This is a genomic window from Thalassospira sp., assembly GCF_002709775.1.
GTDB lineage: Bacteria > Pseudomonadota > Alphaproteobacteria > Rhodospirillales > Thalassospiraceae > Thalassospira.
Genome location: NZ_PAQR01000011.1, coordinates 1 through 115,343, shown reverse-complemented (window position 1 = coordinate 115,343; position 115,343 = coordinate 1). Strand labels below are relative to the sequence as shown.

107 protein-coding genes (1 of these 107 running past the window's edge) are annotated in these 115,343 nt (G+C 56.0%); 66 read left to right on the top strand and 41 right to left on the bottom strand.

What is annotated here, in order from left to right:
* The 3 genes from CMO10_RS06490 to CMO10_RS06480 form a co-directional block, all read left to right on the top strand.
* Nucleotides 1–335, top strand: partial view of a methyl-accepting chemotaxis protein gene (locus tag CMO10_RS06490; protein WP_297019869.1) — the final stretch only. 1,741 nt of this gene lie to the left of the window's left edge; 335 of the gene's 2,076 nt are visible here — the last part of the coding sequence; the start codon falls outside the window, past its left edge; the stop codon is at nt 333–335.
* A 139-nt stretch (nt 336–474) separates the two neighbouring features.
* Nucleotides 475–882, top strand: coding sequence for an MAPEG family protein (locus tag CMO10_RS06485; protein ID WP_297019867.1), 408 nt, complete (start codon nt 475–477; stop codon nt 880–882).
* Complete coding sequence (locus tag CMO10_RS06480) at nt 882–1,307, top strand: DUF1801 domain-containing protein (RefSeq protein ID WP_297019866.1); 426 nt, start codon at nt 882–884, stop codon at nt 1,305–1,307. Before CMO10_RS06485 ends, CMO10_RS06480 begins: the two co-directional genes overlap by 1 nt.
* Nucleotides 1,308–1,313: 6 nt before the next feature.
* On the opposite strand, the gene CMO10_RS06475 is transcribed toward CMO10_RS06480, so the two are convergent.
* Entirely contained in the window at nt 1,314–1,772 is a 459-nt protein-coding gene (locus CMO10_RS06475; RefSeq protein ID WP_297019864.1) for a MarR family winged helix-turn-helix transcriptional regulator, read from the bottom strand.
* Between the two features lie 288 nt (nt 1,773–2,060).
* On the opposite strand from CMO10_RS06475, the gene CMO10_RS06470 reads away from it, so the two are divergent.
* Entirely contained in the window at nt 2,061–3,092 is a 1,032-nt protein-coding gene (locus tag CMO10_RS06470; protein ID WP_297019862.1) for an alpha/beta hydrolase, read from the top strand.
* Nucleotides 3,093–3,214: 122 nt separating this feature from the next.
* Nucleotides 3,215–3,640 (top strand): organic hydroperoxide resistance protein, encoded by a 426-nt coding sequence (locus tag CMO10_RS06465; protein ID WP_297019860.1) that lies wholly within the window; start codon nt 3,215–3,217, stop codon nt 3,638–3,640.
* 104 nt (nt 3,641–3,744) lie between these two features.
* Here CMO10_RS06465 and CMO10_RS06460 read toward each other — a convergent pair whose 3' ends face one another.
* Together CMO10_RS06460 and CMO10_RS06455 are read right to left on the bottom strand one after the other, a co-directional pair.
* Nucleotides 3,745–4,782 carry a four-carbon acid sugar kinase family protein gene (locus CMO10_RS06460; RefSeq protein WP_297019857.1) on the bottom strand — a complete coding sequence of 346 codons (1,038 nt, stop codon included), beginning with the start codon at nt 4,780–4,782 and terminating at the stop codon, nt 3,745–3,747.
* A complete protein-coding gene (locus tag CMO10_RS06455; protein ID WP_297019855.1) occupies nt 4,782–5,564 on the bottom strand; it encodes a DeoR/GlpR family DNA-binding transcription regulator in 783 nt (260 codons plus the stop codon). Before CMO10_RS06455 ends, CMO10_RS06460 begins: the two co-directional genes overlap by 1 nt.
* A 212-nt stretch (nt 5,565–5,776) precedes the next feature.
* On the opposite strand from CMO10_RS06455, the gene CMO10_RS06450 reads away from it, so the two are divergent.
* The 4 genes from CMO10_RS06450 to CMO10_RS06435 all read left to right on the top strand — a co-directional run bounded on the left by CMO10_RS06450 (nt 5,777) and on the right by CMO10_RS06435 (nt 9,115).
* Complete coding sequence (locus CMO10_RS06450; protein ID WP_297019853.1) at nt 5,777–6,781, top strand: 2-keto-3-deoxygluconate permease; 1,005 nt, start codon at nt 5,777–5,779, stop codon at nt 6,779–6,781.
* A 33-nt stretch (nt 6,782–6,814) separates the two neighbouring features.
* Nucleotides 6,815–7,837, top strand: coding sequence for a 4-hydroxythreonine-4-phosphate dehydrogenase PdxA (gene pdxA / locus CMO10_RS06445; protein WP_297019852.1), 1,023 nt, complete (start codon nt 6,815–6,817; stop codon nt 7,835–7,837).
* A 109-nt stretch (nt 7,838–7,946) separates the two neighbouring features.
* Nucleotides 7,947–8,402, top strand: a complete 456-nt coding sequence (locus tag CMO10_RS06440; protein ID WP_297019850.1) for a YqaA family protein — start codon at nt 7,947–7,949, stop codon at nt 8,400–8,402.
* 110 nt (nt 8,403–8,512) lie between these two features.
* Nucleotides 8,513–9,115, top strand: coding sequence for a LysE family translocator (locus CMO10_RS06435; protein WP_297019848.1), 603 nt, complete (start codon nt 8,513–8,515; stop codon nt 9,113–9,115).
* Nucleotides 9,116–9,221: 106 nt separating this feature from the next.
* Here the strand turns inward: CMO10_RS06435 and CMO10_RS06430 are convergent, their stop codons facing one another.
* Entirely contained in the window at nt 9,222–10,076 is an 855-nt protein-coding gene (locus CMO10_RS06430; protein WP_297019845.1) for an AraC family transcriptional regulator, read from the bottom strand.
* Nucleotides 10,077–10,177: 101 nt separating this feature from the next.
* On the opposite strand from CMO10_RS06430, the gene CMO10_RS06425 reads away from it, so the two are divergent.
* Nucleotides 10,178–12,949, top strand: a complete 2,772-nt coding sequence (locus CMO10_RS06425; RefSeq protein WP_297019842.1) for an ATP-dependent DNA helicase — start codon at nt 10,178–10,180, stop codon at nt 12,947–12,949.
* Here the strand turns inward: CMO10_RS06425 and CMO10_RS06420 are convergent.
* Complete coding sequence (locus CMO10_RS06420) at nt 12,946–14,877, bottom strand: heavy metal translocating P-type ATPase (RefSeq protein ID WP_297019840.1); 1,932 nt, start codon at nt 14,875–14,877, stop codon at nt 12,946–12,948. The genes CMO10_RS06425 and CMO10_RS06420 overlap by 4 nt on opposite strands.
* 26 nt (nt 14,878–14,903) lie before the next feature.
* Nucleotides 14,904–15,473: an HdeD family acid-resistance protein gene (locus tag CMO10_RS06415; RefSeq protein WP_297019838.1), complete on the bottom strand. Its 570-nt coding sequence runs from the start codon at nt 15,471–15,473 to the stop codon at nt 14,904–14,906.
* A gap of 263 nt (nt 15,474–15,736) precedes the next feature.
* On the opposite strand from CMO10_RS06415, the gene CMO10_RS06410 reads away from it, so the two are divergent.
* Together CMO10_RS06410 and CMO10_RS06405 are read left to right on the top strand one after the other, a co-directional pair.
* Nucleotides 15,737–16,183, top strand: a complete 447-nt coding sequence (locus tag CMO10_RS06410; protein ID WP_297019835.1) for a DUF2946 family protein — start codon at nt 15,737–15,739, stop codon at nt 16,181–16,183.
* 208 nt (nt 16,184–16,391) lie between these two features.
* The gene (locus tag CMO10_RS06405; RefSeq protein ID WP_297019833.1) at nt 16,392–17,036 is read left to right on the top strand and encodes a Crp/Fnr family transcriptional regulator; all 645 of its coding nucleotides are present in this window, start codon (nt 16,392–16,394) and stop codon (nt 17,034–17,036) included.
* 78 nt (nt 17,037–17,114) lie between these two features.
* On the opposite strand, the gene CMO10_RS06400 is transcribed toward CMO10_RS06405, so the two are convergent.
* Entirely contained in the window at nt 17,115–20,120 is a 3,006-nt protein-coding gene (locus CMO10_RS06400) for a sensor domain-containing protein (protein ID WP_297019831.1), read from the bottom strand.
* Between the two features lie 495 nt (nt 20,121–20,615).
* Between CMO10_RS06400 and CMO10_RS06395 the strand changes: the two genes are divergently transcribed.
* The 3 genes from CMO10_RS06395 (at nt 20,616) to CMO10_RS06385 (ending at nt 22,396) form a co-directional block, all read left to right on the top strand.
* Complete coding sequence (locus tag CMO10_RS06395; protein ID WP_082049805.1) at nt 20,616–21,029, top strand: tellurite resistance TerB family protein; 414 nt, start codon at nt 20,616–20,618, stop codon at nt 21,027–21,029.
* Nucleotides 21,030–21,273: 244 nt separating this feature from the next.
* Nucleotides 21,274–22,158, top strand: a complete 885-nt coding sequence (locus CMO10_RS06390) for an NAD(P)-dependent oxidoreductase (protein ID WP_297019827.1) — start codon at nt 21,274–21,276, stop codon at nt 22,156–22,158.
* A complete protein-coding gene (locus CMO10_RS06385; RefSeq protein ID WP_297019825.1) occupies nt 22,145–22,396 on the top strand; it encodes a GDCCVxC domain-containing (seleno)protein in 252 nt (83 codons plus the stop codon). Before CMO10_RS06390 ends, CMO10_RS06385 begins: the two co-directional genes overlap by 14 nt.
* A gap of 275 nt (nt 22,397–22,671) precedes the next feature.
* Here the strand turns inward: CMO10_RS06385 and CMO10_RS06380 are convergent, their stop codons facing one another.
* On the bottom strand, nt 22,672–23,217 hold the full coding sequence (locus CMO10_RS06380; RefSeq protein ID WP_297019821.1) for a class I SAM-dependent methyltransferase: 546 nt from the start codon (nt 23,215–23,217) through the stop codon (nt 22,672–22,674).
* A gap of 111 nt (nt 23,218–23,328) precedes the next feature.
* Here CMO10_RS06380 and CMO10_RS06375 point away from each other — a divergent pair, with 111 nt between their 5' ends.
* From CMO10_RS06375 to greB, 5 genes are all read left to right on the top strand, one after another.
* Nucleotides 23,329–23,547 carry a SlyX family protein gene (locus tag CMO10_RS06375; RefSeq protein ID WP_297019820.1) on the top strand — a complete coding sequence of 73 codons (219 nt, stop codon included), beginning with the start codon at nt 23,329–23,331 and terminating at the stop codon, nt 23,545–23,547.
* A gap of 54 nt (nt 23,548–23,601) precedes the next feature.
* Nucleotides 23,602–24,777, top strand: a complete 1,176-nt coding sequence (locus tag CMO10_RS06370; protein ID WP_297019818.1) for a DUF3095 domain-containing protein — start codon at nt 23,602–23,604, stop codon at nt 24,775–24,777.
* A gap of 92 nt (nt 24,778–24,869) precedes the next feature.
* Nucleotides 24,870–25,817 (top strand): LysR family transcriptional regulator, encoded by a 948-nt coding sequence (locus CMO10_RS06365; protein WP_297019817.1) that lies wholly within the window; start codon nt 24,870–24,872, stop codon nt 25,815–25,817.
* A 78-nt stretch (nt 25,818–25,895) separates the two neighbouring features.
* A complete protein-coding gene (locus tag CMO10_RS06360; RefSeq protein ID WP_297019814.1) occupies nt 25,896–27,146 on the top strand; it encodes an MFS transporter in 1,251 nt (416 codons plus the stop codon).
* A gap of 111 nt (nt 27,147–27,257) precedes the next feature.
* Nucleotides 27,258–27,737, top strand: a complete 480-nt coding sequence (gene greB / locus CMO10_RS06355) for a transcription elongation factor GreB (protein ID WP_297019811.1) — start codon at nt 27,258–27,260, stop codon at nt 27,735–27,737.
* A gap of 2 nt (nt 27,738–27,739) precedes the next feature.
* Here greB and hrpB read toward each other — a convergent pair whose 3' ends face one another.
* Nucleotides 27,740–30,247, bottom strand: coding sequence for an ATP-dependent helicase HrpB (gene hrpB, locus CMO10_RS06350; protein WP_297019809.1), 2,508 nt, complete (start codon nt 30,245–30,247; stop codon nt 27,740–27,742).
* Nucleotides 30,248–30,511: 264 nt separating this feature from the next.
* Between hrpB and CMO10_RS06345 the strand changes: the two genes are divergently transcribed.
* Entirely contained in the window at nt 30,512–30,946 is a 435-nt protein-coding gene (locus CMO10_RS06345) for an EF-hand domain-containing protein (protein ID WP_064788496.1), read from the top strand.
* An 87-nt stretch (nt 30,947–31,033) separates the two neighbouring features.
* Here CMO10_RS06345 and CMO10_RS06340 read toward each other — a convergent pair whose 3' ends face one another.
* The 4 genes from CMO10_RS06340 to CMO10_RS06325 are packed head-to-tail and all read right to left on the bottom strand — an operon-like array spanning nt 31,034 to nt 34,070.
* Complete coding sequence (locus CMO10_RS06340; RefSeq protein ID WP_297019805.1) at nt 31,034–31,420, bottom strand: type II toxin-antitoxin system VapC family toxin; 387 nt, start codon at nt 31,418–31,420, stop codon at nt 31,034–31,036.
* Entirely contained in the window at nt 31,420–31,662 is a 243-nt protein-coding gene (locus CMO10_RS06335) for a type II toxin-antitoxin system Phd/YefM family antitoxin (RefSeq protein ID WP_297019802.1), read from the bottom strand. Before CMO10_RS06335 ends, CMO10_RS06340 begins: the two co-directional genes overlap by 1 nt.
* A 37-nt stretch (nt 31,663–31,699) precedes the next feature.
* Nucleotides 31,700–33,058 carry a prenyltransferase/squalene oxidase repeat-containing protein gene (locus tag CMO10_RS06330; protein ID WP_297019799.1) on the bottom strand — a complete coding sequence of 453 codons (1,359 nt, stop codon included), beginning with the start codon at nt 33,056–33,058 and terminating at the stop codon, nt 31,700–31,702.
* Nucleotides 33,051–34,070, bottom strand: a complete 1,020-nt coding sequence (locus CMO10_RS06325) for an O-antigen ligase domain-containing protein (RefSeq protein ID WP_297019796.1) — start codon at nt 34,068–34,070, stop codon at nt 33,051–33,053. The genes CMO10_RS06330 and CMO10_RS06325 overlap by 8 nt, the downstream gene beginning before the upstream one ends.
* Before the next feature lie 155 nt (nt 34,071–34,225).
* Here CMO10_RS06325 and CMO10_RS06320 point away from each other — a divergent pair, with 155 nt between their 5' ends.
* The gene (locus CMO10_RS06320; RefSeq protein WP_297019793.1) at nt 34,226–35,548 is read left to right on the top strand and encodes an O-antigen ligase family protein; all 1,323 of its coding nucleotides are present in this window, start codon (nt 34,226–34,228) and stop codon (nt 35,546–35,548) included.
* A 282-nt stretch (nt 35,549–35,830) separates the two neighbouring features.
* Here the strand turns inward: CMO10_RS06320 and CMO10_RS06315 are convergent, their stop codons facing one another.
* Complete coding sequence (locus CMO10_RS06315) at nt 35,831–37,996, bottom strand: GumC family protein (protein ID WP_297019790.1); 2,166 nt, start codon at nt 37,994–37,996, stop codon at nt 35,831–35,833.
* Entirely contained in the window at nt 37,993–39,447 is a 1,455-nt protein-coding gene (locus CMO10_RS06310; RefSeq protein WP_297019787.1) for a WecB/TagA/CpsF family glycosyltransferase, read from the bottom strand. Before CMO10_RS06310 ends, CMO10_RS06315 begins: the two co-directional genes overlap by 4 nt.
* Nucleotides 39,448–39,551: 104 nt before the next feature.
* Between CMO10_RS06310 and CMO10_RS06305 the strand changes: the two genes are divergently transcribed.
* Genes CMO10_RS06305 through CMO10_RS06270 form a run of 8 tightly spaced genes read left to right on the top strand, consistent with a single transcriptional unit; the run spans nt 39,552 to nt 47,531 of the window.
* Entirely contained in the window at nt 39,552–40,706 is a 1,155-nt protein-coding gene (locus CMO10_RS06305) for a glycosyltransferase family 4 protein (RefSeq protein ID WP_297019784.1), read from the top strand.
* Nucleotides 40,697–41,905, top strand: a complete 1,209-nt coding sequence (locus CMO10_RS06300) for a glycosyltransferase family 4 protein (protein WP_297019781.1) — start codon at nt 40,697–40,699, stop codon at nt 41,903–41,905. The genes CMO10_RS06305 and CMO10_RS06300 overlap by 10 nt, the downstream gene beginning before the upstream one ends.
* On the top strand, nt 41,865–43,043 hold the full coding sequence (locus tag CMO10_RS06295; RefSeq protein WP_297019778.1) for a hypothetical protein: 1,179 nt from the start codon (nt 41,865–41,867) through the stop codon (nt 43,041–43,043). The genes CMO10_RS06300 and CMO10_RS06295 overlap by 41 nt, the downstream gene beginning before the upstream one ends.
* Nucleotides 43,040–43,783 (top strand): hypothetical protein, encoded by a 744-nt coding sequence (locus tag CMO10_RS06290; protein ID WP_297019774.1) that lies wholly within the window; start codon nt 43,040–43,042, stop codon nt 43,781–43,783. The genes CMO10_RS06295 and CMO10_RS06290 overlap by 4 nt, the downstream gene beginning before the upstream one ends.
* Entirely contained in the window at nt 43,699–45,285 is a 1,587-nt protein-coding gene (locus CMO10_RS06285; protein WP_297019771.1) for a hypothetical protein, read from the top strand. The genes CMO10_RS06290 and CMO10_RS06285 overlap by 85 nt, the downstream gene beginning before the upstream one ends.
* Nucleotides 45,278–46,030 carry a glycosyltransferase family 2 protein gene (locus tag CMO10_RS06280; protein ID WP_297019768.1) on the top strand — a complete coding sequence of 251 codons (753 nt, stop codon included), beginning with the start codon at nt 45,278–45,280 and terminating at the stop codon, nt 46,028–46,030. The genes CMO10_RS06285 and CMO10_RS06280 overlap by 8 nt, the downstream gene beginning before the upstream one ends.
* A complete protein-coding gene (locus CMO10_RS06275; protein WP_297019766.1) occupies nt 46,027–47,127 on the top strand; it encodes a glycosyltransferase family 4 protein in 1,101 nt (366 codons plus the stop codon). The genes CMO10_RS06280 and CMO10_RS06275 overlap by 4 nt, the downstream gene beginning before the upstream one ends.
* Before the next feature lie 35 nt (nt 47,128–47,162).
* On the top strand, nt 47,163–47,531 hold the full coding sequence (locus CMO10_RS06270; protein WP_297019763.1) for an MmcQ/YjbR family DNA-binding protein: 369 nt from the start codon (nt 47,163–47,165) through the stop codon (nt 47,529–47,531).
* 10 nt (nt 47,532–47,541) lie between these two features.
* On the opposite strand, the gene CMO10_RS06265 is transcribed toward CMO10_RS06270, so the two are convergent.
* On the bottom strand, nt 47,542–48,831 hold the full coding sequence (locus tag CMO10_RS06265) for a nucleotide sugar dehydrogenase (RefSeq protein WP_297019760.1): 1,290 nt from the start codon (nt 48,829–48,831) through the stop codon (nt 47,542–47,544).
* Between the two features lie 212 nt (nt 48,832–49,043).
* On the opposite strand from CMO10_RS06265, the gene CMO10_RS06260 reads away from it, so the two are divergent.
* Nucleotides 49,044–49,859, top strand: a complete 816-nt coding sequence (locus CMO10_RS06260) for a substrate-binding periplasmic protein (RefSeq protein ID WP_297019758.1) — start codon at nt 49,044–49,046, stop codon at nt 49,857–49,859.
* Nucleotides 49,860–49,926: 67 nt separating this feature from the next.
* Here CMO10_RS06260 and CMO10_RS06255 read toward each other — a convergent pair whose 3' ends face one another.
* Complete coding sequence (locus tag CMO10_RS06255; protein WP_297019756.1) at nt 49,927–52,929, bottom strand: leucine--tRNA ligase; 3,003 nt, start codon at nt 52,927–52,929, stop codon at nt 49,927–49,929.
* A gap of 412 nt (nt 52,930–53,341) precedes the next feature.
* On the opposite strand from CMO10_RS06255, the gene CMO10_RS06250 reads away from it, so the two are divergent.
* From CMO10_RS06250 to CMO10_RS06220, 7 genes are all read left to right on the top strand, one after another.
* Nucleotides 53,342–54,013 carry a DUF5610 domain-containing protein gene (locus tag CMO10_RS06250; protein ID WP_297019753.1) on the top strand — a complete coding sequence of 224 codons (672 nt, stop codon included), beginning with the start codon at nt 53,342–53,344 and terminating at the stop codon, nt 54,011–54,013.
* A gap of 747 nt (nt 54,014–54,760) precedes the next feature.
* On the top strand, nt 54,761–56,098 hold the full coding sequence (locus CMO10_RS06245; protein ID WP_297019751.1) for a flagellin: 1,338 nt from the start codon (nt 54,761–54,763) through the stop codon (nt 56,096–56,098).
* Between the two features lie 141 nt (nt 56,099–56,239).
* Nucleotides 56,240–57,124, top strand: a complete 885-nt coding sequence (locus CMO10_RS06240) for a class I SAM-dependent methyltransferase (RefSeq protein WP_297019748.1) — start codon at nt 56,240–56,242, stop codon at nt 57,122–57,124.
* A gap of 183 nt (nt 57,125–57,307) precedes the next feature.
* A complete protein-coding gene (gene queC, locus CMO10_RS06235) occupies nt 57,308–58,063 on the top strand; it encodes a 7-cyano-7-deazaguanine synthase QueC (protein ID WP_297019746.1) in 756 nt (251 codons plus the stop codon).
* Nucleotides 58,064–58,216: 153 nt separating this feature from the next.
* Nucleotides 58,217–58,573 (top strand): 6-carboxytetrahydropterin synthase QueD, encoded by a 357-nt coding sequence (queD, locus tag CMO10_RS06230; protein ID WP_297019743.1) that lies wholly within the window; start codon nt 58,217–58,219, stop codon nt 58,571–58,573.
* Nucleotides 58,570–59,352 carry a 7-carboxy-7-deazaguanine synthase QueE gene (gene queE / locus CMO10_RS06225; RefSeq protein WP_297019739.1) on the top strand — a complete coding sequence of 261 codons (783 nt, stop codon included), beginning with the start codon at nt 58,570–58,572 and terminating at the stop codon, nt 59,350–59,352. The genes queD and queE overlap by 4 nt, the downstream gene beginning before the upstream one ends.
* Before the next feature lie 305 nt (nt 59,353–59,657).
* Nucleotides 59,658–59,990: a hypothetical protein gene (locus CMO10_RS06220; protein WP_297019736.1), complete on the top strand. Its 333-nt coding sequence runs from the start codon at nt 59,658–59,660 to the stop codon at nt 59,988–59,990.
* An 18-nt stretch (nt 59,991–60,008) separates the two neighbouring features.
* Here CMO10_RS06220 and CMO10_RS06215 read toward each other — a convergent pair whose 3' ends face one another.
* Both CMO10_RS06215 and CMO10_RS06210 read right to left on the bottom strand, forming a co-directional pair.
* On the bottom strand, nt 60,009–60,683 hold the full coding sequence (locus CMO10_RS06215; RefSeq protein WP_297019733.1) for a methyltransferase family protein: 675 nt from the start codon (nt 60,681–60,683) through the stop codon (nt 60,009–60,011).
* Nucleotides 60,684–60,722: 39 nt separating this feature from the next.
* A complete protein-coding gene (locus CMO10_RS06210; RefSeq protein ID WP_297019730.1) occupies nt 60,723–62,033 on the bottom strand; it encodes a helix-turn-helix domain-containing protein in 1,311 nt (436 codons plus the stop codon).
* Between the two features lie 382 nt (nt 62,034–62,415).
* Between CMO10_RS06210 and CMO10_RS06205 the strand changes: the two genes are divergently transcribed.
* The 4 genes from CMO10_RS06205 to CMO10_RS06190 all read left to right on the top strand — a co-directional run bounded on the left by CMO10_RS06205 (nt 62,416) and on the right by CMO10_RS06190 (nt 68,718).
* The gene (locus CMO10_RS06205) at nt 62,416–63,000 is read left to right on the top strand and encodes a PadR family transcriptional regulator (RefSeq protein ID WP_044829472.1); all 585 of its coding nucleotides are present in this window, start codon (nt 62,416–62,418) and stop codon (nt 62,998–63,000) included.
* A 117-nt stretch (nt 63,001–63,117) separates the two neighbouring features.
* Nucleotides 63,118–64,305, top strand: a complete 1,188-nt coding sequence (locus tag CMO10_RS06200; protein WP_297019725.1) for an efflux RND transporter periplasmic adaptor subunit — start codon at nt 63,118–63,120, stop codon at nt 64,303–64,305.
* A 24-nt stretch (nt 64,306–64,329) separates the two neighbouring features.
* Nucleotides 64,330–67,524, top strand: coding sequence for an efflux RND transporter permease subunit (locus CMO10_RS06195; RefSeq protein ID WP_297019723.1), 3,195 nt, complete (start codon nt 64,330–64,332; stop codon nt 67,522–67,524).
* Between the two features lie 258 nt (nt 67,525–67,782).
* On the top strand, nt 67,783–68,718 hold the full coding sequence (locus CMO10_RS06190) for a TIGR02285 family protein (protein ID WP_297019719.1): 936 nt from the start codon (nt 67,783–67,785) through the stop codon (nt 68,716–68,718).
* Between the two features lie 222 nt (nt 68,719–68,940).
* On the opposite strand, the gene CMO10_RS06185 is transcribed toward CMO10_RS06190, so the two are convergent.
* The gene (locus tag CMO10_RS06185; RefSeq protein ID WP_297019716.1) at nt 68,941–69,207 is read right to left on the bottom strand and encodes a hypothetical protein; all 267 of its coding nucleotides are present in this window, start codon (nt 69,205–69,207) and stop codon (nt 68,941–68,943) included.
* On the opposite strand from CMO10_RS06185, the gene CMO10_RS06180 reads away from it, so the two are divergent.
* Nucleotides 69,197–69,907: a hypothetical protein gene (locus CMO10_RS06180; protein WP_297019712.1), complete on the top strand. Its 711-nt coding sequence runs from the start codon at nt 69,197–69,199 to the stop codon at nt 69,905–69,907. The genes CMO10_RS06185 and CMO10_RS06180 overlap by 11 nt on opposite strands.
* A gap of 49 nt (nt 69,908–69,956) precedes the next feature.
* Here CMO10_RS06180 and pssA read toward each other — a convergent pair whose 3' ends face one another.
* The 4 genes from pssA to CMO10_RS06160 form a co-directional block, all read right to left on the bottom strand.
* The gene (pssA, locus tag CMO10_RS06175) at nt 69,957–70,817 is read right to left on the bottom strand and encodes a CDP-diacylglycerol--serine O-phosphatidyltransferase (protein WP_008890307.1); all 861 of its coding nucleotides are present in this window, start codon (nt 70,815–70,817) and stop codon (nt 69,957–69,959) included.
* A complete protein-coding gene (locus CMO10_RS06170; RefSeq protein ID WP_297019709.1) occupies nt 70,817–71,539 on the bottom strand; it encodes a phosphatidylserine decarboxylase in 723 nt (240 codons plus the stop codon). The genes pssA and CMO10_RS06170 overlap by 1 nt, the downstream gene beginning before the upstream one ends.
* Nucleotides 71,540–71,693: 154 nt before the next feature.
* Nucleotides 71,694–72,794 (bottom strand): Ig-like domain-containing protein, encoded by a 1,101-nt coding sequence (locus tag CMO10_RS06165; RefSeq protein WP_297019706.1) that lies wholly within the window; start codon nt 72,792–72,794, stop codon nt 71,694–71,696.
* Between the two features lie 220 nt (nt 72,795–73,014).
* Nucleotides 73,015–73,986 carry a hypothetical protein gene (locus tag CMO10_RS06160; protein ID WP_297019703.1) on the bottom strand — a complete coding sequence of 324 codons (972 nt, stop codon included), beginning with the start codon at nt 73,984–73,986 and terminating at the stop codon, nt 73,015–73,017.
* Between the two features lie 346 nt (nt 73,987–74,332).
* Between CMO10_RS06160 and CMO10_RS06155 the strand changes: the two genes are divergently transcribed.
* From CMO10_RS06155 to CMO10_RS06125, 7 genes are all read left to right on the top strand, one after another.
* Nucleotides 74,333–74,917: an LOG family protein gene (locus CMO10_RS06155; protein WP_297019700.1), complete on the top strand. Its 585-nt coding sequence runs from the start codon at nt 74,333–74,335 to the stop codon at nt 74,915–74,917.
* Between the two features lie 256 nt (nt 74,918–75,173).
* The gene (locus CMO10_RS06150; RefSeq protein ID WP_044829480.1) at nt 75,174–75,959 is read left to right on the top strand and encodes a DeoR/GlpR family DNA-binding transcription regulator; all 786 of its coding nucleotides are present in this window, start codon (nt 75,174–75,176) and stop codon (nt 75,957–75,959) included.
* Nucleotides 75,956–77,080, top strand: coding sequence for an ABC transporter ATP-binding protein (locus tag CMO10_RS06145; RefSeq protein WP_297019696.1), 1,125 nt, complete (start codon nt 75,956–75,958; stop codon nt 77,078–77,080). Before CMO10_RS06150 ends, CMO10_RS06145 begins: the two co-directional genes overlap by 4 nt.
* A gap of 16 nt (nt 77,081–77,096) precedes the next feature.
* Complete coding sequence (locus CMO10_RS06140) at nt 77,097–78,362, top strand: ABC transporter substrate-binding protein (RefSeq protein ID WP_297019691.1); 1,266 nt, start codon at nt 77,097–77,099, stop codon at nt 78,360–78,362.
* Between the two features lie 97 nt (nt 78,363–78,459).
* Nucleotides 78,460–79,353, top strand: coding sequence for a carbohydrate ABC transporter permease (locus tag CMO10_RS06135; protein ID WP_297019688.1), 894 nt, complete (start codon nt 78,460–78,462; stop codon nt 79,351–79,353).
* Nucleotides 79,350–80,198, top strand: coding sequence for a carbohydrate ABC transporter permease (locus tag CMO10_RS06130; RefSeq protein WP_297019685.1), 849 nt, complete (start codon nt 79,350–79,352; stop codon nt 80,196–80,198). The genes CMO10_RS06135 and CMO10_RS06130 overlap by 4 nt, the downstream gene beginning before the upstream one ends.
* A gap of 396 nt (nt 80,199–80,594) precedes the next feature.
* Nucleotides 80,595–81,665, top strand: a complete 1,071-nt coding sequence (locus tag CMO10_RS06125) for a cytochrome-c peroxidase (protein WP_297019682.1) — start codon at nt 80,595–80,597, stop codon at nt 81,663–81,665.
* Nucleotides 81,666–81,846: 181 nt separating this feature from the next.
* Here the strand turns inward: CMO10_RS06125 and CMO10_RS06120 are convergent, their stop codons facing one another.
* A complete protein-coding gene (locus CMO10_RS06120) occupies nt 81,847–83,427 on the bottom strand; it encodes a DHA2 family efflux MFS transporter permease subunit (protein WP_297019679.1) in 1,581 nt (526 codons plus the stop codon).
* Complete coding sequence (locus CMO10_RS06115; RefSeq protein WP_297019676.1) at nt 83,427–84,530, bottom strand: HlyD family secretion protein; 1,104 nt, start codon at nt 84,528–84,530, stop codon at nt 83,427–83,429. The genes CMO10_RS06120 and CMO10_RS06115 overlap by 1 nt, the downstream gene beginning before the upstream one ends.
* A 94-nt stretch (nt 84,531–84,624) precedes the next feature.
* Between CMO10_RS06115 and CMO10_RS06110 the strand changes: the two genes are divergently transcribed.
* The gene (locus CMO10_RS06110; protein WP_297019673.1) at nt 84,625–85,266 is read left to right on the top strand and encodes a TetR/AcrR family transcriptional regulator; all 642 of its coding nucleotides are present in this window, start codon (nt 84,625–84,627) and stop codon (nt 85,264–85,266) included.
* Between the two features lie 80 nt (nt 85,267–85,346).
* On the opposite strand, the gene CMO10_RS06105 is transcribed toward CMO10_RS06110, so the two are convergent.
* The gene (locus CMO10_RS06105; protein ID WP_297019671.1) at nt 85,347–85,520 is read right to left on the bottom strand and encodes a hypothetical protein; all 174 of its coding nucleotides are present in this window, start codon (nt 85,518–85,520) and stop codon (nt 85,347–85,349) included.
* Nucleotides 85,521–85,940: 420 nt separating this feature from the next.
* On the opposite strand from CMO10_RS06105, the gene CMO10_RS06100 reads away from it, so the two are divergent.
* A complete protein-coding gene (locus CMO10_RS06100; protein WP_297019669.1) occupies nt 85,941–87,155 on the top strand; it encodes an NADP-dependent isocitrate dehydrogenase in 1,215 nt (404 codons plus the stop codon).
* A gap of 203 nt (nt 87,156–87,358) precedes the next feature.
* On the opposite strand, the gene CMO10_RS06095 is transcribed toward CMO10_RS06100, so the two are convergent.
* Nucleotides 87,359–88,309 carry a hypothetical protein gene (locus tag CMO10_RS06095; RefSeq protein ID WP_297019666.1) on the bottom strand — a complete coding sequence of 317 codons (951 nt, stop codon included), beginning with the start codon at nt 88,307–88,309 and terminating at the stop codon, nt 87,359–87,361.
* 200 nt (nt 88,310–88,509) lie between these two features.
* Here CMO10_RS06095 and CMO10_RS06090 point away from each other — a divergent pair, with 200 nt between their 5' ends.
* The 3 genes from CMO10_RS06090 to CMO10_RS06080 all read left to right on the top strand — a co-directional run bounded on the left by CMO10_RS06090 (nt 88,510) and on the right by CMO10_RS06080 (nt 90,952).
* A complete protein-coding gene (locus tag CMO10_RS06090) occupies nt 88,510–89,034 on the top strand; it encodes a sigma-70 family RNA polymerase sigma factor (protein WP_297019664.1) in 525 nt (174 codons plus the stop codon).
* Nucleotides 89,031–89,822 carry a hypothetical protein gene (locus tag CMO10_RS06085; RefSeq protein ID WP_297019661.1) on the top strand — a complete coding sequence of 264 codons (792 nt, stop codon included), beginning with the start codon at nt 89,031–89,033 and terminating at the stop codon, nt 89,820–89,822. Before CMO10_RS06090 ends, CMO10_RS06085 begins: the two co-directional genes overlap by 4 nt.
* A gap of 125 nt (nt 89,823–89,947) precedes the next feature.
* The gene (locus CMO10_RS06080) at nt 89,948–90,952 is read left to right on the top strand and encodes a hypothetical protein (RefSeq protein WP_297019659.1); all 1,005 of its coding nucleotides are present in this window, start codon (nt 89,948–89,950) and stop codon (nt 90,950–90,952) included.
* A 105-nt stretch (nt 90,953–91,057) separates the two neighbouring features.
* On the opposite strand, the gene CMO10_RS06075 is transcribed toward CMO10_RS06080, so the two are convergent.
* The 4 genes from CMO10_RS06075 to CMO10_RS06060 all read right to left on the bottom strand — a co-directional run bounded on the left by CMO10_RS06075 (nt 91,058) and on the right by CMO10_RS06060 (nt 95,208).
* On the bottom strand, nt 91,058–91,921 hold the full coding sequence (locus CMO10_RS06075; protein ID WP_297019656.1) for a pirin family protein: 864 nt from the start codon (nt 91,919–91,921) through the stop codon (nt 91,058–91,060).
* A gap of 179 nt (nt 91,922–92,100) precedes the next feature.
* On the bottom strand, nt 92,101–92,703 hold the full coding sequence (wrbA, locus tag CMO10_RS06070) for an NAD(P)H:quinone oxidoreductase (RefSeq protein ID WP_297019653.1): 603 nt from the start codon (nt 92,701–92,703) through the stop codon (nt 92,101–92,103).
* Nucleotides 92,704–92,821: 118 nt separating this feature from the next.
* A complete protein-coding gene (glpQ, locus tag CMO10_RS06065; RefSeq protein WP_297019650.1) occupies nt 92,822–93,886 on the bottom strand; it encodes a glycerophosphodiester phosphodiesterase in 1,065 nt (354 codons plus the stop codon).
* 134 nt (nt 93,887–94,020) lie between these two features.
* Entirely contained in the window at nt 94,021–95,208 is a 1,188-nt protein-coding gene (locus CMO10_RS06060; protein WP_297019647.1) for a vWA domain-containing protein, read from the bottom strand.
* 179 nt (nt 95,209–95,387) lie between these two features.
* Between CMO10_RS06060 and CMO10_RS06055 the strand changes: the two genes are divergently transcribed.
* The gene (locus tag CMO10_RS06055; RefSeq protein ID WP_297019645.1) at nt 95,388–95,909 is read left to right on the top strand and encodes an isoprenylcysteine carboxyl methyltransferase family protein; all 522 of its coding nucleotides are present in this window, start codon (nt 95,388–95,390) and stop codon (nt 95,907–95,909) included.
* Nucleotides 95,910–95,917: 8 nt separating this feature from the next.
* On the opposite strand, the gene CMO10_RS06050 is transcribed toward CMO10_RS06055, so the two are convergent.
* A complete protein-coding gene (locus tag CMO10_RS06050) occupies nt 95,918–96,766 on the bottom strand; it encodes an AAA family ATPase (protein WP_297019643.1) in 849 nt (282 codons plus the stop codon).
* Between the two features lie 386 nt (nt 96,767–97,152).
* On the opposite strand from CMO10_RS06050, the gene CMO10_RS06045 reads away from it, so the two are divergent.
* Nucleotides 97,153–98,106, top strand: a complete 954-nt coding sequence (locus CMO10_RS06045; RefSeq protein WP_297019641.1) for an AraC family transcriptional regulator — start codon at nt 97,153–97,155, stop codon at nt 98,104–98,106.
* 27 nt (nt 98,107–98,133) lie between these two features.
* On the opposite strand, the gene CMO10_RS06040 is transcribed toward CMO10_RS06045, so the two are convergent.
* Together CMO10_RS06040 and CMO10_RS06035 are read right to left on the bottom strand one after the other, a co-directional pair.
* Nucleotides 98,134–99,123, bottom strand: a complete 990-nt coding sequence (locus tag CMO10_RS06040) for a helix-turn-helix transcriptional regulator (RefSeq protein WP_297019640.1) — start codon at nt 99,121–99,123, stop codon at nt 98,134–98,136.
* A 144-nt stretch (nt 99,124–99,267) separates the two neighbouring features.
* On the bottom strand, nt 99,268–99,891 hold the full coding sequence (locus tag CMO10_RS06035; protein ID WP_297019639.1) for a TetR/AcrR family transcriptional regulator: 624 nt from the start codon (nt 99,889–99,891) through the stop codon (nt 99,268–99,270).
* A 144-nt stretch (nt 99,892–100,035) separates the two neighbouring features.
* Here CMO10_RS06035 and CMO10_RS06030 point away from each other — a divergent pair, with 144 nt between their 5' ends.
* The 9 genes from CMO10_RS06030 to CMO10_RS05985 all read left to right on the top strand — a co-directional run bounded on the left by CMO10_RS06030 (nt 100,036) and on the right by CMO10_RS05985 (nt 110,357).
* Entirely contained in the window at nt 100,036–101,124 is a 1,089-nt protein-coding gene (locus tag CMO10_RS06030; protein WP_297019637.1) for an ABC transporter substrate-binding protein, read from the top strand.
* A gap of 152 nt (nt 101,125–101,276) precedes the next feature.
* Nucleotides 101,277–102,140 (top strand): ABC transporter permease, encoded by an 864-nt coding sequence (locus tag CMO10_RS06025; RefSeq protein WP_297019635.1) that lies wholly within the window; start codon nt 101,277–101,279, stop codon nt 102,138–102,140.
* A 1-nt stretch (nt 102,141) separates the two neighbouring features.
* A complete protein-coding gene (locus CMO10_RS06020; protein WP_297019632.1) occupies nt 102,142–102,933 on the top strand; it encodes an ABC transporter permease in 792 nt (263 codons plus the stop codon).
* Nucleotides 102,930–104,042, top strand: a complete 1,113-nt coding sequence (locus CMO10_RS19775; protein ID WP_363928328.1) for an ABC transporter ATP-binding protein — start codon at nt 102,930–102,932, stop codon at nt 104,040–104,042. The genes CMO10_RS06020 and CMO10_RS19775 overlap by 4 nt, the downstream gene beginning before the upstream one ends.
* A complete protein-coding gene (locus CMO10_RS06005; RefSeq protein WP_297019631.1) occupies nt 104,039–104,764 on the top strand; it encodes an MBL fold metallo-hydrolase in 726 nt (241 codons plus the stop codon). Before CMO10_RS19775 ends, CMO10_RS06005 begins: the two co-directional genes overlap by 4 nt.
* A gap of 338 nt (nt 104,765–105,102) precedes the next feature.
* A complete protein-coding gene (locus CMO10_RS06000) occupies nt 105,103–106,527 on the top strand; it encodes an aldehyde dehydrogenase family protein (protein ID WP_297019629.1) in 1,425 nt (474 codons plus the stop codon).
* Between the two features lie 470 nt (nt 106,528–106,997).
* Nucleotides 106,998–107,840: a tetratricopeptide repeat protein gene (locus CMO10_RS05995; protein ID WP_297019626.1), complete on the top strand. Its 843-nt coding sequence runs from the start codon at nt 106,998–107,000 to the stop codon at nt 107,838–107,840.
* Between the two features lie 177 nt (nt 107,841–108,017).
* Nucleotides 108,018–109,382, top strand: coding sequence for a DUF2254 domain-containing protein (locus CMO10_RS05990; RefSeq protein WP_297019623.1), 1,365 nt, complete (start codon nt 108,018–108,020; stop codon nt 109,380–109,382).
* A gap of 87 nt (nt 109,383–109,469) precedes the next feature.
* Nucleotides 109,470–110,357 (top strand): AraC family transcriptional regulator, encoded by an 888-nt coding sequence (locus CMO10_RS05985; protein ID WP_297019621.1) that lies wholly within the window; start codon nt 109,470–109,472, stop codon nt 110,355–110,357.
* Between the two features lie 77 nt (nt 110,358–110,434).
* On the opposite strand, the gene alaS is transcribed toward CMO10_RS05985, so the two are convergent.
* From alaS to CMO10_RS05955, 6 genes are all read right to left on the bottom strand, one after another.
* The gene (alaS, locus tag CMO10_RS05980) at nt 110,435–113,089 is read right to left on the bottom strand and encodes an alanine--tRNA ligase (protein ID WP_297019619.1); all 2,655 of its coding nucleotides are present in this window, start codon (nt 113,087–113,089) and stop codon (nt 110,435–110,437) included.
* Between the two features lie 189 nt (nt 113,090–113,278).
* Nucleotides 113,279–113,809: a GNAT family N-acetyltransferase gene (locus tag CMO10_RS05975; RefSeq protein WP_297000189.1), complete on the bottom strand. Its 531-nt coding sequence runs from the start codon at nt 113,807–113,809 to the stop codon at nt 113,279–113,281.
* Nucleotides 113,796–113,939, bottom strand: a complete 144-nt coding sequence (locus CMO10_RS05970; protein ID WP_297019617.1) for an entericidin A/B family lipoprotein — start codon at nt 113,937–113,939, stop codon at nt 113,796–113,798. Before CMO10_RS05970 ends, CMO10_RS05975 begins: the two co-directional genes overlap by 14 nt.
* A gap of 211 nt (nt 113,940–114,150) precedes the next feature.
* The gene (locus CMO10_RS05965; protein ID WP_084272025.1) at nt 114,151–114,327 is read right to left on the bottom strand and encodes a DUF1328 domain-containing protein; all 177 of its coding nucleotides are present in this window, start codon (nt 114,325–114,327) and stop codon (nt 114,151–114,153) included.
* A 100-nt stretch (nt 114,328–114,427) separates the two neighbouring features.
* Nucleotides 114,428–114,568, bottom strand: coding sequence for an entericidin A/B family lipoprotein (locus CMO10_RS05960; protein ID WP_297000182.1), 141 nt, complete (start codon nt 114,566–114,568; stop codon nt 114,428–114,430).
* Between the two features lie 225 nt (nt 114,569–114,793).
* The coding region (locus CMO10_RS05955) for an alpha/beta hydrolase family protein (RefSeq protein WP_472910352.1) at nt 114,794–115,343 on the bottom strand (550 nt) is incomplete at its 5' end.

The window sequence follows — 115,343 nt, the reverse complement described above, 5'->3', positions numbered from 1 at the left end:
AACAGATCGGGTCGATCCAGTCGGAAACCCAGAATACGGTTGGTGCCATCGAAAAGGTGACGGAAACGATTTCCAACATCAACGAGATCGCGACAGCCATTGCCTCGGCAGTCGAGGAGCAAGGCGCTGCCACCGCCGAAATTTCCAGCAACGTCCAACAGGCAGCAGCTGGTACCAACGAAGTTTCATCCTCTATCGGGATTGTCCGCAACACATCCCAGGAAACCGGTGAAGCGGCGTCAAACGTGCAGGCCGGGGCGACCCAACTCGCACAAGAAGCCCGCAATCTTGATGAACAGGTCAGAAACTTCCTTGATCGCCTGCGGAACATCTAGGCTTTCGGGAAGTTCAAATAACACATCACAAAGGACGGCATCGTTTCTGGTGTCGTCCTTTTGTTTGATCCCCACATCATTCAGTGATTGAATTACCTTTGCCAATTACAATTTGCCCCAACAATTCGGGAACCGTTCAATGCTGCCACTTCCTGTAACCATCTGCATCACCGCCGTTTTTGTTTTGATGCTGACCGGGCTTAGCCTGATGGTCTCTGTCCGGCGCGCCCAGGTCGGGGTGCTGAGCGGCGATGGTGATGACAACACCCTGCGCCGGCGTATTCGGGCGCACGGCAATTTCGTTGAGAATGCACCACTTTGCGTTCTTTTGATTCTTGCCATCGAGGCGATCCTTGCGACCTCTGATATTATCTGGATTGTTGCGGCCATTTTGATTGCAAGTCGGCTTTTGCATGCGATTGGCACACTCAAACGGTCCAAACGGATCATCGCGCCCGCCATGGTCATGCAGCACATCACGCTTGCGGTCTGTGGTGTCTGGCTGCTGATCCAGTCCTTTGGCAATCTCAGTGCTGCGGGCATGTAATGGGATCAGGTGATTTCGCCAGCCCCGAGGTTGCGGCCAAGTTCAATGCCTGCCCGGCTGCGGCCCGACGGGCATTGATGTCGATCCGCGACTGGGTCTTTGAACTGGCTGGCGAAATCGATGGGGTCGGTCCGGTGACAGAAAGCCTCAAATGGGGTGAACCGGCCTGGCGGCCGAAATCGGGATCAGGCACTACCATCCGGGCTGACTGGAAACCCCAAACACCTGATCAGGTGATGATCTTTTTTGACTGCAAAACCGATCTGATTGATCGCACCCGTAGCCTGCTTTCGGCCGATCTTGCCACCGAAGGCAACCGTGCGATTATCCTGCCGCTTGATCACCCCTTGCCCGAACCAGCAATCAAAACAGCGCTTGGCTGGGCGCTGACCTACCATCTTGATCGCAAAAAGACGAACTCCTGAGCTGGGTCACCCCTTCACAGCGCTCGCCTCAAGATGATTGCGCATCGAGCGCAAATCGCGATGCAGGCGTTTGGCCGTTTCAAGATCAAGTCCGGTGGCTTCGAGAATACAGGTCGGGATCTTTTCGGCCTTCGTGCGAAGGGCGGCACCCGCCTCGGTCAAGCTGACCCGCACGGACCGTTCATCCTTTGGATCGCGTTTACGCGACACAAGATCAGCAGCCTCCAGCCGTTTCAGAAGGGGCGTCAGCGTGCTTGATTCCAGATACATCTTCTCGCCGATGCTGCGCACTGACTGATTATCTTCCTGCCACAGGGATACCATCACCAGATATTGCGGATAGGTCAGACCAAGCTCATCCAGAAGCGGCTTATAGATGCGGTTAAAGGCATGGCTTGCCGAATAAACCGAAAAGCACAGAAGTTTTTCAAGCTGAAGCAGGTCTTCTTTCGGGGCGTCTGCCATCGGGTGGGTCCTTGATCCTTGGGGCATTTTCGGGGGCGTCATCGGGACCAAACCACCCGAAAACCAACAGTTCTATGCCAAACCATAATTCGTGAAACAGGCTCACGCAACCTGGCCTGAAAATTTCAAAGCCGGATAAATTAAATCGCGCACGATTTAATATCAAACGATTTTATTGCATGGCTGCGTTTCATATATTTATATCGTACACGATTTAATTGTGTGCGATACATAATTCATCAAAACACAACGCCGCCCCATCGGACGGCCCAGCAAAGGATAAGACCGATGACCACATTCAAATCCAAAGTTGCAGCTGCGGCACTCGCATTGTCCACCTCGCTGGCTAGCACTGCAGCATTCGCAAACCCGGTTCTTGAACCCGCAACCCAGAACTTCATTAATGTGCTTGAGGCATCCGGCGGTCCGGCCATCTATACCCTGACCCCGCCCGAAGCACGCAATGTTCTGTCAGGTGCGCAGTCCGGCGAGGCTGCCAAGCCGGCCGTTGATATCACTGACACCGTCTTTGCGGTCGGACCGACCGGTGAAACCAAAGTTCGCATCATCCGCCCGGCAGGCAATACCGAACGCCTTCCCGTGATCGTTTACTTCCACGGCGCAGGCTGGGTGATGGGCGATACTGGCACCCATGATCGTCTGGTACGCGAGCTTTCCGTACGTGCCAATGCGGCCTTGGTGTTTGTTGATTACGAACGCTCGCCCGAGGCCCGCTATCCGATTGCGATCGAACAGGATTATGCTGTCACCCGATACGTTGCTGATCACAGTGAACAGCTTAATGTTGACCCGACCCGTCTGGCGATTGCCGGTGACAGTGTGGGCGGCAACATGACCGCGGTGGTCTCGCTTCTGGCAAAAGAACGCAACGGCCCGGAAATCACGGCCCAGGTACTATTCTACCCGGTAACCGATGCTGATTTTGACAACGGATCCTACACCGAATTTGCCAATGGACCGTGGTTGACCGAACCTGCGATGGAATGGTTCTGGAACCAGTACCTGCCCGAAGGCGCTGATCGTAAGGATCCGAAAATAACCCCGATCCACGCAAGTGCCGAACAGCTTGCCGGACAGGCGCCTGCCCTTGTGATCACCGCAGAAAATGACGTGCTGCGAGATGAAGGCGAAGCCTATGCCCGCAAACTCAGCCAGGCTGGCGTTGATGTCACGGTCACCCGCTACAACGGCACAATCCATGACTTTGTCATGCTCAATGCCCTTGCCGACACCCCGGCTGCCAAAGGCGCAATCGCCCAAGCTGGTCAGTATCTGCGCAATGCCTTGCATGGCGAGTGACACAAAACTTTCACCCTCTTTCGGGCAGGTGCTCTTACACCTGCTCACCCCCGGCGACATATGAAGGTATCGCAGCCGGGTTCTCACCAAGTCGAACCAACGTTCAAACAAAGGATGAAACCATGTCTGTTGATGTAAAATATACCGCAAGCGCTTCTGCCACCGGCGGCCGTGATGGCCGGGCGAAAACCGATGACGGCTCGCTCGATGTCAAGCTGACCACGCCAAAGGAACTTGGCGGCGCAGGCGGGGACGGCAATAACCCCGAGCAGCTGTTTGCCATGGGCTATTCGGCCTGCTTTATCGGTGCGATGAAATTCGTGTCATCCCAGGGCGGCCCGAAGGTCCCCAATGATGTTTCGGTCACGGCCGAAGTCGGGATCGGCCCGCGCGATGAAGGCGGCTTTGGCCTTGCCGTGACGCTCAAGGTTTCGCTTCCGGGCCTTGACAAGGCCGAGGCTGAAAAACTCGTCGAAGAAGCCCACAAGATCTGCCCGTATTCGAATGCGACACGCGGCAATGTCGATGTTGCGTCCGTGATCGCATAAAGCACAAGCTCCCCCCTGCTGGTCAGCTCCCCCCCAAACTGCTGACCGGCAATTTCAGGCCCGGTGTTACCCCGCACCGGGCCTTTTCTTTTTCGTTCTGGAGATCACCCCATTAGCCGTTCAAGCAGGGCGTCATCACCAAAGCCGCCCGACTTTGTAACAACCTCAACCCCGTCGAACTGCCCGCCCAAAATACGCGACACCGGCAAACCCGGTGCAATTTCACCAAGACAGGCCATCGTTTCCGCCTTGCTGGCGGCAAGCACGGCTGACAGGGTATCGCCGCCAATCACCATAAGCCCGGTGCCTGGTCGCACGGACAGGTTGGGAACATCACGCATCAATGCAGCCGTCGTTGCCGCTGCATCCTTTGCCGTCGGAACGGGATCAAGCAGGACAGGACCATCTTCAAGCTTGCCAAGTCCTTTGGTAACGGCATTTGCCACCTGCTTGCGGGTCACCGAATGTGCGGTTCCGGCAATGATGACCGACAAACGCGGTTGGGACTGACTTTTGAATTCCGGCATCAATGCCTGCGCCAGACCGCGGCTTCCGGCCCACAGCACATTTGGCAGATCACGGCACCGCGCGACCAGAACATCAAGATCGGACTGCGCAAGCGCATTGCCAATGACAACACCCTCAACGGGACAGTCGTCAGAGAAAATACTGGCATCAACACCCTGCTCGGCAAAGGCCGCGCGCAGATCGTGAACCGATGCTGGCCCCCAATTTTCCCCATCGCGGACTTCATGCATGCCATCGCGGGTACGCCGTCCCATTTCAGGAAAGGCTGGCGCAAAGATGCAGGCGGAAAACTTGCCGTGACGCATCATCTCGATGGTTTCGGAAATCGAATTGCCGCGAAGTACACTATCGACCTTTTTAAACCAGATAGTCGGCTTCGTCGCATCCCGCGTCGCCCCGGCCGCGTCCCCACCAAGCAGATGATAGGCCCGGTCAACTGCAGCACTGCTTTCAGCGACAGGCAAGTCACGGCTTTCACTGCTGATCGTAAGTTTGGCTCCACTGGCCACATCGCGCGACAAGACCAGTTTTACGGGTGCATCCGGGGATGCAAACGGGGCTGCTGCGTCAAGGGCACCGGTAAAATCATCGGCCAGAATACGCACGTCACTCATTAGGCTACCTCTTCTGATACCATCTCGACCGGTATGTTGCGCTGTTTGAGCTCTTTGAGGATTTCCGGATCAATCCGGTCATCAGTAATAATCAGCCCGATGTCTTCAAGTGCACCAAACAGGCTGAAACTGCGGCTGAAAAACTTGCTGCTATCGACCAGCAAGACCACGAACTCCGCTGCCGAAATGATGGCGCGCTTGACTTCGCAAAGCTCGATCGATGAATCCGAAAGACCTTCCGTCGATACTGCATGCGCCCCGATGATTGCGATATCGGCGCGCAATTGTTCGATCATGCGAACTGCTGACGCCCCCAGCAAAGTCGATGATCCCGGACGGACATTCCCGCCGGCCACAAAGGTATTTATGGTACGGCTTTGGGAGAAAATGGACGCAATTGAAAGATCGTTGGTAACGGCGGTGAACGGCACATCGCGTGCAACCAGCGCCTCGGCGGCTGCCACGGTTGTCGTGCCGCTATCCATTAGCACCGTCTGGCCCGGCTGGATCAGGGCAGCGGCCCGTTTCCCGATGCGCAGCTTGGCATCACTTTCAAGTTCGGATGAAATTGCCGCTTCCGGCTCGAACCCCTTGCGGTCGCTGACATTCATCATTGCGCCACCATGGGTGCGCGTCAGATGGCCTGTCGTGCAAAGATATTCCACATCGCGCCGAATCGTCGACACAGACATGTCCAGCCGTTCGGCCAGTTCCTTTAAAGATGCCATTTCCTCGCGGCGGAGGAATTCAATGATTCTGGCACGTCGCTTGGCTGGCAACATGATCGTCTCCTCGATTTTTTCAGAGTGATAGCACATTTCCCCACGCCAAGACGAGCCAATAACTTCCATAAACGTGCAAATAGCGCAACGTCGCCCACTTTTTGGCAATATTTTCTTCCAATAAGTTTCATTTAGTGTCATTTTCTCCCACCCGAAATCAAAATCAAACGGGAAAACAAATCGCCCCAAAGTCTGTTCTCCGGGAGGAAACCATGAGAATCAAACAAAGCCTTGAACGCATCCCAGGTGGCATGATGATCGTGCCGCTTTTGCTTGGCGCCACCATCAACACCTTTGCTCCTGACCTTTTGCGCATCGGCAACTTCACCGAAGCCCTTTTCGTCAATAGCGCAAGCGCGCTGATCGCGCTGTTCCTGCTCTGTGCAGGTGCGCAAATCACCCTTTCCAATGTCGGCACAGCCGCCGCCAAGGGTGTTACCCTTCTTGTCGTGAAATGGATTGCCGGTGCCGCTGTTGGTCTTCTGGCCTATGCCATGGCCGATAGCGGCGGTCTGTTCTTTGGCATGGTGCCGATTGCCATCATCGCAGCGATGACCAACTCCAACGGTGGTCTTTACGTCGCGATTGTTGGCCAGTACGGCAAAGCCGATGACAAGGCGGCCTATTCGATCCTTGCGCTCAATGATGGCCCGTTCCTGACCATGATTGCACTGACCGTGTTTGGCGCCATGGGCTTTGTCGAAGGTTTCTTCTCGATCATCTCCTTTGTTGCCGTCCTGCTGCCGATCGTAGTCGGTATGGTTCTTGGCAACCTTGATCACGAATTGCGCCGCTTTCTTGCCAAGGGCAGCGACATGCTGATCCCGTTCTTTGCCTTTGCACTGGGCATGGGCATCGATTTCCAGGCGATCATCGAAGGTGGTCTTGCCGGTATCCTGATCGGCCTGATGACGGTCTTTATCACCGGTACGGTCGGCTATCTGGTCTTCCGCTTCTTTAAATGGAACCCGATCGTCGGCGCATCCGAAGGCTCGACCGCCGGAAACGCTGTTGCGACCCCGATGGCAATTGCCGCGGCCAACCCGCTGTTTGGTCAGCTGGCCGATCTTGCAACGGTTCAGGTAGCTGCTTCGACCGTTACAACGGCCATCCTGTTGCCCATCTATATTTCGTTCCTGGTCAAACGCACCGATCTGACGGGCCTGACCGAGGACAAGGAAGACGACACCGCCGGGACAAGCGAAACAACCGCCTAAGTCCCCGGCACCCAGATAAAAGAAGGTATTAACATGAAACCGATCGTAGCAATCACCATGGGCGATGTTTGTGGTGTAGGCCCGGAAATCGTCGCCCGCACAGTGGACGATCCGCAGACCTATGAAATGGCCCGTCCGATCGTGATTGGTGATGCGGCCAAACTTGCCATCGCCCGCGACATTGTTGGTGCAAAATTCGATATCAAGACATTCCTGCCATCCGACCCGGTCCCGCAGGAACCGGAAATGGGCACCGTTCTGTGCGCTGATCCGGGTTTTGATCTTGGCGATCTGCCATTTGGCAAGGTCAATGCCAAGGCCGGTCATGCCGCCTTTGAATATCTGAGTGCTGCAATCGATATGGCCAAGGCAGAGCGCGTGGCAGCGATTGTCACCGCTCCGCTCAACAAGGAAGCCCTGCATGCCGGCGGGCATATCTTCCCTGGTCATACCGAAATTCTGGCAGAACTGACCGGGACCGACAGCTATTCGATGATGCTGGCGACCCCGAAAATGAAGGTCATTCACCTGACCACTCATGTCGGTCTGCTTGAAGCGATCCGTCGCATCAATCCCGAACGCACTTATCAGGTCATCAAACTGGCCCACGACACCTTGTCCAAGGCCGGTCAGACATCGCCGCGCATTGCGGTTTGCGGCATCAATCCGCATGCCGGTGAAAACGGCCTGTTTGGCGAAGGCGAGGAAGAGGAAAAACTCATCCCCGGCATCGAACGCGCCCAGAAGGAAGGCATCGATGTTCAGGGACCGCTTCCGGCCGACACCCTGTTTTACCGTGCGACCCGCGGTGACTTCGATGTCATTGTTGCCTGCTATCACGATCAGGGTCACGGCCCGGTCAAGGTTCAGTCGATTGACGAGGGTGTCAACATCACCGTCGGCCTGAAGGGAGGGATCATCCGCACATCGGTCGATCACGGCACAGCGTTCGATATCGCCGGTAAAGGCATCGCCAGCTACGAAAGCCTGGTGGCAGCCATCCGGTATGGCGTGCAGCTTGCCCCACAGGATCGGGCAATTGGCCCGGTTGCCTAAGCAGCAACTTGCCAAGACTTAATCTCAAAGCCCGGCCGTTCACGGTCGGGCTTTTTCTTTGCGCCCGATCCTGCTGGACCAGCCCCCAAAAGCACGCTAACTGATGGGGATGAGCACCGAACTAGCCCTTTATGCCGGCCTCTTTTTCTCGGCCCTGACATCCGCAACCATCCTGCCCGGCACTTCCGAGGCGGCTTTGGCTGCCCTCATTGCGTCTGGTGATCATGCGGTATGGCTGCTTGTTGTTATCGCAACCGCTGGCAATGTTTTGGGGTCTTTGGTGAACTGGTGGCTTGGTCTTTATGCCGAGCATTTCAAACACAAGCGCTGGTTTCCCGTATCGGCAGAGGCCCTTGATCGGGCATCGCGCTGGTTTGCCAAATACGGGCTTTGGTCGCTGTTGCTCGCCTGGCTTCCGATCATTGGTGATCCGCTGACGCTGTTTGCCGGGGTGATGCGCGTACGCTTTGTGCCCTTCATCATTCTGGTGACGATTGGCAAGGCGGCGCGCTATGCCATGATTGCCGGTGGCGCATCTGCACTGGCCGAGGCATTCGGCATTTAGACTGCCTGAGCAATATCGTTCAATAATTCCCGACGCGCATTTGCCATCCTCCTTGATAACAAACACGGCTCCTTCCCCACAGAATGCCGATCAATGAGGAAACACCACGCATGCTCAGCGCCACACTCAGCCTTTATCTTTCCATGGCAGCCTTTGCCTTGGCAGCCTCCATCACGCCGGGACCGGTCAATATTCTGGTGCTGAGTTCGGGTGTGCAATATGGCTTTCGCCCATCACTTCGCCTTGTGTTTGGCGCGACAGCGGGCTTTTGCCTGTTATTGCTTTTGATCGGATTAGGTCTGCATGAAATGCTGGACGCCTTCCCGCAACTGACCACCGTCATTCAATGGGCCGGCGTGGCGTTCCTGCTTTTCATGGCGTGGAAACTGGCGACCTCGAACGGCGAACTGGGCAAGGGCGATGCGGCATCCGGGCCGAAGGCCATCACCGGGGCCATCATGCAATGGGTCAATCCCAAGGCCTGGCTGGCATCGATTGCCGGGATGGGCGCCTATGCTGCGTCCGGCGCGCCCGCATTGATCTGGGAATTTACCGCGATCTATTTCGTGATCTGTTTTGCTTCGGTCGCGTGCTGGGCCTATACCGGCGCGTTTTTGTCGCGCTTCCTTGGCGAGCCATCACGCATTCGGGCATTCAACCGGGCGATGGCGGTGCTTTTGATCGCCAGTGCCGCTTATCTGGTTTTGGGATAAATCCGCCTGCACCACATCCGGCGAGAGATTCCCGCCTTCGCGGGAATGACAGTATAACTGAGCCTTACCTGTCATGCCCGCGAAAGCGGGCATCCACAGCTCCAACTTACGCGGCTTGCGCGCGGGCATATTGCCGGGGTGTGGTCGCCATCAGTCGTTTGAAAATGCGCTGGAAATGCGCCTGGTCGGCAAAGCCGGTTTCAAGGGCAACATCAACGATCTTTTCGCCCTGCCTAAGCGCATGACGCGCGCGCTGGACCCGGCAATTGATCAGATAGGCATAAGGCGTCATGCCAAAGGCCTTTTTAAACGCCCGCACCAGGTGCGACCGCGAATAGCCAACCAACCCGGCCAGTTCATCAAGCCCGATATTCTTCGCACAATGGGTGCGGATATATTCGCCCACACGTGCCATCTTGCGATCATGGAGCGCGCCAGTAACCCCCGCCGCACCATCCAGCACCCCGCGCCGATCAAGCTTCACATGCAGATCACCAAAGAACGACACCATCGCCGTTTCCTTGCCGAGAATATCCACATCCGGATTGGCCAGCGTATCGGCGAGATCCAGCAAGCCGTCATAAAGATGCGGATCATGGCTCAGCGTGTCGGAAAACATCGCGAACTTCCCGGCCGCATCGGCATCGAGTTCAATCTGAAGATCAAGCAGCCAGTCCGGATCGACAAACAGCATGTCATAAACCCAATCCGCCCCCTTGACCGGGTTGCAGCCATGCACGTCCTCGGGATTAAGGATCACAACCGATCCTGCTTGGGTTTCATGGGTCTTGCCCCGGTTCCAATAGGTGCTGAAGCCCCCCTTCACCGTGCCAATCGAAAAGGTGTCATGGCTGTGGCGTTCATAACAAACCGAATGCCCGTCAACCACGCGCCTGAGCTCGACGAACGGCATGGCGTCGTCGCGCCAGAAATGCTGATTGCGGGTATTGGGGGTTGCCATTGCGGTCCGTCTTCTTGTCATCGGGTATTTGCTTTATAAATTCCAAGATAGGTCAATTTCCCCGGTGGCGCCACTGTCGCTGTCTGCTTATAGTGCCCCAAATGTTCGATGATCGTTCCGAAGAGTCCCAACCGCGTTTCATGCCACCCAACGCCCCTGTCATGGTCGTTGGATTGCGTCATGCCGTGTTTTTATCGCCCGATGGCGAGATTGAGGAACTCCCGCACGGGGCTGCTGCCAAGCGCGCCCGGTCATCGCGCCCCATTCTGGTTCATACCCCGGCCTGTGCCCGACGCCTGAAATCCGATCCGTTTCCGGCCCATGACCTGTTGGAATTGTTTGCCTTTGTCCGCCCGGCACAATTCTGTGTGCCGACCCCGCGCGGTATTGCCCTTGCGACGGGACAGAAACCGGCAGATGACCTGATTGGTCAGGCAGAGGCACTGGCAGAGGCCATGAAGCGCCTTTTGCAGGAACTCGCCACCCTTCATCGCAACAAACGTGGTCCGGCACTATCCATCGCATGGCCGATGGCGCGCGGTCATTGGCCGTGGGGTGTGTCGGTTCTGGCGGCGCTCGGTGCCGATGGCGATGGCCCGCACCGCTATGCGGTGTATGAGGGGCTCAAGGTCTGGAAGAAATTGGGCGAATGGGCCGAGCATGCCCCGCCACCCCCACCGGCCAACCATCCGGTTGATCCCAAGGATGCGCGTAAACGCCTGAAGGAGCTTCTTGGCGAAGGGGCGGAAGAGCGCCCGCAACAGGCTGACTATGCGTCTTCTGTTTGCTCCGCCTTTGGCCCGCGTCTGCATGATGGCGCGCCCAATATCGTCTTGGCCGAGGCCGGAACGGGTACCGGCAAGACATTGGGCTATGTCGCCCCGGCATCCCTTTGGGCGCAGAAGAATGACGGTGCAGTGTGGATTTCGACCTATACCCGCAACCTGCAACGCCAGATCGATCAGGAACTTGATCGCCTGTATGACGACCCCAAGGACAAGCGCCTGAAGGCCGTCGTGCGCAAGGGCCGGGAAAACTATTTCTGCCTGCTTAATTTCGAAGAAGCGCAAAGGCCGCTTGCCCAACAACCGCATCAAGCCACCCCGCTTGGCCTGATTGCCCGCTGGGCCTCGCATACCCGCGATGGCGATATGGTCGGGGGGGATTTCCCCGCCTGGCTGACCGAACTGCTCGGCAACCGCTTTACCGGGGCGCTGGCCGATCAGCGCGGCGAATGCATCTATGCCGCCTGCCCGCATTATTCCAAATGCTTTGTTGAAAAGACGGTGCGCCGTGCCCGTTCGGCCGAGATCGTGGTCGCCAACCATGCGCTTGTCATGGTGCAGGCAGCACTCGGTGGGCTTGATGATGCCTCTATGCCCACACGCTATGTGTTTGACGAGGGCCATCACCTTTTTGATGCGGCAGATAAGGCATTTTCATCGCACCTGACCGGGATGGAGGGGCAGGAACTCCGTCGCTGGCTGCTGGGTGCCGAGCAAAAGGGATCATCGCGTGCCCGTGGTCTCAAGCAGCGGCTTGAAACCCTGATCCTTGATCGCGACGAGCTACGCGATGCGGTCAATGCGGTGATTGTCGCCGCCCAATGCTTGCCCGAACAGGGGTGGCTGTCGCGCATTCACGACGGCTCACAACATGCCAAGGGCCCGGCGGAAACATTCCTTGCCCATGTTCGCGCGCAGGTGATGGCAAGGTCCGCCGAGGGGGATCGCGGCTACTCGATCGAAACCGATTGCAAACCGGCGATCAACGAAGTTCTTGCCAGTGCGGCGGATCTCGACCGCGCGCTGGAGGCCATGGAAAAACCCGCCAAATCGCTGATCAAGATCATCGCCCATATGTTGGACGAAAAGGCCGATGAGCTTGATTCAGCCGAACGCCAGCGCCTTGACGCCGCCATCCGGTCGCTTGAACGCCGCGCGATCATGCAGGTCGGCGCGTGGCGTGAAATGCTGGCATCGCTGGTGGAGAAAACACCAAAAACCTTTGTCGACTGGTTTGCGATTGAACGCCAGTTTGGCCGGGATTTTGATGTCGGCATGCATCGCCATTACCTGGATCCAACCATCCCACTGACCACGTCGCTTGCGCCCACCGCACATGGCATGGTGGTGACATCCGCCACGCTCCGTGATGGCACAGGTGACGAAGATTTCGACTGGGCCGTGGCCGAGGACCGCACGGGGGCATCGCACATGCCGCTGCCTGCCATCCGGGCGGCAATGAAAAGCCCGTATAACTATGCCGAACAGACCCGCGTATTCATCGTCAATGACCTTGGTCGCGACAACCCGGACCATGTTGCAGCCGCCTATCGCGAGCTGTTTCTGGCATCGGGTGGCGGCGCACTTGGACTGTTTACCGCCATCACACGTCTGCGGGCGATTTATGAACGCCTGACCGGGCCGATGGATGATGCGGGTTTGCAGCTTCTGGCCCAGCATATTGATGGCATGGATGTATCGACACTCATCGACATTTTCCGGGTCGAACGCGACGCCTGCTTGCTTGGGACAGATGCGGTGCGTGACGGTGTCGATGTGCCGGGTGATAGCTTGCGCCTGATCGTCTTTGACCGAGTGCCCTGGCCGCGCCCCGATATCCTGCACCGTGCGCGAAAATCTGCCTTCCACGGTGCGCGCTATGACGACATGCTCACAAGGCTTCGCATGAAGCAGGCATTTGGCCGCCTTGTCCGGCGCGCAGAAGATCGCGGGGTGTTTGTCCTGCTTGATAACCGCATGCCATCACGACTTCTGGGCGCCTTCCCGGAAGACGTCGAAGTCCAGCGTGTCGGCCTGCGTGAAGCGATTGAGCAGACGCGGGCGTTTTTGCGGAATGACGACGCCTAAAACGTATCCTCGTGAATATCGGCATCAATATCGTGCGCAATTGCCAACCTCAGTGCATTGAGGATCGCGATCACATCAATGCCTTCCTGAAGCAGCGCCCCTGCGACCGGGGTGATATAGCCGCCTGCGGCAAAGCCCATCGCGACGATGGACAGCACCATGCCGCCGATCACGCTTTGCAAAAGGATGCGGCGCATCGCCATGCTGATGTGAAGCAGCTCATCGACTGTAACCAGTGATGCCTCGGGAATTACCACACCGGCGGCATCGGCGGTAACGGCACTTTCCTTGCCAAAGGCGATACCGACCGTGGCAACGGCCAGTGCCGGGGCATCATTGATGCCATCGCCCATGAAAAGGGTTGGGGCCTTGGCGGTTTCTTCGCGGACGATGGCGACTTTCTGCTCCGGGCTTTGTGACGCCAGGCTTTCGGAAATGCCGAGCAGTTCGGAAAGATAGCTGACCTCGCTTTCGCGATCACCGGAAAGCAGCATCACCTTGTTGAAGTGATGGATTTCGCCCAGATGACCGACGAAGCTTTCGCCCTCGGCGCGCGGCGTATCGCGGAAGCGGAAGGTCGCGCCATATTTGCCATCGACCAGCACAACGCATTCAAGCCCGGCCGCCGTATCGGGCAAAAGCCGCGCGATCTCGGGATCGGACTTCATCAGTTTGTTGCGATGGGTAACGGCGACTTCGTGGCCATCGACCTGCCCGCTTAACCCCTGCCCCGGCTTTTCCGAGGCGTGATTGACCTCATCAAGCGGAAGTTTGCGGTCACGTGCTGCGGTCAAAACGGCCGAGGCCAGCGGATGCTTGGAATAACGTTCCAGACTGGCGGCCAACCGCAAGACAAGATCGCCATCAAATTCCGGCCCCGCCAGAACCTCCACCAGTTCCGGTCGGCCATAGGTGAGCGTGCCGGTCTTATCGAAAATCGCCGTCTGGCAGGTCGGCAAGCTTTCCAGAACGGTCGGATCACGCACGACAATGCCGCGCCGGGCGGCAATCGAAATCGCACTCATCACCGTGATCGGAATGGCAATCAGAAGCGGACAGGGTGTCGCCACCACCAGCACCGCGAGAAAACGCGATGAATCGCCGCTGATGTAGCCGACCAAGATCGCGAACAAAAGGGCCGCCGGGGCAAACCACGCCCCGATCTGATCACCAAGACGGCGGATGCGCGGGCGTTTTTGCTCCGCCTCGGCCATGACATCCATGATCTGGGCATAGCGGGAATCTTTCGCGCGCTTTTCCGCCCGAATGACCAGCACCGCCTCGCCATTGATTGCCCCCGACAGCACATTGGTGCCCGGCGCCTTGGCCACCACATAGGGCTCCCCGGTCAGATAACTCTCATCCATGCTGCCATGGCCATCAACGACCACACCATCCGCCGGTGCCGTTTCATGGGGAAAGACCGCGATCAGATCGCCAATCTGGATATCGTCAATCGCGATGTCGGCAATCTCGCCATCCTCGGATTTGCGGTGCGCGACACTTGGCATACGCTTGGCAAGGGCATTGAGTGCCGAGGATGCCTTGCGCATGGCATAGCTTTCCAAAACCTGCCCGCCGGTCAGCATCAGAATGATCAGGCTGGCAGCCAGATATTCCGCCAGCACCACACCGGTGACAAAGGAAATTGCGGCAAGAAAATCCGCCCCCATTTCACGGCGCAAAAGCTTGATCGCCAGTTGCCCCAGAATGGGCAACCCGCCCAAGGCAAACAGAATGAAAAGCGGAAGATCAGCGGTGCGTTGGCCAAGCATCACCTCGGGCCCGACAAACATCAGGACGAAGTGGGCCGCCATGGCAAGCAGGGTGACAATCAGAATGGCGTGGTTCAGGGCAGGTGTCGAAAGCGCATCGTCACACCGTTCAAGAACGCCTGCCTTAACACCAACAGGTGCCGCCTTTGCCATGCCTTATCCCTCATATGCGCGACAGATCAGGGGCGCGAAACCGTACCCATCGCCATGGATACCATCAGGTAACTGAACCCTGACGATAGCAGGTTGATGCCCAGCAGCAAACCGATTGCCCATGTTGCCGAGCTTGGCAATTTGGCAAAGATCAGGATACCGGCCAGAACCGAAATCCCGCCCGAAAGCAGCATCCATTTCCATCCCGGGAACTGTTTGAGCCAAAGCGCCATCATGGTTTCAAAAAGACCATGCAAGAGAAAGGCAATCGCCAAAAGGACCGTCAGCGTCACAATGCCGCCTTCCGGCATGAAGGCAAGCCACCCACCGATCAGCGCAAAGACAGCGCCCTGAATGACATCAAGGCTGCGGCGTGTGGGCGTATCGGCATTCCAGGCACCATAAAAATGGCCAAGCGCCCCGATCAGAAACAGCCAGCCAATCACGGTTTTAAAGGCAATTGTCGTCACAAAGGGAAAGGCCACTGCCAGCACCCCCAGGATCAGCATCACAATCCCGACCGTACGCAAACGTTTGCGCCCCTTTTCCAAAAGGCCACGCATTTCCGGCGTTCCGTCATTGACGATCAAGGTCATGGTAAGGTGCTCCTGACTGCTATGGGGCGCAGCAACATCAACTTGAAATTGCTTCGAAGTATAAACCCAACGCTTTGAGAATAGAACAAGTTCCCGGTTTCGGCTTGACCGGACGAACCAAAAGACCGCAATGCAAGCGCCCGCGGCCTTTTCTGAAACGATTATAAAAAAATGGTGATAACTGGTTCACTATCGCAGGCTTTGACAGGGCGCTTTCAAGGGTTTATTCAAATTCACAAGCTTTCCAATCGGGATGGAAACTCGTGTATTACACGCCGTTAAACTGCCTGGCTGCCAGACGCACGCTGTCACTTTGTGTGGCGTGGTTGTTGCTGGTTAACGCGCTGTTCTTCGGCTTCATGCATGCGCCGGTCGCCCTTGAAGCGGTGCCGACAGCCAACACAGAAGTTTCCCAAACCTATGTCCCACTGATCATCTGCACCGCGAATGGCATCAAGACCATTTCGGTTCCAGCCGACCTTGCCGAAGATCGCGCTGCCAATCCGCACAGCTCGGACGCCTTTGACGGTTTCCAGTGTGCGAGTTGCGGCCTTGGCAACCATGCGGCTGGCATGCCGGTTGAACCGGAATTGCCGCTGGTTCATCGGGTGCGCCTATCGAACAAGGTCACTGCCCTTCACATCACCGCACGCCTGCATGACTTTTGCCCGATTGCAGCGTCGCCACGTGCACCGCCTGTGGTGATCTGATCCGGTTTCTGATTGCGGCTGCTCTATCCCGCGGTCTTGATGGTCCTTTGACGCCACAGCTGTATCTAAAGTGCGTGGCCCTGCATCCGATCTGAAACCTTTTTTCAGCCGAAAACCGGCGCATACCGGGCATTCCCCGGTTCACAGACTGGTGTCGATACGCGACGGCTTTGCCGCGTATCTGTAAATTTGCCAATGGGAGATCCCCATGAACAAAGACGACGCCTTGCACCTATTGGAAAAACTTGCTGAACCCGCCGTTTTAACATTGCCGGCAGATGCCAGCATTGGCCACCACGCCGAGGACCACACATATGTTTACATTGTGCAGGCCGGACTGGCTTTGCGCTGCAAATACACCGAACAGGGCGAAAGACAGGTTTGTCGCGTCTATCGTCCCGGTGATGCGATCGGCCTTGAAATGCTGGCTGTGACCGACCCGTCATTGGTGATTGAAACCATCGCACCGTCGGTGATCAAACGTATCCCGATCCAGCGGGTCCGCCTTGCCCAGCAAAATGACGCCCGCGCGCAAGCCGCAATGATGTCGCTTCTGGCAAGCGAGGTCATGGATGGCCAGCAGCTCAAGATCAGCTTTGGCACAGGTTCGGCCATGCGCCGGATTTGCCGGTTCCTGTTATGGTCAGCCCATAATGATCTGGTAGCACTGCCCAACCGCGAAAAGCTTGGCAATATTGTCGCCACCACGACCGAAACGGCCAGTCGCATGATCGCCAATCTGAAACGCGAAGGGGCGATTGTGCGCAATCCGCGCATGCCATCGACCATGCGTATTGATCGCGACAAACTGTGTAAGGTCGCAGGTGAGCCGCAACAGCAAACCGCGGCCTGAAACGACAAAAACGCACCGGGACAATTTCCGGTGCGTTTTTCTTTCAAGCCGCGTTTGTGCGCGCCTTATACGCCTTGATCAGGACTGCGCGATCGGGAACTGCGCTGGCGAGGTCAGATTGGCCTTGAGCAGGTTTTCCATATCGCCCGCATTGATCGGCTTGCTGAAATAGAAGCCCTGAACCTCATCAACACCTTCGGAGGCGATATGTTCAAGCTGGGTTTCGGTTTCAATGCCTTCGACATTGACCGCCATGCCAAATGATCGTGCAAGGAACACCACCGCACGCACGATGGCCGCATTGCCATCGGAACTGTCGATATCAATGATAAACGAACGGTCGATCTTGATCTTGTCCACCGGGAAACGTTTGAGATAGGCGAGTGACGAATAGCCCGTGCCGAAATCATCAATCGCAATCCGGATGCCCTGATTACGCAGGATGCCCAGCGTGATGGCCGCTTCGCGCGGGTTGTCCATAACCGCCCCCTCGGTTACTTCGAACTGCAACTGATGGGGATCGAGTTCGGTGCGCGCAAGCACTTCGCCGACACTTTCGATCAAGTCTTCATGACGGGCCAGCTCAAGCGGCGACAGATTGACCGAAATCGTCAGATCGCCATAGCCAGCATCACGCCATGCCTTGGTCTGTTCGCAGGCACGGTTCAAAACCCATTTGCCGATATCGGCAATGATGCCCATGCGTTCGGCCACCGGGATGAAATCAACCGGGCTGACCTGCCCACGGGATGGGCTGAACCAGCGCACCAGGGCTTCCATGCCGATGATACGATGACCGCCAATATCAATGATCGGCTGATAGAAAAGCTCGAGCTCGTCATTTTCAATCGCATGGCTGAGGTCGCGTTCCATCGCCTTGCGTTCCTGAACCTCGACCTGAAGCTTAGGTTCAAAGAAGTGATAGCGATTGCGCCCTTCGGCCTTGGAGCAATAAAGCGCCAGATCGGCATTACGCAGCAGGTCCTTTTCATCGCGACCATCCTGCGGATACATGCATATCCCAACAGACGTCGATGCCTGCACTTCGTTGCCATCAAGCATGAAACGCTCGGAAACACGTTCGATCAAGCGCTGCGCAACAAAGGTCACTTCCTCGACCGAGCCGGGTTCATGGATCAGGACAGCAAATTCATCCCCACCAAGTCGCGCAACCACGTCCTCATTACGCAGGCAAACCCGCATGCGCTCCCCCACCCCCTGCAAGAGTAGGTCGCCGATCGGATGGCCCAGCGTGTCATTAATGTCCTTGAAGTTATCAAGATCAAACATCATCAGGACAAAGTGGCTGCGTTCGCGCTTGCTGCGCTCGACTGCCGCTGCCAGACGTTCCTGGAACAAGGTGCGGTTGGGAAGCCCCGTCAGGCCATCATGATGGGCCAGGAACTGAATGCGGGCTTCGCTGCGTTTGCGATCGGTAATGTCGGTGATCGATCCATCAATCAGAACCGGGCGTCCCTGATCATCACGGACCAGTCGGGCATTTTCCTCGACCCAGATGATCTTGCCATCGGCCCGGCGCATTTCGGTTTCAAATCCGTGCACAGCCCCATCGCGCAGCAACCGGCCGGTGATGCGCAAACGGCTGACCGGGTTCAGGTAATGGAATGACCAATCCTGTTCCTTGTTGATCAGCTCGTCGACCGTTTCATAACCAAGGATCGATGCGAATGCCGGGTTGGCCGAATGCACACGACCAAGCGGAATGCTCTGGAACAGGCCCTCGGCCGAGTTTTCGAAAATGCCGCGGAATTTTTCTTCGGCGTGGCGCAATGCGCGTTCGACGGAAAGCTTTTCCGTCACGTCCTGCCCGATGCAGATCACACCGGCAACATCGCCATCCTCGCCGAAATGCGCGCGTGCATTCCATTGCAACAAACGCACTTCACCATCACGGCGCTTGAACGAGAAGACTTCGTCCTTGATGATTTCGCCTGACAGCAACCGGCGCACCGCCATGCGGACCCGCGCACGGTCATCCTCGACCAGCAGGAAGTCAAAGAAGTTCTGCCCGGCGGCCTCCATCCAGGAATAGCCAAATGTCCATTCGCATTCGCGGTTATATTCAAGAATGCGTCCCTCGGCGTCGAGGAACATGATCACGCTGCCAGCTGTTTGTACCAGTGCACGATAGCGTTCCTGACGGCGGCGCAAATCATATTCTGCCTGCCGGCTTTTGGTAATGTCGGTGATGGTGACACTGTACCCCAGCAACACCCCGCCTTCGCCGCGAATTTCGGTGGCATTCACCCGCACCCAGAGCTGGCTGCCATCGGCACGGCGCATTTCAAGATCGCGGGCATGCACCCCCTTGCCCGATGCAAGGTCGCGTCTGAGCTGAACGCGGTCGTTGTCGCTGGCATAAAACGTTTCCGGATGACGGAAATAGGCCTGCGTCAGTTCGCGCACGGAATCATAATTAAACAGTGACGCGGTTTCTTCGTTCACACTGGTAATGGTGCCTTCGGCATTGAGTTCGATAATGCCATGCACGGCATGTTCAAGCGCGCGGCGATAGCTTTCCTCGCGCGTGCGTTCCTGCCCGAACAGCACCAGACAGCCCGATGTATCAAGCGTGATATATTGCCAGAAGAAGAACCGCTGCCCGTAATGCATGGTCCGGGTGTTATCAGAATCAAACTGCGGACCATTTTCGCTGACCAATGGGCGCTGGTCATTCGGGTGCGTCAGATCAAGCGGCGAAGAAAGCCCCATCTCAAGTGCGAGCTGTTCGGCCGCGCGGTTGGCACTGCGGAGCCGACCATTATGTTCAACCAGCAAGACCGGCAGCGGGGAGATCAGCGATCCGATCCCCGAAGACACATTGGCATCAATAATCGTAAAGCGGATAAAAGTCCGGCGACCGATGGTCAGCGACCAGCCAAAGATAATGCGCGCGGTATCTCGGAAACCGCAGGCGACATGATGATATCCATGATTTTCAAGAAGGCGCTCGGACAATTCCTTGATCGGATCGCACAGGCCTTCGACAACATCAGGCGAAACCCACTGACCAACCTGCACGCCATGATCATAGGTGTCGCGCCAGGCCGCGTTTACAAGCATTCGCCCTTCGTCTGGATCATATGCTCCAGACGGCAAACACAGGTGGCTGATCAACGCCGTCAACGTACCGACGGAATCGATTGCGTTGATGTCTCCCATAGCGGCTTTATTCGTCATGTTTGTTGTCGCTGCGCGACCATAACTGCTACCCCATGCAGTGCAAAGCCAAATTTTCCCCGACGAGAGCCAATAACCCCAATCATTCCGCTTGCATTTTTATAGCGGCTTCATTTTTGTTATCCGGATCGCGCGCACCGCGTTTTTCGCGGCTTATATGGCCCGCACGACCGATGACAACAGAATGCCAACGATTTCACTACGTATTCCTTAAAATCGCCATGAAAACGCTGAAATTTCATTGCTTAACTGTTGCCCATGAAGGGTTATCAGCATACCATCTTCTTGCTCGGTGGTTTTCACACTGCCCGGACAAGATCGTCAAATGTCTGGATGAACAGCGTTTCAGGGAACCATTCTCGATAAGGAGTAACCAACGTGATTTCGCATCAGGACGCCTTGATCTACACAATGGTTATGGTTTCGGCCGCCGATAATGACATTACCGATGCCGAACTTTCCGCGATGGGCCGCCGGGTCCGTTACCTTCCGATTTTTGCCGGGTTTGACAATGATGGCGTGACCAGTGTCGCGCGTGATTGTGCCAAGCTGCTGGGCGAAGAAGACGGCATGGACCGCGCGCTGGATCTGATCCGCGATGCCCTGCCGCGCAAACTGCGCGAAACGGCCTATGTCTTTGCCTGCGAAATCGTCCTTTCCGACAGCGAAATCAGCCAGGAAGAACTGCGCATTCTGGAATTGCTGCGCCACCGCCTTGATATCGACCGCTTGGTCGGGTCGGCGATTGAACGCGCCATGGCGGCACGCTATGTCCGGCCGGGTGATTTCTAAGCACAGCATTTTGTCTGGCGTCATCAGCACAAAAAACTGGATGGCCTGTAAGATCAAAATTGCGGAACCAAAAGCGCGCTTGGGGCGTTAGCCCAGAACTCGCTGCTTTCACGGATGCCGCAATGTGATATGGCCTGACCGACAACTTCTATCGACTTCGTGAACCCATTGCTGGCCGGGGTTGCGTTGCCTGTTCTGATTTTGCCACCGCCAAATACGATCGCCATACAAAGGAACTGCTGTCATGACCGCTCTTTCCGGGGAAAACATTGCCTTCATCGGACTTGGATTGATGGGGCGTCCGATGGCGCTTAATCTTGAAAAGGCCGGTGCGGTTCTGACCGTCAATACCCGCAATCCCGAGACGCTTAATGCCTTTGAAGACCTTGGCATCGCCACAGCCGGAACCCCGGCCGATGCCGCGGCCGAGGCTGATATTGTCATCATCTGTGTAGCCAACACGGTCGCGCTTGAAAACGTCCTTCTGGGTGAAGACGGCATTATTGATGGCATGGAAGAAGGCACGATTGTCATCGATATGGGCACCACCTCGGTCGAGGCGACCCGGCGTTTTGCCGATGCGGTTGATGAGGCTGGAGGCACCTGGATTGATGCCCCGGTATCGGGCGGCACGCACGGGGCTGAAAACGGCACACTTTCGATCATGGTTGGGGCGGAAAAGGAAGATTTCGAACGTGCACGCCGTGTGTTTGATGTTCTGGGCGCACGCGTTACCCATGTTGGGGACGTCAGTTCCGGTCAGATCGCCAAGGCCGCCAACCAGATGATTGTCGGCATCACCATTGGCGCAGTTGCCGAAGCCTTTTCCATGGCCGATGAAGCCAATGTCGATCTGGAAAAACTGCGTTCAGCACTTACGGGTGGTTTTGCCGATTCAGCCATCCTGCAAAAGCACGGCGAACGCATGATCGAACGCAATTTCGTGCCGGGCGGCAAGGTCGTTACCCAACGCAAGGACCTGTTCCAGGCGCTTGAATTTGCCGAAGGCGAACTGGGTGTCGAACTGCCGATCACCCGCCTTGCCATGGAACTTTATGACGAACTGATCGAAATGGGCGATGGCGATCTGGATCACTCCGCCCTGATCAAAGTCTATGAAGAAGACTGATCCCGTTTCCGTCGAACTGACATCGGTTTTGACCTGCCCCGAATGCGGGCATATCGAAACCGAAACCATGCCGACCGATGCCTGCCAGTATTTCTACGACTGCAAGGGCTGCGGCGCTGTTTTGCGACCCAAACCGGGCGACTGCTGCGTTTTCTGTTCTTATGGCACCGTCCCCTGCCCGCCGATCCAGTTGCATGGCCGGAGCAAAGATGGCGGCTGTTGCGGACACGGTAACTAGGGTCCAAACTCATTCAAATGACCGACCCGGCAATTGATATGAGAGAAATGGCAAGGAAAAGCCCGCAGATCGGGGTGATCCCCGACCAAGGGATTTGACGCAGAGGCTTTCTCTCACATCAATTGTCCTTCGGATCACCCGGATTTGCACGGGCTACTTTGTCGCAAAACATTGAAAGATATATATCTTCCTGCGTTTTTGCTTCGCGTATCCGCACAAATCCGGGAGACCGGGACGATTATTTGAATGAGTTTGGACCCTAGGTCCCCGAAAGATCAGGCGACAATGCCCGGCTTGTGACTGCCGATCCGATACAGGTAAAGTCGATCCGACCCGGTTTTCATCGGCACTTCGCCAAAGGCCTGCCACCCCGGAATGGCAAAGGCGCGCGATATCACGATCCCGCCGTTTACCATCCGTTCGGCCAAAACATCCCCCACATCGCTCATCACGCGCGGATCAAGGAAACAGACCACAACATCCCCTGGATCACGATCAAGGGTGCGAAAATCAGCCCGGATAAAATCAAGATTGGGCTTGGCCGCCAACACGGCACGCATGCGACTGATGGCATAAGGGATTGGCGAAAGCTCGATCCCCGATACTTTGACGTCGGTCCTTGCGCGCGCAATCGCCAAAGCAAGATCACCCCAGCCCGATCCGAAATCGGTCACCACCTTGGTATCATTCGGGATATAGGCGATGATTTCTTCGGCCGCCTTGGGTGACGTCGGCATCGGAACAGCACGCAGACGGATTGCATAAACCGCAATCAGCGCCAAAATAATCCCGACAAGGGCCAGTACGGATAAATCAGTCATCAACCATCCAGATATGTTAGGGTCCGCTCCGGGCAGTCGTGCCACAGGCTTGCATATACCGCAAGCCGCGCTAAAAGCACGAAACAAAGTCATTTGCAGAAGATCGAAGTCATGAGCCACGAAGAAATCGACAGCCGCGTCACAGAGCTTGAAACACAGCTTACCCACATGGAAACCGTCGTCAGCGACCTGTCCGACATGATCAAATCGCAGTGGGATCGTATTGATGTTCTAGAACGTCAGAACAAATTAATGTCATCTGATATTAAACGCATGATCGATTTCCTGCGTACAGCACCAGAAGACGACGCTCCACCACCGCATTACTGATGGCATTGCGGTCCGTCGATTTCGGCTGCCATCCCGCGCATTTGAAAGACCGATGTGACCAACCTTTATCTCGACATACCCACCTTTGACGCCTTTGAAAAAGTCCTCGATGGCGGGGTTTATCATGCCCTGCCCGATGACTGGTGGGTCGGCACGTCCGATGTCATCGGATCGACCAAGGCGGTCGAAGCCGGGCGGTACAAGGACGTCAATATGGTCGGCGCATCGGTTATTTGCGCGGTCAGTAACGCGCTTGGCCATTCCGACTATCCATTCCTGTTTGGCGGTGATGGCGCAAGCTTCGCCTGCCCGCCTGATAAAATCGATGCCGTGCGCGATGCCATGGCCGCAACTGCGACCTGGGCGGTTGAAACACTTGATCTCGAATTGCGGGTTGGGCTGGTCAGGATTTCCGATATCCGCGCGGCAAACCGTGATGTGCGTGTTGCCCGCTATGCTGTCTCCAATCCTGTATCCTATGCCATGTTTGCCGGCCGCGGCATGCAATGGGCCGAAGACCAGATGAAGCAGGGCAACAACCTGATCCCGCCTGCCCCACCCGGCAGCCGCCCCGATCTGACCGGGCTGTCATGCCGCTGGTCACCGATCCGGGCCGAAGGATCAGATGTGATCCTGTCGATCATTGTTGCCCCGCGCGATGACCGAGCGCAGTTTGATGAGACCGTGGGCAATCTGTTTGCCATCCTTGATGACAGCCCGCGCAAAAGCAGCCCGATCCCGGCAAGCGGCCCCGACGTCGCCTTTCCGCCGCCCGGCCTGCATCTTGAGGCCGAGGCGACCAAACACAAGGAAGGCGGCTATGTCAAAGCCTGGCTCAAGGCGCTTTATATCGCGCTGATCGCGGCCATCCTGATGAAAACCGGCTGGAAGCTTGGCGCGTTTGATCCGCGCCGCTATCGCGATTACACCGGCTATAACACCGACTTTCGTAAATTTGGCGATGGATTGTGGATGACGGTGATGTGCAGTGCCGCGCGCGCCGAAGAGGTCGAGGCACACCTGCACGCCGCCGAGCTCAGCGGTGCGGTGCATTTCGGCACCCATCGCCAACGCAGTGCGATCATGACCTGCATCGTGCCATCGATCACCAATGATGCGCATTTCCATTTTCTTGATGGTGGCGAAGGCGGCTATACGGCAGCCGCAACCGCCTTCAAGGCAAAGGTCAAACGCGACAGGAATGCGGCCCTCACACCCGCCAATGCATGAAATGCATCAATTGTTGCGAGACAATAGATTCCTTGCATGACCTTGCTGTTTGGCGGACACTCCCCTGATCCCGGAATGATCAGGACAGCCCCATGGACACCCGCGAGCTTGAAACCCTTATCGCTGTTGCCGACGCGCAATCCTTTCACGGTGCCGCAGATCGCCTTGGCCTGACACAGCCCGCCGTCACCCGCCGGATCCAGCGCCTTGAAGAACGCATCGGCAAAAGCCTGTTTGATCGCACGACCAAGCCACTGCAACCGACCATCGCCGGCCACCGGGCGCTTACCGAGGCCCGCGATCTTCTGCGACGCCTTGACGGGTTCAGTGACTCGGTTGCCGGTAACACCAAACGCCACGGCCCGTTCCGGCTTGGCCTGAGCCACGGGGCAGCCCCGCTTCTTGCTGCCAGCGAACTTCGCGCCCTGCACCAGATGTTCCCGGATATGTCGCTTTCGATCAAGATGGGCTGGTCGGCGGAGCTTCTTCCGCTTCTGCGCCGGGGCGAAATTGATGCCATGCTCTCGCTTGATGGGCCGAATGGCATTGTTGGCGGGGTGCAAAGCCGCGATTTGCCAGCAAGCCTGTCACCACAAACATTGCTTGATGATCATATCGTCGCCATTGGCCCGAAATCCGGCCGCGATCATCCAGCCAATATTGCCGAGCTTGCCCAAAACCCGATGATCCTGATGCCCGAAGGCTGCACCTTCCGCGCACTTGGCAATGCATGGGCGCATAAAAACGGGGTCGAATTTACCTCGGTCCTTGAGGTGTCCGCCCTTGAATTGCAGATCGAAATGGTCGCTGCCGGGGCCGGATATGGCATCATGGCGCGACGTTTCTGCCTGCACAGCCCGGCAGCCGATCGCATCAAAATCCTTGATATTCCCGGCATGAATTGGGGTATGGCGATCACGCTGATCCGCCGCGCTTCAAGTTCCGATCTTGATGACATTATCGACAAGGTCGGGGAGCTTGTGATGGAGGCCGGTAAAATATCCAACATCGATCATGCAGAAATGTTATCAGCTTCATAATCCGAATGAATTGGACGCATAGCGCCACCGCGTTCACTATCACAACAACAAAACAGGTATCTCGCCGGAGAAAACGTCATGAGCCCCACTCAAAGCCCCACCCGTATGGCGCTTTTGCGCGCCACCAAATGGTTTCCCTGGATCGTATTGCTGTGTGGCGGCCTTGTGCTGTCGCTCAACCTTGGTGTGCGCCAGTCGCTCGGGCTTTTCATTCCAAACATGCTCAATGACACCGGCTGGAGTGCTGCGACATTCGGTCTGGCCTTTGCCATTCAGAATCTGATGTGGGGTGTTTCCGCCCCGATTGCCGGCGCACTTGCCGACCGCTTTGGCACCACACGAACCCTGATTGGCGGGGCTGCAATCTATGCCGCAGGCCTTTACATGATGGGCACCTCAAGCTCGCCCGGTGAACTGCACCTGACGGCTGGCTTCCTGATTGGTACCGGCGTTGGCTCCACCAGTTTCCCTGTCATTCTGGCCGCCATCAGCCGTGTCTTCCCGCCCCATAAACGCAGCTTTGCACTTGGCCTTGCCTCGGCCGGCGGCTCCGTCGGGCAGTTTGTCATGGCCCCGACCGCGCAGATGCTCAATGGCTCGCTCGGTTATGTCACAACACTTATGATTTTGGCCGCCATTGCCATGCTGATGGTCCCGGCCGCCTTTGCACTGACCGGCAAGGCCGATGGCCATAGCCCGACAGCAACACCCGACCTTGGCCCGCAAGGTCTGATGGCAGCCTTTCACGAGGCGCGCAAACATCGCGGCTTCATGTTGCTCAATGCCGGCTTCTTTGTCTGTGGCTTTCACGTAGCCGTGGTGACCACCCACCTGCCGACCTTTACCGCCCTATGCGGTCTGCCAAGTTCTGTTGCGGCCGAAGGTCTGGCACTGATCGGCCTGTTTAACATCTTTGGCACGCTGACGGCGGGTTGGGCCGGCGGACGGTTTAGCAAGAAGTTCGGCCTGTCATTCATTTACGGCATGCGGGCTGTGGTCATTCTGATCTTTATCTTTGCGCCCAAAACCTCTGAAACCATCTTGCTGTTTTCCGCAACACTTGGCGCGCTTTGGCTATCCACCGTGCCGCTCACCAGCGGGCTAATCGCGCAGGTCTTCGGTCCGCGTTACATGGCCACCCTGTTTGGCATCGTCATGCTCAGCCACCAGATCGGCGCGTTCTTTGGCGCCTGGATGGGCGGGATTGTTTATGACATGACCGGTAATTTCGATGCTGTCTGGTGGGTCTCGGTCGCACTTGGCGTCTTTGCCGCTCTTGTGCATATGCCGATTGATGACCGCGAACTGCGCTCGACTGCCAAGGCATAACGCAAGCGGCACATAGCCGTTTCACCAATATCAAGCAGCGCCGGACACCAATCTGGCGCTGCTTTTTTTGATCTCTTTTCCAACCATCTGCTTTGCGCTAAAACGCAGGCCATGGACAGACCGATTTACATCACCCCCGAAGGGCTTAACGCCCTTAAATCCGAACTTGACCACCTTTGGAAAAAGGAACGGCCGGAAGTCGTAGCCGTCGTCCATTGGGCGGCGGGCAATGGCGATCGTTCGGAAAACGGGGATTACATCTATGGCAAAAAGCGCCTGCGCGAAATTGATCGCCGCGTGCGCTATCTGCGCAAGCGGATCGAAGATGCCGTAGTTGTCCGCGCCGCCGAACAACCCGATCATGCCCACATCTTCTTTGGCGCCACCGTCACTTATGTGAATGCGCGGGACGAAGAAAAAACCATCCGCATCGTCGGCGAGGACGAGGCAGACAGCCTCAACGGCAAGATCAGCTGGATCTCCCCGGTCGCACGCGCCCTGATGAAATCGGGCGTCGGCGATGTCGTCACGGTCCGCACCCCGGCCGGCGAGGACGAGCTCGAAATCCTTGAGATCAGTTATCCGGCGTAACACTACATCCGGCTTTTGACCCGACGCGTTGGCTCGGCGATCAGGGGATCATCGGGCCAATAATGTTTGGGATAGCGCCCCTTCATCTCCGCCTTCACCTGCGCATAGGATCCGTTCCAGAACCCGATCAGATCACTTGTCACCTGAATGGGTCGTTGCGCCGGGCTTAGCAGATGAAGCGTCACGGCAACCTTGCCATTCGCCACCTTCGGCGTTTCGGTCGCGCCAAACATTTCCTGCATGCGCACCGGAAGCGCCGGTGTATCGCCACTATAATCAATGCGGATGTTTGAGCCCGTCGGCACCTGCCAATGGGTTGGCGCCAGGCGATCCATTTCCTGTCGCTGGTTCCAGTCAATACCGGCGAGCAACGCCTCAGACAGGTTGATCTGCTTAAGCTGACCGCGTTTGGTAATGCCCGACAGATAAGGTGCCAACCAGTCTTCAAGCGATCCCAGAAGGCCGTCATCAGAAACATCCGGCCAAGCATCCCCCTCCACCCGATGCAGGAACGCCAGCCGTTCGCGCAGGCCGTTTGATGCCTTATCCCATGGCAGGCAATGCAGACCGAGCTTGCGGATGCCCTCGATCATGGCGGCCGCAATCGCGTCGGGGTCGGCCTCATCTTGGGTGGCTTTTTCCTCGAGCACCAGCGCACCAATCCGGCGTTGCCAGCGGGCGGCCACCGCATCACTTTGGCTATCCCAGAAAACCTCTGTGCCTTCGGAAATCTGATCGACAAAATGGGTTTCAAGGGTGGCGCGCGCCACCGGAGCAGCGAGGTAAATCTTGGCTTCGCGCGCTTGTCCATCAAGTTCGGCAACTGCAATATAGGGCTCAGACGCCAGACTATCTTCATTGGGCAACACACCGCCGCGCCCGCCGGACAGGCGATAGCGCGCGTCTGCCCCCTTGCGGCGTTCCCCGATCCGGTCGGGGTAGGCAAAGGCCAGAAGCAGCCCGACCTCATCGGCGTGATCGACCTTCTCCCCCGCCGATTTATCAAGCCCTGCTTGTTTGGCAGCATCACGCAAACGGCGGGCAAGTTGTTTGGCGGCCTCGGTGATCATTTTGGGGGCGCGGCCCTTTTGGATGGCCTCGACCCGGATGCGCAAATCCGCCCCGCGCCCGCGCATGAAATCACGATCAGACAGGAGTGCTGCCAGCGCACAGGCAACCTCATCCAGACCAAGCTGTGCGCCGCGCAACATCATATGCGCCAATCTGGGATGGACCGGCAACCCGGCCATGGCAGTGCCCATCGGCGTAATGCGGTTATCCTCATCAAGTGCTTCAAGGCCGCGCAAAACATCGCGCGCCTGATCAATTTTGGCAGCGTCCGACACATCCAGCCACGGCAGGGTTTTGGGATCCGTAACACCCCAGCGCGCCAGTTCAAGCGTCAGGGGGGCCAGATCGGCATCAGATATTTCGGGCGCGGTAAAGGGTGCTCGCGCGCGCTGTTCATTTTCCGGCCACAGCCGATAACACACGCCCGGCTCCAGTCGCCCGGCACGGCCGCGCCGTTGCTCGGCACTGGCTTGTGATGACTTGACCGTCACCAACCGTGTCATGCCCGATGCCGGATCAAAGCGCGGCAAGCGTTGCAGGCCGCTATCAACCACCACCCGGATGCCATCAATGGTCAGCGACGTTTCGGCAATGGCCGTCGCCAGAACCACCTTGCGCTTGCCCGCGGGTGCGGGCTGGATCGCAATATCCTGCGCCTTGGCATCCATCGCGCCATAAAGCGGGGCGATGATGACGTCACTTCCCACCGCATCCTTAAGCGCACTTTCAACCCGGGTGATTTCGCCCTGCCCCGGCAGGAAGGCCAGGATCGATCCGCTTTCCTCGCGCAGGGCGGTTTTGATCGCGGATGTCATTTCCGCGTCAATGCGGGTATTGCCCCATTTATCGGGCTTGGTCGGGATATATTTCGTTTCAACCGGATAGGCGCGGCCTTCGGATGTGATGACCGGGCAGCTGCCCATCAGATCGGCAATTGGTCCACCATCAAGGGTCGCGGACATCACCACCAACCGCAAGTCATCGCGCAGCGCCCCTTGCGTTTCAAGCGCAAGGGCCAGACCCAGATCGGCATCAAGGGATCGTTCATGGAACTCGTCAAACAGGATTGCGGCGATGCCGGAAAGCTCCGGATCATCCTGAATCATGCGGACCAGAATACCCTCGGTCACGACCTCGATCTTTGTATCCTTGGACACCTTGCTATCAAAGCGCACGCGATAGCCCACGCGCCCGCCAACCGCCTCGCCGAGTAACTGCGCCATGCGCCGCGCACTGGCACGCGCGGCCAGACGACGGGGTTCGAGCATGATGATCTTCTGATCCCCGCGCCACGCACAATCAAGCAACGCCAGCGGCACCTTGGTCGTCTTGCCAGCACCCGGTGGCGCCTGCAAAACGGCATTGGTGCCTCCATCAAGCGCAGAGATAAGCTCTGGCAGGACGGCATCAATTGGCAGGGCGGGAAATCGGGAACTCATATGTTTTCAATACTCAGCTTGGCTCGGCAGATACCTGTTTGCGGGCATTGCCTAGCAATATCCCTGTGCGCTTGTCCGGGGCAATGAAAATTGCGCCGGATCTTGTCGGGAAACCAGTATCGGATTGATGCGGCTCAATGCGCGCCACCCCGATCATGATACAGTGGCCTTGTTAATTCGGGCAGTTTCCCGCCTTCGGCTTGATAACACATGAAGGACGATCTGCGCACAATGTTCTCACCCCTCAGGAGTAGGAGACTAACCATGAAAAGATTTCTCGCAATCACCGCAATCGGCCTGATGCTTGCTGGTGCTCTTGGCGTCGCCCAAGCGCAGCAAGGCACGCAAATGATGAACCAGACCGGCCAGGGAATGATGCAAGGCCAAGGTACGATGCAAGGTTCCGGCATGATGATGGGTCAAGGTCAAGGCCAGGGTATGGGCATGGGATATGGCGCTGGCAACATGATGGGCCTCCGCAACGGTACCATGGGCCCCGGGATGATGAACGGTGGCATGATGATGGGTGGCATGATGGGCAAAATGCATGGCCCGGAAATGATGATCGTCATGATGGACACCAACGGCGATGGCCAACTGCAACTTGAAGAGTTCCAGGCCGTCCATAACCGGATGTTCAACTATCTTGACGAGAACGGCGATGGCCAACTGACCGTCGACGAGCTGCGCCAACGCTAGGGCAAACACGTTCGGCTATTTGACTTTGCGGCTCTGCCTCTTGGCAGGGCCGCCGACCTGTACTGCTAATATCGGGCAAAACCGGGATCAAACAAGGCGAACAGGCTCGCCATATTGCCCCAACAAAGTATCGGCAGTGAGGAGCAATATGCCCTCGGCTTTTGCTTGTGCAATCAGAATGCGATCAAACGGATCCTTATGCACCGGCGGCAACGTATCAACAGTGATTGCATGCTCACTCACCATGGGGAGTTCCAGATATCCGTTATCAAGCATCGCTCGGCGAATAAGCCTTGGGTTCGCCTTGAAGTCGGGCCTTTCAAGCGCATTCTTGATCGTGATTTCCCAAATATTGATCGGACTGAAAAGAAGCTCGTTCTGAGGATCAGAAATCATCTTGCGGGCTTCAGATGACAAACGATCACTGTCCTTTGCCGCCCACAAGATCAACTGCGTATCAAGCAAGAGCTTCATCAGCCAACCCCGAACATTTCGTCGATCTCATCCTGCCCCATGCGATCAAAATCATCCGGAACCAAAATTTCCTCATCCTGCAAGAAGCCGATACGCTTTGGGGCCGTGGCATTTTCCTGATAGGCCGACATTTGCACGACTGGTTTGCCCGCCTTTGCAATGACAAGCTGTTCACCACTCATGACGCGCGCGATCAGGCGCGACAAATGTGTTTTGGCCTCATGAATGTTAACGATGCCCATCACATCCTCCAACTAGACTAAGTTAACTTAGTTTATATTATTTTTGCGCAGAATACGATTGGGATTTCTTAAAGACAATCCCGCGCTCACTACCAATTCGTTGTAAGGTCTTCATCCCGCGCGTCAGCCCATAAAGCGTTTCCATCGCCCCTTCGGCCTTGGCGCGTGATGCCGCTGCGCGCGTGATGTCGTAAAGCGCGCGAAATTCTGCCTCCGGCAGGTTGCGCAAAGCGGTCTCGGTTGCCGCCCGCGTTGGATCGGGATGGGCAAAACGCAGCGGCTTGGTCGGGTCAAATATCGGCATGGCTTTATCGGTCAGGTTCGACTGATTCGGGTCTATTCCCTCTATCACAATTGACAGCGCCCAGACCATCCAGGCTTGCGTCCAGCGCATATAGTTTCGCCGATCCGGCCTGCCGTGCTTACTGATCCCGGCAAAAAACAGATCGCGCTCCGGATCAAAAAGCTTTTCCGCAGCCCAGCTCGCTACCCGCATCGCGCCATCGGTATCGCCAAACCGGATCAGGCTCCCCATCGCCTGCGCCACGGCATGGGCATCAAGGTAGCCGTCACGGCCCGCATAGCCTCGCGGCAGACCATCCCGATCAAAGCACTGCTCATGATAAAACTGCCATCCACGGGCAATCGCATCCTCAAGCCCGTCCGCACCCGACGCCCGCAGGCGATCAAGCAGATCAAGAACATAGCCAGTATGGAACCCATCCACGAACTGGTGGTGGGATCGCGTACCGTAAGCCCAACTGCCATCGGCCTTTTGTGCCCCGATAACGCGCGCCACCGCCTGCGTCGTTTTGTCATTCGGGCCGACCATCCGATACAACGCAAAGGCCGCCCACAGGCTGGCATTATGGATTTCAACATTGGTGTGATCGAAATAGGCGAAATAGCCATCCCGCCAGAACTTGTTTTCAATAACCCCTGCCGCCTTTTGGAGGGCGGGATGATCCGCTGCCAATCCACCTTCGATCAGGGCATCCACAACAAAGCTCGTGACAATCGCATTGCTTTGACGGCGCTTGGCGTGAAAGGCCCGCGCCTGCCATTCAAACGGGTATCCCCAGCCGCCATCAGGATTTTGCATACCCAACAACTGATCGCGCACATCGTAAAGCACCACGCCCTGCGCCGCCCCGCCCAGCAAAGCCAGCGTTTTGGGGTTAACCATCGGCGGAATTAGCACGGCCTTGCGCAAGGTATCCGGTCCTCGCTTGATCGCCTGCAGCCACGCCAAGCGCGCAAAGCGAAACCGCCCAAGCCCGCTTGCCCGAAATACAGCACTTTCAAGCCCGTCAAACGGATCGGCTCCGGCAAAGCCATCGGCGATCATGCGCGCAAGTACGCGATCCCGGATATCAATCAGATGATCTCTATCCATCCTCAGTTCCCTCACGCGCGGCAATCCCGGCAGCCATGCCGCAGCAGATCAGATAATGGCCGTAATTCAGTGTATTATCCGTCACCATGGTCAGCATCACCGACAGCAGAATACAGATCGCAAGACGCGCGTGACGCACCGTCCACAGCATCACACTCCATCCCGCAAGCCAAAGCCCCGCGCCCAGCAGACCGGTTTCAAACAGGATGCGAAAATGATCGTTATGCAGCGCGCCAAAGGAGGCAAAAGACTGATAGCCCGACAGGATTTCTTCCACCGCCCCGGCCCCGAAACCAAGCCATCTTTGCCCGGTTGATCCGCCTTGCCACTGCCCCCAGAAATCATGCCAGAAGGCCAACCGGCCACTGCCGTGGGTCAGAAACAGACGCGGCAGATAAAGTGCCGCGATCCAGCCGAGACCTGCGAGCGCAATGCCCCCAACAAGCCACGTCATGGCGCGGGAAAACCGGATCATCCCGATCAGATTGACCAGCATCGCCAAAACCGCAATCCGCGTCTGGCTGAGCAGGATGGCAACACCACTTGCAGCCGCGAGCCCCCCATGCCCCCGCCACCGGGCAACCGAACAAAGCGCAAACAAGCCCAGAAACAGAAACGGCTGATTAAAACGCAAACCCTCATGGGTCATCTGAAACGAACTCGAAAGCAGCAGGTAAAACACAAGAACCGGTATCATCAAACGAAGGCTGCCCCGGCCAATCGTAAGCCCAACCAACAGCCCGACAGGCAGCATCAAAAGATTGCCGATCAGGCGCAGCTTTTCGAGGTTTGCACCACTCCCCGTCGCGATCACACCGATCATTGCCGCAAGGATCAACGCCCCCGCCAGAAAACTGCTCCCAAACCGGCGCCGATAGCCGTAGCAGCACAAAACAGCAATCCAGACCCCCAGCAGAATAAGCTTGGCAGCCATCCCGCCCGCTGCAATCAGCCAGAGCGACGCCCCCATCGCGAGGTTCCCCAGCAGCACCAGCCAGAGCGGTAAAGACACCTCATGGTCCACAGTACTCAGGCCTCGCCCGTCGTCAATCGGGACTAAAGAAACGCTCCCTCTCATGGCTTGCTGCCTCTCGCAAGCAACGCGACAGGCTGCGCAAATTCAGATAGGCTAAAGCTCCTGATTTCAAAGCAGATTGGCAGACCTTGATGCTCTGGCTGGCGCAAAGCTGTTTGATGGCACAGATCATTCTCGCCCCGCTGATGTTGGGCGGACTTAGGCCTTGGGCGCTTGCCATTCTGGCTATTCTGACGGGTCTTGGCATTCTTACGATCTGCCTGCGCCCCGGCCCGGTTCTGGTCGGCAAACACCTGCGCTATCTCTGGCTGGCGATCGCTGCATTGATAGGCTGGTCTGTCCTGCAAAGCCTGCCCATCTGGCCAGTTCAGGCATACCCGTTCAACGCACCGCACATCGCCCTTGTACCTAATGGCTGGCTGAGCATAGCCACCTATCTGGTCTGGCTTGGCGGCGTAATCACCCTGACAGCACTGGTTGCACGCCTGCAGCCGCGCCTTCCCCACTTCATAGCCCGCACGGTCGTGTTTGCATGCGCCCTTCAGGTGGTTCTGGGGGCCAGTGCCGCACTGATGGGATGGCACACCACATTCTGGTTTGCCAAACAGGCCCATCTGGGCGACTGGACCGGCAGCTTTGCCAATCGCAATGCCTTTGGCACCTTGATGGGGTTTGGCATTGTGGCCTGTCTGTTTCTCTATCAGACGACCCGTGCGGTCAGTTTCACCAAACAGCTTGATCGGGCCGGCGGTTGGTTGGCACTGGCGATGATCTTCGCCGTTGCCCTTGTTCAAAGCCATTCGCGGCTGGCTTTCGTCATGGCGCTGGTTGGCGGGGCGCTGTTTGTCATTCTGACACCCCGCACACACACCAGCAGACTCATGCGATTGCTTGGAATTACTTTGGGCTGCATGGCGATCACTGCCTTGACTGCCATCGCATCGCCAGAGCTTTTCGCGCGGTTCACCGACCTTGTCCGCAGTGACCTGATCCAGCGTGATGATCTTTGGGCCACGGCCCTGCAGGCAATTTTGGAACGCCCCGTTACCGGCTGGGGTCCAGACAGCATTGCGCTCGTCATTGCTCATTTCGCCACCCCGAATCTGAACACCAATGCGAACTGGTTTAGCAGCCATAACCTCTGGCTCGACGGGGCGATCATATTTGGCATCCCGGCCATGCTGATCCTGGCGACAAGCTTCCTCCTTGCCATTAAAACGGCTCTCGCCAGCGGCCAGCAACCGGACATTCGAGCGCTTGTGATCGCACTGTTTGTCATGTGCGTGGTGGGCAGCATTGGCGACTGGGTCATGATCATGCCGGCCCTTATTCTGCCAGTGGTGATGCTGGCGATGGCAGGTTTTGAAGGCGCGCTTGTAACCCGTCGCGCAATGCCTGAATTCGCGGATCACGCGGCGCAATCGCCGTTGCCTGATCCAGAAGGTTTGCACTAGCGGTCACATCCAGCTCGACCAACATCTCAGCCTTAAGCCCCAGCAAAAGCGGATCAAATGGCATCTCTGCCAAACGTGCTCCAATGGCTGACTGGCGCCATTCAGTATCACTTGAGGCAAGCGCCTGCAGAAACTCCTGTGCGGCCCATGCAGTTGCGAACCCGTCCCCATTGGCAAAACCGGCACTTTTGTTTTCAAGCTGCGAAAGCGCCCTGCCCTCCGAGAACAAGACCAAGCCGCCAGTGCCCAACAACAGTAGCGCAATCGCCATCAAGGCCAGTTTCATGTCAGCTGCCCCTTCATCACGTTGGATGGTTGCGCCTTGCCATAGGCGGCACGGGGCTTGGCACCATTCAGAACAACGCCCTCCGGGATAATGTTGGCCGCGCGCAGTTGCGACAGGGCCTGAGCAATGTCGCGGCGTTTGCTATGGCCTGAGCGCAGGGCGAACAACCTGACATCGGCCAGGCCCAGTGCAATCACACCATCCGCCACCGATAGGATCGGCGGTGTATCGACAATCACATGATCGAACCGCGTGCGCAGGCGCTTGATCAAATCAGGCAACTGGCCGTCGACCATACCGGTCGCAAGGCTTCCCGGCACCGGCATCCGCGCCCCAAGATATCGATACCCTTCGTCATCCCCGTGTGCAGCAAGGGCTGTATCCAGATCCACAACCCCCGACATGACATCGGTCAGGTCATTGCGGTTTTCGCTGTCACGCGGCCGCGACGCTGGCGGTGCCGGATCATGCAAATCCGCATCAAGAACGATCACAGATGCACCAAGACCCGCCAGCTTTTCGGCCAGTGCATGGGCAATGTGGCTTTTGCCATCGCCAGATAGCGCGGAGCCCAGCGCAATCACCTGTCCATCAGCTTGGCTTTGGCTTTCTGTCCCCGGCCCCTGCGCCATGATCCGCATCAGAACCGCCAAATGCCCCGCGGCCTCATCATGCGCCGTTGCCAAATTTCCTGAGCCAGATTGGTCCGGAATGCGGGCAAAAAACGGTATACCCAAAGCCACTTGCGGATCAAATTCGTCATCAACACTTTGATCGAAATAATGCCGCAGCAAGGCGGCAACCACAGCCGCAAACACCGCGATCATCATGGCCAGCATCGCCAGATCGCGCTTGGTCGGGAATTCGGTTGCCCCGGGCAATGTTGGCGCACGCAGGATCGCCGCATCGCCATGAAAGGCCGCCATTTCGCGGCGAAGTGACTGCACTTGTTGGCCAAGCTCCTGAAGGTTAGTGCGCGCCATCACAACCGTGCGGTTCAGGGCCGCCTGCCCCTGAACGCTTGTATTACGAAGCGCCACCCGATCTTCCCAACGATCACGTTGGGCAGTTATCAGTCGAAGCTTTTCTTCCGCCCCGGCAAGCGCGATATCCATCTGATCGGCGACATTGCCTGCCGCCGCCGCCAACTCGCTTCGCAGATCATCAAGTTCGCGCTGCTTGCCCTGCATGATCGGGTGCTTGGGGCCATAGCGCTGATCAAGGGCGACAAATTCCTGCTTTCGGGTTTCAAGCTGCAACGAGATTTGGCTTACGACCGGATGCACCGCGACATCGGAAATCGCCAAAAGATCATCAAGGCCAGCCGCGTCCATCCGGCTTTCGCGCGCCAGCCGAAGGCTCGCGACTTCCTGCCCCAGCTTTTCGGCCTGCTCATCCAGGGCATAGATGCGATCCAGCATCCGCGCACTTTCATCGGCATCAAGAATACCGGCCCCGCTTTGTACGGTGGTCAAGTTGTTTTCCACCCCCGCCAGTTCATCTTGTGCCGTGTTGAATTGCCGCTCTGCCTCGCCAAGCTGCCTTCGGATGGTCGTCTTTTGCCGGTCCTCGCGCTGCCAAAGATAGCTTTCAACAATCGCCGAGAGGGCCTGTTGTGCTGTTTCTGGCTGCCTTGCGCTGAAGGCAACTTCGATTACCGCCGCATTGCCAATCCGGGCAGCTTCCAGGCCGTTTCGAAGGTTTAGCGTCGCAACTGTTTCTGGATCATCTGAAATTGGCGCATCCGGCTTCCCCGAAATCATCGCGGCGAGCTGACCAAAGATACTGCTGTTCGCGTGCCCGCCTGTCAGAGAAACGCCCTCACCCCGCAAAACCGAAAGTGCTGTCGACAGGGTTTCCTGACCCTTCACCTCGGCAATCGCGGTTTCGATTTCCTGAGCGGTGACGGTGCGTCGCCCCGTATCTTCCGAAAGCCGTTCCGTGATTTGTCTGTCCTGCGCAAAACCGATCTCAGCGACAGAGCGATAATCGCCCTGCCAGTTGGCAATCACGCTCAAAAGCGCAATCAGAACAGAAACAAAGACGAGTGCCGCCACCCCGCGCCGTTGCCAGAGAATGCCTAACAGATCCCGCAAGGACGGATCAAAGCGGTCTGTCGCAGGACGTGCCATACGATCGGGATGGTGGGGATGCTCTGTCATCTGGGGCTTCCATCCTCAAGCTCTGGAACGCCAACAGGACTCCCGTATTCCTCATCATCCCACAGGCTCCCGGAACCCGCGTTCTCCAAGCGGACAGCAAGATAGGGATACCCCCATAATTCTTCGATTTCCGACGGTTGCACAAAGCCAATTATGGTGGGTGACGCGGTGCTTTCAGTGCGCACGGCAAGTTCTGATTGCACGCCATCAAACATGACCGGCCGGTTCGCGCGACGCTCAAAAAGACGCTCTGCCAAATTTGCGGCACGGCTGCGCACGATGCCCGCAAGTCGATCCGGCTCGGGATGCAGATCAAGCAGTCTCAGAACCACACCACCCAGTATGGTTTCCAACAGAAATCGGCTGGTGCCGCTACCGAGGTTGAACAGACCAAGCAGCACTTCAAGGCTGTTCTCCGTGGCCGGCCAGTCGATAACAGGTCGTTCAGAACCGGGATCCTCTGACAAGACAGCGGCAACAAGCGCATCAATCAGCTGCGGAACATCATCTGGCTCATTGACCTTGGCGAGTTCCGTTTCAATCCAGCTGATCGCTGCCTGCCGGTTTTCTGGATCAAACTTCATGCTTGTCGCCGGTTGGGCCTGTAACTCGGCAGCCGATGCCAACATCGCGCAAAGGGCCAAAAGGGTCGTAACCTTTTGAATGGTCGCACGCAGGCGCTTGAATTGATAACTCACTACTCTTGGCAAAACGAGTTTGGCAAAGCCAAGAAGCCCCCGCGCATATCGCGGGATCATGTAACGCGGCTGGCACAGGATGCGCCAAAGAAACTCCAGTCCCGCCCGTTGCCAGATCATCGGGGCGCGGCGAACTTTACCGGCCAAAACATCAAACGCCCCGCCAACGCCCATGGCAAAACGGCACCCTGTCTTGGGCGCAAACTGATCGACAAACAGTTCCTTGCGCGGCGACGGCAGGGCCACGAACAGGGCATCTGGTTTGGCTGAGGCAACACATCTTGCGAGCTTTTCATCATCCGCCTCATAACCGTGGTGTGTGCCCACAATCATCAGCCCCGGGAAACGGGCTGGCAATGTTGCCTGCAGTTGATCGAGAACATCTTGCCGCGCACCCAACAGAAAGACCCGTGTGCCATCCTGTGCGAACTGCGCCAGAAGATCGGTCATAAGATCGATGCCTGTTACCCGCTCCGACACCCTGATGCCCATCAGGCGGGCAGCCCAAACAATCCCCATACCATCAGCCGACAGGCAATCTGCGCGAGACAGAGCGGCAAACAGCATGTCATCCTGCAAGGCGGCGGGCAGTTTGCACGCATTCAGGCTGTGATGGCGGAAACACTTTCGGCTCTCCGCCGCAGTCCCCTCGCGAAGCCTAAGACCAATCGTGGCGCAGATCTGGGCACGTCGTCGCGTATCAAGCGGCAAGCCGAAGAAGGCAGATTTTTGCCGTGAAATATCGTCGCGCATGCACCACCCCTGTCACCCCGCCCGACACGTCTGCAGAACAGCGAAACCAGCAATCTGCAATTTTAGGTTATGGCTAATTGGTTGAAGATAATGGTAACTTATGATTGAGCAACAAACAATATCAGCATCTCAAGGTGACCATCGCGGTGAGGGTGACTTTACTGACAAACCTTGTGCCACCCTACCGATTTGCCGCCTATGACGCGCTTCATCACCGCGCCATTTCGGCAGGTGGTGGCTTGCGTGTTTTATGTACTCAGCACCGCGAACCTCAACGAAATTGGGCAACGCCCAAGGCGAACTTCGAACAGGTAACCTTACCCGGCGTGCAAATCCCGCTGGGAGAAAACCGGACCTTCACCCTACCATTTGGTGTCACGCGCCCCCTTGCCGACCAACCGACCGATGCGCTGGTTTTGGCAGGCTTCGGCATCGCGCAATGGCAGGCGCAGAACTGGGCTTGGAAACGCGGCATTCCAACTGTTCTGCAATTTGATGGCTGGTCAGGCTCTGACGCCGCCTACGCAAATCCGGTTCGCCGTAGATTGCGCCAAATGATGATTTCGCGTGCTGATGGGTTTATCGCCGCCGGCACGCGTGGAGCGACGTGGTTTGAAAGCCACGGGATCGCCCGCGAGAACATTTCGATTGCCCCCATTCCACCGTCATTTTCGGTGCCTGAGGCCAGCACCAACAGGATGCAATATGATCTCCTCTGGTGCGGTCGCACGACACGTTCAAAGGGCTTTGATGTCTTTATCCAGGTCGCCGAAGCATTATCCAAAGCAGGCATCGTCGCTCGGGTTGCCATTGTCGGCAGCACGAATATCGCAGAAACAATCGCGACTTTAAGAGCATCGGGTATCAATGATCAGGCAGACGTTTTCGGACAACTTCCGCCAGATCAACTCCCGGCCATCCTGACCAACAGCAAGATCGCCCTTTTCCCCAGCCGTAATGATGCCTATGGCGTTGGCGTGATTGATGCGATCTCATGCGGCACTGTCGCACTGGCAAGTCCGATGACGGGATGTGCACCCGATATTTTGTGCAGGCCGGAAATCCTGCCCACTGATGTCCCCAACGACTGGATCAAGGCCTGCGAACAGCTTCTAGGCACCCCCGCCCTGCTCGAAACCACGCGCCAAAATCAAGCAAAAGCGATCATTAACAACGACCCCGTCCATCACGGCGAGACGATCTGGAATGCCATCAATCAGGCAGCACACCGCAAATCGGAAACACGGCAATGGGGATAATCACGCAACTCCCCAAATCAACTTCAGTACCGTCGATCTGGCTGATCAGCCGCGTCGATCAGGCCAGCATTCTCGCCCAACATCTGGCAGCCCAGAAAAGACTGGTTCGGTGGGACAGTTTCTGGCGCCACGATGGTACGGGCCTTGTTCAACCCCAATCCCGCAACGTCGATACTGCACTCTGTGACATTCCCGGTCGCCATCTGCTGCCCGATCTGCTTGGACAAGCGGCCCAAAGGCTTCGCCTGCCAGCCCGAAACCTATATTCCGACATTCCCCTGTCATTGCTCGCGGCCTGGAACCCGCCTAAGGCCAGCATCTTGCACGGTCAAGGCAATTACAGCCTGCCTGCCATGCGCCGGGCAAAAGCCCGCAATATAATCACCATCTCGGATGTAACCGGCCAGTTGGCTGAAACCCGTCATGCACAAGTCGCCGACGAGTATGCCGCCCACGGCAAACGATATCGGGAAATTTCAGATTTCCTTGCCGGCCGGCGCACGGCAGAGGCGCAGTATGCCGACGCTGTCTTTGCCCCGTCGGAAGCTGTCGCGAATGGCTTGGAACGGGCTGGCATTGCGCAAGACAAGATATACCTGATCCCCTTCATGTCGCGGCATTGTCAAACGCTACTTGCACGGCAACGCCCGGCACGTGACGACGCCACCATTCGCCTGCTTTATGTCGGCAACCTGTCCCTCGCCAAGGGCACCGCCCATCTTCTAGCCGCATGGAAAACCATTCGTCGTCAGTTCCGGTTGCGCGTCGAGCTGGTCCTGATTGGCGCGGCACAGCCGTGCGCCAGAGGATTGCTTTCCAACCTGCCCGATGGTGTTAGATGGCTTGGCCCCTTGCCCCATGATCAGGTTGCAGATCACATGTTGGCCACAAGCATCTTCGTTTTTCCCAGCCTGACGGAAGGGAGCAGCCTTGCCACGATTGAGGCCATGGCAGCCGGTTGCGCCGTCATCACGACATTTGATGCCGGAAGCCCTGTCATCAACCATCAAAGCGGCCTGATCATCCCACCGCGCGATAGCGCAGCACTGGTGACAGCGGTTAGCGCCCTTATCACCCAGCCGGCCATTCGCCACAATCTTGCCCTAACAGCCCGTGATCAAATCGCGTGGGACCTCCTACATGCCTACGGAGCCCGTGTTGATCTGGCTTACGAATCCATTCTGTCGCGCCATGGATAGATGGCTTTCGTTCATAAGGTCCGGGCTTTATCCGCTTTGGCTGATCGCGGCGAACATGATCGCACGGCTCGGCGGCATGCTGATCCTTGTTTTGATCGGACACGCCTATTCAGAAAGCAATCTTGGGAGTTATTTCGGGCTGCTCGCCATGATCGGTCTTGCCGTCACTGCAACACAAGCTGGCAGCGGCCCGCTTTTGGTCCGCTTGGCACAAGACCGCCACTTTCGGACAGCCGCTCTTGTCGTGGCACTTCGCATGCTCATCGCTGCGATCTCAGTACTGCTGATCACCACAACGACCAGCCTGCCAATGGGCCACTACTGGCCGCTGGTCCTTATACCGCTTGCGGCCGCCCTTGCCCCCGACTGGATTATTACTGCCCAAACCCGGTTTTCGCGGCTTGGCGTAATCGCTGTTGCCGGTCAGGTCTTCGGGATTGCCGTCGCGGTCTGGGCTTCACTCACCCAATCACTTTGGGCGCTTTATATGATCGCACCCGCGATCTCTTTGGTAAGCCTAGCACTTTCAACGGCATTTGCATTCGAACCACCACCGACCCGAACCGCTGAAGTCGTCCCAACCGATAAAGGCATCCATTTTGGCCTTGTCGGCTTCACCCTGCTGGCGGGCTTCGTGCCAAACCTCGACTTTGTACTGTTGGGGTTTGGAAACGATGCGATGTTTCTAGCGCAACGGATTTTCCTGTTCTGTGCCGGATTGATTGCGGCCATTGCCTCAACCCTGTTTGCCAAACAACAAACTGGCAAATTGCGCGATATCTGGCTTCTGGCACCAATGGCAATCATTTCCGGTCTGCTTTTCCTCTTCCCCACCAGCGTGGCCCACCTCGTCTATAACGCCCCATCAGATGATCTGATCGGTATCCTTCAGGCGGGCGCAATCTGGCCGATATTGCTTGCAGTTCTGACCCGCCAAATCCTGATCCTTCAGGAAAATCCCGCTGCCCGATGGATTGGCTGGCTGTGCCTCGTCACAATGGCAACTTCTGCATTCGGCTTACCAAGCCTAGCTGCCACAACCGACATCATGGTGCTAATCGTGTTTCGGATGGCGTGTTTGGTTCTGATCCTGTTTGCCTGCCAGAAAGCCCTGATAAAGCAGCAGGTCTTGGCATGAAGAAACTGACAACTTTGATCTCCGACAACAAACTGATCAGCGGCCAATATGGCGACATTCATTTTGAACCTTGGGGATTGGAATGCTCCGACCGGCACTCGTTTGTCACAATTACCGACCAACCCCGAAATGCCATTCACCGAGATGATATCTGGCACTTATCGGATGGCCGGTTGCAGATTACGTACGAAACGGAACAAACATCGCCGAACACAATCCAACTTCGTCTCTCAGTTCAGGCGCTCGATGATATTCTCCTGCAAGATGCCGTAATCCGGCTGGTGTTTGACAAAAGCGCCATCAAATACGGGATCATTTCGGACAGGACGTTTACCCACTGCAACAGCGACAAATACCGGCTTTATCCCACCAAACAGGTACAGCTCGTTGGACAGGATGGCGGGACCATCACCGTGCGCCTTGAGGATGCCGACGGTGCTGGCCGTTTTGATCCATACATGTATCTGCGTGACCGCGACGATCACTGGATCATTCATGCTCGCCTGTTGCCCCGCGATCCGGTTGATCAGGTCTGGCTGCGCTGGGCAAATCGCTTTTTCACTCTCTCCGTGCCGAACGGGGTTTCTCGGCTTTTGTGGCGCATTTCACCAATCAAAAAGCTGCTGTGGCGCTTGCGCGAACGTGCGGGACGGCGTTGTCCAGAGATTCAGGCAGTGCCGCTCAACCACCTCAAGGCGGGGCAATCTCTTGGTCTGGAGGTGACATGTCACTTCGACTGACAGACAATGATATCCGCCAACGTTGCCAAACCCTCGCCCACCAGATCGCAGACGATCTTGCGAAACGTCAACGCGAAAACGGCCAGTTCGAGCAACCGGATTTCTACGCCAAGGCCTTTGGCGTCAATCTCTGGAGCCGGATCGATCCGAACCGATTTGCCCGGAACATCGAACGCGCACTGGTATCGCTGAAATCTGACCCGAAGGATAAAACCTACCACCGCGAATTCATCGAGTATGCGCTGCTTCATACACCGGGCCTCAAAACCGAAATCACTCGCGAAATCCTGCGCGGCACCAAACAGCAATGCCCGGACGTTGCTAACTGGCAGATGCTTGGTCTGATCAATCGCCAAAAACGGCAAACCGGATTTGTGTCGAAGCTCATCAACCGCGCCCACCTAGCCTTAATCCTGCTGCGCTATTGGCGCGCCCAAGTTTTCCTTGATCGGCCAAAGTGTTTTTCCCCGCAATACCATGCCTTTTGCACAGCCCTTCTATCCGATAGCGAAAATCCGCGACATCGACGCATTGCCGATCACGCGACCGCGACACTTGCACACCTTACTGGCACGCATGGCTATGCAAACCTGCTCGGACGTGGTGCGGGGCAGAGTTTCGGGGCAGCCTGTGCGCTTTATATGTTGTTAAAAAACGGATATCTCGACGCAGCCGACGCAATCCTCCACCGCATGGAAGATGCCTGCCGCGAGGCAGACCAACTACCGCTGAACCTGCTGGCTCCGGCACTACTTCCGGAACACCCTGGCCCAGATAACCCGGACACACCAGGATGGTACAGCTATAACCGCCATGACGATTACCTTGCCTTTGCGGGTTATTGGCTGCTCAAAGCCGCACAAGTTCCTGCCGGGGACAATCGCCAACATCCTGAGCTAGCAATCAGGAGGTCATCAATTGTCGCGCAGTTTTCATGTCCCAACTATCATGCGCAAATGACGCTTTGTGGCAAACAGGGTTTCGACGTTTCCGGCGCACCGGTGATTGTTTCCGTCCAAGGAAAATCAGCCCGCATCCTGTTACCGCCAACCGGCGGCGAACAGGATGTGCCAAGCCTTTACAACAATGCCTCAACCCCACTTCCCGCCATGGGAGAAAGCAGCTTTTCCCGCTTTCTGCTTGGCCGCCGCATCCAAGTCAACCGGGTTGAAGTGACGTTCGATCTTACGGGTATCATCGGCCACAGGCAGATCGAGTTTCAAGACAAGCGCGTCATCATCACGGACCACTTCCCCGATTACGAACCGGGTCAGGTAGATCTATTCCGAATTCTGATTGATGGCACAATAGAGCTCGAACAAACCAGTCCGGACACAGCTATCTGCCCGCAACTCGGGATCAAAATCACCGCAGACACGCCACTTCAAATCACCTCAAAGGCGGCATTTAGCGCAGTCGGGATCGCAACGCGGATTAGCGCGAAAACAAAGCACGGGACCAGCGCCACCCTGACCATTTCATGGGGAGAGATCTATGCGTGATCCGATAACCGTCATCACAACCGTGCGGGACGGCGAGGCTTTTCTGGATCGCTATTTCGACAATCTGTGCCAGATCCTCGGGCCCCAGGATTATGCCGTCATTGTCGATGATGGCTCGACTACCCCCCTCGCCGCACCAAAGAACTGGCAAAATGATCCACACCTGACGCTCCTTCATTCCGGCAAGATTGGTCGCGGTGCTGCACTTAACCTCGCCATTGAAAACAGCCCGACAGATTTGATTGCGATTCAGGATATTGACGACATCTCCATGCCGAGCCGACTGGACCGGCAAGTCGAAATCCTCACCCGCAATCCCAATCAACTTGTCTTCGCACGGGCCGTATCCGATCCCTGCCGACCAACCTTCGGTGAGGCACAGCAGTTTACGCCATCGCGTCTTTATGCTGGCAATCCGCTACATCACTCGTCCCTTGCCATGCACCGATCTGTCTGGGCCCGCGCCGGGGGCTATACGACTGATCTTTCCTGCTGCATTGATCTTGATTTCTATCTGCGTGCCTGTTGCCTTGCAAAGACCACCATGCAACGGATGAATACGCGACTGATCGAACGCAACTTTCGACCGGACACCCGCCACTTCGCAAGGATACCAGACGAACTTTATCGCCAAACTCGTGCAGCCGTTCTCGCGCGTTATCGCGCTCACCTTCCGCCATCAATATGGATGACTGTTGCCAAGTTCCGCAATTTTGAGATGTTTGTCGGAAGGGATGTACGATGACTGACGGCCCGAAAATCATCGCCATGGTTCAATTACCACCACTCATGCATGGGGCGGCCAAAATGAACCAGTTCGCCATTGAGGCCTTGGCGAAAGACTTCGATCTGCATGTCATTGAAATGTGCTTTGCCCGGACACTGTCAGATTTAAACCGGTTTTCCCTTCGCAAGGTCGGTCTGGCCCTTTGGCTACTGATGCGATTGATCTGGGCGTTACCGCGGGTGAACGCCCTTTATATCAGCTTTGCCCCAACTGGTTTCGCCTATTACCGCGATTGCCTGTATGTGCTTGTGGCACGGATGTTTCGTGTCCCGGCAGCCCTGCACCTGCACGGCCGTGGTTTGCCAAGCATGCGGCGATCAAAATGGGCGGAGCTTTTTCAACAACTGGTTTTCAAAGATCAGACCGTCATCCTGCTCGGTGAAAGTTTGCGTTCTGAAATTGCTGGCCTGAACTGCAAGTCCACCATCATCCGCAATTGCCTGAGCGACGAAGCCTTTCACACGCCGCCAACCAAACCTTGGACACCGTATGCTCCGGTCAGGCTTTTGTGGCTGTCCAATCTGTTTCATGCCAAGGGCATCGAAACCCTGCTTACCGCCTGTGCTATTCTCCGCGCACGAGATATCGGCTTCACCTTGACCATTGCCGGGGCCGCTGGCGACATCAGCGACGCGGATCTGGATGTAATGCTCGGGCGCTATCAGTTGAAGACGGCAACAACCTGTTTGGGGTCTGTGTCGGAAAGCCAGAAACGTTCGGCGTTCGAAAACTCAGACCTCTTCATCTTTCCCAGCCACTACGCCAACGAGGCTCAACCGCTTGTCGTGCTCGAAACCATGGCTGCCAATGTCCCGGTCATTACGAGCAATATCGCAACCCTGCCGGAATTCGTTCGTGATGGCGAAACAGGGCAGCTTTGTTCGCCTAAAGACCCAGAAGGGCTTGCAAATGCGATCATCGAGGCTATCAATTCACCCGCCGAGACCACGAAAATGTGCGATGCGGCCTATCGAATGTGTCAGGAGGATTTCAGCAATGCGCGGTTTGCCAATAGACTTACAGGACTGTTTCACAGCATTCTCGAACAGGATTAACATTTCGATCAGGCTGCATTTACGGGATACGCCAGATGGACCGCGACGCCTTTAACGCCTTTTGCAAGTCACTGCCGCGAACAACCCACGTTGTGCAGTGGGGTGGCGCGGACGTCTGGAAGGTCGGCGGCAAGGTGTTTGCGATTGGCGGCTGGACCACAAATGAGACACTTGGCATCACATTCAAGACATCCGAAATCGGCTATGAAGTCCTGAAAGAAATGCCGGGTCTTCGGCCTGCCCCTTACCTCGCGTCACGCGGCATGAAGTGGATCCAGCAATATGATGCGCCGGGGCTCAGTGACGCGAACCTCATGGACCATTTAAAAAGCTCGCACCGCATTGTCGCAAAGGGTTTGACGAAGAAACTGCAGCGCGAGCTCAATCTTTATCAAGACGAATAGATCGGTTGTCTTAGAGACGCCAGAGATCGATACCGGTCGGCACCGCATCACGCGGCAGAACCGCACGGACATCGGCAACGAAGCCCTTGCCATCCTTAAGCAGACTGCTGATCAGCGGCCAGCCCTTGGCAACATATTCCTTGTGCGAGACGGCCAGAACCAGCGCATCTGCCGGCTGCAGGCAGCTGTCCGAGCAAAGCTTCAGTCCCTCAAACTCATGCGCGACTTCTTCCTTATCAGCATGTACATCATGGACCTGAACATTTACACCGGCTTCTTCAAGTGAACGGACAATGTCGATCACGCGCGTATTACGGATGTCAGGCACGTCTTCTTTGAATGTCAGTCCAAGCACCGTAACTGTCGGGTTTTTCGTCGCCCCTTCTCGCAGCAGCGCACGGATCACCTTGTTGGCAACCACATCGCCCATGCCGTCATTCACCCGACGACCGGCCAGAACCACCTGCGGGTAATAGCCAAGTTCTTCGGATTTATGCGTCAGGTAATAGGGGTCCACACCGATGCAGTGCCCGCCAACCAGACCCGGCGTGAATTTCAGGAAGTTCCACTTCGTACCCGCCGCCTCAAGCACGTCGCGGGTATCTATGCCCGCGCGATCAAAGATCAGCGACAGCTCGTTCATCAGCGCAATGTTCAAATCACGCTGGGTGTTTTCAATGACCTTGGCTGCCTCGGCCGCCTTGATGGTCGGCGCTTTGTGAATACCAGCTGTGACAACGCTACCATAGACGTCGGCGACGATATCAAGCGTCGCCTGATCCTGACCGGACACAACCTTCGTGATGGTGGTAAAGCGGTGCTCCCGATCACCCGGGTTGATACGTTCCGGCGAATAGCCGACCGTGAAATCCGTTCCGGCCTTCAGGCCAGACAGTTCCTCGAGGATCGGAACACATTCTTCTTCGGTCGCGCCGGGATAAACCGTGCTTTCATAAACAACGATATCGCCCTTCTTCAGGATGGCGCCAACGGTTTTCGAAGCAGAACGCAAAGGAGACAGATCGGGACGGTTCGAGCTGTCAATCGGGGTCGGAACGGTCACGATATGGAAATCGGCCTGGGCCAGATCCTTGGGGTCAGCGCTGAGCAAAAGGTCGGCGGCGGCCAGTTCGTGGTCATCGACCTCGCCAGTCGCGTCATGTCCAGCCTTGAGTTGGGCAATGCGCGCCTGATTGATATCAAAGGCAACAGTGCGGCCGATCGAAGTGCCAAACGCCACCGCAACCGGCAGACCGACATACCCCAAACCAATAACTGAAATCTTGCGCCCGTGAGCCATCGATAAAACCTTGCAAATACCTTGGTTGCCGATTTGTAGCCAGCCGCTACTGCCCCGTCAATTGCTTAGGTCACGGAGAAGCGGGTTCACTACACTTTTTTCAGGGGAGCCAGCGCGCTCTGTCCAAAGCAACACAAAACACCACCCTTGTATCGCCATCCATAACATGGTCTAGTTTTGCCTCCCGCCCCGCAACACGCGACTTCTTTGATATGCGCCTATTTTCGCTGGCCCTTGCCTGCATTTTTCTCTTCAACAGTCATGTTCTGGCCGCGCAATCAACGTCACCGATGCGGGTGGTGTTTCCCTATATCCCGCTGATGGCTGAAACATATGACCATGGCATTTTTATCGAGATGTTTGATGAAATTGCCACGCGGTCCGGCAAGGACGTGACGATCGATATTCTGCCGGTAAAGCGCGCCATGCAGGATTTCAAAAATGGCGAATATGATGCTTTGGGCGCCTATCCGTCGCTTGCGGAGATCCCGGTGTCGCTGGCCTCTGTGCCGTTTTACCGCCGGGAAAACCTGATTTTTTATCGCACGAAAGTCTTTGGACCGGGCAACGTCGACAAGCTGTCTGATCTTGACGGCACACGTGTCGGCCTGTCGGCGTATCAGTACCCGGCCTATATCCTTGATCGCAAGGAACTCAGCCTTGAACGTGTGCCAAGCGACACGTTCCTGCTGCGCATGATTGCCAATGATCGGCTGGATGCCGCGATCATCGAACGCTTTTCCGGCCACTATGTCAGAAACACGCTTGGGCTGGAAAATGCGATCTCGGTCACCGACGATCCGGTCACGACCGAAAATGTTCTGACCCTGTTCAAGGCGGACCTTGATGGTATTGAAAACCGCAAAGCCTTTAACAAGGCCATATACGAGATGCTGTGCGATGGTACTTTGGGCAAGCTTTATGGCCGCGAGAGCCTGCTGCCCGATCAGATGATCATTGAGCGCGAATTGCCAACATACGCGATCATCGAGGATTGCAACCCCACCGCCGCCTTCTCAGACGACTAACCCAAAAACAAAAAGGGCACGCTGCCCAAGCAACATGCCCTTCACGTAGATCTTTTGTCGCCGGGGCTTAGCCCTTCACAACGATATTGACCAGCTTCGGCGTCGGCTTGGCGACATAGATCACCTTGACGATTTCCTTGCCTTCAATATGCCGGGCAACGTTTTCGTCGGCCTTGGCAAGCGCCTCGACCGTTGCCTGATCGGCATCGGCGGCCACCATGACAGAGCCACGCTTCTTGCCATTGACCTGAACCGGCACTTCAAACTCGTCATCCTTGGCCTTTTCGGCATCGAATACCGGCCAGTCGAACTTGATCACCGATTTCTTGGCACCGAACTCGTCAGACGCCATCCGGCTCATCAGCTCCTCACCCAGATGCGGGGCAAACGGAGCGACCATAAGTGCAAGTGCCTTGGCATGATCATCATGCACGGCATTCTGCTTGGTCAGTGCATTGGTGAGCTCGATCAAGGCCGCAATCGCGGTATTAAGGCGCAGATCGGCAATATCGCCGGTCACCTTGGCAATCGTCTTGTGCAGAAGCGTTTCGATCTTGCCATCAACGTGATCGGTCCGCTCCATCTGGGTCGTGACCTTCCAGACGTTGGACAGGAACCGCATCATGCCGACAATCGCATCCGACTGCCATGGTTTGGAGCTATCAAGCGGCCCCATATACATCTCATAGGTCCGGAACGTATCGATGGTGTACTGATCACAGATTTCCTCGGGCGGGATACCGTTTTTATAACGCTTGCCCATCTTGCCCGGAACGGTAATCAGCTGCTCATCAGTCTTGGCGTTGAACGGTACTTTTTTGCCATCTACATCGCGCATTTCGACATCATGGATATCGACATAAACACCACGCGCATCGGTATAGGCATCGGCCGTAATCATGCCCTGGTTAAACAGCTTCTGGAACGGCTCCGGCGTTGCGACATAGCCCAGATCAAACAGGACCTTGTGCCAGAAGCGCGAATACAGCAGGTGAAGCACCGCGTGCTCCGCCCCGCCGACATAAAGGTCAACCGCACCCGGAAGCGCATTGCCGTCCTTATCGGTGCTGTTCGCCCAATAGGCCGCCGCATCGTCTGATGCAAATTTTGCATCATTCTTGGCATCGAAATAGCGCAGGTAATACCAGCACGACCCCGCCCAGTTCGGCATGGAGTTGGCATCGCGTTTGAACGCGCGCACTTCATATTCCGCACCCTCATGGGTGTGCTTGGTGCCAACCGCCGCATCCACCGGCAGAACCGAACCATCGGAAAGGACAATACCCGTCACTTCCATCCAGTCCTTGGCACGCGCCAATGGGGGCTCCGGCTCGGAATTCGGGTCTTCATTCGATTTCGGTTTGAAGTCAGTCATTTCCGGCAGAACGACCGGCAAGGCCGCCTCGGCAATGCCGTGCACCTGATCGGTTTCCTTATCGAACAGAACCGGGAACGGCTCGCCCCAATAACGCTGACGCGAGAACAGCCAGTCACGCAGTTTGTACTGCACGCGACCGCGGCCAATACCCTTGCCTTCCATCCATTCGATGATCTTGGCTTTGGCATCCGGGGTCGAAAGACCGTTGATCGAAACTTCGTCATTGGCGGAATTGATCGTCTCGCCAGCTTCGGTCTGGGCGAGCTTGAACGCGCCCGGCTCCGCCTCATAGCGCGCAAGAAGGGTCGCTGCATCGGCATCGGCCGCATCCGTCGGAGCATTTTCCTTAAGCCACGCGTCTGACGGCTTGGTGGTTGCCTTGATCGGCAGATCGAACTTGTGGGCGAATTCAAAGTCACGCTGATCGCCGGCCGGAACCGCCATGATCGCACCCGTGCCATAGCCCATCAGGACATAGTCGGCAATCCAGACCGGGATTTCTTCACCAGTGACCGGGTTGGTCGCATGCGCGCCAATAAATACGCCGGTCTTTTCACGTACGGCATCATCCTTGGCCGAGACGGCCTTAAGCTCGGACGCCTGCGCGCGATAGGCCGCAACATCGGATTTCTTGTCGGCTGCACACAGCTTATCAACCAGCGGATGCTCAGGGGCCAGAACCATATAGGTCGCGCCAAAGATCGTGTCCGGGCGGGTGGTATAAACCGCGATCTTTTCATCCGCACCATCCACGGTCTTGACCGGGAAGTTCACCCGCGCCCCGACAGAACGACCAATCCAGCCCTTCTGCATCTCGACCACGCCATTGGGCCAATCAAGGCCTTCAAGGTCGGCCACCAGACGATCGGCATAATCGGTAATGCGCAACATCCACTGTTTCAGCGGACGTTTATAGACCGGGTAATCACCACGTTCGGACTTGCCTTCGTTGGTGACTTCCTCGTTCGACAGAACCGTGCCCAGCATCGGGCACCAGTTGACCGGAACCTCATCGACATAGGCCAGACGCCCGCGATCAATCGCGCGGTCAATTTCCTTGCCTTCGGCCTTGATGCCTTCGCCAATCACCGATTTCGGCTGCGGCACGCCGTCTTCATCAAGAAGCCATTCACCACTTTCAAGCAACGGGCGCAGCTCGGCAATCGGGCGCGCCCGGCCAGCAATCACCTGCCCCTGCGGGCCTTTCCATTCGACAGTCGGGTCATAGAAGCTGTTAAACAGCTGCAGGAATATCCACTGCGTCCATTTGTAATAGTCGATATCGGTTGTGGCAAAACGACGATGCGGGTCATGGCCAAGACCGATGACCTGAAGCTGACGCAGCATGTTTTCGATATTGGCTTCGGTCGTGATGCGCGGATGCTGACCGGTCTGGATGGCAAACTGTTCTGCCGGCAGGCCAAAGGCATCAAAGCCCATGGAATGCAGAACGTTATGGCCGCGCATACGCTCGAAGCGGGCCTTTACATCCGTCGCGATATAGCCCAGCGGATGACCTATATGCAGGCCAACCCCGCTTGGATAGGGGAACATGTCCAGGATGACGCTTTTCTTCTTGGTCGCGTCGAAATCGGCATCGCCGGGATTTGGCGTACGATAGGTATCGTTTTCACGCCAATATGCCTGCCAGCGCTTTTCAAATTCCCGCGCACTTTCCTGATAGTTCGCCACGCTCAATCAACTCCTGCCTGTCAAACCCGATCGTCGGCTTTTGGTGCTGCCATTCGGCGCGCCAGCCAACCCGGATCGGGGTCAAAAAAATTCTTAGGCTGTGTTCATAAGCGCGCTTTGATCACTGTGCAACATCAGATAACGAGATTTCTGGCGAAAACCGGTCGATTTCAGCAAACTTTCGCCCCCAATCGCCAACATCCCGATCCAAAGCCCAAAGCGCATGGCCGCCCTGCCCGCACATCAACCCGGACTTGCACATCAGGACTGGATTTTTACGCCTTTCCATGCCATATTGAAGTTTGAATTCTGCCAAGCAAGCAACCGTACGAGAAATCGAGGCGTGGAATTGCTTGGAAAAGTGCTGGTTGTCAGCACAGCTCTCAAAGCTCTCCGTCCAGGGAGGACGAATATGGATATCACCATTGGTGGTCTGTCATCCCAACAATCCGGCGCATCTGCGCGCTCGGCACAATCCTATTTGCCGGGCCAGAGCGATTCTGAAAAAACCGGCAATAACGGCACATCCGCCTTTGCGGCTGCGACGTCTGTTTCGCTGTCTTCGGAATCAGCCACCCGCCTGTCGGCCGACAATATCGTTGCCGCAATCAACGAAAGCCTGCAATCGACCGGCCTTTCAATCCAGGGTGTCAATCCGACCGATTACACCCCCGAGGCGGTTGCTGATCGCATCCTTGCACGTGTTGGCGATCTGATCGCCTCAAACGCCAGCACCGAGGCCGAAGCCCGCGAGATCTTCGATCAGGCAAGCGAAGGCATTCAGGCTGGTCTTGAAGACGCCCGCGCCGTGCTTGACGGGCTGGGTGCGCTCAACGACGAAATCAATGGCAACATCTCGGAAACCGAGGAACGCCTGAATGAAGGCCTGCAAAGCATTGAGCAGCGCCTGACCGAGCTGTTTAACAGCAGCGCGTCAGAAGAAGCCGCCGAAGCAGCAACGCCGGAACGCGATGAACAGGTCCTGCAGTCGCAGGTCACCCAGACCGCACAGGCCAGCCAAGCCTACGCCGAAGCTGGCAGCAATGCCCAGCGCAACACCCCGCGCTACGGCACCAACGGCTAACTGCAGCGTCAATACTCATTTTTCGGAAAGGCCAGTCTTTTGGACTGGCCTTTTTCTTTTGACCATTCATTGAGTTTGGCTAGGTCAAACGAGCCCTTGCAAAATTCATCACACTATATATAAATCTAATATACGTTCTCTCATGTAGAGAGGGCCGTAACGTGCAATCAACGCCTTGCTTGTTCAGGTAGGAACTTTGACATGGCTCTGAATATCGATTTTACATGCGCTGCATCTGCGGCCCTGCATTGCCGGTACCCCGTTTTCGGGTCGGCAATGTCGTGCGTCTGTGCACTGTGGCTTGAAACGATAGGCGTGCTTTCCCTGCACGACGTTGCATTGTGCATCAAAAACGCACTTCCCAAACAAACCCTGATCGGGCCGGTCCGGCGTTCCACGCATAGCCATCGGTCATGATCATCTTTCCGGCACCGGGGCCACCTGTTGCACGAAGCCCCGCGTGCCGTAACTGTTTCGTTCCCAAAGGCCTTGTGTCTCCGCGCAAGGCCTTCTTTTTTGCCGGAGTGAGTCGCAAGAAAGCCGGATTTCGGATTTTCGCAAAGCCCCCTCTTTGGGGTAGGAGACTATTTTCTTTATATATTTCAATTATTTATGATTGAGATAACCCTAATATTAGCTATTGCCATTTCAGATTTACCTAATTAACATCTTGCGCAGTTGATCTCATGTAGAGGTCCAAAAATCGCCGCCACCATTTGTTTTGCTTGTTCAGGTAGGAACTGCGACATGGCGTTAAATATTCTATCCAATCACGCGGCCAATCTTGCACATCGCAATNTGGNACGCGCCGAAGAAGCGACNAACAGATCGCTTCTGAAACTGTCATCAGGACAGCGTGTGGTTTCNGCACGNGATGATGCAACNTCNATGGCNATCGGGGTGCGGCTGGATTCAACGGCCTCNNCCATCACNTCGGGAATTGTCAATGTNGGNCACGGCAATTCCATGCTCCAGATTGCAGATGGTGGCATGGCCACCATCGATAACATTCTGGTGCGCATGAAGACCCTGACCGTTCAGGCCGCATCGGAAAACCTGTCCGATACCGAACGCGGCTTTCTCAATAACGAATTCATCGATTTACGCGATGAAATCAACCGCATCGCATCTTCGACCAACTTCAACGGCGTTCAGTTGTTGGGCGATGGCAGCGATGTATCACTGGACTATTCAGACCTTGAGGGTGGTGGTTCTGCCAGCGCCCTTTCGCATGCCAACGGCTTTGCCAATGTCGCCATTTCCAATGACAATTATTGGGCTGGCGATGAAGGCGAAGACGGCCTTTCTGACACCCACTTGCGGTTCGATGTGGTCAAATCCGGCGACCGGATCATGTTAAGTGCCATCGCCGAAATTGATGGCAGCGCGACGGATCGAAGCCAGGTTATCGACATCACCGACTATGCCACGGGCGGCAGCAAGGCGCTTGGTATTGGTGATCAGGTCAAGCTCGACTTCGACACTGTCGGGGTAAAGGTTGATCTGAACTTCAATATAGGCAGCACGATCTCCAATGCCCTGACCCAAGGGTCTGACGGTTCGGGGGCCAATGGGTCGACCAGCGCGCAGATCTTTGGCTCTTCGCCGGTTTTCTCGGTGCTCGAAGATCAGGGCAACAAACTTTCTGATCGGGTTTATCTGCAAGTTGGCAGCGGGGCGACTGCCGCCGATCAGGTGTCGATTTTCATGACTGCTGTTGATGGCTCTGCCCTTGGCAGCGGGAAGAATGGCACGGAAAAAAGCCTTGATGATCTGGGCAGCAAGGCGATTGCCTCGACCATGAAGGCACGTGAGGCTCTTGAAACCGTCACCCGTGCGATTGATGATCTTCAACGGGCCCGAACAAATATTGGCACCAACCAGAACCGACTGGATGTTGCCAGTACCAACCTTGCCGCGACATTGCAGAACGTCGAAGAAGCCAGATCAAGCCTGCTTGATCTCGATGTCGCGGCCGAATTGACCGACTTTGCCTCCAACCAACTTCTGACCAAATCGAGCGTTGCGATCCTCGGACGCATCAGCGAAATGCGTCAGAACCTGTTACGCTTGCTGGAAGGTTGAAGAGCCGCCTTTCAGTCTGTGTAGGAAGTCCCGCGCCATTGCGCGGGACTTCTCACCGGCATTGCGCTGCAAAACATCCTTTAAACAGGTCACTGTTTACGTCTATGGTCGTGGCTTAACCCAAAGGGAAGCTGACCGACCATGACAACCACCCCGACCTCCGAGACTTGGCAAAATCTTTCCTCTGACTGGATCACCTGGGCAGAACGCCTGGCACCTGCGGCTGAGAAAATCAATCGCCACATGATCGAGGCGGCGGACCTCAAGGGGCTTTCGGAAAGCCGCAATGATGCACCGCTTGCCATACTTGATCTGGCATCCGGGGTTGGGGAACCGGCATTTTCATTTGCCCGTGCCCTTGGTGGGGGGAGCGAAGAAGACCGGGTCAATATTCCCGGCGTTACCGGGACGGTGACGGCAACCGACATCGTGCCCGATATGTGCGATGCCCTGATCGAACGCGCCGAAGAAGAAGAAATTTCCAACATCACGGCAACGCCCGCCGATATGGAAAAGCTGCCCTTTGACGATCAAAGCTTTGATGTCGTGTCATGCCGCTTTGGCGTGATGTTTTGCGATGATCACGACAAGGCCTTGCGGGAAGCCTTCCGCGTTCTGCGCCCGGGGGGCAAGGCGGTTTTCATGGTCTGGGCCCCGTTGGTGGATAACCCGCTTTTTGCTGCAATGGATGCGGTTCTGGGCAATATCCTTGGCATCGGGTTTGACAAGGCCGGGCTCGATCCGTTTTGCTTTGGCGATGTCAATCATGCCACCGACCGGCTCAAAAACGCCGGGTTTAGCGATGTGACGGATAGCAGCCACAGTCCGGCGGGCCGCATCCCCGAAACGGCCCCCTTCTGGAAGCCGCAGATGGACATGCTGTTTGGCAATATCCTGCGCAAGTCATCGGATATGGAAGTCGGCGCGATCAATGCCGCGATGTTTGAAACCCTAGCCCCTTATATCGAAGACGGCCATTTCCAGGTCCCGATTTGTTTTCATGTACTTAGCGGAACGCGCGCCTGATTGCCTGCGGATGCGCGCTGCGGCCTGGCACCAAAAACCCAAGCATTCCTGCGCCTCACGCATGGCCGTATGCGTGGGTTTTTGCTTGCGCTTGCCCGCGCATCATGGCAAACCCCGCCCCCTTGGAAGGATGATCCTTCCCCTGTCGTAGCACCAGGTTAAAAACACGAAAGACTTATCATTATGAAGACGATTGTCGTCTGCTCTGGCGGATTGGATTCCGTCACGCTGGCCTATAAGGTCGCGAACGAGCACAAATTGCATTCCCTGATTTCATTCGATTATGGCCAGCGCCATAAAAAGGAACTCGATTTCGCCGCCCGCACCGCACGCGATCTGGGTGTGAAACATCACATTGTTGATCTGACCCCGGTTGGTGCGCTTTTGGGCGGATCGTCGCTGACCAGTGATGATATCGATGTGCCCGATGGCCATTACGCCGAAGAAACCATGCGCATTACCGTCGTGCCCAACCGCAATGCCATCATGCTGGCCGTTGCCTTTGGGGCCGCCGCCAGTGCCGGCGCCGATGCGGTTGCCGCGGCTGTTCATGGCGGGGATCATTTCATCTATCCCGATTGCCGTCCCGATTTCATCAACGCCTTTCAGGCGATGCAAAACCATGCGCTTGAAGGAGTGAAGGACGTCAAACTCTATACCCCGTTCGTCAATGTCTCCAAGGCCGACATCGCCCTTGAAGCCGGACGCCTTGGGGTTCCAGTTGATCTGACATGGTCCTGCTACAAGGGCGAAGACACCCATTGCGGACGGTGTGGCACCTGTGTTGAACGGCGCGAGGCGCTTGAGCTGGCCCGGGTCAAGGACCCGACGGTTTATCTTGATCGCGATTACTGGAAACAGGCCCGTGCAGACCACCGCGTGCGCCAGCTTGCCAATCGCGAAATCGAAGCCGCCAGCGCCACCAGCGCGGCCGAGTAACCCTGATAACTTCCTTGCTACATGGATGCCCGCCTGCGCGGGCATGACGTTTGGCTGCTGTTTTGCCAAACGAATTCCGTCATTCCCGCGAAGGCGGGAACCTCGGGCCAAGCGCACCCATCAGCAAGACAAGACGACACCGAAAGAAAACCGATGTTCACCATCACCAAACAATTCGCCTTTTCCGCAAGCCACCAGCTGAGCGGCCTTGAGGAAGATCACCCGTGCGCGCGTCTGCATGGCCACAACTATATCGTCGAGGTGGAGCTTAAGGGTGCCAGCCTTGATGAACGTGGCTTTGTCCGCGACTACCGCGAACTTGGCCCGCTCAAACGTCTGATCGATGATGAATTTGATCACCGGCACCTCAATGACGTGTTGGGCCATGATCACCCGACCGCCGAACAACTCGCGCTGTTTTTCTATGACTGGGCGCATGATCGCTGGCCCGAAGTCTCGGCCGTACGTGTTTCCGAAACCCCGAAAACCTGGGCGGAATATCGTCCATGACGGTTCACGACCCCAACCTTGCGGAGCTTTCCGAGGCACGCGGCAAAATCCGCATCTCGGAAATCTTTGGCCCGACGGTTCAGGGCGAAGGGGCGCTGATCGGCATGCCGACCGTGTTTGTCCGCACCGGCGGCTGTGATTTCCGCTGTTCGTGGTGCGACACACTTTATGCCGTCGATCCGGCCTTTCGTGCCGACTGGACACCGATGTCTGCGACCGAAATCCTGGACGAAGTCAAAAGACTGTCGGGCGGCAAGCCGATCCTGATCACTCTTTCGGGCGGCAATCCTGCGATCCAGCCGTTGGGGGACCTGATCACCATGGGCAAGGCAGAAGGGTTTACCTTCGCGATTGAAACCCAAGGCAGCATCGCCAAGAACTGGTTTGCCGATCTCGATTTCCTGACAATCAGCCCCAAGCCGCCAAGTTCCTCGACAAGTTTCGATGCAAACGCGCTTGCGGCCTGTATTGATGCCGCGCAGGCCAATGGCATGCTGGATGGTCCGGCGATTACGCTGAAATTCCCGGTCCGTGACGAAACCGACCTGCTGTTTGCCGATTATGTGAGGAACCTTCACATTGGCATTCCGGTCTGCTTGCAGCCGGTGAATACCACCCCGGCCGAACCGCACCCGGATGGCGCAGAAGGTGTTGATATTGATGGCCTGACGGAACGTTATCGCTGGCTGGTTGATGAAGTCGCCAAGCGCAAATGGTTTGATGTCCGCGTTTTGCCGCAATGGCATGTACATGTCTGGGGCAATCTGCGCGGGGTTTGAACTGGATCGACAATCCTGAAAAGCGCCGAAAAGTTGCACTTTTAAATTTATAGTACCATATAAAATATATGCGACTGGCACCGATATCCATGGTGTCGGGGCAACAGGCGCTTTGTGATACAGCCATTCAAGGGCTCTCTTGGGGATTGAGCACACCCATTGGGAAAAGCGCCAAGTTAACCTGCCGGAAGAAGGCGGGCGGAATGTTTCTGCCCGACCCCGCGCCCGATAGGTGCAAATTCACAACAAAAACCAGATCAGCACCATCGGCGGTCATCTTCCGGATGCTCGAAGGAGCCGTGATTATGAGCATAACCCGCACAACCCATCGTACGGTGACGTTCTTTCATCCGTTCCACCTGCCCGGTCATCCCGGGCTGCTTTCGCCTGGCGAGTATGAAGTCGACACCAATGAAAAGCTTGATCCCGATGCCGCCATGCGCAGCTACATCAAGCTTGAATGCCACGTCCATCTCTGGGCAGAGGAGGATCAGGTTGACGGCAATGACGTCCTGACGGTCGCCCCACAGACGCTTGAAGCCGCACTTGCGCTTGATTCCGATCCCCTGCGCGAAGATGAACGCAACCGCATGATCAAATCCTTTGGCGGCAGGCCAACCGATAATGCTGCCGCCTGACAGGACACCATGTCCGTCTTATGGCAACGAGATCAGGGTGATCCCCCATCCCTGATCTTGCAAAATCTTGATGCCTTCAAACACCGGGGCGGCAATCAAAAACCAGCAGGCATCGCGCAGGGTCACAAGGAAAAGTGCAGGCCTAACTTTAATGGTTTCCGCATCGCGCCATTTCATCAGGTTGGGACCAAATCGCGGGACAGTTTGGCGATAATCCTCAAAAGACGCCCCGAACCGCTCGACCAGCATCGCCTCTTCATGGGCCACCACGCTTCGAAACACCAACCAGCACGCCAAGGCAAACAATCCCGCCATCATCAGGCTGCCCATCTGTGCCCCGGCGCCAAAGGCGCCGATGAAGCTAAAGACATAAAGCGGGTTGCGGCTGATCGAATATGGGCCAAGTGTCACGAGCGACGTCTTTTTACGCCCGCCAATATAAAGCGCACACCAGCCCCGCCCAAAGATACAGATCAGGATCGCCGTGAGCCCGATCGCCTCGATCCCCTCATGCCAGGCGGTACTGCGATCAAATCCCGCCCGCGCGCAACAAACCAGTGCGAAAAGCACAACAATCCCGATGCGAAGTGTTCGTTTGCGCCGGCGCTGGATGGTTTGCAAAGGATCAACCGACGGAATGTCGGTCGCAATACCTTCGGTCGCGTGGGTCGATAAAGTCTGATCGTGATGCATGGAAGCCCCCTTGGGTTAAGAGGACCTCATGATCCGCGATCACCCGGCCTTTGGCGTCCAATGCTGTTGATCCGGACCTTCTGTTGCGGGCTCGGACAGGTTGGCCGGTTTAAGGGCGGCTTGCCTTGCAGCTTCGCGCACCGCACTTGGGGTTTCACCCGTGATTTTCTTGAACGCCAGATTAAACGTCGATTTGGAGTTGAACCCAACACTCAACGCAATGTCCAAGATCGTCCGATCAGGCTCCAACACCAGAACAGATCGCGCTTCGGCCACGCGGGCAGCATTGACGAAATCAAAGAAGCTTTTGCCGACATGGTGGTTGAGTACATAGGAAAGCTGATTAGGCGTAATCCCGACCGCACGGGCAAGCTTTGGCAAGGACACCAGCGGATCAAGCAGGATATCCCCGCGCGTCTGAATATCATCAAGTCGCGCCAATGCACGGGTTACACCATCGGGGTCAAGCAACGGGCGCGGCGCCGTCGCATCGGTTGGCGCAACTGCCAGATCCGCTAGCGGCACGGCGCGCGTTTCCGGTGGCTGCACCGGGCTGTCTGGTGCCTTGGCGGCAACAAGCCCAGCTTCATCATCGACAATCCCGTCATCGGTATCATCGGCGGGCCAGTCAGCCATAACGAACAAGGCCGGTTGCGTCGCGATTTCATAGCTCATGGCAAACAGAACCAGCGCAAAGGCGATTTCGGTGCCAAACATTTCGGGATCATCGGGCAGATAAAGACCGACAATCTTGCCGACCGCGACCGTGATAAAGACAAAGGTCAAACCACCCAGAACCACGCCGATCCAGCGTTGTATCGCCTTGCGATCCGCGCCCAGCTGTTCTTCGGTCTTGTTCAGATAGCGGCATGAAATACGCCACAGCAACACAAGATAAATCGTGATCTGGATAAAGATAGCGCCCCAGCAAAAGCCTTCGGCCAACTCCCCGGTGGTATATTTCCCGGCCCATAGAACCTGCCCGCCACCGCCATGCGTCACGACCCAGGCGATCAGGTTAAACACCACCAGTAACAAGACAAAATGCCCCCACGGACGGCGGGATGGATTGCCGGAAATTTCACGGAAATACAGGTAAATCGCAGGCGCGATGGCAAAATTGACCGGCCCGAAAAACAGATTGAGAAAACCGCCCATGTCTTCTGGTACCAGCGGTTCGACAACATCTTCAATCAGGTTCAATGCAACCGCCGCAATAAACACCATCATCCAGCGGTTCGCCCCAAAGGCGCGCGCGCCCTCTGATCGCAGGATCAGACACAGGAACACCGCCTGCACCAATCCCACGGCAGCGACCATCGCACTTACATAATCCGTCCAACCGGTCATTCCGGCATGCTCCTGATATCATCAATCACTTTTGGCGGCCTCACCTTGCCCCGATCAAGCCGACTATATCGTTTCAATAGACACAATCGGACACTATCGGCGTCCGATTATGCACAGGCGGACGCAGCAACCCGCCATTTTTGCCAATCTGATCAGCAGATGAACCGGACCAGCATCATTGATTTCCGATCATGATGTAACACGATCCATGTCCGGATCGTCCAGATTGAAGGGCTGTCATAAAAAGTTCCATCATATTCGATTGACTATATCGAATTGATATATGATAGTCCGATATATATCGAATTGATACAGTTGCTTTGATAACTTCCCCCATCAAGGCGCGGTCAATTCGGGGGAAGCAACAAGGATAGACGACACAATGGACGTACGAACTTTATGTCTGGGTGCCCTGATGGGCGGCGAGGCAACTGGATATGAAATCCGCAAAATGTTTGAGGATGGCACGTTCAGCCATTTTCAAATCGCGTCCCTTGGCTCGATCTATCCGGCGCTGACCAAGCTGACCCAGGATGGTCTGGTGACCTTTGTCGAACATGAACAGGAAAACCGGCCGGACAAGAAGATTTATCAGCTGACGCAAGAAGGCCGTCGCACATTCCTGCGTACCCTTTTGCAAACCCGTCCGGCCGAAGATCGATACCGTTCTGATATCCTGTTCATGCTGACCTTTGCCGAGGAAATGCCGATCGAGCTGACCGAGGCCCTAATTGATGAATTTGCCGCCCGTCATGAAATGATGAGCATGCAGATCGATCCGGAAAACCCCGACAAGCCGGCCCCGCAGACATCCCATGGCCGCGACGAAGACGGCACACCAAAACCAGGCTGTTGCTTTGTCGCCGGGCTGGGTCAGGCCATGTGCGAAGCGACCTTGAAGTTTATTCGCGAAAACAAGCAAGGCCTGCTTGATGAATTAAGAAATCGCAAGGCCAACAAGTCGTAAGCGACTTTACCCTAGGCAGCACACAAGATTGCCCAGCCAGAAATACCAAGTGCCAGACGTGCCCAACCAAGAGCCACTGACGCATTCCGGCAACGGAAGATTTGAGGGAACAGAACAATGAATGCTTCACGCCTGATCGCCATTCTACTGGTCGTTGGGACCGTTATATGGATCGGCAGCGCCTATTTGACCGGCGATGATGCGCCTGTGCAAAGCGAACAAAGCGCACCCGCAAACCCGGCAAGCGAAAATGCGGCAACCAAACCACATGCCAGCGTGCGCACGATCACCAGCCGTGCAGTCGATCATGTGGATCACCTCCGCATTACCGGGCGGACCGAAGCGGTCATTTCTGTTGATATCCGTGCCGAAACCGAAGCGCGCGTAATTGAAATCGGCGCGATCAAGGGTCAGGCAGTCCAAAAGGGCGATCTGATTGCCCGCCTTGAAGTCGGGGACCGTCAGGCCCGCGTTGCTAAGGCGCGTGCCCTTGTCGCCCAGCGTGAACTCGAACATTCGGCAGCTGAAAGCCTGGCTGAGAAAAACTACCGCTCCAAAACCGGCGTTGCCGAGGCGCTTGCCCTTCTCGAAGAAGCCCGGGCCGACCTGACCATTGCCCGCACGGAACTCGGCAATACCGAAATCCGCGCGCCGTTTGATGGCATTGTCGAAGAACGCCCGGCCGAGGTCGGTGACCTTCTGTCCATCGGTGATCCGGTCGCGACCCTTATTCAGGGTGACCCGATGCTGGTGGTGGCCCAGGTGCCGGAACATTCAATCCGTGCGATTGATCTTGGCCAGCTTGCCAATGTCACCCTGTTTGATGGCAGCACCCATGACGGCATCGTGCGCTATACCGCGCGCGTTTCAGATAACGACACCCGCACCTTCCGGGTTGAGGTGGAGATCGATAATGCCGATCTGCGCATTCCCGATGGCATGACGGCCGAACTTGAAATTCCGGTCGGCACCAAGCGTGCTCATCTGGTGACGTCTTCTGTCCTGACATTGAATGACGCGGGCGAGCTTGGTGTTCGTTCGATCGTTGATGACAACAAGGTCGATTTCCTGCCGGTTGAACTTCAAGGCGGCACGCGTGAGCGCATCTGGATCGGCGGTCTGCCCGAAGAGTTCGAACTGATCGTGGTTGGCCATGACTGGGTCAAGGAAGGTGCGACAGTCGATGTTGTCCATCTTGAAACCGACAAGGACGGCCTGCCGATCATGCAGGATAGCGAAGCCCCCGGCGCTGTTCCCGGGGCTGAAGATACTGCCACCACCCTGTCGGAAAATGCCGCGCAGTAAGCGCGTATCATGAGGAGATGAAAAATGTCCCTGATTGATCACGCGCTTAATCGTTCGCGCACCGTCATTCTGGTTCTGGTCCTGCTACTTGTTACAGGTTGGGTTGGCTATAACACCATCCCCAAGGAAGCCGACCCGGATGTACAGATCCCGGTTCTGTACGTCACCATGCATCATGACGGGGTCTCGCCCGAAGATGCCGAACGCCTTCTTTTGCGCCCGATGGAACAGGAACTGCGTTCCATCGAAGGCGTGAAGGAAATGCGATCGCAAGCCTATCAGGACGGCGCATCGGTCACGCTTGAATTCTATTCGGATGTCGAGATTGACGAGGCACTGGCAGATGTTCGCGAACGGGTCGATATTGCCAAATCCGAACTGCCCGATGAAACCGACGACCCCGAAGTTCACGAGGTCAACCTGTCGCTGTTCCCGGTTCTGGTCGTGACCCTTTCGGGGGACGTGCCCGAACGTGCATTGCTGCGCATGGCGCGTGACCTGAAGGACGCGATTGAAGGCCTGCCTGCCGTGCTTGAAGCCAATCTCGCGGGCGAGCGTGAAGAACTGGTCGAATTCATTATCGACCCGATGAAGATAGAGGCCTATCGCCTTAATGGTGTCGACATCGTCACCCTGGTGCGCAACTCCAACGCGCTGGTCGCGGCTGGCGCGGTTGATACCGGCAGTGGCCGCTTTAACATCAAGGTTCCCGGCCTTTTTGAAAGCGTGAATGATATCCTTGATATGCCGCTTCTGGTCGATGGCGATTCCGTTATCCGCTTCCGCGATATCGGTGATGTCCGCCGGACCTTCAAGGATGCCGAAAGCTTTGCGCGCCTTAATGGTGAACCGGCAATTGCGATCGAGGTTTCCAAACGTGTTGGCGAAAACATCATCGAAGTTATCGATGCCATCAAGGCTACCACGGCCGAGGCCCAGCAAGCCTTCCCGCCCAACCTGACGATCAGCTATTCGCAGGACAAGTCATCTGACATCCGCACCATGCTGACCGATCTGCAAAACAGCGTGATCCTTGCGATCCTGCTGGTGATGGTGGTCGTCATCTGGTCGCTTGGCTGGCGGTCTGGCCTTTTGGTCGGCCTTGCCATTCCGGGTTCGTTCCTGACCGCGATCCTTGTGCTGTGGGCGCTGGGGATGACGGTGAATATCGTTGTTCTGTTCAGCCTTATTCTCGCAGTCGGGATGCTGGTTGATGGTGCGATTGTTGTCACCGAATATGCCGACCGCAAAATGATCGAAGGCCTGCATCGGAAGCAAGCCTACCCGCTTGCGGCCAAACGCATGGCGCTTCCGATCATTGCATCGACTGCTACCACGCTTGCCGCCTTCTTGCCGCTGGCCTTCTGGCCGGATGTGGTTGGCGAATTCATGAAGTTCCTGCCGATCACGGTGCTGTTCACCCTGACCGCATCGCTTGCCATGGCCCTGATCTTTGTGCCCACCGTGGGCGCATGGTTTGGTAAACCGGGCAGCCCGAACAATGAAAGCCTCGAAGCCATTGCAGCCGATCACGGCGATGACATCGAAAAGGTCAAAGGCGGCACCGGCGTTTATGTCCGGATGCTTAAAGCCTGTCTGCGGTTCTATTGGCTGATTGTGCCTGCGGCCTTTGTGGTTCTGATTTCTGTCTGGGCGGCATTTGGCCAACTTGGCAAGGGTGTCGAGTTCTTCCCGTCCGTCGAACCCGAAGTCGCCATTGTTCAGGTCCGTGCACGCGGTAACATGTCCTATTACCAGCAGGACACCCTGCTGCGCGAAGTTGAAAACCGCATTCTGGCCCTTGATACCCATCATGAAGGCGAGAACTGGTTTGATACCGTCTATGCCCGTTCCGGTTCCGGTGCAGGCGGCAACGAAGCCGCCGAAGACGTGATTGGTGTCGTTCAGCTTGAATATGCCGATTGGCAAACCCGCCCCAAGGCGAGTGAAATCGAAAAGCGCATTCTGGCCGATACCGCCGATCTGGCTGGTATCCAGATCGAGGTCCGTGCACAGGAAGCAGGCCCGCCGCAAGGCAAGGACATCCAGATCCAGCTGCGGTCCTTCTATCCGGAATTGCTTGATCAGACTGCGACCATGCTGATGACGGGCCTTCAGGGCATGGGCGGCCTTTACAACTTCGAAGACGGCAAATCGCCACCCGGTATTGACTGGGAATATAGCGTTGACCGGGCGCAGGCACTGAAATTCGGGGCCGATATCACCCAGATTGGCAATGTCGTCAAACTGGTGACCAACGGCATCAATTTCTCGACCTATCGCCCGGATGATTCGACCGAGGAGATCGATATTGTCGGACGTTACCCGGCAAAATATCGCTCGCTTGAGGAATTGCAAAACCTCAAAATCGTGACGGACAAGGGTTTGGTGCCGATGGCCAACTTTATCAAACGCACGCCCATGCCCAAGACCGGCACACTCCATCGCGTTGATAGCCGCCGCACCCTGACCGTCAAGGCCGACGTGCAGGAAGGTGTTCTGGTTGATACCAAGCTTGGTGAGGTCAAAGACTGGATGAGCACCCTTGAGATCGACCCGCGCATTTCGGTCGAATTCAAGGGTCAGGATGAAGAACAGAAAAAGTCGGCCGACTTCCTGAAAAACGCCTTCTCGGTGGCGCTGTTCATCATGTTCATCATTCTGGTCACCCAGTTCAACAGCATCTCAAGCTCGCTTCTGATCATGATCGCAATCATCATGTCGACGGCGGGCGTGTTCCTTGGATTGATGCTGACCGGGCAGGCCTTTTCAATTGTCATGAACGGGATCGGTATTGTCGCACTGGCCGGGATTGTCGTGAACAACAACATCGTTCTGATCGATACGTTCGACCGGCTCAAACACACCGCCAGCAGCATCGAAGCGGCCATCCTGCAAACCGGTGCACAGCGTCTGCGTCCGGTGATGCTGACCACGGTGACGACCATTCTGGGTCTGGTGCCGATGGTGCTGCAGATCAATATCGACTTTGCTGCGCGCGATGTGTCGGTTGGCGCACCTTCCACGCAATGGTGGGTGCAACTTTCGACCTCGATCGCGTTTGGTCTGGCCTTTGCCACCGCCCTAACGCTGGTCTTCACGCCCTGTGCGCTGATGGCGCATCACAAGCTGGGCGGGCTGATGCGAAAGATCCGGCCGCACCTTGCAAAGCCGTTCAGCTCAGGCCTGCCAAAAGGCCCGACGGATCAGACCAGCTAACCCTATAGCCGCGCGCTTTTTCCCCCGACCCCGCCGCGCGGTTACACCGGCCCCCTTCCCCGGGGGCCGGTGACTTTTTATCCCCGGCACAACACAGGATGAGCAAGCTGCGCTTGATACATCATTACTTCATAACTATATGATTTTATATTCATGGATGATCAGATCAGCATAGCGAATACACACTTTCCTAAGGATTTTAGAAGTATTTTAGCGTCATTCTTCACAACTGATTTCCGCCGGAATCAAAGGAACTGCATGGTATCGGCTCTCTGGCATAACGCGCGACCAAAGGTCTTTGGCATTGCCTGTGCGCTTGGCGCATTGATCTCTGATGGCGCGATGGCACAGAATAGCCCGGAAGATCAATCCTTTACCTGGGCGGTTCCCGCCTTTGCCCCGGCCTTTATCCATGAGCAAGGCCAGTTGACCGGCTATGCTGCCGATACCCAGAACTGGTTTGCCGCCCAGCTACCGCAATATCGTCACGACGTTCTTCATGTGCCGCTTGCCCGCCTTCTGGCCGAAATGAAAAACGGCGAAGGGGCTTTGCGCTGCTCGACAACGCTGATCCCGACCCCGGAGCGGCGCGAATATATCACCTTTGCCAAAACCATCCTGCTGCATCTGCCGATCTCGATTGTCATTCGGGCAGAGGATGAAGACCGCTTTACGCCTTATCTGAACAAGGAAGGCCATATTGAGCTGGACCGCCTTCTCGCAGACGAAAGCCTCTCAACGGCAGTGCGCATCGGTCGGGCCTATGGATCGCGCGTCGACGGTCATCTGAACCGGTTCCGCGACACCCATCAGGTCATGCAGGTTGCCGAAGACACCAAGTTCGTTCGGATGCTGGACCTCAAACGCATCGACTGGACGCTTTATTTCCCATCCGAAGCCGAATATTACCGCCGCACCCAAACGCCCGAGCTTGAAATCAAGGCCCTGCCGATTGCCGGCAACACCACCTTGCTTGAAGCCACAATTGGCTGCGCGAAAACGCCCGCCGGTCAAAAGGCAATTGCCGAAATCAACACCATCGTCGATGACAACCCGACCATGCCCTGGACGGAGTTTTATGCTAACTGGCTGGGCCCCAATGACCGTGAATGGTTCAATGCCGCGCGTGACCAATACATCCACGCCGAACATTTCGAAACCCGGCTGGAATACAGTCCTTCCACCGCGCAATAGTCAGAAACAGCAGCTGGTTTTCCCAAGCCAATCCAGTTTGAAATTACCCGCTGCGCACATTCCTCATAGTCCCCAATGCCTTAATCCGATTTCCCCAAATGCTGGGGGCTGCCATGCAGGCAAGACAGGTTGCCGAACATCAGTCCATCGGGTATCACCCCCGCGACCCAAATCCGGTGTTGTTTCAAAAGAACCGATTTGCCGCCTGATTTACCCAAAAACTCAAAGCCCGTTGCGCCAAACCTGAATGCCTGCATCTCGTTCAATACCAAAACTTTCTGTCAAAAATGCCATTGCTGCCGCGGTCACATTTGCGACCTCAATCATGCCATCGGTAATTTCTGCATCTGAAAAGACAGTCGCGCCGGGGCCTGCATCAAGTGCTACCACGCCCACACCAAAGCAAGACATCCTCTGGTTGCTCGACACGGTTCCGCCTGCGATCGAAATCAAAGATGGGAAGTTGTCCGGCTTTGGAATGACCAGCATCGAACATCTGATCAACCGCCTGCCGAACTACAGCATCCGTCTTGAAGTCAAACCGCGCGGTCGCGCATTCGCATCCATGCGAAGGGCTGGTGTCACGCAAAACCAAACTATTTGCATACCGGGCCTTTTGGAAACTGACCACCGCACGCAGGAGTTTGTGTTTAGCGACACAATTCTTTCCATGCTGCCAATTTCGGTGATTGTATCGGCCAAACGCGCCTCTGATTTCTCCCCCTTTATTGATGATGCCGGTGAAGTGTCCCTGACAGAACTTCTCAAGGAACAGGCATTTTCACCTGCCATCGAAGCAGGTCGGTCCTATGGCCGTCAAATTGATAAGGCGATCCGGACAAACGGCTTCGGGGCGCATATTCAAAAAACCCGCCAACATGCGGATTTCGCAAAGATGCTCGAACTTGGCAGGATCGACTGGTTTCTCGCATATCCCATCGAAGCGGGTTATCTATTTGGTAATAACGTGCACGATCACGATTTCACGTCGCTTCCAATTGCCGAGGTGCCCGACATTCTTCACGCCAAAGTTGCTTGTAGCGACACTAAAGCAGGTCGTGACATTATCGGAAAAATCAACACGATCGTGGCTGACATCTCACCGATTGAACTTGCTGAAAGCTATATGACGCATCTGACAACAACCGATGCTGAATACTTCCGCACCTTGATCGGCGAAACGCAATAAAAAAGCCGGCATATATGCCGGCTTTTCTTTTGATCTTTTGATCTGATGATCAGTTCTGATGGACGCGGTTCAATCCCTCTTCGGGATCGTCATCGGGTTCACCATCATCGTCTTCTTCATCTTCCTTGTCCTGACGCTGCTGGTTCTCAACCCCCATACGACGATAAGAACGATAGGACAGTGGGAAGGTGATAAAATAGATCGCGGCAATGGCCGAAAGGGTCAGCCACGGCGAGGACACCAGAAACGCCACCGATGCACCAAACGCCAACATCAACGGCAGCACCCATGCGCGCGGCACCTTGACCTTCTTGAAGCTGAATGTCGGCAGACGCGACACCATCAGGCCCGCAATGATCACACCATAGGGTGCGACGATATAGGGGCTATCAAAGATGCCTTCGCCAAACTGAAAGGTCAGAACAATCGGCCACATGGCAAGGGCGGCTGCCGCCGGGGCCGGAACCCCGGTAAAGAACCGGTAGGCCCATGTTGGCAGCTCAGGTTCGCCCAGCATCTGCGTATTGAAGCGCGCCAGACGCAGCATCATGCAAACCGCAAACAGAAGCGACAATGCCCAGCCAATGCCGCCAAATTCATGGAGCGACCAGAAATACAGCATCATGGCCGGTGCAACGCCAAAGCAGACAAAGTCGGACAAGCTGTCGAGTTCGCCGCCAAAGCGGCTGGATGCGTTGAGCATGCGGGCAAGGCGGCCATCAAGACCGTCAATGATCCCCGCAATCAGAATGGCGGCAACGGCGGCCTCCCAACGATCCTGCATCGCAAAGCGGATCGAGGTCAGACCGGCACACATCCCCATGATCGTCGCAACGTTCGGCACAAGTCGCGTCAGCGACATCGCCTTGAAACGACGGGGACGACGAACGGGATCGATGCCGCCTGCCATTATCGGATCTCCCCGGCTGCGGCGTCCTTGCCCTTGGCCGAGACATCAGCAAGGACGGTTTCACCGGCAATCGTCGTTTGCCCAACAATCACGTTGGGCGAGACACCTTCGGGCAGATACACATCCACGCGCGAGCCAAAGCGGATCAGACCGAAACGTTCACCCGCTTTCAGCTGCGAACCGGTACCGACATCACACAGAATACGGCGCGCAACCAGACCGGCGATCTGAACCACACCGAACTCGCGGCCTTCCTTGTCACGGACAAGAAGGATCTGGCGCTCGTTGTTTTCCGATGCCTTGTCGAGTTCGGCATTGACGAACTTGCCGGGTACATAGGCCTCGCCAACGATTTCGCCATTGACCGGGCAGCGGTTCACATGGACGTTGAACACATTCATGAAGATCGACACACGCGTACGCGGGGTCTTGTCGTCAAGTTCAAGTTCCTTGGGCAGCGGCGCTTGCGAAATCATGCAAACGCGGCCATCTGCCGGGGAAATCACCAGATTTTCATCGGTGGGCGTAATACGATCCGGGTCGCGGAAGAAATATGCGCACCAAAGTGTCAGGATCACGCCGATCCAGCCCAGCGGTTCCGCAATCAGGAACAAGCCCACAGTGATCGCTGCAAAGATCGCAACGAATTTCCAGCCTTCCGGATTGATCGGCACAAGAACGGATTTCAAAGTCTTAATTCCCTGGTTGCCATGGTTGGGCATATCAATTTGGTACCATTGGTACCGTGCGGGCGCTTTCCTACCATCTAGTGATGACAAAGGGCAACGCAACCCGCGTCAAACTGTTTGGCCCCAAACTTAAAAGGGGCAAAACACACTTACCATGTGCTTTGCCCCTCGCAAAGAAAAGTGATGCTTATTGCTGAATTTCTTCGTTCGGCAGTGCAAAAATCTGCCCCGGGTAAATCAGGTCAGGATCGCGGATCTGGTTGCGGTTCTGATGATAGATCACCCAGTATTTCAGGCCTTCGCCATACGTGCGACGCGCAATACGCCACAGGCTGTTGCCCGGCTGAACGACATAGCGTGAACCCGGCTCAAGAATCTGGTCCGGTCTTGCGCGTTCGAACGGAATTTCAACACGTGCGGTCACGGTACCAGCGCTATCAAGCTGATCGGCACGCATGGTGTAATTGCCCGGCTCGATCGGCTCGCCGATGGTCAGTGCCCAGTTGCCGTTTTCATCGGCCGGGGCGGTTCCGACATGCTTGTTATCAAGATAGATCCGAACGGTGTGGTCCAAATCCGCCTTGCCTGACATCGCAACGCGGCCTTCGGTGTCGTAATCGACAATATCAATCGACAGTCGCGGCAGGGTTGCATCCGGGGTATCGGTTTCTTCGGTTGCAGATGCGGCTTCTGGTGCCGGGCCCTGCATGACGGTTGCCGCGCCATTGCCTTCGGCCGGTACCTTAAGCGCGATCACAGGCTGCTTTTCGCTTTCCGGTGCGCTCTCAGCTGCCTCGGCAGTTTCGGTGGTGTCTTCGGATACCGGCGCAGCCTCTTCCTCAGGGATCAGGACAACGACCTTGTCTTCGGCCTTGGAAACAGTACCAGTGGCATCTTCGGCCTCAAGCGACAGTTCGCGATCGCCACTTGCCAGCGGCTTGTTGGGCAGAACAACCCATTCGCCGCGCTCATCAGCGGTGGCTTCGCCAATCACTTCGTCGCCTTCGCGGATACGGATCGTGCTGTTGGGCTCGGCGCGACCGGCGATCACGGCATTTCCATCCGGACCGATGCGCACGACATCAAAGCTTGGATTGGTAATTTCGGGTGCAGCGCTTTCCGGCTCGGATGCCGGTTCGCTTGGCGTCGTTTCAGTCGCAACTGCTGGCGCCTGGGTGACTGCCGGTGCGGTTTCTTCATCCGCACTCTTGGTCAGCATGTAGTTCAGCGCAATCGCTGCAATGATCAGTACAACGCCGACAATGACGAGGATATAGGGTCGCTTCACCGGAAATATCCTTGAACGATGTTTATGTTTTTAACGGTCGCGCTCAAGACACTGAAATTGTTTGCCATATTCCCCTCAAACAACTCGTCCGAGCACGTTAATTAGAAACTTGTACTACTTTCAGCGCGCAGTTTCCATAACGTAACGAACAAACGATACAGCGCAACCGTTAGGCAAAGATGAAGAGAATCAGTCTACTCGCCCCGAGTCAACCTTCGCCTCAAACGGCTCGGGCTGCCATTTCGGCACCGACATAGGCAAGAAGGGCCGCAATGATCAGTGGCAAGGCCAGCACGCCAACCTTGATCACACTGCCCAGAAGCACCGCCTGCGCAGGGTTATCACTTGGTAAATGCGTGGCCAACCTGACCGATGCCTGCCGCCCCGACACCACCAGCAGCAGTACCGCAAAGGCAAGACAGGAAGCCGGAACAATGATCATCGCACTGGCTGCTGCCGCCATCAGCGCACCGACAACACCAAGCCAGACCGCAACACGGTATTGCGGTGCTGCCTTTTCCGAAATCAGGGCGACGATCAACGCCACCGTCAGGGCGGCCTGCAAGACGACAAAATCACTTAACCCGAACAGGTAAACGATGATCCCCTGCCCCAAGGCCAGTGTCATCAAAACCGCAACCGGTCCCGGCTTTGCGAGATTGACAATATCAACCGCCGCATCTGCTTTGCTTGCCTTGGTCTTGGCCGTCTTGGTCTTTTTGCCTCTGGCCGGTTTGGCGGCCTCGTCATCATCTTCGGAGAAGTCCGGTCGCGTCACCCACAGGAAACAACCGCCAACAATCAGAAACGCCAGCCAGGCAATGATCTGGATCGCACCGGGATGGTATGAAAGCCCGCTGATTGGCGCAGCCAACACCAGCCAGGCGCCCAGCAACAGGATCACCCCGGCAACGCCAAGCGATATGCGTTCCGACAGTCGGGAAAAGTCCATAATCGCGCCGCAGATACCGCCAAGCACAAGCATCAAAAGGGCTGCCCCCACGCCACCGCGTGCAGTTTCGGGCAAACCGATGGCTGCCGGCACGGCAACCGCCACCGCCGGAATGATCGCGCCCAGCACAAGGCGGCGCGCAATCGCGCGTTCCAGCCCCAGCCACAAGGCCAGCATCAAAACAGCGGCAATGATGCCCGATATCACGATGGCAAGAATGAATGGACTATCGACAAACACGTTGGGCGGTCCTGCCTTCTTTTTATGGTTACGCTCAATACAGTTTCCTGCGTTAGGAACTACCCATCCCACAATCAGGTTCAGAACTTGTTAACCCTGCGATAAAAAGCGCGCGATCTTAGGGTTTCCAAGGTAGTGCGATCACTGCCACAGCCTGTTGGCAACAATACGGCCAAAGGCGATCAAATCAGGGCACGGGCATGTCACTTAAATTTCAGATGCTGCCATGCGGAAATTACTGCCACAGATGTGATTTGATCGGTTAAGGTCGCTTTCCGTACGGGACGATGCGCAAATCATGCGCCGTTCCGCTACCTGCGAAACAAGAAACACAAGGCAGGTCGCCATGACTAAAGTTAAATCAATCTGTGTCTTTTGCGGTGCGTCAGATGGCAAGGACCCGCGACACATGGAAAATGCCATCGCCTTTGGCAAGATGATGGCCGAACGCGGCATCACGCTGGTTTATGGCGGGGGTCGCATCGGTCTGATGGGGGCCGTGGCAGATGGCGTCATGCAAAATGGCGGAACCGTGGTGGGTATCATTCCGGCCCATCTTGATGATATCGAAGTCGGCCATACCGGCCTTTCCGAACTGATAGTTTGCAAATCCATGCATGAACGCAAGGTCGAGATGTTCCGGCGCTCGGACGCCTTTGTCACCCTTGCTGGCGGCCTTGGCAGCCTGGACGAGGCGTTTGAGGCCATGACGCTGCGCCAGCTTGGCATTCATGACAAGCCGATGGTGTTCCTCAATGCGCTTGGCTATTGGGACAAGTGCTTTGACATGATTGACGGCATCATTGAGGACGGCTTTGCCCGCCCAAGCCACAAGAACCTCTATACCGTTGCCAACACGCTTGATGAAATCTTTGAACAGCTTGCCGCCGAGCCGGCCCCGCGCTTTGACCCGCGCGAAAAACTGTTCTGATCAGAACATCACTCCGCATTCAAGCATCAAGACGCCGTCCGTTTCACATCGGGCGGCGTTTTTTTTGTTACAGCGTCGTCACCAATCGATGAATTTGCCCGTGATGTTCGTTTGAGCATCGCCTGAAAAGGCGCGGTTTTCTGCCGCGTTCGCCATCTTCTGAATATTCATATGAATGTCATGCTTCTGAAATCTTAGTGACAACGAAGCCGCGTATGATCGCTTCAATGTTCAAAACAACAAATTGAACGATCAAATGAATATTTCTGCGCGACAACGCGACATCATCGACATCCTGCGCCGCGACAGCTTTGTCTCCATCGACAAACTGGCAGAGCATTTTGACGTTACCCCGCAAACCGTGCGCCGCGACGTCAATATGTTAAGCGACGCCAATCTGGTGCGCCGTCGCCATGGTGGTGTTGAATATGCCGGTGAACCGGGCATGAACCTGTCCTATGACAGCCGCCAGGTCACCAATATCGCCGCCAAGCACGCCATATCCCTGCACGTCGCAAGCCTGATCCCCGACGGGGCATCGATCCTGATCGGGATTGGCAGCACGCTGGAACTGGTGGCGCTTAATCTTGTCGATCATCGCAACCTGACCGTGATTACCAACAACATGAATGCCGCGATGGCGCTGGGCAACAATACCGGCAACCGGATTGTCATTCCCGGCGGCACGCTGCGCCTGCCTGATCGCGATGTCATCAGTCCCGAGGCCGAGGCGATGTTTAACAAATACAAGGTCGATTTCGGCCTGTTTGGCGTCGGCGGGATCGAGCCGGACGGGACGTTGACCGATTTCGATCATCGCGAAGTATCCCTGCGCCAATCGATTGCGGGTAATTGCCGCAATTCCATCCTTGTTGCCGATCAATCGAAATTTGGCCGCCCCGCCCCGGCCAAGGGCGGACACATCACCGACCCGGACCTGATCGTGGTCGATGGCGTCCCGGGTGGCGTTTTCGATCCGTTGTTTGACCGCCAGGACGTTCGCGCACGTCTGCAAATTGCCAAAAGCGAAAATTACGAATGACTGACCAATCCCCCTTTATTCGCATCAATTCCGTGTCGCGCGTGTTTAACGGCGGCAATGGCGTGCATGACCTGTCACTCGACATTCCGCGCGGAAGCTTTGTTGTTCTGTTGGGCCCATCGGGCTGTGGCAAGTCGACGACCCTGCGTCTGATCGCCGGACTTGAAACCGCTGATCAGGGAAGCATCGCCATTGGTGGCAAGGACGTCACCAGTACCCCGCCGTCGAAACGCGGCCTGTCGATGGTGTTTCAGTCCTATGCTCTGTTCCCGCACTTGAGTGTGGCGGAAAACATCGTCTTTGGCCTGAAGGTCCGCAAAACCAAAAAGGACGAGATCAAGACCCGTCTTGAGGATGCGCTGCGCGTCACCGGCCTTGAAGGATATGAGGACCGCAAACCAGCCCAGCTTTCCGGCGGACAGCGCCAGCGTGTGGCATTGGCACGCGCGATTGTGGCCGGTCATCCGCTGTGCCTGATGGATGAGCCGTTATCGAACCTTGATGCCAAGCTGCGCCATGCGGTGCGCAAGGATATCCGTGATCTGCAACAGCGCCTTGGCATCACGGTTGTTTATGTCACCCACGATCAGACCGAAGCCATGAGCATGGCCGATATCGTCATTCTGATGAAGGATGGCCGGATCGAGCAGGTCGGTGATCCGGCGGATCTTTACCTTAAGCCCGCCACCGCCTTCGCCGCGGGCTTTGTCGGAAGCCCGCCCATGACGCTGATCCCGGCAAATGCCCTCCCGGCCGCGGTCATCCCCGAAGGATTTGCCGCCAACAACCTCACCTTTGGCATTCGCCCAGAAGATCTGGTCCTGAGCACCGATCCCAAAGCCATAAAAATCGGCATTCCTGCGACCGTCACAGGCAGTGAATTCCTAGGTGCGGAGACATTTGTTTTTGTTGCGATCCCGGGCACCGAGGGGGCCACCGCCCGTCTGCCCGGTCGCGTTGAAATTTCGCCCGGGACAAAAGTCTCGCTCAGTTGGGCTGGCGCTGCGGCCCACTGGTTTGATGGCGAAGGCGGTCATCGTCTGACACCGACGGTACCGGGCACATCAGCGCAAGATACCAAGATCACCTCTCAACCTGACACTGCAACTTCGACACTTTAACAGGGAACTTTTGTCCATGCGTAACATCGTAACCAGTGCTGCAATCGCAGCCGGACTGATGGCAACGGCGGCAAGCCCGGCCTTTGCCGCCACCGAGTTGACCATGTATTACCCGATCGCTGTTGGCGGCCCGCTGACCAACGTTATTGACGGCATGATCGAAGGTTTTGAGTCCGAAAACCCGGATGTCAAAGTCAACGCCATCTATGCCGGCAACTATGACGACACCCGTCTGCGTGCGGTTTCCGCCATCAAAAGCGGCGACCCGGCACAGCTTTCGGTCATGTTCTCGATCGACGTTTACGACCTGATCGAACAGGACCTGATTGTCCCGTTTGATGATGTTGTCAAAACCGCAGAAGACAAGGAATGGCTGAACGGCTTCTATCCGGCGCTGATGGCCAATGGTGATGTTGATGGCAAAACCTGGGGCATCCCGTTCCAGCGTTCGACCATTGTCATGTACTACAACAAGGACATGTTCCGCGCAGCCGGTCTTGATCCGGAAATGCCGCCGCAAACCTGGGAAGAACTGGTTTCCACCGGCAAGGCGCTTTCGAAAGACGGCAAATGGGGCCTGATGGTTCCGTCCACCGGTTACCCGTACTGGATGTTCCAGTGCTTTGCCATCCAGAACGGCAAGGAACTGATGAGCGGTGATGGCACCGAAACCTATTTCGACGATCCGGCCGTTGTCGAGGCACTGCAGTTCTGGCGCGACCTTGCAACCGAAGAAAAAATCATGCCGGAAGGCACCATTGAATGGGGCACCCTGCGCCAGGCCTTCGTTCAGGGTCAGACGGCCATGATGTGGCATTCGACCGGCAACCTTTCGGCTGTCAAACGAGAAGCACAGTTTGATTTCGGCGTTGCCATGCTGCCGAAACACAAACAGCCGGGCTCGCCGACCGGTGGTGGCAACTTCTATCTGTTCAAGGACTCAACCGATGAGCAGAAAGAAGCATCGCTGGCGCTGATCAAATACATGACCGCACCGGAACGTGCGGCAGAATGGTCGATTGCGACCGGTTATGTCGGCGTTACCCCGGCGGCTTACGAAACCGATGCGCTGAAATCCTATGTCGCGGACTTCCCGCCGGCACTGGTTGCGCGTGATCAGCTTGAAGTCTCGGTTGCCGAGTTCTCGACCTATGACACTGCACGTGTTCGCGAAGGTCTGAACAACGCCATCCAGGCGGCCCTGACCGGCGAGAAAACCCCGGAAGAGGCCCTTGGCGATGCCCAGGCCGAAGCCAACCGTCTTCTGCGGGCCTTCCACTAAGAACGCCCGATCTGCACGCCGAAGCGGGAACACCCCGCTTCGGCGCCTTTTCTTTGATGATTTTATTTATCCGTTTTGATCGCAGGACGTGCCGACCATGAACGAAATGGCCCGACTTCAAAAACGCAGGCTTGCGCTTTATGGCTGGATGCTGGCCGCACCGGCATTGGCACTCATGAGCCTGTTTGCCTTTTACCCGGCCATTGCGACTTTCTGGCACAGCCTGTTTACGCGCGGCACATCACGCCGCCCGTCGGTCTTTGCCGGGTTTGAAAATTATGGCGATCTGTTTGCCGACCCGACCTTTTGGACGGTAGCGACCAACAACCTGATTTATGCCGGGGTCACCATTCCGGTTTCGATTATCTTTGCGCTCGTCATGGCGCTTTGGGCCAACGCCCATATCCCGGCACGCTCGTTTGTGCGCAGTGCCTATTTCACCCCGACCATTTTGCCGATGATTGCCGCGGCCAATTTGTGGCTGTTTTTCTATACGCCCGACCTTGGCGTCATTGACCAGATCACCGGCTTTTTCGGCGCATCACCGACCAACTGGCTTGGTCAGCCGGAAACGGCACTTGCGTCCGTCATCATTGTGACGATCTGGAAAGAAGCCGGGTTCTTCATGATCTTTTATCTGGCCGCGCTTCAGACCATCCCGCCGGACCTTCGTGAAGCCGCCCGGATCGAGGGCGCTGGTCGCTGGACCTATACAAGGCGTGTGCTACTGCCACTTTTAATGCCTACCACGATCTTTGTCTTCGTCAATGCGATGATCAATTCGGTCAAACTGATCGACCATCTGTTCATCCTGACCAAAGGCGGGCCAAACAATGCGTCCAAGCTGATCCTTTATTGGATCTGGGAAATGGCATTTGCCTATTTCGACAGCCCGCATGCCGCCGCCATGACCATCCTTGTCTTACTCGCCCTTGGCCTTGTTGCCGTCGCGCAGTTCCGACTGGTTGAAAAACGGACCCACTACCGATGAACACAGACACCACCATTGCAAACACCAAACTCACCCTGCCCGATTTCGACAAGCTGCTTGATGCGATTGGTGCGTGGGTTCTGGCAATTGTCTGGATTTCACCATTGCTGTTTGCCGCCTGGGCGGCGTTACAGCCATCGGGCACGGCCCTTGGTCTGGATTTTTCCAACCCGTTGACGTTCGAGAACTTCACCTATGTCTGGGGGGCAGTGCCGTGGGGCGGGTATTTTGCCAATACCGTGATCCTCGTCACCCTGATCCTTGCGGGCCAGCTGGTGCTGTGTACCCTTGCCGGGTTCGCCTTTGCCCGGTTTGAATTCAAGGGCCGCGATACGGTCTTTATCCTTGTTCTGCTGCAGCTCTTTATCCTGCCGGAAGTCCTGATTGTCGAAAACTATGCCATCGTTTCCAAGCTTGGCCTGTTTGACACCGCCCTTGGCATCGGCCTGCCCTATATGGCCAGCGCGTTTGGCATTTTCCTGTTAAGGCAAGCATTCAAATCCGTCCCGGTCGAACTTGAAGAAGCCGCAAGGATTGAGGGATGCAGTTGGATGGGTGTTCTCTGGAAGGTTTATGTCCCTGCGGCCAAGCCGGTTTATCTGGCTTACGCGCTGGTCTCGATTGCCACGCACTGGAACAACTTCCTGTGGCCGTTGATTGTGACCAACTCGCCGGAAACCCGGCCGCTGACAGTCGGGTTGTCACTGTTTGGTGCGCCGGAAACCGGGGTAGATATCTCGGTCATCAGTGCTGCGACCATCATGACCATTGCCCCACTTCTGATCGCGTTCCTGATTTTTCAGCGGCAATTCATTCAGGCGTTCCTGCGAGCCGGTATTCGCTAGGCACCTGCCCCATGGTCGCTTCCGATCAAGGGTGTGTTCTCGATCTCTTTTCTTCACGGCGCGATTGCATCAGACTGGATCCTGCAACTGATCCCTGCAGGATGTATCTTCGCGCACCACGTGCGAAGAGCCACGCGATCTCCCCCGTACGTGGTGTGGCAGCAACATCTTGCGCCTTTCGGCGTCTTTCCCGAAGGGCTTTAACGCCCGGGCCTCCCACCCGGGCGTTTTCTTATGCCTATATGATGAATACCGGTCAGATGCGAATCCTCATTATTGAAATTAAAACTAATGCATTGACAATAAACAATTTTTAGATATCTGGTTGATGTAAATCAGGGTTTCACAACCCCGTTCTTGGTGTAGTACCCGGACCACCAAAATGGGAGAGACAAAATGAAATCCCGTCGTTTACTTACCAAAGCCCTTCTGTCGACCGTTGCGGCATGTGCCCTTGGCGGTGCGGCAATCGCGGCAGAACCAGCCGAACTTCGTGAAAGCGCGCTGGAATATTTTGAAGTCATTCCGTCGATGGTTCCGGCCATCGAAGGCAATGCCGTCACCCGTGAAAAGGTTGAGCTGGGCAAGATGCTGTTCTTTGAACCGCGCCTGTCTTCCAGTGCGATCATTTCGTGCAACACCTGCCACAACCTTGGCATGGGCGGGGATGACAACCTGGAAACCTCCATCGGGCATGGCTGGCAGAAAGGCCCGCGTAACGCTCCGACGGTTCTGAACGCCGTATTCAACGAAGCTCAGTTCTGGGACGGCCGTGCAGAAGACCTCAAGGCACAGGCCAAAGGCCCGGTTCAGGCCGGCGTTGAAATGGCCAGCACGCCAGAGCGTGTCGTGACGGTTCTGAAATCCATGCCGGAATATGTCGAACATTTCAAATCGGCATTCCCGGGCGAAGACGATCCGGTCACCTTTGACAATATGGCAAAGGCTATCGAGGCATTCGAGGCAACCCTGATCACCCCGGCATCCCGGTTTGACCAGTTCCTTGAAGGCAACGACACCATCATGACCGAAACCGAGATGACCGGTCTTGAACTGTTCATCGATACCGGCTGCGCATCCTGCCACAACGGGGTCAATGTCGGCGGTACCGGTTACTATCCGTTCGGTGTTGTCGAACAGCCGGGCTCCGAAGTCCTGCCGCCAGATGACAAGGGCCGCTTTGCTGTCACCCAGACCGCAAGTGACGACTATGTCTTCCGTGCAGGTCCGCTGCGTAACATCGCACTCACCGCACCTTATTTCCATTCCGGCAAGGTCTGGGATCTGGAACAGGCGGTCGCGATCATGAGCAGCTCGCAGCTGGGTGCAGAACTGTCTGATGACGAAGTCAAGGCAATCCCCGCCTTCCTTCAGACCCTGACAGGTCAGGAACCGCAGGTCACCTACCCGATCCTGCCGGTCAGCTCCAAAGACACGCCAAAACCGGAAGCCATGATCGCCAACTGATCATAAGCCAAACCGAACTTGCGAAACCCCGCCAGACAAACATGGCGGGGGTTTTCTTTTCCCAATAGACCTCAAAGAAAAACCGGCCCCTGCAAAGCAGGGACCGGTTGGGTCGCACGCAAGCTAGGCTTGCCGGGGTCGGGGGAACTGTGTGCGACCATCTCAAAAATTCCAAAGGCACCTAGTGACCGCCACCACCACCCGCCATGGCGCGTGGTGGCTTGGCAAAGGGCAGCAACAGAAATGCAAAGACAAAGGCCGCTGCCATTGCCAAATAGACGTCATTAAATGAAATGATCGAGGCTTCGCGATTGACGATGCCGACGATGAATTTCATTGCCGCTGCATGCGGGTCCGGCAGGCCCATCTCGCTATAGCGCGCCGTGATGGTCGCCAGATAGTCCTTGAACGCGGTGCTGGCCGGGTTGATATGATCGGACAGGATCGAGAAATGATAATCGATCCGTTTATCAAGCAACGTATTGATCGCAGCCATACCAATCGCCCCGCCCAGATTACGCATCAGGTTATAAAGCCCGCTGGCGTTTTTGATCTTTTCCGGCGGCAAGGTGCCAAGGGCCAGATTGGTCACCGGCAACATGCAAAACATCAACGCCGCCCCACGCACGACCTGCGGCCAGATCAGCTCGTTAAAGGAAACCTCGCTGGTATTAAACCCGTGCATGGCAAGACCCGCGGCAAAAAGCGCAAGCCCGATGCCCAGCACCACGCGCGGCGGATATTTCGCTGTCATCTTCCCGGCAATCGGTGCCGACAGGAATTGGGTAATCCCTGTCACCGCCATGATCACGCCGATCTCAAGACTGTCATAGCCCCGCACGCGGCCTAGCATCAGCGGCATGACATAGACACTGCCATATAGCCCTACACCAAGCGTAAAGCTGAACACACAGCCCATGGTGAAGTTGCGATCAGCAAAGGATTTCAAATCCACAATCGGCTTGTCATAGGTAAACATCCGCCAGAAGAAATAGATCCCGGCAACAATGCATGTGATCGTGCCGTATATGATGGCGGTTTCATCAAACCAGTCATCCTTGGGACCCTCATCAAGGACATATTCCAGACTGCCCAAAAACACTGCCATCGACAAAAGCCCGCGCAGATCAAAGCCCTTGAGCAACCCAATATCACCACGGTCCACGCGCAGTGTCATGGCGACCACGGCCGCAATCATAAGGCCGGGAATAACATTGATCAGAAACAGCCAGTGCCAGGAGAGTGACTGGGTCAAAAACCCGCCAAGGGTCGGACCGATCGTCGGGGCCATGGTGGCGATCAACCCGGTCATGACCGAAGCTGCATTACGCTTTTCTGGCGGGAAGATGATGTAGGTCGTGGCAAAGACGGTCGGGATCATCGCCCCGCCCAAGAAACCTTGCATCGCGCGGAACCAGATCATGCTTTCAATCGACCATGCAAAGGCCGATGCCACCGACATCACCGTGAAGCCAAGCGCAGAAATCACGAACAGCCAGCGCGTTGACATCAGGCGCGACAGAAACCCCGATAGCGGGATCATCACCACTTCGGCAATCAGATAGCTCGTCTGGACCCAGCCGATTTCATCCGGGCTCGCCGACAGACCCGCCTGAATGTTTTCAAGCGAACTGGCAACGATCTGAATATCAAGGATCGCCAGAAACATGCCGACAACCATCGCCACCCAGCCGACAAACTGGGCGGTTTCCATCGGACGTGTTTCAGATTGGGTGTGCACTGCCGGGCTGGCGGTTGCCATCAGTTAAGCTCCGAAAGTTCCGCAGTCGGGACCACACCGCGGGCAAGGCCAACACCAGCAAGTTCTTCTTCGCCATTGGCATTGCGGGTATCGACATTGACCACCACCGACAAGCCCGGTCGCAATGCCTTGGCCCATTCGCTGTCATCAAGCTCGATCCGTACCGGTACACGCTGGGTGATTTTGGTAAAGTTGCCAGTCGCGTTTTCCGGTGGCAGCAGGCTGAACTGCGCGCCAGTAGCCGGGGCAAAACTTGCGATATGGCCGATAATCTCGGCATCCGGGAAGGCATCGACTTCAACCGCTACTTTCTGGCCCGGTGCCATATGGCTGATCTGGGTTTCCTTGAAGTTGGCAACAATATAAGTGCCCGGAAGCGGCACCAGAACCAGAAGCTGCTCGCCCGGCTGGACCAAGGCACCGGTCTGAACCGAACGGTTGCCGACCACACCATCAAACGGCGCATAAATGCGGGTATCATCAAGCGCCTGCTGCGCCAGATCACGGGCGGCTTCGGCCTGCCTTACGGCACGTTCGGCCTCGATCTTCTGAGCGCGCAAAACGCCAAGACGGCCTTTTTCGACGGCCAAAGTTGCATTGGCTGCGGCCACCTGTGCCTGAGCGGTCTGGCGATCGGCCTTGGCGTAATCAAACTTCTGACGGCTGGCCGCACCCTTTTTGACCAAATCGTCATAGCGTTTGAAATCATCACTGGCGCGTTCCAGTTCGACGCGTGCAATATCAACGTTGGCTGCTGCCTGTTTGATCGCTGCATCCTGAAGGGTGATCTGTTCTTCCATGGTGCCCACGGCAGACCGGCGCGCTTCAAGAGCTGCTTCGGCTTCGGCCAGTTCAAGGCGGAAATCCTCATCCTTGATGGTCAGAAGCAGATCGCCCTTGTGCACCGGCTGGTTTTCCGCCACCCGCAAATCACCAACATATCCCGATACCTTGGGCGATACGGCGACCTCATCGGCCTGCAGATAGGCGTTATCGGTACTTTCATGGTACTGACCTTCGGTCACCCAGTAGTACCCGTAATATCCACCGCCACCGATAATCGCTGCTGCGATCAGGGGCAGAATGATTTTCTTCACACTCATTGCCTGATTTTTCCTTTTGGTATTGATCAGTACCATTTATGAATTTATGGTACTAACCAGTACCAAACGTCAAGTCCGGAATCGGAAAACCCCTGTGTCAGACGCCAAGAAGATTGATCCCAGAACCCTGAAACGTCGCGAAGCCATGATCGAAGCCGCGCGCGAATTGTTTTGCGAACATGGGCTTGCGGGTACGACACTGGAAATGATCACGGCCGAGGCTGGTGGATCACGCCGCACGATTTACGAACTGTTTGGCAACAAGGATGGGGTGTTTGAGGCCGTCATTCGCGATTGCACGGGCCGAGTCACGTCAATGCTGGCCGATCTCGATCTGGCGCAAAAGCCGTTGCGCGATGCCCTGATCGAGTTTGGTGAAACCCTGATGACGATGCTGACAACATCCGACACCATCCGCTATTTGCGTCTTTATCTTTCGGAAGTGCCGCGTTTCCCGCATTTGGGGAAAGTTTTTTATGAAAGCGGCCTAATGACGGGTCGGCGGATCATTACCGACTATTTCGAAAACCAGATGGCTTTGGGCAATTTCCCAAAGGGCAATGCCGCCCAGGCCGCGGTATTTTTCACCAGCCTGCTTAAGGCCGATTACGATTTTCGTCAGATGACCTATGTTGGCTGGGAACCGCAGGCCAATGACCTGCACGAACATGTCATTGCTGCTGTTGATATGTTTTTACGGGGTTACGGGTTTGATCCCGCGAACATGACGTCCTGAATGGTTCTTCGTAAACTGCGGCAATGCGTTGGCACAAAACATGGTCCCCCGACCCCGTTTCCGCAGCATTGCCGAACCTGTTAATCAAACAGGGTCAACAACCGCCATGCGATCGGGGCGAGCATCGTAATGATCCCGACCCACATCATCACCACACCCCAATTACGATCACGATTGGTAAAGCCAAAACCAAGCAGGCAAAAACCAAACACGCAGGTGATCAGGACGATGATGTTTTCATTTGTCATGTTCATGACAGTTCCCCTTTGATGGAGTCCCGGTTACCGGAGTCTCCCCCTGTTCACCGGCATTACCATCACGATATCGCTTAACTGACCGTCCGGTCATTGATCCGGATCAGAAAAATCAATCGCGTGAAGCCGATAGAACGTTTTTTCGAACGTCTCGTCGAATTTGCCTAAACGATCAGGATTATTGATCTTTTTGGCAACAAAAATCGCCAGACCAGGCCACGGTAAGGCGCAGAATTCCGGGTTTCGTGCCCCTCATCACATTGTTGTATCCCAGCCCTCTTTGATTTTCCGGTGGCTTACTGTATGTTGCGCACTCCCGACGCGGCCAGGGCGCTCCCTCGCGCGCCGGAAGACAGAGATTTAACCATCTTGAATGGCAGCCGCGCTGTATATCGGCCGCGGCCAGCAAGGGAGTATTCTATGAGCAAGATTCAAGTTAAGAATCCGATCGTCGAACTTGACGGCGATGAGATGACCCGGATCATCTGGGACTTCATCAAAAACAAACTGATCCTGCCGTATCTCGACGTTGACCTGAAATACTACGATCTTTCGGTTCAGAAACGTGACGAGACCGACGACCAGATCACCATTGATGCGGCAAACGCCATCAAGGAACACCGCGTTGGTGTCAAATGCGCAACCATCACCCCCGATGAGCAGCGCGTCGAAGAATTTGATCTGAAAAAGATGTGGAAGTCGCCGAACGGCACCATCCGTAACATCATTGGCGGTACCGTTTTCCGTCAGCCGATCATCTGCTCGAACGTTCCGCGTCTGGTTCCGGGTTGGACCCAGCCGATCGTTATCGGCCGTCACGCATTTGGTGACCAGTACCGCGCGACCGACTTCAAGGTTCCGGGCGCAGGTAAACTGACCATCAAGTTCCAGCCGGCAGACGGTGGCGAAGCTATCGAGCACGAAGTCTTTGACTTCCCGTCCTCGGGCGTTGCCATGTCGATGTACAACCTTGATGACAGCATCAAGGGCTTCGCACGTGCTTGCATGAACTATGGTCTGTCGCTCGGTTGGCCGGTTTACCTGTCGACCAAGAACACCATCATGAAAGCCTATGACGGCCGCTTCAAGGACCTGTTCGAAGAAGTCTTCCAGACCGAATTCAAAGACAAGTTCGAAGCAGCTGGCATCACCTACGAACACCGCCTGATCGATGACATGGTTGCATGTGCGATGAAATGGAACGGTGGTTTCGTTTGGGCTTGTAAGAACTATGACGGCGACGTTCAGTCCGACACCGTTGCACAGGGCTTCGGCTCGCTCGGTCTGATGACCTCCGTTCTGATGACCCCGGATGGGCAGACCGTTGAAGCAGAAGCTGCACACGGCACCGTGACCCGTCACTATCGCCAGCACCAGCAGGGCAAAGAAACCTCGACCAACCCGATTGCGTCGATCTTTGCCTGGTCGCAGGGTCTTAAGTACCGTGGTGAGTTCGATGGTACCCCGGAAGTCGTCAAGTTTGCTGAAACCCTTGAAAAAGTTTGCGTCGACACCGTCGAAGCCGGCTTCATGACCAAGGATTTGGCACTCTTGATCGGCCCGAACCAGAAATGGCTGACCACCAACCAGTTCCTCGATAAACTGGACGAAGGTCTGAAAGCTGCAATGGCCTGATCCATCTGATCAGACTGGCAGTTTTGCCAACACGTAAAACCCCTGCCGGGCAACTGGCAGGGGTTTTCTTTTTCCTATCGGATCACTGACGCCTGGACAAAAAGAACCCCGCTGGCGGGGGACCAAGCGGGGTGTAAGTTGCTGCGGCCCAGGCTCAGGCCGCTGCGGTCAAAGCAGGATCAGCTGCTTTGAACTGGGACCTCTTAGGCGGCTATGTCTCCGGTGTCACCGGTGTCACCCGTATCGCCTGTATCTCCTTCATCACCTGTGCCAGCGGTATCACCGGTTTCTCCGGTATCGCCCGTGTCACCAGCATCGCCAGTTTCACCGGTGTCACCTGTACCGTCCGTCTCGCCAGCATCACCCGTTTCGCCCGTGCCACCGGTATCACCAGTGTCTCCAGCGTCACCCGTATCGCCGGTATCACCGGAATCCGGCTCACCATCGTCAGGCGTATCGCTGTCATCACCGGCGCCAGGACCCGTCAGGTCTTTCCAGCCTTTGGTTATGATGTCGCGCTCAACATCGGGATCGACATCCGGCCCGGTCGCCGCGCCAAAGACACGCTGGATACCCGGTGGAAGCGCGCCGGCAAGGCCCGGTGCGCTTGCAATACCAGGAGGTGCGCCTTTTTCACCGGCAACACCGCGCCCTGCGGCAGATGCCCCGCGCCCAACGCCCCCGGCCTGCATACCCAGACCCTTGGCGTTGGAGCGCGCTGCTGCACTATTTCCCGGCGCATCGGCACTGTTGCCTTTGCCACCGCCGTTACCACCGGCATTTCCACTATTGCCCGGACCATCCGGCCCGGAATTACCGTTGCCGCCACCGGGACCACCACCATTCCCGCCGCCGTTGCCACCGCCAGGACCGTCATTGCCATTGCCGTTGCCACCGGGACCGCCGCCATTGCCGCCACCGTTACCACCGCCATTTCCACCGCCGTTTCCATTACCGCCAGCGTTGCCGTTGCCACCACCGTTGCCGTTACCGCCGCCATTGCCGTTACCTTGGGCAAACGCGGTTTTGGACGTCAGGTCAACTTTGGAGACATCAAATGAAAGGGGCGTGACCACCAATGCAAAGGCGCCAAATCCGAGAATGCCTGCTGTGGCAATCCGGGTGCGCAGTGTTTTCTTTTCTGTGATCAACATTGTTTGCTCCACTTCCATGCAGTGAAATTCGCGTTCATTTGACAGGACAACGCATGGGCAGCGATTTTTCTTCCCATGACCCTGAAATTATTTTTCCCGACATTTTTTTGATCACCGAGGGAAGAAACAGCCACGCCCCGTCGTTATATGACCAATAAGACCAAAAATTTGCGCCTTCGATCATGGATGGGACGTTTGGTTTGGACATTGCTTTACGAAAAGAGCTTGCAGAACTTCTGCCACGCGCATTGCGGTTTGCGCGTTCGCTGACACGTGATGCTGTCGCGGCAGAGGATCTGGTGCAAACGGCCTATATAAAGGCCGTCGAGCGTATTGCTCAATTTGAACAGGGCACGCGCCTTGATAGCTGGCTCTATCGCATCATCCAGACGAGCTGGATTGATGAAAAGCGCCGCGATCAGCGTCAGGGCAATGTGATCTCGTTCGAAGATGCGCGCGAAACGGCCCTTCCCGGCCTGAAACATGGCGGGACGGATCGAATGTTCCTGCAGGCCGCTTTGGCTTCGCTTGCCGAAGAACAACGCGCCGCACTGACATTGGTCCTGATCGAAGGATACAGCTATCGCGAAGCCGGTGACATCCTTGGCGTGCCCGACGGCACCGTCATGAGCCGGGTCGCCAGAGCCAGAAAGACACTTGCCTCGCTCCATGATGACGACGGCAAAGCAACAGACAAAGACAGCATTCAAAGAGGTTCGTCATGAGCAAGGAACTGGAAGATCAGGACTACGTTTTGCTGTCTGCCTATATTGATGGCGAACTGGTCCCGACCGAATGTCGCGAACTTGAAGACCGGATCGCTAAATGCCCGGTCATGACGCGACAGTTCAACATCATGGCCGGTCAATCGGTTGTCCTGCGCAATCAGGCCGAACGCTTGCTGGCGGATCGTGTTTATCCGGAACTGGCCCAGGACATCGAAGATATCCTTGATCAGAAAAAGCCCGCTTCTCGCCACTTCGTTGAAAAAAGCGAGATTGAGGCACGCGGCCAAAGCCAGTCTGCGGCAAACAACAACAAGCCGATCTGGACCGGCATTGGCGCGGCGGCGGCTGTCCTTCTGGCATTTGTCGGTGGCAACTGGTTTAACGAAACGTCGCGCGACGCGGGCGTTGCTGACATTGCCGCGAACACGGCACCGTCGGCGTTTTATTCCCCTGTCAACAATCCGGTGCTGGATGAAGAAATCAGCATGACGCTTGAGAAAACGCTGAGCGGGGATATTCGTCATGTCTCGCTAGGCACTTCGCCCAATACCGATGGTGCGGTTGAAATCGAACCCTTGCGGACCTTCCGCCAGGGCGGCCTGTTCTGCCGGGAATATCACGTTACGTTTCCCGCTGATCGTACCGAAAGCGGCCCGGACGGTTTCTTTGGACGTGCGTGCCGTACCGAAGACGGCAAATGGGAAACGGTTTATCGCCTGATCCCGGGCATCGAGCTTCCAGCACTTGATGGCGAAAACGACACCACACCAAAACAAAAACTTTGAAATACACAGGCAGCGATGCGAGGCTCTTTGTCGCTGCCTGTTTTTGTATGTGCGACCAGAACAGTCGAGTGAGAGAACAAGGGCGAAAACGCCCGTTGATAAAAAGAATGAGCAGGATCAGACGAATGAGATTGCCAAGCTATCAGCGCCCGATGACGGCGCTTTTTTACGTTGTAAGCCTTTCATTGCTTGGGGCCTGCCAGACGCTCGATACAATCGGCCAATCTCTGAACAGCCTGAATGACGGTCTTGGCCAATATGCCGAGAAAACCGAAAATACCGGCCCGGCTCTTTCGACCGCAACCCTGCCCGACTTCGGCATTGGCGATGCCTTTGTCTATGACAACGGCCGGGCGATTTATGTCGAGGACATAAAGGGTGAGAACATCCTCTGGAACGGTGGTGGCGATTACCTTTTTGAAATGAGCCGCGATTTCACCGGCCCGATCCTTGACTGGTCCTACACCGATGATGAAGACCGCAAACGTTCCGGTTCGGCGATGGTCAAGGAGGGTGCTGGCACCATCTGGCCTCTTCAATATGGCACCCATGTCCGCATTTCAACGCGGTCAGCAAATGTTGATCCCGACACTGGCTCGGTCAACGAGTATGATCAGTGGCTAACCTGCATGGTTCCCGCAACAGAAACGGTCGAAGTTCCCGCCGGCACCTTTGACACCTTCGTGATCGAATGTTCGCGCTATTACAAACAATGGTGGATGCAAACGACCCGTTGGTGGTACGCGCCCGACATCGGCTTCTATGTCAAACGCGACCGTAAATGGAATTCGGGAAGCGATCACAGCGAAGAACTGATGACGTATGGTCCGGCCCCGGCAAAGATCGCCCAACCGGCACAGGATATCCTCGCCGAAACGGTGCAGCAGTCACTTGAAAACAACAATTCCGGCGACGCCCAAACCGCCACTTACGGTGCCCTAGAAATAGCGATCACGCCGCTCAAAACGGTTCAAACCGAAAAGGGCATTTGGTGTCGGACCTATCGTCAGGAACTGACAGCGCGCAACCGCACCAGCACACAAATCAAATCGGCCTGCCGGATGAATGATCGCTGGGTGATTGAAGACGAAGTTGCCGAGGCCGTTGAAGCCGAAACCAGTGGATCCTGACAACAGATCGTCATTTCAGGCAAAAGCCGCCTTTAAAATAGCAAAACGCCCTGACCAGCGACAATCAGGGCGTTTTGCATTTTCTGGTATCTAAAGTGCCTGATGTTACGACGCAGCCTTACGAACAAAAGTCCCGCGCTGATAGTCGTCAAAGGCCTGCATCAGTTCTTGCTTGCTGCTCATCACAAACGGTCCATAGCGCACCACCTGCTCGTGGATCGGGCGTGCGGCGATCACCAGCATCCGGCCTCCATCTGCCCCGCCTTTAAGCGTGACACCATCACCATCTTTCAAAATCGCCAGGTGATGGGTCGGGACATCCTTGCCACCAACAACCGCGTCACCGACAAAGACATAGACCACGGCCGTATGCCCCTCGGGCAGCGGAACGGTGACCTCTGCCCCGGCATCAAGCTTGGCATCGACAAAGACCGGGTCGGTCGAAATACCGTTGATCGGGCCGGTTGCCCCATGCATTGAACCGGCAAGAAGACGCAACTGCGCACCCTCAGCTGGCGAGATTTCCGGCAGTTCATCGGGCTCCATATTCTGGTAGCGCGGGTCGATCATCTTGTCCTTGGCGGGCAGATTGATCCAAAGCTGGAAGCCCTGCAAAAGACCGTTTTCCTGTTCAGGTGTTTCGGAATGTACGATCCCGCTTCCGGCCGTCATCCACTGACCGCCGCCCGAACGCAAAACGCCCTCATTGCCCATGCTGTCCTTATGGCGCATTGCACCTTCGACCATATAGGTCACGGTTTCAAACCCGCGATGGGGATGCTCGGGGAAGCCTGCGATATACTCATCCGGATTATCGGTCGAAAGTGAGTCAAGCATCAGGAACGGATCAAGCATATCAAGCTTCGGCGTCCCGATCGAACGGCGCAGCGACACACCCGCGCCATCGGACGTATCCATCGCGCGCAAGACCCGCTCAACAGCCCGTGCGTTTTTTACAGATTCAGACATTTCAAAATCTCCTGTGCCATCGGCAATCCTGCCAGACAAATTTTCATGACAGGCATGGTCGCACAAAACTGTCGCCGAACAAGGCCCAATCAGGCATCTGATTGTTTATCAGATGGCAACAAAAAAAAGGCAGCGCAGGAACCCTGCACTGCCTAGATCGCTTGAACGAGTGGCTGAAATCAGCCAGCAAGCTTTGCTGCAAGTTCTGCAACATGCTTGCCCTGGAACTTGGCGATGGCCAGTTCGTTGGCGGACGGCTGACGGGAACCGTCGCCACCGGCAAGGGTGGTCGCGCCATAAGGCGTACCGCCGGTGATTTCATCCATGTTGCTCAGTTCCGGGCAGCTATAGGGCACACCGGCGATGACCATGCCATGGTGCATCAGGGTGATATGGGTCGAGGTGATGGTGGTTTCCTGACCGCCATGCTGGGTCGCGGTGGATGCGAAAACAGAACCGACCTTGCCGATCAGTTTGCCTTCTGCCCACAGACCGCCGGTCTGATCGAGGAAGTTACGCATCTGGGATGCCATGTTGCCAAAGCGGGTCGGCACGCCAAAGATGATCGCATCGTAATCGGCCAGTTCAGCCGGGGTTGCGACCGGTGCGGCCTGATCAAGCTTGGCACCAGCGGACTTTGCGACGTCTTCGGGCATGATTTCCGGAACGCGTTTGACATCAACATGCGTGCCAGCAACACCGCGTGCGCCTTCTGCCACCGCGTTTGCCATCGTCTCGATATGTCCGTACATCGAATAGTAAAGAACCAGTACTTTTGCCACGTTGGCCTCCTTGGTGAATAAATTTTCGCCACATGATGGCGTCAGATTGTCCGTCTGAAAACGGCCAGCTTGGAAACAAACTGTTCGTGATCAGGACGAAACGCGATCAGAAAAGCCGTCAGGCGTCCGGATTACGCGCGAGGTATTGAACAACCTGATCGGGGAAATCGGTGAAGATGCCATCAATCCCGGCATCATCGAAAATCGCCTTGAGCGCGATCTGCATATCCCCCGCCCATTTCGGCAACTGATCGGCCCGAAGCGTATAGGGATGCACCTTCAATTGCGCCCGCTGGGCGGCGATCAGGGTCGGCGTCATGATCGCCGTGCCATTTTCGCTCAGTCCGCTGATCACCTGCGGCAACCACGGACCGATACCATCGACGACACGTGCCATCTCGACAACGCCTTCATCGGATTTCAGATAGTCGTAATCCGTGCCTTCCGGCGGGCCCCAGCGGTTTTCACCCAGAAGCTGCACCAGTTTGCCCTGATAATTGAGCTCTTCACGGATACGCTTGGTTTCCGCCCAGTCAAAGCACTGCACAAAAGCATTTGAATCCGGATTGTTATAGCCCCACTGCTCCATCACCGTGATGACGGTTTTGGCGATATCCTGCCCTTCAGCGTGGTGGAAAGCCGGGTCCTTGATTTCCGGATAGATGCCAACATCGCGCCCGGTGGAATGGTTCAGGCCCTGAACGAGTTTGATTTCCTCTTCAAGGGTCGGGATCTTGAACATCCCGAAATCGCCCGGGAAGCGATCTTCGTAGACCTGCTTGCCGGTATCGGCCTTGAACCGTTCGGTCACATTCAGGGTCTTGAGCTCAGCCAGCGTGAAATCAATCGCGTAATAACGCCCGTCTTCACGTTTGCGATCGGGGAATTTTTTGGCAACATCGGTGGTGGTATCGATATGGATGTCATGCAGGATGACCGGAACACCATCCTTGGACAGAACCACATCCTGTTCGATGTAATCCGCCCCCATGCCATAGGCCAAAGCCTTGGCCGGCAGGGTATGTTCGGGCAGATATCCCGACGCCCCCCGATGGGCGATCACCACCATTTCCTGATCAAGTGCCTGTGCATTGGCGGAATTCATCTCACCAGTCACAGGCATCATGGTTGCGGCGGCAAGTCCGCCAAACGCAAGCAGGGTCGACTTGATCAATTTGCTCATCTGCATCCCGGGTTTCCTTATCCAGTGTCCTTTTGTGATCAAGGACTATAGGCGGGGTTTGGTATTACAAAAACGCATCCCCGCGTCTTGCACGCAATCTTCATCAAACTGTTACCTAGGGTCAAAACGCCAGTCTAGCGGTTAAGTTCCCCGGTCATGCGATCCAGCCCGTCAAGGGTCAGGGGGAACATCCGCCCTTCCATCAGTTTGTGCATGATCTGGATCGATTGATGGTGCCGCCACCAGTTTTCCGGTTGCGGATTGATCCAGGCCGCATGTTCAAAATGATCAAGCAATCGCTGTATCCAGACAGCACCGGCTTCGGCATTCCAGTATTCCACAGCACCACCGGGATAGGTAATTTCATAGGGGCTCATTGTGGCATCGCCAACGATCACCAGCTTGTAATCCGCGCCATAGGTATTGATGACATCCCATGTCGAAACCTGATCATTCCAGCGCCGCGCATTGTCCTTCCACAACCCTTCATAGGGGCAGTTGTGGAAGTAGTAATATTCAAGGTGCTTGAACTCGGTTTTGACCGCTGAAAACAGTTCTTCACAGACCTTGATGTGATCATCCATTGATCCACCAATATCAAACAGCATCAACACCTTGACTGCGTTATGACGTTCCGGGCGCATCTGAACATCAAGCCAGCCCTGACGCGCGGTAGATGTAATGGTGCTCAGCAGATCAAGCTCGTCCGCCGCCCCGGTCCGCGCCCATTTGCGCAGGCGCCGGAGTGCCACCTTGATGTTGCGCGTGCCGATCTCGACACTGTCATCAAGGTTCTTGAATTCCCGCTTGTCCCAGACTTTGACCGCCCGACGATGCCGGGATTTATCCTGCCCGATCCGCACCCCTTCCGGGTTATAGCCATAAGCACCAAACGGCGATGTTCCGGCCGTGCCGATCCATTTATTGCCGCCCTGATGGCGACCCTTTTGTTCTTCAAGACGCTGCTTAAGCGTCTCCATCAGCTTTTCCCATCCGCCAAGAGCTTCGATCTCGGCCTTTTCTTCGTCACTCAGGAATTTCTCGGCAAGCTTGCGCAACCATTCGTCGGGGATTTCAGTCTGCTCGACCTCGTCCATCCCCTCTGTCAGGTCGATCACGCCTTTGAAATGCTCGGAAAATACGCGATCGAACTTATCAAGGTGGCGTTCATCCTTCACCAAGGCCGAACGCGCCAGATAATAGAAATCCTCAACCGAATAGCCTGCCAAGCCCTTCTCAACGGCCTCAAGCAAGGTCAAATATTCGCGCAAACTGACCGGAATGCGCGCATCTTTCAGCTTATAGAAAAAGCCAATAAACATCAGAACCTTCCCGCTCCAGCCAAACGCCCTGCCGCTACAGACAAAACCTTTACGGTATTTGACGGATTTCCATACAACCGAATAGTGGACAAAGACGCGTCCTTCGGGCACGTTGCGCGCGCAATAGCCGGACGATCCAGGCCCGGCGTAACAACAATAAATTCGCGAGCAGATTTTTGATGACTGATTTTCTCTATGGCTTTGTGATCATTGCCGTAATCATCCGCTTTGTGACGCTTGGCATTTCCAAACGCAATGAAGCGCGCCTGCGGGCGGCCGGTGCGACCGAACATGACAGCGCAACGACCAGGCTTCTGACCATTGCCCATATCGGCTTTTACCTTGCCTGCTTTGTCGAGGGTTTCTATCGCGCGGCCCCCATCGATACCGTCACCTATGTCGGGATCGGTTTGTGGGTTGTGTCGATTGTCGTGCTTGCCGGCGTGATTGCGACCTTGCGTGATCTGTGGACGATCAAACTGATCATCGCGCCCCATCACGAAATCCGCACCAGCGTCCTTTATAAAATCTGCAAGCATCCCAATTACTTCCTGAACATCGCCCCTGAATTGCTGGGCTTTGGCCTTGCCCTTCAGGCATGGGGCACATTGATCGTTGGTTTGCCGATCTATGCCGCCATCCTCTGGCGTCGCATCCGGGCCGAAGAAACCGCAATGAAGGCGACTTTCCCCGCCTATTAAAGCTGGAACTAGTGCCCTTCGCGCCGCGCCATGAAGGCAAGCCGTTCAAACAGATGTACGTCCTGCTCGTTCTTGAGCAACGCACCATGCATCGGCGGCACGGCCGTCTTGGCATCCTTGGCCCGAAGTGCTTCGGGTGGCAGGTCTTCGGCCATCAGAAGCTTCAACCAATCCAGAAGCTCGGAGGTTGATGGCTTTTTCTTGAGGCCCGAGACCTCGCGCATGTCATAGAAAAGGTTCAGTGCCTCGGCCACCAGACGTTTCTGGATGCCGGGGTAATGCACCTCGATGATTTCGGCCATGGTGTCCACATCCGGGAAGCGGATGTAATGGAAGAAACAGCGGCGCAGAAAGGCGTCGGGCAGTTCCTTTTCATTGTTTGATGTGATGATCACGATCGGGCGGTTGGTCGCCTTCACCGTCTGCTGCGTCTCATAGACAAAGAACTCCATGCGATCGAGTTCCTGAAGCAGGTCATTGGGGAACTCGATATCGGCCTTGTCGATCTCGTCAATCAGAAGAACCGGTGCTTCGCCGTCTGCCTCAAAGGCTTCCCAAAGCTTGCCCTTGACGATGTAGTTGCCGATGTCATGGACGCGCTCATCGCCCAGCTGACTATCCCGCAGACGCGACACCGCATCATATTCATAAAGTCCCTGCTGGGCACGCGTGGTCGATTTGATCGACCAGGTAATCAGTTTCTTGCCAAGTGATTTGGCTATTTCCTCGGCCAGAACGGTCTTGCCGGTGCCTGGCTCGCCTTTGACCAGAAGTGGACGCTGCAACGTGATCGCGGCATTGACCGCCACCATCAGATCTTCGGTTGCGACGTAATTTTCCGTACCCTGAAACTTCATTTTTGCCCTGCAACACAAGTTGACGTTTGCGTTAACTTAGGATGCATCAGGCACGACAGCAAGCACCGGTTTTCACACAACCGCCTCCCGCCACCGCCCCACCAAAGCAGCCTCACAAACTGGCGTCGACCATAAAACACCGACCTGAACGGGCCCTCCCGCTTCAATCCATTTCATGACTATTGGTCATTACAAAAATTTCACTTGTTCCGACCGAATGCCAAAACCGGGTTTAGCCAACACCTAAACATTGTAGTATTTTTGTAATTCAATAACTTATAAGATATGAAAAATAGAAAATCCGGAGGAAAAGGACCGGTCTCAAATGACCGAGAAATACCTTAATTGGGGAATTGCAAGGTATGCTCCTTAAAAACCACCAAATCATGTCTTCGCAGAACTTCGATGATGCGCGCGCATTTTGGGCAGAGATGATTCCGGGGGACACAATAAGCCTGCTTGGCAAAAAGCAGGAAATTGATGCCGAGATAAATGGGCTGACACTTGGTGATCTGAGCCTGGTTTACGCCAATTTTGGTGATTGTGACGTCCATATCCAGTCGAGTGAAAGTGAAAGCAACTCGCTTTATCTGCTCTTGCCAATGCATGGAACTGGACACTGCAAACATCTCGGTCAGGAATTCGAGCTCTCAACAGATCAGGGGCTTATTCGTGACATGCGACGTCCCCTTTCGGCGACCGAATTGCAGTTCGCGACACTCGGGGTCAGCATTCCAATCGACAAGCTTGAACGCCATTACCGGTTGATGGTTGAGAACACGGCCAGCCAGATCAAGCTGGACTTCGATTGCAGACTTGATCTCGGCTCCGAAGCCGGACGGCACTTGCGCAACACAATGACCTTCATTGCCAACTCCTTTGATGGCGTCATGGACGGCTCCGGCAATGCAAAAATTGTCGATCAGTTTCAAGACTTCCTGCTTACCAATACGCTGCTCTCGCTTCCCAATTTCAACGCCGACATTGACCGTCAACTGGCAAAAACCGTTGCTGTTCCTCATTATGTAAAACGGGCACGCGATTACATTCAGGCCCATGCGGATCAATCAATCACCATCGAAACGTTGGTTGAGCATGCAGGTTGCAGTTACCGAACCCTGCAAAGGGCCTTTGGCAATGTCTATGATATGGCCCCCATGACCTATCTGAAAACGGTCCGGCTTGAGCGCGCGCATGAAGATTTGATGAATGCATCGCACGGGGAAACCATCACCGATATTGCCACCCGCTGGGGCTTTACCCATCTGTCCCGGTTTGCCAAAAGTTATGTCAAACAGTATGGCGTTCTGCCATCTGAAACACTTCGCCACCGCGATTAGGCACAGTCTTTGCGGTCTTCAGAATTATCAGCTTCTGCGCAGCGCACTGGCGGGGCTTTCACCGTACCAGTCGCGATAGGACCGCGAAAAGTTGCTGACATGGGCAAAGCCGACGGCGGCGGCAACCTGTTTGACGCTCATCTCGCCCCGATGCAGCAATTCGCGTGCGTATCTCATACGTGCGCGACGAATGAACTCCGAACAACTTTTGCCGGTTGTCTGGCGAAACAGGCTGTTCAGCCGGTGTGACGTCATCTGGCTATCTGCAGCCAACTGCTCGACAGAGATTGCCGCACCCGGATCTTTTGACACCCGCGCGATCACAGTATCGACAACGGACTTTTCAAGCTCTGTCAGCGCCAAAGGCGCGCTGAATTCCTGGGTTTTCTGAGCGTGAAGGTCAATGACCTCGCCTAAAAAGAGGCTCGCCAAACCATCAAGCTTTAAAAGCCGCCCGGGCCCGCTAACATGGCTGGAAAACATGGCACTGACGATGCTGCGAATACGGTTGCTAACCGCGATGGGACGTATATCCACCACATCCTGACGATCGGATAAAAACGGTGTCAGACTTTCGGGGAACTCATCGCCAAAACGCTGTTTTAACGGCTTGAGGGGGATTGCCACTCCGACGTGGCGGATCAATTGATCTTCCGGCAGAAAATAACGCGTCCCGAAGGGATCGATCCGCTTGATCATGCCGACATCAGGCGTCATCTCATAACGCTTGCCGTGCGGGCATTCGATTTCAAGTTTCCCCATGACAGTCGCCGATCCGCCAAGCCATCCCGGCGGCAAGGAATTACGAACATCAAACAGGGAATTTTCGCGCACCCTGAGTTCGGCACGATGCAAAAGCATGCCATTGCCGAAATCAAGCCGCTCAACGCGTCCCTGCACCCCGGGAAGTTCAAACAGGTCGCCATCGGCAAGCCTGAGCTCGCCAATACTGGCTTCGTTGTTTTCATCCGAAAGCCTGCCAAACGCATCATCCGCGTTTTGCCCGGTCTCCTGCATGATCTGCTCGTTTCATAATTTCTTAGCGGCTTATTCTGAGCCATCGAATTAGATGACCAGAAGTCTTTTACCATAATGATCAGAATATCAACGCGTTGTCTGTGACGATGCGCACGATCAGCCAAGCCTTTTGTGCCATGGGTCTTATTCGGCAGTCAGGCACATCAATCGCGCCACCGGGGCATTTTGCCGGGCGACTTCGGCTTTCAAGCCATCGACATCCATCTCCTCGTCCTTGACGAACTCGATGAACATCATGTTGACGTTGTTAAACAGAAGTTCGCCGACCGCATCACAATCAACCTCGCGTCGGACGACCCCGCGTTTCTGAAGCGCGCGAATCAGATCGCAGACCTGTTTGGACAGGCGATGATCAAGGGCGGTGTAGCGTTTCGAAAACGGTGTTTCGGGCTGCGCAATCGACAGCGACATTGCCGTGCGCCACATCTCCTTGGAAAGATAGGTCAGCGAGTGATCGTAATATTTCCCGATCAGTTCCGATAAGGCTGGTGCAACTTCATCATGGTCGCGCGCGATGATGGCATCCCCTGCGGCAAGGACTTCCTCGACCTCCATCGAGACCGTGGCCATCAGCATATCGCCCTTGTTTTTGAAGTAGTTATAAAACGTCCCGACAGACACCCCCGCCATTTCGGCAATGTCTTCGATGCGCGCACTGTCATATCCGACCTTGCGAAACAGGGTCGTCGCCGCCTCGAGAATACGGCGGTTTTTGTCGGCTTTCTTTTGGGCGCGCAGTCCTGACATCGTCACTCCGGAAAAACTGAACGGGTTCAAAATTTACATTGACTCAAAAAATGAACGCGTTCAATATTTTTTCAACGGCGCCGAAACAGAGCACCGAAGAACCCAATTCAAGGGAGGCCTCAAATATGAAATCAGGGAGAGCCTATGTCTCGTCACGTCTCTACGGGGAAGACCCGCAACAAGTTTCTGAGTAGCACTGCGACCTTTATTCTGGGCGCGGTTGCCATGGCGCACAGCGCACAGGCAACCGAAGAGCTCAATGCGCTTGTCTGGTGCGACCATACCGATCCGGCCTTGATTGAGCCGTTCGAGGAAAAATACGACGTCAAAGTCAATCTCAAGGAATATGAAGGCACCGGTGCCGGTCTTTCGATCGTCGAGCAGTCCCGCCCGGGCGACTGGGATGTGTTCGTGATTGATGGCGTTGACGTGCATCGCGCCGTTGAAATGGGCGTTCTGGCCGAAATCCCGGCCGATGCCCTGCCGACGTCCGATATCTTCCCCGAAGTCGTGATGGCTGAGAACAACGTTGTTGATGGCAAGACCTATGCTGTCACCGAGAAGTTCGGCTACAACACCATTTCGTTTGACAAGACCAAGGTTGATCCCAAGGACATGGAAGACATGTCTGTGATCTGGTCGGACAAATATGCCGGTCGTATCGCGGTTTATGACTATTATCTGCCAGTGATCGGCCTTGTTGGTCTGGGCCTTGGCATTGATACGGCTGATCTTGGCGCGGACGATATGCCCGCGATCAAGGAAAAGCTGTTTGCGATGAAAAAGGCCTCCAAGCAGGTTGGCGAAGTTGTTTCATCCCAAACTGCCCTTGCCACCGGTGAAGTCGACATTCTGGTTGGCGGCGGTGAGTGGATCACGGCTGTGCTGTCGGAAGAAAAGCCGAACCTTGACTGGGTGATCCCGAAACAGGGCGGCCTTCGCTGGGCGCAGTCGATCGGGGTGATGAAGGATTCCCAAAAGCCTGATTTGGCCCTGAAATTCGTTCAATATATCCTGAGCCCCGAAGGTCAGGCGCGTCTTGCGACCTCTTCGTGCTATTGGGGGATGCCGGCCAACGCGAAAGCTGGTGCAAATCTGACTGATGCCCAGAAAGCAGCGCTTCGCTGGGATGATCAGGAAGGCTATCTCAAGAACTCGCAGCTTTACCCGATCCCGGATGCCGATCTCGATGCCGAGATGCAGGATGCCTGGGTCGAGATGCTCCAGCAGTAAGCAATCCCTTGTCTACTGCCACCTGCCGATGTCCCGCTTTTTGTGGGGCATCGGTTCCAAATTGCGATAAGCTTGCCAAAACGGCGCCCAATTTCCCAAGCGAATTATAAGCAACCAACGCCACCAGGTTGGTTTGCGAAAAGGATACCGTTATGGCCACTGCCAGCCTTGAAACACGCGAAAATCGCCGCGCATGGGGCTTTGTGACCCCGGCCCTGCTTTGGACCGTCGCGTTTTTCGTTATTCCCTTTATCGTCATGGCCGCGATCAGCCTTGCGACCCGCAAGGGGCGCGAGATCGTTATGGCGTGGAATTTCGACAATTACATCGAATTCTTTGAAAAGGCCCACTTGCTTAAGGGGCTTTTTGTCTCGCTTGAGATCACCTTTACCGTCACCCTGATTTCGGTGATCCTGGCCTACCCGCTCGCCTGGATCATTGCCGAACGTGTTCCCCAGAAATGGCAGCGTATGGCGCTGATCATGGCGATCCTGCCCTTCTGGACAAGCTATGTGGTGCGGTCCTATTCCTGGCTTTTGGTGCTGGCGCAAAACGGGGTGATCAACAATAGCCTGATCTATCTCGGCATCATTTCCGAACCGCTTGAGCTGGCCAGCACACGCACTGCCACCGTGATCGGGTTCGTGCACTTCTTTGTCATGCTTTTGACCCTGACCATCTATGCCAATCTGGTGCAGATGCCGCCGAACTATCGTCGTGCTGCCGCCGATCTTGGTGCCAATGGTTTTCAGGTGTTCTGGCATGTTGTGTTACCGCTAACATTGCCCGGGATCATGGTCGGAGCGTTCCTGACCTTTGTGCTGTGCATCGGTGATTACATTACTCCGCAGATCCTGGGTGGTAATAACGAGCTCGCCCTGCCGCAAGTCATCATGCTGCAACTGGGCCGCCGGGCCGATTTCCCGATGGCCACCACCCTTTCGATCATTCTGATGATCGTGGTGACACTGGCCTACATTGCCTGTGCCCGTTGGCTAAAGATGGAGAGGACATAACATGATCTCTTCACGCTTTTCCAAACTGCTGTCCTGGTCCTATCTGGCGGCACTTTATGCCTTCATCTTTTTGCCGGTCGCGGTTCTGGTGCTGTTTTCTTTTCAGGATGGCCGCCTGCCCGTACCGCCGTTTAATGGCGCGACCCTTAAATGGTATGGCGAGGTCTTTGCCGACAGCCGCCTGATGTCGGCTCTTGGCAATTCGCTGATGGTTGCCCTTGGCTCGGCCACGGTCGCCTGCGTGCTTGGTTTCTGTGCGGCCTATGGCTTGGCGCGCTTTGTCCTGCCGGCATCGCGCCTGCAGCGTGGCCTTCTGATTGCGCCGATGACGGTCAGTTACCTGATCATTGCGCTGGGTTTGCTGACGACCTTTAACTGGGTCGGTGTATCGCTTTCGCTTTGGACGGTCGGGATTGGTCATGTGGTAATCAATCTGCCGCTATGCTTTGCGATTATTTATGCCTCGATGGGCGATCATCAGAAAAACATCGAACGGGCTGCCCGCGATCTGGGTGCTGCCGAATGGCAGGTGATGACGCAGGTCTCCGCCCCGATGTTGATGCCCTCCATCCTGGCGGCCTTTTTCCTGTCGGTGACGTTTAGCTGGGATGAATTCATCATCGCTTTCCTGCTGTCGCGCTTTGACGTCACCCTGCCGGTTGAAATCTGGAGCATGTTGCGTTCGGGCCTGAACCCGAAAACCAACGCGGTCGGAAGCGTTGTCTTCCTTGTATCGGTTGCGCTGCTGCTTATTCTTGAATTGATTGTCTTTAGAAGGACGGCAAAGAAATGACCGCCCCTGTCTCCATTCGCAACGCCACCAAGACCTTTGGCGACTTCACCGCCCTTGACGATGTCAGCCTTGAAATCGCGGCTGGCGAATTCATCGTCCTTCTGGGCCCGTCGGGCTGTGGCAAGACCACCTTGTTATCGCTTCTGGGCGGCTTCCTGTCGCCAACAAGTGGCACGATTGAAATCGATGGCAAGGATATGGGCGACGTTGCCCCCGCCAAACGTCCGACCACCACGATGTTTCAGGATTATGCCCTATTCCCGCATATGACGCTCCGCGACAATGTCGCCTTTGGCCTTAAAATGCGCAAGGTCGGCAAGGCCGAACGCCATGCCAAGGCCGAAGAACTGCTTGATATGGTCGGGCTCAAGACTTCAGCGAACAAAAAACCGCATGAGCTTTCCGGTGGCCAGCGCCAACGCGTTGCCCTTGCCCGCGCACTTGCAGTTGAACCCGATGTTTTGTTGCTCGATGAACCACTCGGCGCGCTTGACCTCAAGCTTCGTCGTCAGATGCAGGATGAACTCAAAGCCATTCAAAAACGGGTCGGCACCACCTTTGTCCACGTCACACACGATCAGGAAGAAGCCATGGCGATTGCTGATCGGATCGTGGTGATGAATGCCGGCAAGATCGAAGATGTCGGAAGCCCTGAAAACATTTACATGAAGCCCAAAACGCTATTCTCGGCAAGCTTCATGGGCGAGGTCAATTTCATCCCCGGCACGCTCGAAAGTGCGACCGAAACAACACTTACCATCAAGACGCCGCTTGGCTCTGTCGAACTTCCGGCGTTTGACCACGCGGGCTTTACCCCCGATTCCCAGGTAACCCTTGCCATCCGCCCGGAACATTTCCGGGCCAGCACCGGCACCGGCCCGCGCGTCACGCTTGGCAAGGCCAAGGTTGAAGACGGATCGTTCTTTGGCACCCATCATCGTGCGCATCTGAACCCGCTTGATTATCCCGGCATGACGGTCACCGCCCACATGCCGCAATCAGCGATCATTGAACCGGGTGCGTGGGTTGAGCTGACCCTTGATCCGTCCTCCGTCGTGCTGTTGCCCGGCCATCCGCCCCACCCGATGCAAGAGAGTACCGCTTCATGAGTATGGATCGCGCCAAACCCGAAGACTGGTATAGCCTAAAAACCGTTGGCGATGACGTGACCTATATCGGGGAACCGTTTATCGAGGAATTTTACCGCTGCAACATCTGGCATGTGCGCGGGCGTGATGGTGACATGCTGGTTGATAGTGGCATGGGGGTTGTGTCGCTGACCGAGTGGGTACCGCTTGTCACCGAACGGTCCGTTCAGGCAGTTGCCAGCCACACCCATTTTGATCATATCGGTTGCCACCACGAATTTGAAAACCGGGTGTGTCATCGCTGCGAAGCCGATCTTCTTGCCGCACCGACGCGCAAGAACACGCTGGCCGATCCCTATGTGACGGATGAGATTTTCACAAAACTGCCACCACTTCCCTATGCCTCGACCACCTATGCGGTAAAGGCAGCACCGGCCACCCGGATTGTCGAGGATGGCGATGTGATTGATCTCGGTGATCGCCATTTCGAGGTCATTCACACACCGGGTCATTCGCCGGGTGGCATTGCGCTTTGGGAAAAGGCAACCGGCATCCTGTTTTCCGGAGACATTGTTTATGATGGACCTTTGATCGAAGACACTTATCATGCAAATGCAACCGACTATGTCCGATCGATGGAACGGCTTTATGATTTGCCGGTCCGGGTCGTGCATGGCGGGCATTTTGCCAGCTATGGCGGCGAACGCCATCGCGACATCATAAAAAGCTGGCTAGGGGCATGATCTGCCGATTCATGGCGTTCTGCGTCAGCCAGTTTATTCGTGGGTAGGAGGTTGTCCGCAGGAGACCCCGTGGTTTGCAAGGACAGCCGACGCACTCCATGGATAAACTGGCTAACGCCCGAAGGGTTTGGATAAAAACACTCCCTCCGATCCGCTGCCAGCTTGAAAAGGCATCAAGCCTTTGCTTCGCTGGCATCAAATCTGATTGAACGTTTTTATTCAAACAGAACACCATGAATCGGCAGATCATGCCCCTAAGCGAACGAACCTGAAACCGCGCCACCAGCGCCGGGGATAATGCTCCGGCCCGAACCACATAAATGATCAGGAAGGCTCCTATGGACAACGCAGGCAAATTTTACATCAACGGCAAGTGGGTTGATCCGATTTCATCGGAAAAGATGGATGTGATCAATCCGGCCACCGAAGAAGTCATCACCCAAATCACGCTGGCCAGCGAAGAAGATGTCGACCTTGCGGTCGCCGCAGCCAAGCGCGCATTTGAAAGCTACAGCCAGACCACGCTTGAACAGCGCCTTGGCTGGCTTGAAAACCTGCTTGCGATCTATAAGCGCCGCTATGGCGAAGTTGCCGATACCATCACCAAGGAACTCGGCGCACCTACCAGCATGTCGCATGAACAGCAGGCCGCGGCGGGCACTGCCCACCTCGAAGATTTCATCGTTGCGCTGAAAAAGCTCAAGACCGAGGAAACCCTTTATAACGGCGAGCATCTCTTACGCGAACCAATCGGGGTTTGTGGCCTGATCACGCCGTGGAACTGGCCGATCAACCAGATCGTGCTCAAGGTCGTGCCTGCCCTTGCCGTCGGTTGCACCTGTGTGCTCAAGCCATCCGAATTCACCCCGCTTAATGCCATGTTGTATGCCGAAATGATCCATGAGGTAGGCTTCCCGGCCGGTGTATTCAACATGGTTCAGGGTGCTGGCCCAGTTGCCGGCGCGACCCTGTCACGTCATCCGGACATCACCATGATGTCCTTTACCGGATCGACCCGGGCGGGCAAGGCGATCACCAAGGACGCCTCGGAAAACATCAAACGCGTTACGCTTGAGCTTGGCGGCAAGTCACCCAACATCGTGTTTGACGATGTCGATATCGAAGATCGCATTGCCTGGAGTGTGAATGCCGTCTTCAACAACTCCGGCCAGACCTGTGATGCGCCCACCCGCATGCTTGTGCAGCGTTCGATCTATGACGAGGCCGTCAAGGTCGCCAAACGCGTTGGTGAAGAGGCATCGGTGGGTGATCCGACCAAGGAAGGCGATCACATCGGCCCGCTGGTCAGCCACATCCAGTTTGACCGTGTCCAGACCCTTATTCAGGCTGGCATTGATGAAGGTGCCACCCTTCTGGTTGGTGGTGCGGGCAAGCCCGATGACACCAACGAGGGCTACTTTACCAAGCCGACGATCTTTGCCGATGTGAACAACAATATGCGCATCGCCCGCGAAGAAATCTTTGGCCCGGTGGTCTCGATGATCCCGTTTGACACCGAAGAAGAAGCCATAGCGATCGCCAATGACACGCCTTATGGCCTGGCGGCCTACGTCCAGACCCCGGACGCCGAAAAGGCCGACCGCGTTGCCCGCAAACTGCGTGCCGGTATGGTTCTTCTAAACGGCTCCTCCCCGCTCGCAGGCAGCCCGTTTGGCGGCTACAAACAATCGGGCAATGGCCGCGAAGGCGGCCTGTTCGGCCTCGAGGACTTCATGGAAATCAAGATGATCCATAAGCTTTAAGGCACTTGCATTATGACCTCTTGAGGCCCCGGAAATTTCCGGGGCCTTAATTGTTTGTTGGTCCATCACACCTACACTTGATCCACCGTCATCAATTCGTGACGACATAGGGCTGGCAATGATCGGTTTGGGGACTATAATCCCATCGTTAATCGATAAATCTAGGGTCAGAACCCATTAATTTGATTTGAATGGCAGACGTTGTATTTGTGAAGTCCAAGGAAAAGTCCGCTGGGCGGGCCGGTGTCCCGGCCAAGGGGTTTGACGCAGGAGGTTGCAAATACAACGTCTGTCCTTCGGATTCACCGGATTTGCACGGGCTACTTTGTCGCAAAGCCTTGAAAGATGAATATCTTCCGGCGACTTTGCTCCGCGTATCCGCACAAATCCGGTGAACCATTCAAAACAAATTAATGGGTTCTGACCCTAATATCCGGACGACGGATTGCGACTGGATTGGGAGACCTCCTATGAATGCAATGTCCTTTTCTGATATGGGGCTTGCGGCCTTGAAACGGTGTCAATATGACGCCGCAATCAACATGCTGCGCCAGGCACTTGGCGAAGATATGGATAACCTGGATGCCCGCTTCGGACTGGCGCGCGCCCTTCATGAAAAAGGTTCGATCATCGAAGCAATCGGCGAATACCGCACGGTGCTGCAATCTGATGGGGGTCATGAAGACTGCCTGCATCACATTGCACGCGCCCTGTTGCAAAATGGCGATGCGCGCGATGCACTGAACCATGTGGATATTGTCCTTCGCAACAAGCCGACCGATCCGGAATTGCTTGCGCTGCGCGGGCAGGCATTGATTGCGCTTGAACGTTATGACGCGGCCCTTTCATCGCTGCAATCGGCGGCACATCACAATCCCGGCTCGGAAACCCTTCATCGCCTGATCGCCAAGTGCCATCGCGCCAATGAGGATTTCGAAAGCGAACGGCGCGCGGTCGAGCAACTTCTTCGCATCAACCCGTCGTCGCTCAGCGCATCAAATGATCTTGGTGTCATCAACTTGCGGGAAGGCCACCTGATCGCAGCGTTCGAGGCGTTTGAACAAATCCTTTCGCAGGACGCTGATCATCCGCAGGCGACATTGAACCGCGCCATTGCCCTGACCGTCATGGGCGGAATGGATCATGATGCGATCTGGAACCGGGTGATGGAGGTCTGCGACGGGATTGAGGATCTTGAAGATATCCGAAACGCTGCCGATCAATTGGCAAAGCTTCCGGACACTGCCCGCAAAGGCACGGCCGAGGCCGATACCCTAATCAACATGGCAGCCGTTGAAGAGATCGATATCTGATCTGAGACGGGTACTTTTCCGTCCCCTTCCAACAACGTTCCCGCCGTCAAAAAGGTCCCAGCGGGAACCGCATGCCATCGCCGGCGTTTAATCATATGATGTGCTTTGCGTTTTCCCTGATCCGGATCACGCGACACTGTCTGATCTGCCTTTGGTTCAAAAAGGGATCCTTGCATCATGGTTCAACGCCTGATCCGCGTTTGGGAATTTCTGGCCTATAGCCTGTGGCTGTCGCCACTGCTTTTTGCAGTGGGCGGGGCGGCGATTGCGGTTGGCGTGATGGCCCTGCCACAGGACTGGTTGCGCGATATCCTGCCCGAGATTTTGCCAGGCTTTAGCGATATCGACACGGTGCGCAGCCTGCTTGAAACCTTGTTGGCCACCCTTGTCACCATGACGACCTTTGCGCTGTCGATCACGATGGTGGTGCTGACCCTGGCGGCCGGGTCGCTTGGCCCGCGCATGATCCGCAACTTTATGGGTGATAACAAAACCCAGAACGCGCTTGGCATCTTTGTCGGCAGCATCCTGTTTCTGATTACATCCCTTGTGATGATGGGCAGCACCCCGGGAAGCGCGCCGGTGCCACATCTTGCCACCACGGTCGGGATTGCGCTGTTTGTCATCAGCGTTTTTGTCCTGATCCTGTTTGTCCATCACTTGGGCCGGTCCATCGTTGCCGATGAAGTTATTCAGCGTGTTGGCAAGAACCTTGAAGAAACCATTCAGTCAGCCTGCACCACCCTGTCTGAGCCAATCAAGGCAGCAGAAAAGGCCCAGTCACGCCTGCCCGATCCTCAAGACATCGCGGGAGACCAAGCCATCTGCATCGGATCGTCTGGTTATGTGCAGGGCATCGATTATGAAAAAATCTGCGAGATCGCCAAGGAAACCGATACCCGCATCTCGCTGGTGATCCGGGCCGGTCAACATGTGCTGGCAGGCGATATCGTTGGGCAGATTGATCCAGCCAAGGACGGCACTTCGACCAAGAATATCGACCAATGCCATGCCAACATTCTCGATGCCATCATGATTGGCACACACCGGACCGCGATGCTTGATGTAGAGTTTGCGCTCCGCCAATTGGTCGAGGTCGCCTTGCGTGCGCTTTCGCCTGGGATCAATGACCCGTTTACAGCCATTGCTGCGGTTTATCGCCTTGGCCGTGCGCTGCCGCACGCCATGCAGTTCCGCTATCCGGTCGGCATCTGGATTGATGGTAGCGATGAGGTCCGCCTCAAAGCCCTTCTTTCCGATTTCGACGGCATGTTGGGTGCGGCTTATGACCAGATCAGACAATCAGCCGCCAGAAAACCCGATGTCTTGCTGCCGATGGCCGAGGTTCTCGAAAGCCTGATGCGGCTCGCCCATACCGACCAGCAACGCGACACCCTGCGCACCCATGCCCGCATGATCGCCAGTACGGCTGAGCGCAACGTCCCCGAAGAAAACGACCGCAAGGCCGTACTCAAGGCAGCAACCCGGGTGCTGCATCATCAGGAGCCGGTGAACAATCGCGGCGGCGAAAAAGACGCCTGAACCGCAAGAATGGTCAGGCAATCCTTTTCTATTCCGGGCAAACTGATGGCATCAAGTCTGCAACCACACCGTTGAAAAGCGATCCCGATGCCTGAAAGCCCGCAAGATCACCTGCAAAACCGGTTTGCCCGCGTCATCGCCCATATCGATGAAAATGCGGAGCGACCATTGGGCTTGGCGGAACTAGCCGGGATTGCAGCCTATTCGCCCTTTCATTTCCATCGTCAGTTCGCCGCCCTGTTTGACATTTCGGCCACAAAGTATGTCCGGCTGGTCCGCATGCGTCGTGCCGCGCACAGCCTTTTGTTTCGTAAAGACATTCCGGTCACGGATATCGCCTTTGACGCCGGGTTCGAGAACGCGGAATCCTTTTCGCGCGCCTTTCGCAAACTCCATGATCAAAGCCCGTCAGACTTTCGCAGCCATCCCGATTGGGACAACTGGCAAGCGCCCTACGCCAAACTCCAGCAGGTTCGGAGGGACACCATGACCAACGAAGTAACGAGCTCGGTCACCATCATCGATTTCCCGGAAACCCGAACCGCCTGCATGGACCATATCGGCCCGCCAGCCCGGATTGGTGAAACCATTCAGCGCTTTATTGCCTGGCGCAAAATCCATCATCTGCACCCGTCAAAACATGCCACCTTCAATATCGTCTGGTGTAATCCCGACGATACCCCGCCCGACGCATTCCGCATGGGCCTTGCCGTGGTCACCGATCAGGAATTGTCCGAGGAAGACAAACACAAAGGGCTTTATGCGCAAACTCTACCCGCCGGACGCTACGCCAAACTGCGCCATGTCGGCAGCGATCAGACACTGGGCGACAGCGCGCTTGCACTCTATCGCGACTGGCTGCCACAGAGCGGGGAAACGCCGGGCGACTTCCCGCTGATCTTCCAGCGGATCGCGTTTTATCCTGATGTCGCGGAACATGAAGCGATTACGGATATCCTGCTACCGCTGGCCTGACCATTAATCCTCAGACAAAACAAAAGGGCCCCGATTGGGGCCCTTTTTATTCGTCATACTTTTGTGGCTGGGATCGCTTAGCCTGCGATATGTGCCTCGATCGCGGCCAGTGCGGCGTCAGCTTGGGACGGATCGGAACCGCCACCCTGTGCCATGTCCGGACGGCCACCGCCGCCCTTGCCGCCGAGTTTCTCAACACCGATGCGGACAAGATCAACAGCACTATATGTGTCTTTGAGGTCTTCGGTCAGGCCGACAACGATGGAAGCCTTGCCACCGTCGCCCGAAACGAGGGCAACAATCCCGGAGCCCATCTGTTCGCGGAGCTCGTCGACCATGCCTTTGAGTTCCTTGGCCGGAATACCGTCAAGCGAACGCAGCGCGATTTTGACACCGTTGACTTCCTTAAACGCATCACCGCCCGATGCCGCGCCCGAGCCAGCAGTTGCCAGCTTCTTACGCAGATCGGACACTTCGCGTTCCAGACGACGGCGTTCTTCCTGCAGCGCCTTGACGCGTGCCGGGACGTCTTCCGGGACGGCTTTAAGGTCAGATGCAACCGCCGTCAGAACGTTTTCGCGTGCTGACATGTATTTGGCAGCATCGGCACCAGTCAGTGCTTCGATACGGCGGACACCGCTTGAAACAGCACCTTCAGACACGATCTTGAACATGCCGATATCACCGGTGCGCTTCACATGCGTACCGCCGCAAAGTTCGAGCGAATAGGCATGTTCGTTGGCAACCGGCAGGCCCATCGACACAACGCGGACTTCATCGCCGTATTTCTCGCCGAACAGGGCCATCGCGCCGAGCTCAATCGCCTCGTCCGGAGTCATCAGACGGGTGGTGACTTCGCTGTTTTCGCGGATCAGGCTGTTAACGTCGGCTTCGATCACCGCGGCTTCCTCGGCCGTAACGGCTTTGGGGTGCGAGATATCAAAGCGCAGACGATCAGCCGCCACCAGCGAGCCCTTCTGGGTCACGTGATCACCAAGATGCTTGCGCAGAACCGCATGCAAAAGGTGGGTCGCCGAGTGGTTGGCACGAAGCGATGAACGGCGGCTATGATCAACGCGGAATTCCGCAGCGTCGCCAACCTTGACCTCGCCCTCGGTCACCTTGCCGAGATGCACATGCAAAGCACCCAGCTTTTTCTGGGTGTCGGTGATTTCAATGATCGCACCGTTTTCGGTTTTGATCACACCGGCATCGCCCTGCTGACCGCCAGACTCGCCAAAGAAAGTCGTCTGGTTGGCAAGAACAGCAACCTCGTCACCCTTCGACGCGGTTTTGACTTCGGCACCGTCCTTGATGAGTGCTGTTACCACACCTTCGGCACTTTCGGTTTCGTAGCCAAGGAATTCGGTCGCGCCATCACGGTCATTGATGTCAAACCAGACTTCCTCGGTCGCCGCTTCGCCCGAACCGGACCATGCNGCNCGTGCCTTGGCTTTCTGTTCTTCCATNGCNGANGNGAAACCGTCTTCATCAATGCCGATNTTNCGNNCNTTNAGCGCATCGGCGGTCAGATCAAGCGGGAAGCCATAGGTGTCNTAAAGCTTGAANGCNACATCACCCGAAAGGGTCGCNCCNTCGCCCATGCCATCNGTCGCGTCATCAAGCATCTTGAGACCGCGATCNAGCATGGTTTTAAAGCCCTGCTCTTCGAGCTTGAGNGTTTCTTCGATCANTGCCTGTGCACGNACCAGNTCCGGGAAGGCANNGCCCATNTTGCGGACCAGNGNCGGGACCANTTCATACATCACCGGNTCCTGGGTNCCGATCATGTGCAGNTGNCGCATCGCGCGNCGCATGATACGGCGCAGAACGTTNCCGCGACCGGCATTGGACGGCAGAACGCCATCNGCAATCAGGAAGCTGGTNGAACGCAGATGGTCGGCNACCACGCGGTGNGACACATTATGCGGNCCATCCGGATCGGTATTGGTGGCGTCNGCCGATGCTTCGATCAGCGCGCGCATCAAATCGATGTCATAGTTGTCGTGTTTGCCCTGCAGGACNGCNGCAATGCGTTCCAGACCCATGCCGGTATCNATNGACGGCTTTGGCAGNTCNACNCGNTCNCCATTTGCCATCTGCTCGTACTGCATNAAGACGAGGTTCCAGATTTCAATGAAACGGTCNCCGTCTTCTTCCGGGCTNCCCGGAGGNCCACCCCAGATGTGATCGCCATGGTCAAAGAAGATTTCCGAGCACGGNCCACACGGNCCNGTATCACCCATCGACCAGAAGTTATCNGAGGTCGGNATNCGGATGATNCGNTCATCGGTCAGACCGGCGATCTTTTTCCAAAGANCATGTGCCTCGTCATCGGTGTGATAGACCGTGACCAGAAGCTTGTCGGCNGGAAGACCGTATTCCTTGGTGATCAGGTTCCAGGCAAACTCAATCGCGTTTTCCTTGAAATAGTCGCCAAACGAGAAGTTNCCGAGCATTTCAAAGAAGGTGTGATGGCGTGCGGTATGACCGACATTTTCAAGGTCGTTATGCTTGCCCCCGGCGCGCACGCATTTCTGCGAGGTCGCGGCACGCGAATAATCGCGGTGTTCCTGACCGGTGAAAACGTTCTTGAACTGAACCATCCCGGCGTTGGTGAACATCAGGGTAGGGTCATTGCGCGGCACCAGCGGGCTGGAGGAAACGACTTCGTGGCCGTTCTTGCGGAAGAACTCCAGAAACGTGGTGCGGATATCGTTAACGGTCTGCATATCTCTCCAACCCGGAAAACGCGGAACAACTGCGTCCGCCATGCTGGCGAACGGACTGCCCTATTTAGCGGCTCGGCCCTGCCCTGTCCAGTCAGGCGAAAGGAGTCCGGGGCATTTGCCGCAAGTTTTCCAGAAATTGGCGATCAGATGGCTTTTAAACTGCTTTTGCCGACCCGAAATTCACCACCCTCAAGGCAGAAATGTGAATCGGTCGCGGTTCATTGCCGCAACAAACCCGGCCGGTTCAAACCCAAGCCCCAGCAGCAGTTTGCGCGATGCGGTGTTTTCGGGATGGGCAAAGGCCGTTAACTCCTTGATTGGCGTCATGTCACGCGCATGTTCAAGTGCGGCCATCGCCAGTTCCCGACCAAATCCCTGACCCCACGCCGCCGGGGCCAGGTAATAGCCAAGTTCCGGTCCCCAGCCGGGGTCAAACGGGTCGGTATAAAGTCCGCCCCAGCCGATGATACGGCCCGTCTTGCGCAGCCGCACAACCCATGGTGCAAAACCGTCGCGGCGCCGGAACCATTCATGCACCAATACACGCTTGCGACAGGCCGCAAAGCTTTCATCGCACTGGGTGAAGCGCATGGCTGTACTGTCACCAAGGAAGGCATAAAGATCGGGGATGTCAGCCAGCCGCACGCCAGAGAGCTCAAGACGTTCTGTATAAAGCGGGACTGCAGGAATGTGTGCCGTTTTCGGACTAGTCGTTTGCACTGTCCTGGATCGTCTTGCCAAGGTTTTCCATATCGCGCCCGAACCCTTCGGCGGTTTCACAGGCACCAAGGGCAAGACCAAAACCAAGAACCATCAGGGTGGCGAGAAGACGCTTTGTGATCGTTTCCATCTTTGCTGAATGCTCCATTCAAGTCCGAATATCGGGCATTGTGCCCGCCTTGTTATTTATTGCAATAGTTTGGCGCGCCATGCATGCGCGTGCAACTGTTATCGCGACGATCAGGTTTGGCCCAAATGCAGAAAGGACGCCATTTTGGCGTCCTTTTTCCAAAGCGTTGCTCGTATCGCAGATTTGTAAATGTCTCAATCAGATGGCTTGATCAAACGGGCGGACGACGGCCGCGGAATGCGTTGACCACAAGGGAAATCACAAACAGCACGATAAAGACGAAGAACAATATCTTGGCAAAGCCAACGAAGGCCCCGGCAAGTCCGCCAAAGCCGAGAACGGCTGCGATCAGTGCCAAAACCAAGCAGAATAGTGCCCAACCTAACATATTCTTATCTCCTTTTTCGGTGTTCGCTGACACACCATTGGCGCAACCTGTTCAGGTGCAGCCAAACGGTCTGTCAGCAACACAAGCAAGGACCGATCTATCAATTAGCTTCTTCCTGAATGGCTTCGCCAGCATCTTCGACGTCTTCGCCGAAACCTTCGGCGGTTTCACAGGCAGCAAGGCCAAGGCCCATGCCTGAAATCATCAGGACTGCGAAAAGCTTTTTCATCGTGTTCGACATGATCTTTCTCCTGTTTGCTCTTGTTGATGCTCACAGGATTTCAAACGACAACAACCGGGAATTGTTCGGGTGACAGTTTTTCAATGTATTCTTTTTATCAACACACCCCATTGGAAAGGCGTATTTTTCCGGGGTATTTTCCCAATCGTGATCATTTTGGGGCAGGTGCAAATGGGGAGACCAATATTGATCCCCCCGCGCCCATCTTGGTGTTGACCGGTCACTTCACGATGCACCGGGATCAAGCGAAAGAAAGCGACTGATTTCATCGATAATCTGGCGATGGATCAGGACGCGGTCCGTGCCTTCGGGGTCTGAACAGATCGGATCATCTTCCATCTTTGCCAAAAATTCGGCCGCCCCCGGATTGCATTCACCAAGGAAGGTCAGATGATCGGCCGGGGCAAAAACCGCATAGGACGGGTTATCCAACTTTCCCAAAAGGTTGCTGCCGGTCTCTGTAATATCTGCTGCCTTCCAGCCATTTTCGCGCCCGAGACGGATAAACAGCAAATCCGGATCAACATCCTCAAGACTGGCGTCATTAACCGCAAATGTCATGCCCGGCTCGATCGCAATGAATTTGGATATGCGGGGGTCTTTTGATCCAGCTTCAAAATCCGCGGGCAGTTGATCAAGACGCACGCCGCCCTTTTGCAGGAAGGCGCAATCCTGAACCGTCGCGCCAAACCGTTGGCAGTATTCGCGATAGGCATCCCGATCAAAACGCATCCCGGCAAGGTTGAGCACCGTCGCCCCGCCAAGCGAAAAGCCC

Bases quoted from the DNA above. Each gene is read 5' to 3' on its own strand.
- queD (WP_297019743.1), top strand. From the start codon at position 58,217: ATGTTCACCATCACCAAACAATTCGCCTTTTCCGCAAGCCACCAGCTG.
- CMO10_RS06380 (WP_297019821.1), bottom strand. From the start codon at position 23,217: ATGACTGATTTATCCGTACTGGCCCTTGTCGGGATTATTTTGGCGCTG.
- CMO10_RS06055 (WP_297019645.1), top strand. From the start codon at position 95,388: ATGACTGATTTTCTCTATGGCTTTGTGATCATTGCCGTAATCATCCGC.
- glpQ (WP_297019650.1), bottom strand. From the start codon at position 93,886: ATGAGCAAATTGATCAAGTCGACCCTGCTTGCGTTTGGCGGACTTGCC.
- CMO10_RS06145 (WP_297019696.1), top strand. From the start codon at position 75,956: ATGACTGACCAATCCCCCTTTATTCGCATCAATTCCGTGTCGCGCGTG.
- CMO10_RS06460 (WP_297019857.1), bottom strand. From the start codon at position 4,782: ATGAGTGACGTGCGTATTCTGGCCGATGATTTTACCGGTGCCCTTGAC.
- hrpB (WP_297019809.1), bottom strand. From the start codon at position 30,247: ATGAGTTCCCGATTTCCCGCCCTGCCAATTGATGCCGTCCTGCCAGAG.
- CMO10_RS06260 (WP_297019758.1), top strand. From the start codon at position 49,044: ATGCGCCTATTTTCGCTGGCCCTTGCCTGCATTTTTCTCTTCAACAGT.
- CMO10_RS06385 (WP_297019825.1), top strand. From the start codon at position 22,145: ATGAAGAAGACTGATCCCGTTTCCGTCGAACTGACATCGGTTTTGACC.
- CMO10_RS06420 (WP_297019840.1), bottom strand. From the start codon at position 14,877: ATGGCAAAGGCGGCACCTGTTGGTGTTAAGGCAGGCGTTCTTGAACGG.
- greB (WP_297019811.1), top strand. From the start codon at position 27,258: ATGGACAGACCGATTTACATCACCCCCGAAGGGCTTAACGCCCTTAAA.
- pdxA (WP_297019852.1), top strand. From the start codon at position 6,815: ATGAAACCGATCGTAGCAATCACCATGGGCGATGTTTGTGGTGTAGGC.
- CMO10_RS06150 (WP_044829480.1), top strand. From the start codon at position 75,174: ATGAATATTTCTGCGCGACAACGCGACATCATCGACATCCTGCGCCGC.
- CMO10_RS05970 (WP_297019617.1), bottom strand. From the start codon at position 113,939: ATGGAAACGATCACAAAGCGTCTTCTCGCCACCCTGATGGTTCTTGGT.
- CMO10_RS06470 (WP_297019862.1), top strand. From the start codon at position 2,061: ATGACCACATTCAAATCCAAAGTTGCAGCTGCGGCACTCGCATTGTCC.
- CMO10_RS06390 (WP_297019827.1), top strand. From the start codon at position 21,274: ATGACCGCTCTTTCCGGGGAAAACATTGCCTTCATCGGACTTGGATTG.
- CMO10_RS06080 (WP_297019659.1), top strand. From the start codon at position 89,948: ATGAGATTGCCAAGCTATCAGCGCCCGATGACGGCGCTTTTTTACGTT.
- CMO10_RS06185 (WP_297019716.1), bottom strand. From the start codon at position 69,207: ATGCTGGTCATTCCAAAGCCGGACAACTTCCCATCTTTGATTTCGATC.
- CMO10_RS06060 (WP_297019647.1), bottom strand. From the start codon at position 95,208: ATGTTTATTGGCTTTTTCTATAAGCTGAAAGATGCGCGCATTCCGGTC.
- CMO10_RS06405 (WP_297019833.1), top strand. From the start codon at position 16,392: ATGAACAAAGACGACGCCTTGCACCTATTGGAAAAACTTGCTGAACCC.
- CMO10_RS06280 (WP_297019768.1), top strand. From the start codon at position 45,278: ATGCGTGATCCGATAACCGTCATCACAACCGTGCGGGACGGCGAGGCT.
- CMO10_RS06050 (WP_297019643.1), bottom strand. From the start codon at position 96,766: ATGAAGTTTCAGGGTACGGAAAATTACGTCGCAACCGAAGATCTGATG.
- CMO10_RS06300 (WP_297019781.1), top strand. From the start codon at position 40,697: ATGGGGATAATCACGCAACTCCCCAAATCAACTTCAGTACCGTCGATC.
- CMO10_RS06180 (WP_297019712.1), top strand. From the start codon at position 69,197: ATGACCAGCATCGAACATCTGATCAACCGCCTGCCGAACTACAGCATC.
- CMO10_RS06340 (WP_297019805.1), bottom strand. From the start codon at position 31,420: ATGAAGCTCTTGCTTGATACGCAGTTGATCTTGTGGGCGGCAAAGGAC.
- CMO10_RS06170 (WP_297019709.1), bottom strand. From the start codon at position 71,539: ATGCCCAACCATGGCAACCAGGGAATTAAGACTTTGAAATCCGTTCTT.
- CMO10_RS06360 (WP_297019814.1), top strand. From the start codon at position 25,896: ATGAGCCCCACTCAAAGCCCCACCCGTATGGCGCTTTTGCGCGCCACC.
- CMO10_RS06035 (WP_297019639.1), bottom strand. From the start codon at position 99,891: ATGTCAGGACTGCGCGCCCAAAAGAAAGCCGACAAAAACCGCCGTATT.
- CMO10_RS06100 (WP_297019669.1), top strand. From the start codon at position 85,941: ATGAGCAAGATTCAAGTTAAGAATCCGATCGTCGAACTTGACGGCGAT.
- CMO10_RS06190 (WP_297019719.1), top strand. From the start codon at position 67,783: ATGGTATCGGCTCTCTGGCATAACGCGCGACCAAAGGTCTTTGGCATT.
- queE (WP_297019739.1), top strand. From the start codon at position 58,570: ATGACGGTTCACGACCCCAACCTTGCGGAGCTTTCCGAGGCACGCGGC.
- CMO10_RS06155 (WP_297019700.1), top strand. From the start codon at position 74,333: ATGACTAAAGTTAAATCAATCTGTGTCTTTTGCGGTGCGTCAGATGGC.
- CMO10_RS06040 (WP_297019640.1), bottom strand. From the start codon at position 99,123: ATGCAGGAGACCGGGCAAAACGCGGATGATGCGTTTGGCAGGCTTTCG.
- CMO10_RS06020 (WP_297019632.1), top strand. From the start codon at position 102,142: ATGATCTCTTCACGCTTTTCCAAACTGCTGTCCTGGTCCTATCTGGCG.
- CMO10_RS06425 (WP_297019842.1), top strand. From the start codon at position 10,178: ATGTTCGATGATCGTTCCGAAGAGTCCCAACCGCGTTTCATGCCACCC.
- CMO10_RS06440 (WP_297019850.1), top strand. From the start codon at position 7,947: ATGAGCACCGAACTAGCCCTTTATGCCGGCCTCTTTTTCTCGGCCCTG.
- CMO10_RS06485 (WP_297019867.1), top strand. From the start codon at position 475: ATGCTGCCACTTCCTGTAACCATCTGCATCACCGCCGTTTTTGTTTTG.
- CMO10_RS06210 (WP_297019730.1), bottom strand. From the start codon at position 62,033: ATGACCGGTTGGACGGATTATGTAAGTGCGATGGTCGCTGCCGTGGGA.
- CMO10_RS06365 (WP_297019817.1), top strand. From the start codon at position 24,870: ATGGACACCCGCGAGCTTGAAACCCTTATCGCTGTTGCCGACGCGCAA.
- CMO10_RS06095 (WP_297019666.1), bottom strand. From the start codon at position 88,309: ATGTTGATCACAGAAAAGAAAACACTGCGCACCCGGATTGCCACAGCA.
- CMO10_RS06250 (WP_297019753.1), top strand. From the start codon at position 53,342: ATGGATATCACCATTGGTGGTCTGTCATCCCAACAATCCGGCGCATCT.
- CMO10_RS06045 (WP_297019641.1), top strand. From the start codon at position 97,153: ATGTCTTCGCAGAACTTCGATGATGCGCGCGCATTTTGGGCAGAGATG.
- CMO10_RS06345 (WP_064788496.1), top strand. From the start codon at position 30,512: ATGAAAAGATTTCTCGCAATCACCGCAATCGGCCTGATGCTTGCTGGT.
- CMO10_RS06310 (WP_297019787.1), bottom strand. From the start codon at position 39,447: ATGCGCGACGATATTTCACGGCAAAAATCTGCCTTCTTCGGCTTGCCG.
- CMO10_RS06270 (WP_297019763.1), top strand. From the start codon at position 47,163: ATGGACCGCGACGCCTTTAACGCCTTTTGCAAGTCACTGCCGCGAACA.
- CMO10_RS06480 (WP_297019866.1), top strand. From the start codon at position 882: ATGGGATCAGGTGATTTCGCCAGCCCCGAGGTTGCGGCCAAGTTCAAT.
- CMO10_RS06115 (WP_297019676.1), bottom strand. From the start codon at position 84,530: ATGAGTGTGAAGAAAATCATTCTGCCCCTGATCGCAGCAGCGATTATC.
- CMO10_RS06450 (WP_297019853.1), top strand. From the start codon at position 5,777: ATGAGAATCAAACAAAGCCTTGAACGCATCCCAGGTGGCATGATGATC.
- CMO10_RS06275 (WP_297019766.1), top strand. From the start codon at position 46,027: ATGACTGACGGCCCGAAAATCATCGCCATGGTTCAATTACCACCACTC.
- CMO10_RS06335 (WP_297019802.1), bottom strand. From the start codon at position 31,662: ATGGGCATCGTTAACATTCATGAGGCCAAAACACATTTGTCGCGCCTG.
- CMO10_RS06140 (WP_297019691.1), top strand. From the start codon at position 77,097: ATGCGTAACATCGTAACCAGTGCTGCAATCGCAGCCGGACTGATGGCA.
- CMO10_RS06240 (WP_297019748.1), top strand. From the start codon at position 56,240: ATGACAACCACCCCGACCTCCGAGACTTGGCAAAATCTTTCCTCTGAC.
- CMO10_RS06430 (WP_297019845.1), bottom strand. From the start codon at position 10,076: ATGGCAACCCCCAATACCCGCAATCAGCATTTCTGGCGCGACGACGCC.
- CMO10_RS05960 (WP_297000182.1), bottom strand. From the start codon at position 114,568: ATGTCGAACACGATGAAAAAGCTTTTCGCAGTCCTGATGATTTCAGGC.
- CMO10_RS06105 (WP_297019671.1), bottom strand. From the start codon at position 85,520: ATGAACATGACAAATGAAAACATCATCGTCCTGATCACCTGCGTGTTT.
- CMO10_RS06435 (WP_297019848.1), top strand. From the start codon at position 8,513: ATGCTCAGCGCCACACTCAGCCTTTATCTTTCCATGGCAGCCTTTGCC.
- CMO10_RS06375 (WP_297019820.1), top strand. From the start codon at position 23,329: ATGAGCCACGAAGAAATCGACAGCCGCGTCACAGAGCTTGAAACACAG.
- CMO10_RS06320 (WP_297019793.1), top strand. From the start codon at position 34,226: ATGCTCTGGCTGGCGCAAAGCTGTTTGATGGCACAGATCATTCTCGCC.
- CMO10_RS06220 (WP_297019736.1), top strand. From the start codon at position 59,658: ATGAGCATAACCCGCACAACCCATCGTACGGTGACGTTCTTTCATCCG.
- CMO10_RS06125 (WP_297019682.1), top strand. From the start codon at position 80,595: ATGAAATCCCGTCGTTTACTTACCAAAGCCCTTCTGTCGACCGTTGCG.
- CMO10_RS06330 (WP_297019799.1), bottom strand. From the start codon at position 33,058: ATGGATAGAGATCATCTGATTGATATCCGGGATCGCGTACTTGCGCGC.
- CMO10_RS06120 (WP_297019679.1), bottom strand. From the start codon at position 83,427: ATGGCAACCGCCAGCCCGGCAGTGCACACCCAATCTGAAACACGTCCG.
- CMO10_RS06215 (WP_297019733.1), bottom strand. From the start codon at position 60,683: ATGCATCACGATCAGACTTTATCGACCCACGCGACCGAAGGTATTGCG.
- CMO10_RS19775 (WP_363928328.1), top strand. From the start codon at position 102,930: ATGACCGCCCCTGTCTCCATTCGCAACGCCACCAAGACCTTTGGCGAC.
- CMO10_RS06005 (WP_297019631.1), top strand. From the start codon at position 104,039: ATGAGTATGGATCGCGCCAAACCCGAAGACTGGTATAGCCTAAAAACC.
- CMO10_RS05985 (WP_297019621.1), top strand. From the start codon at position 109,470: ATGCCTGAAAGCCCGCAAGATCACCTGCAAAACCGGTTTGCCCGCGTC.
- CMO10_RS06025 (WP_297019635.1), top strand. From the start codon at position 101,277: ATGGCCACTGCCAGCCTTGAAACACGCGAAAATCGCCGCGCATGGGGC.
- CMO10_RS06465 (WP_297019860.1), top strand. From the start codon at position 3,215: ATGTCTGTTGATGTAAAATATACCGCAAGCGCTTCTGCCACCGGCGGC.
- CMO10_RS06000 (WP_297019629.1), top strand. From the start codon at position 105,103: ATGGACAACGCAGGCAAATTTTACATCAACGGCAAGTGGGTTGATCCG.
- CMO10_RS06455 (WP_297019855.1), bottom strand. From the start codon at position 5,564: ATGTTGCCAGCCAAGCGACGTGCCAGAATCATTGAATTCCTCCGCCGC.
- queC (WP_297019746.1), top strand. From the start codon at position 57,308: ATGAAGACGATTGTCGTCTGCTCTGGCGGATTGGATTCCGTCACGCTG.
- CMO10_RS06030 (WP_297019637.1), top strand. From the start codon at position 100,036: ATGTCTCGTCACGTCTCTACGGGGAAGACCCGCAACAAGTTTCTGAGT.
- CMO10_RS05995 (WP_297019626.1), top strand. From the start codon at position 106,998: ATGAATGCAATGTCCTTTTCTGATATGGGGCTTGCGGCCTTGAAACGG.
- CMO10_RS06400 (WP_297019831.1), bottom strand. From the start codon at position 20,120: ATGCTTGTAAACGCGGCCTGGCGCGACACCTATGATCATGGCGTGCAG.
- CMO10_RS06075 (WP_297019656.1), bottom strand. From the start codon at position 91,921: ATGTCTGAATCTGTAAAAAACGCACGGGCTGTTGAGCGGGTCTTGCGC.
- CMO10_RS06085 (WP_297019661.1), top strand. From the start codon at position 89,031: ATGAGCAAGGAACTGGAAGATCAGGACTACGTTTTGCTGTCTGCCTAT.
- CMO10_RS05990 (WP_297019623.1), top strand. From the start codon at position 108,018: ATGGTTCAACGCCTGATCCGCGTTTGGGAATTTCTGGCCTATAGCCTG.
- CMO10_RS06290 (WP_297019774.1), top strand. From the start codon at position 43,040: ATGAAGAAACTGACAACTTTGATCTCCGACAACAAACTGATCAGCGGC.
- CMO10_RS06205 (WP_044829472.1), top strand. From the start codon at position 62,416: ATGGACGTACGAACTTTATGTCTGGGTGCCCTGATGGGCGGCGAGGCA.
- CMO10_RS06415 (WP_297019838.1), bottom strand. From the start codon at position 15,473: ATGACCTTGATCGTCAATGACGGAACGCCGGAAATGCGTGGCCTTTTG.
- CMO10_RS05965 (WP_084272025.1), bottom strand. From the start codon at position 114,327: ATGTTAGGTTGGGCACTATTCTGCTTGGTTTTGGCACTGATCGCAGCC.
- CMO10_RS06315 (WP_297019790.1), bottom strand. From the start codon at position 37,996: ATGACAGAGCATCCCCACCATCCCGATCGTATGGCACGTCCTGCGACA.
- CMO10_RS06195 (WP_297019723.1), top strand. From the start codon at position 64,330: ATGTCCCTGATTGATCACGCGCTTAATCGTTCGCGCACCGTCATTCTG.
- CMO10_RS06130 (WP_297019685.1), top strand. From the start codon at position 79,350: ATGAACACAGACACCACCATTGCAAACACCAAACTCACCCTGCCCGAT.
- CMO10_RS06265 (WP_297019760.1), bottom strand. From the start codon at position 48,831: ATGGCTCACGGGCGCAAGATTTCAGTTATTGGTTTGGGGTATGTCGGT.
- CMO10_RS06475 (WP_297019864.1), bottom strand. From the start codon at position 1,772: ATGGCAGACGCCCCGAAAGAAGACCTGCTTCAGCTTGAAAAACTTCTG.
- CMO10_RS06200 (WP_297019725.1), top strand. From the start codon at position 63,118: ATGAATGCTTCACGCCTGATCGCCATTCTACTGGTCGTTGGGACCGTT.
- CMO10_RS06135 (WP_297019688.1), top strand. From the start codon at position 78,460: ATGAACGAAATGGCCCGACTTCAAAAACGCAGGCTTGCGCTTTATGGC.
- pssA (WP_008890307.1), bottom strand. From the start codon at position 70,817: ATGGCAGGCGGCATCGATCCCGTTCGTCGTCCCCGTCGTTTCAAGGCG.